The sequence below is a fragment of the Streptomyces rhizoryzae genome, from assembly GCF_023155275.1.
In the GTDB taxonomy this organism is placed as follows: Bacteria; Actinomycetota; Actinomycetes; order Streptomycetales; family Streptomycetaceae; genus Streptomyces; species Streptomyces rhizoryzae.
This window is the reverse complement of sequence record NZ_JALMUV010000009.1, coordinates 1-111,690: the sequence shown is the minus strand read 5'-3', so window position 1 is coordinate 111,690 and position 111,690 is coordinate 1. Positions and strand designations below refer to the sequence as shown.

Annotated in this window: 99 protein-coding genes, 1 other RNA gene, 2 pseudogenes and 1 riboswitch (1 of these 103 only partly in view); of the genes and pseudogenes, 50 read left to right on the top strand and 52 right to left on the bottom strand. The window is 74.9% G+C overall.

Features of this window, described 5'->3' with window-relative positions; genetic code table 11:
* From MUU72_RS10525 to MUU72_RS10510, 4 genes are all read left to right on the top strand, one after another.
* Positions 1–622, top strand: the end of a protein-coding gene (locus tag MUU72_RS10525) for a hypothetical protein (RefSeq protein WP_248012909.1). It extends 1,388 nt beyond the left edge of the window; only the last 622 of its 2,010 coding nucleotides appear in the window; its start codon lies beyond the left edge, outside the window; its stop codon occupies positions 620–622.
* 99 nt (positions 623–721) lie between these two features.
* Positions 722–1,633: a metal-dependent hydrolase gene (locus tag MUU72_RS10520; protein ID WP_248012908.1), complete on the top strand. Its 912-nt coding sequence runs from the start codon at positions 722–724 to the stop codon at positions 1,631–1,633.
* Position 1,634: 1 nt separating this feature from the next.
* Positions 1,635–2,822, top strand: coding sequence for a PDR/VanB family oxidoreductase (locus MUU72_RS10515; protein ID WP_248012907.1), 1,188 nt, complete (start codon positions 1,635–1,637; stop codon positions 2,820–2,822).
* Between the two features lie 58 nt (positions 2,823–2,880).
* Positions 2,881–3,582 (top strand): TetR/AcrR family transcriptional regulator, encoded by a 702-nt coding sequence (locus MUU72_RS10510; protein ID WP_248012906.1) that lies wholly within the window; start codon positions 2,881–2,883, stop codon positions 3,580–3,582.
* Between the two features lie 187 nt (positions 3,583–3,769).
* Here MUU72_RS10510 and MUU72_RS10505 read toward each other — a convergent pair whose 3' ends face one another.
* From MUU72_RS10505 to MUU72_RS10485, 5 genes are read right to left on the bottom strand one after another with little or no spacing between them, the layout of a single operon-like run.
* Entirely contained in the window at positions 3,770–4,816 is a 1,047-nt protein-coding gene (locus MUU72_RS10505; RefSeq protein ID WP_372503061.1) for a LacI family DNA-binding transcriptional regulator, read from the bottom strand.
* Positions 4,804–6,456, bottom strand: coding sequence for a glycoside hydrolase family 13 protein (locus MUU72_RS10500; protein WP_248012904.1), 1,653 nt, complete (start codon positions 6,454–6,456; stop codon positions 4,804–4,806). The genes MUU72_RS10505 and MUU72_RS10500 overlap by 13 nt, the downstream gene beginning before the upstream one ends.
* A 1-nt stretch (position 6,457) precedes the next feature.
* Complete coding sequence (locus MUU72_RS10495) at positions 6,458–7,312, bottom strand: sugar ABC transporter permease (RefSeq protein ID WP_248012903.1); 855 nt, start codon at positions 7,310–7,312, stop codon at positions 6,458–6,460.
* Between the two features lie 2 nt (positions 7,313–7,314).
* Positions 7,315–8,250 (bottom strand): carbohydrate ABC transporter permease, encoded by a 936-nt coding sequence (locus MUU72_RS10490; protein ID WP_372503060.1) that lies wholly within the window; start codon positions 8,248–8,250, stop codon positions 7,315–7,317.
* Positions 8,247–9,521, bottom strand: a complete 1,275-nt coding sequence (locus MUU72_RS10485) for an extracellular solute-binding protein (RefSeq protein WP_248012902.1) — start codon at positions 9,519–9,521, stop codon at positions 8,247–8,249. The genes MUU72_RS10490 and MUU72_RS10485 overlap by 4 nt, the downstream gene beginning before the upstream one ends.
* Positions 9,522–9,744: 223 nt before the next feature.
* Here MUU72_RS10485 and MUU72_RS10480 point away from each other — a divergent pair, with 223 nt between their 5' ends.
* The 4 genes from MUU72_RS10480 (at position 9,745) to MUU72_RS10465 (ending at position 13,799) form a co-directional block, all read left to right on the top strand.
* Positions 9,745–11,370, top strand: a complete 1,626-nt coding sequence (locus MUU72_RS10480) for a glycoside hydrolase family 13 protein (protein ID WP_248012901.1) — start codon at positions 9,745–9,747, stop codon at positions 11,368–11,370.
* A gap of 25 nt (positions 11,371–11,395) precedes the next feature.
* Positions 11,396–12,457, top strand: coding sequence for a LacI family DNA-binding transcriptional regulator (locus tag MUU72_RS10475; protein ID WP_248012900.1), 1,062 nt, complete (start codon positions 11,396–11,398; stop codon positions 12,455–12,457).
* A 128-nt stretch (positions 12,458–12,585) separates the two neighbouring features.
* The gene (locus MUU72_RS10470; RefSeq protein ID WP_248012899.1) at positions 12,586–13,443 is read left to right on the top strand and encodes a phosphatase PAP2 family protein; all 858 of its coding nucleotides are present in this window, start codon (positions 12,586–12,588) and stop codon (positions 13,441–13,443) included.
* 155 nt (positions 13,444–13,598) lie between these two features.
* Positions 13,599–13,799, top strand: a complete 201-nt coding sequence (locus MUU72_RS10465) for a hypothetical protein (RefSeq protein WP_248012898.1) — start codon at positions 13,599–13,601, stop codon at positions 13,797–13,799.
* Here MUU72_RS10465 and MUU72_RS10460 read toward each other — a convergent pair.
* The 4 genes from MUU72_RS10460 to MUU72_RS10445 form a co-directional block, all read right to left on the bottom strand.
* The gene (locus MUU72_RS10460) at positions 13,787–16,810 is read right to left on the bottom strand and encodes a bifunctional [glutamine synthetase] adenylyltransferase/[glutamine synthetase]-adenylyl-L-tyrosine phosphorylase (RefSeq protein WP_248012897.1); all 3,024 of its coding nucleotides are present in this window, start codon (positions 16,808–16,810) and stop codon (positions 13,787–13,789) included. The two genes, MUU72_RS10465 and MUU72_RS10460, sit on opposite strands and share 13 nt — an antisense overlap.
* 54 nt (positions 16,811–16,864) lie before the next feature.
* Positions 16,865–18,226 (bottom strand): gamma-glutamylpolyamine synthetase GlnA2, encoded by a 1,362-nt coding sequence (gene glnA2 / locus MUU72_RS10455; protein ID WP_066979707.1) that lies wholly within the window; start codon positions 18,224–18,226, stop codon positions 16,865–16,867.
* 312 nt (positions 18,227–18,538) lie between these two features.
* Positions 18,539–19,414: an alpha/beta fold hydrolase gene (locus tag MUU72_RS10450; protein WP_248012896.1), complete on the bottom strand. Its 876-nt coding sequence runs from the start codon at positions 19,412–19,414 to the stop codon at positions 18,539–18,541.
* Positions 19,411–20,160, bottom strand: coding sequence for a DUF998 domain-containing protein (locus MUU72_RS10445; protein WP_248012895.1), 750 nt, complete (start codon positions 20,158–20,160; stop codon positions 19,411–19,413). Before MUU72_RS10445 ends, MUU72_RS10450 begins: the two co-directional genes overlap by 4 nt.
* A 330-nt stretch (positions 20,161–20,490) precedes the next feature.
* Between MUU72_RS10445 and MUU72_RS10440 the strand changes: the two genes are divergently transcribed.
* Together MUU72_RS10440 and MUU72_RS10435 are read left to right on the top strand one after the other, a co-directional pair.
* Positions 20,491–22,497: a multicopper oxidase family protein gene (locus MUU72_RS10440; RefSeq protein WP_248012894.1), complete on the top strand. Its 2,007-nt coding sequence runs from the start codon at positions 20,491–20,493 to the stop codon at positions 22,495–22,497.
* A gap of 155 nt (positions 22,498–22,652) precedes the next feature.
* Complete coding sequence (locus tag MUU72_RS10435) at positions 22,653–24,407, top strand: NAD+ synthase (protein WP_248012893.1); 1,755 nt, start codon at positions 22,653–22,655, stop codon at positions 24,405–24,407.
* Here the strand turns inward: MUU72_RS10435 and MUU72_RS10430 are convergent.
* The 4 genes from MUU72_RS10430 to MUU72_RS10415 form a co-directional block, all read right to left on the bottom strand.
* Positions 24,379–25,629, bottom strand: a complete 1,251-nt coding sequence (locus MUU72_RS10430; RefSeq protein WP_248012892.1) for an MFS transporter — start codon at positions 25,627–25,629, stop codon at positions 24,379–24,381. The genes MUU72_RS10435 and MUU72_RS10430 overlap by 29 nt on opposite strands.
* Positions 25,630–25,865: 236 nt before the next feature.
* On the bottom strand, positions 25,866–26,786 hold the full coding sequence (locus tag MUU72_RS10425) for an endonuclease/exonuclease/phosphatase family protein (protein WP_372503066.1): 921 nt from the start codon (positions 26,784–26,786) through the stop codon (positions 25,866–25,868).
* A gap of 346 nt (positions 26,787–27,132) precedes the next feature.
* Positions 27,133–27,810: a TetR/AcrR family transcriptional regulator gene (locus MUU72_RS10420; RefSeq protein WP_248012890.1), complete on the bottom strand. Its 678-nt coding sequence runs from the start codon at positions 27,808–27,810 to the stop codon at positions 27,133–27,135.
* On the bottom strand, positions 27,807–29,441 hold the full coding sequence (locus MUU72_RS10415) for an MFS transporter (protein ID WP_248012889.1): 1,635 nt from the start codon (positions 29,439–29,441) through the stop codon (positions 27,807–27,809). The genes MUU72_RS10420 and MUU72_RS10415 overlap by 4 nt, the downstream gene beginning before the upstream one ends.
* A 203-nt stretch (positions 29,442–29,644) precedes the next feature.
* Between MUU72_RS10415 and panB the strand changes: the two genes are divergently transcribed.
* The 3 genes from panB (at position 29,645) to MUU72_RS10400 (ending at position 32,503) form a co-directional block, all read left to right on the top strand.
* Entirely contained in the window at positions 29,645–30,553 is a 909-nt protein-coding gene (gene panB / locus MUU72_RS10410) for a 3-methyl-2-oxobutanoate hydroxymethyltransferase (RefSeq protein WP_248012888.1), read from the top strand.
* Between the two features lie 91 nt (positions 30,554–30,644).
* The gene (locus tag MUU72_RS10405) at positions 30,645–31,700 is read left to right on the top strand and encodes an ATP-binding cassette domain-containing protein (RefSeq protein WP_248012887.1); all 1,056 of its coding nucleotides are present in this window, start codon (positions 30,645–30,647) and stop codon (positions 31,698–31,700) included.
* Entirely contained in the window at positions 31,697–32,503 is an 807-nt protein-coding gene (locus MUU72_RS10400; protein WP_248012886.1) for an ABC transporter permease, read from the top strand. Before MUU72_RS10405 ends, MUU72_RS10400 begins: the two co-directional genes overlap by 4 nt.
* A gap of 52 nt (positions 32,504–32,555) precedes the next feature.
* On the opposite strand, the gene MUU72_RS10395 is transcribed toward MUU72_RS10400, so the two are convergent.
* Positions 32,556–35,915, bottom strand: a complete 3,360-nt coding sequence (locus MUU72_RS10395; RefSeq protein ID WP_248012885.1) for an AfsR/SARP family transcriptional regulator — start codon at positions 35,913–35,915, stop codon at positions 32,556–32,558.
* Between the two features lie 99 nt (positions 35,916–36,014).
* Here MUU72_RS10395 and MUU72_RS10390 point away from each other — a divergent pair, with 99 nt between their 5' ends.
* Positions 36,015–36,800, top strand: coding sequence for a site-2 protease family protein (locus MUU72_RS10390; protein WP_248012884.1), 786 nt, complete (start codon positions 36,015–36,017; stop codon positions 36,798–36,800).
* Between the two features lie 17 nt (positions 36,801–36,817).
* Here the strand turns inward: MUU72_RS10390 and MUU72_RS10385 are convergent, their stop codons facing one another.
* The 6 genes from MUU72_RS10385 to MUU72_RS10360 form a co-directional block, all read right to left on the bottom strand.
* Complete coding sequence (locus tag MUU72_RS10385; protein ID WP_248012883.1) at positions 36,818–37,036, bottom strand: hypothetical protein; 219 nt, start codon at positions 37,034–37,036, stop codon at positions 36,818–36,820.
* 108 nt (positions 37,037–37,144) lie between these two features.
* Positions 37,145–37,900 carry an NADPH-dependent F420 reductase gene (gene npdG, locus MUU72_RS10380; protein WP_248012882.1) on the bottom strand — a complete coding sequence of 252 codons (756 nt, stop codon included), beginning with the start codon at positions 37,898–37,900 and terminating at the stop codon, positions 37,145–37,147.
* Positions 37,901–37,942: 42 nt separating this feature from the next.
* The gene (locus MUU72_RS10375; RefSeq protein ID WP_372503059.1) at positions 37,943–38,173 is read right to left on the bottom strand and encodes an ABC transporter permease family protein; all 231 of its coding nucleotides are present in this window, start codon (positions 38,171–38,173) and stop codon (positions 37,943–37,945) included.
* On the bottom strand, positions 38,137–38,916 hold the full coding sequence (locus MUU72_RS10370; protein ID WP_248012881.1) for a carbohydrate ABC transporter permease: 780 nt from the start codon (positions 38,914–38,916) through the stop codon (positions 38,137–38,139). Before MUU72_RS10370 ends, MUU72_RS10375 begins: the two co-directional genes overlap by 37 nt.
* Positions 38,913–40,004, bottom strand: coding sequence for an ABC transporter substrate-binding protein (locus MUU72_RS10365; protein ID WP_308403806.1), 1,092 nt, complete (start codon positions 40,002–40,004; stop codon positions 38,913–38,915). The genes MUU72_RS10370 and MUU72_RS10365 overlap by 4 nt, the downstream gene beginning before the upstream one ends.
* 431 nt (positions 40,005–40,435) lie before the next feature.
* Positions 40,436–41,119: a FadR/GntR family transcriptional regulator gene (locus tag MUU72_RS10360; RefSeq protein WP_248012968.1), complete on the bottom strand. Its 684-nt coding sequence runs from the start codon at positions 41,117–41,119 to the stop codon at positions 40,436–40,438.
* Positions 41,120–41,284: 165 nt separating this feature from the next.
* On the opposite strand from MUU72_RS10360, the gene MUU72_RS10355 reads away from it, so the two are divergent.
* Together MUU72_RS10355 and MUU72_RS10350 are read left to right on the top strand one after the other, a co-directional pair.
* Positions 41,285–42,244 (top strand): dihydrodipicolinate synthase family protein, encoded by a 960-nt coding sequence (locus tag MUU72_RS10355; RefSeq protein WP_248012880.1) that lies wholly within the window; start codon positions 41,285–41,287, stop codon positions 42,242–42,244.
* Between the two features lie 92 nt (positions 42,245–42,336).
* Positions 42,337–43,086 carry a hypothetical protein gene (locus MUU72_RS10350; RefSeq protein WP_248012879.1) on the top strand — a complete coding sequence of 250 codons (750 nt, stop codon included), beginning with the start codon at positions 42,337–42,339 and terminating at the stop codon, positions 43,084–43,086.
* Positions 43,087–43,098: 12 nt separating this feature from the next.
* On the opposite strand, the gene MUU72_RS10345 is transcribed toward MUU72_RS10350, so the two are convergent.
* Positions 43,099–43,344, bottom strand: coding sequence for a hypothetical protein (locus MUU72_RS10345; RefSeq protein ID WP_248012878.1), 246 nt, complete (start codon positions 43,342–43,344; stop codon positions 43,099–43,101).
* Positions 43,345–43,411: 67 nt separating this feature from the next.
* On the opposite strand from MUU72_RS10345, the gene map reads away from it, so the two are divergent.
* The 3 genes from map to MUU72_RS10330 all read left to right on the top strand — a co-directional run bounded on the left by map (position 43,412) and on the right by MUU72_RS10330 (position 46,986).
* Positions 43,412–44,269, top strand: coding sequence for a type I methionyl aminopeptidase (gene map, locus MUU72_RS10340; protein ID WP_248012877.1), 858 nt, complete (start codon positions 43,412–43,414; stop codon positions 44,267–44,269).
* 101 nt (positions 44,270–44,370) lie between these two features.
* Positions 44,371–45,036, top strand: a complete 666-nt coding sequence (locus MUU72_RS10335; RefSeq protein ID WP_248012876.1) for a biliverdin-producing heme oxygenase — start codon at positions 44,371–44,373, stop codon at positions 45,034–45,036.
* A 966-nt stretch (positions 45,037–46,002) separates the two neighbouring features.
* Positions 46,003–46,986 carry an SCO2278 family lipoprotein gene (locus MUU72_RS10330; RefSeq protein ID WP_248012875.1) on the top strand — a complete coding sequence of 328 codons (984 nt, stop codon included), beginning with the start codon at positions 46,003–46,005 and terminating at the stop codon, positions 46,984–46,986.
* 191 nt (positions 46,987–47,177) lie between these two features.
* On the opposite strand, the gene MUU72_RS10325 is transcribed toward MUU72_RS10330, so the two are convergent.
* Together MUU72_RS10325 and MUU72_RS10320 are read right to left on the bottom strand one after the other, a co-directional pair.
* Entirely contained in the window at positions 47,178–47,918 is a 741-nt protein-coding gene (locus tag MUU72_RS10325) for a bifunctional DNA primase/polymerase (RefSeq protein ID WP_248012874.1), read from the bottom strand.
* Between the two features lie 140 nt (positions 47,919–48,058).
* On the bottom strand, positions 48,059–48,658 hold the full coding sequence (locus tag MUU72_RS10320; RefSeq protein ID WP_248012873.1) for a TetR/AcrR family transcriptional regulator: 600 nt from the start codon (positions 48,656–48,658) through the stop codon (positions 48,059–48,061).
* 167 nt (positions 48,659–48,825) lie between these two features.
* On the opposite strand from MUU72_RS10320, the gene MUU72_RS10315 reads away from it, so the two are divergent.
* Positions 48,826–49,005: a DUF6243 family protein gene (locus tag MUU72_RS10315; RefSeq protein WP_248012872.1), complete on the top strand. Its 180-nt coding sequence runs from the start codon at positions 48,826–48,828 to the stop codon at positions 49,003–49,005.
* Between the two features lie 32 nt (positions 49,006–49,037).
* On the opposite strand, the gene MUU72_RS10310 is transcribed toward MUU72_RS10315, so the two are convergent.
* Genes MUU72_RS10310 through MUU72_RS10300 form a run of 3 tightly spaced genes read right to left on the bottom strand, consistent with a single transcriptional unit; the run spans position 49,038 to position 52,497 of the window.
* The gene (locus tag MUU72_RS10310; RefSeq protein WP_248012871.1) at positions 49,038–49,991 is read right to left on the bottom strand and encodes a small ribosomal subunit Rsm22 family protein; all 954 of its coding nucleotides are present in this window, start codon (positions 49,989–49,991) and stop codon (positions 49,038–49,040) included.
* 44 nt (positions 49,992–50,035) lie between these two features.
* Positions 50,036–51,151: a serine hydrolase domain-containing protein gene (locus MUU72_RS10305; protein WP_372503058.1), complete on the bottom strand. Its 1,116-nt coding sequence runs from the start codon at positions 51,149–51,151 to the stop codon at positions 50,036–50,038.
* Between the two features lie 14 nt (positions 51,152–51,165).
* The gene (locus tag MUU72_RS10300; protein ID WP_248012870.1) at positions 51,166–52,497 is read right to left on the bottom strand and encodes a multidrug effflux MFS transporter; all 1,332 of its coding nucleotides are present in this window, start codon (positions 52,495–52,497) and stop codon (positions 51,166–51,168) included.
* A gap of 180 nt (positions 52,498–52,677) precedes the next feature.
* Between MUU72_RS10300 and MUU72_RS10295 the strand changes: the two genes are divergently transcribed.
* Together MUU72_RS10295 and MUU72_RS10290 are read left to right on the top strand one after the other, a co-directional pair.
* On the top strand, positions 52,678–53,613 hold the full coding sequence (locus MUU72_RS10295) for an SDR family oxidoreductase (RefSeq protein WP_248012869.1): 936 nt from the start codon (positions 52,678–52,680) through the stop codon (positions 53,611–53,613).
* A 52-nt stretch (positions 53,614–53,665) separates the two neighbouring features.
* Positions 53,666–54,565, top strand: coding sequence for a PhzF family phenazine biosynthesis protein (locus MUU72_RS10290; protein ID WP_248012868.1), 900 nt, complete (start codon positions 53,666–53,668; stop codon positions 54,563–54,565).
* A 48-nt stretch (positions 54,566–54,613) separates the two neighbouring features.
* Here MUU72_RS10290 and MUU72_RS10285 read toward each other — a convergent pair whose 3' ends face one another.
* Together MUU72_RS10285 and MUU72_RS10280 are read right to left on the bottom strand one after the other, a co-directional pair.
* A complete protein-coding gene (locus MUU72_RS10285) occupies positions 54,614–54,976 on the bottom strand; it encodes a hypothetical protein (RefSeq protein ID WP_248012867.1) in 363 nt (120 codons plus the stop codon).
* Between the two features lie 205 nt (positions 54,977–55,181).
* Complete coding sequence (locus tag MUU72_RS10280; RefSeq protein ID WP_248012866.1) at positions 55,182–55,754, bottom strand: hypothetical protein; 573 nt, start codon at positions 55,752–55,754, stop codon at positions 55,182–55,184.
* A gap of 44 nt (positions 55,755–55,798) precedes the next feature.
* Here MUU72_RS10280 and MUU72_RS10275 point away from each other — a divergent pair, with 44 nt between their 5' ends.
* Positions 55,799–56,203 (top strand): hypothetical protein, encoded by a 405-nt coding sequence (locus MUU72_RS10275; protein WP_248012865.1) that lies wholly within the window; start codon positions 55,799–55,801, stop codon positions 56,201–56,203.
* Between the two features lie 906 nt (positions 56,204–57,109).
* On the opposite strand, the gene MUU72_RS10270 is transcribed toward MUU72_RS10275, so the two are convergent.
* Positions 57,110–57,955, bottom strand: coding sequence for an SDR family NAD(P)-dependent oxidoreductase (locus tag MUU72_RS10270; RefSeq protein ID WP_248012864.1), 846 nt, complete (start codon positions 57,953–57,955; stop codon positions 57,110–57,112).
* Between the two features lie 155 nt (positions 57,956–58,110).
* Here MUU72_RS10270 and MUU72_RS10265 point away from each other — a divergent pair, with 155 nt between their 5' ends.
* Positions 58,111–58,701 carry a TetR/AcrR family transcriptional regulator gene (locus MUU72_RS10265; RefSeq protein ID WP_248012863.1) on the top strand — a complete coding sequence of 197 codons (591 nt, stop codon included), beginning with the start codon at positions 58,111–58,113 and terminating at the stop codon, positions 58,699–58,701.
* Between the two features lie 367 nt (positions 58,702–59,068).
* Here MUU72_RS10265 and MUU72_RS35865 read toward each other — a convergent pair whose 3' ends face one another.
* Positions 59,069–59,221 (bottom strand): hypothetical protein, encoded by a 153-nt coding sequence (locus tag MUU72_RS35865; protein ID WP_236572930.1) that lies wholly within the window; start codon positions 59,219–59,221, stop codon positions 59,069–59,071.
* A 105-nt stretch (positions 59,222–59,326) separates the two neighbouring features.
* On the opposite strand from MUU72_RS35865, the gene MUU72_RS10255 reads away from it, so the two are divergent.
* The 4 genes and pseudogenes from MUU72_RS10255 (at position 59,327) to MUU72_RS10240 (ending at position 64,781) form a co-directional block, all read left to right on the top strand.
* Positions 59,327–62,431 carry a carbohydrate-binding protein gene (locus MUU72_RS10255; protein WP_248012862.1) on the top strand — a complete coding sequence of 1,035 codons (3,105 nt, stop codon included), beginning with the start codon at positions 59,327–59,329 and terminating at the stop codon, positions 62,429–62,431.
* A gap of 98 nt (positions 62,432–62,529) precedes the next feature.
* Complete coding sequence (locus tag MUU72_RS10250) at positions 62,530–62,718, top strand: hypothetical protein (protein ID WP_248012861.1); 189 nt, start codon at positions 62,530–62,532, stop codon at positions 62,716–62,718.
* 161 nt (positions 62,719–62,879) lie between these two features.
* The gene (locus MUU72_RS10245) at positions 62,880–63,434 is read left to right on the top strand and encodes an AAA family ATPase (RefSeq protein WP_248012860.1); all 555 of its coding nucleotides are present in this window, start codon (positions 62,880–62,882) and stop codon (positions 63,432–63,434) included.
* Positions 63,435–63,551: 117 nt separating this feature from the next.
* A pseudogene (locus MUU72_RS10240) lies at positions 63,552–64,781 on the top strand (IS701 family transposase).
* A 181-nt stretch (positions 64,782–64,962) separates the two neighbouring features.
* Here MUU72_RS10240 and rnpB read toward each other — a convergent pair.
* Positions 64,963–65,361: RNase P RNA component class A (rnpB, locus tag MUU72_RS10235), an RNA gene on the bottom strand.
* A gap of 77 nt (positions 65,362–65,438) precedes the next feature.
* Here rnpB and MUU72_RS10230 point away from each other — a divergent pair.
* Positions 65,439–66,245: a MerR family transcriptional regulator gene (locus MUU72_RS10230; protein WP_248012859.1), complete on the top strand. Its 807-nt coding sequence runs from the start codon at positions 65,439–65,441 to the stop codon at positions 66,243–66,245.
* A gap of 68 nt (positions 66,246–66,313) precedes the next feature.
* Positions 66,314–67,024 (top strand): hypothetical protein, encoded by a 711-nt coding sequence (locus MUU72_RS10225; protein WP_308403805.1) that lies wholly within the window; start codon positions 66,314–66,316, stop codon positions 67,022–67,024.
* A 12-nt stretch (positions 67,025–67,036) separates the two neighbouring features.
* Here MUU72_RS10225 and MUU72_RS10220 read toward each other — a convergent pair whose 3' ends face one another.
* The gene (locus MUU72_RS10220; RefSeq protein WP_248012858.1) at positions 67,037–68,560 is read right to left on the bottom strand and encodes an RNB domain-containing ribonuclease; all 1,524 of its coding nucleotides are present in this window, start codon (positions 68,558–68,560) and stop codon (positions 67,037–67,039) included.
* Positions 68,561–68,746: 186 nt separating this feature from the next.
* Between MUU72_RS10220 and yaaA the strand changes: the two genes are divergently transcribed.
* Both yaaA and eda read left to right on the top strand, forming a co-directional pair.
* On the top strand, positions 68,747–69,544 hold the full coding sequence (gene yaaA, locus MUU72_RS10215) for a peroxide stress protein YaaA (RefSeq protein ID WP_248012857.1): 798 nt from the start codon (positions 68,747–68,749) through the stop codon (positions 69,542–69,544).
* A 135-nt stretch (positions 69,545–69,679) separates the two neighbouring features.
* Positions 69,680–70,348, top strand: coding sequence for a bifunctional 4-hydroxy-2-oxoglutarate aldolase/2-dehydro-3-deoxy-phosphogluconate aldolase (gene eda, locus MUU72_RS10210; RefSeq protein ID WP_248012856.1), 669 nt, complete (start codon positions 69,680–69,682; stop codon positions 70,346–70,348).
* 225 nt (positions 70,349–70,573) lie between these two features.
* Here the strand turns inward: eda and MUU72_RS10205 are convergent, their stop codons facing one another.
* The 4 genes from MUU72_RS10205 to MUU72_RS10190 all read right to left on the bottom strand — a co-directional run bounded on the left by MUU72_RS10205 (position 70,574) and on the right by MUU72_RS10190 (position 74,536).
* Positions 70,574–71,779, bottom strand: a complete 1,206-nt coding sequence (locus tag MUU72_RS10205) for a bifunctional RNase H/acid phosphatase (RefSeq protein WP_248012855.1) — start codon at positions 71,777–71,779, stop codon at positions 70,574–70,576.
* A gap of 3 nt (positions 71,780–71,782) precedes the next feature.
* Positions 71,783–72,526, bottom strand: a complete 744-nt coding sequence (locus MUU72_RS10200; protein WP_248012965.1) for a zinc ribbon domain-containing protein — start codon at positions 72,524–72,526, stop codon at positions 71,783–71,785.
* A complete protein-coding gene (locus MUU72_RS10195; protein ID WP_248012854.1) occupies positions 72,523–73,410 on the bottom strand; it encodes a Nif3-like dinuclear metal center hexameric protein in 888 nt (295 codons plus the stop codon). Before MUU72_RS10195 ends, MUU72_RS10200 begins: the two co-directional genes overlap by 4 nt.
* A gap of 97 nt (positions 73,411–73,507) precedes the next feature.
* Entirely contained in the window at positions 73,508–74,536 is a 1,029-nt protein-coding gene (locus MUU72_RS10190) for an ABC transporter substrate-binding protein (RefSeq protein WP_248012853.1), read from the bottom strand.
* 232 nt (positions 74,537–74,768) lie between these two features.
* On the opposite strand from MUU72_RS10190, the gene MUU72_RS10185 reads away from it, so the two are divergent.
* Together MUU72_RS10185 and MUU72_RS10180 are read left to right on the top strand one after the other, a co-directional pair.
* Positions 74,769–76,004, top strand: coding sequence for a hypothetical protein (locus MUU72_RS10185; protein WP_248012852.1), 1,236 nt, complete (start codon positions 74,769–74,771; stop codon positions 76,002–76,004).
* A gap of 162 nt (positions 76,005–76,166) precedes the next feature.
* Positions 76,167–76,334 carry a hypothetical protein gene (locus tag MUU72_RS10180; protein WP_248012851.1) on the top strand — a complete coding sequence of 56 codons (168 nt, stop codon included), beginning with the start codon at positions 76,167–76,169 and terminating at the stop codon, positions 76,332–76,334.
* A gap of 88 nt (positions 76,335–76,422) precedes the next feature.
* On the opposite strand, the gene MUU72_RS10175 is transcribed toward MUU72_RS10180, so the two are convergent.
* The 3 genes from MUU72_RS10175 to MUU72_RS10165 form a co-directional block, all read right to left on the bottom strand.
* On the bottom strand, positions 76,423–77,364 hold the full coding sequence (locus MUU72_RS10175; protein ID WP_248012850.1) for a 3-oxoacyl-ACP reductase: 942 nt from the start codon (positions 77,362–77,364) through the stop codon (positions 76,423–76,425).
* A 75-nt stretch (positions 77,365–77,439) separates the two neighbouring features.
* On the bottom strand, positions 77,440–78,516 hold the full coding sequence (locus MUU72_RS10170) for a Zn-dependent alcohol dehydrogenase (protein ID WP_248012849.1): 1,077 nt from the start codon (positions 78,514–78,516) through the stop codon (positions 77,440–77,442).
* Between the two features lie 61 nt (positions 78,517–78,577).
* Positions 78,578–79,474 carry a MaoC/PaaZ C-terminal domain-containing protein gene (locus MUU72_RS10165; protein ID WP_248012848.1) on the bottom strand — a complete coding sequence of 299 codons (897 nt, stop codon included), beginning with the start codon at positions 79,472–79,474 and terminating at the stop codon, positions 78,578–78,580.
* Between the two features lie 359 nt (positions 79,475–79,833).
* Here MUU72_RS10165 and MUU72_RS10160 point away from each other — a divergent pair, with 359 nt between their 5' ends.
* The 4 genes from MUU72_RS10160 to MUU72_RS10145 all read left to right on the top strand — a co-directional run bounded on the left by MUU72_RS10160 (position 79,834) and on the right by MUU72_RS10145 (position 83,449).
* Positions 79,834–80,787 carry an ABC transporter ATP-binding protein gene (locus MUU72_RS10160; RefSeq protein ID WP_282503905.1) on the top strand — a complete coding sequence of 318 codons (954 nt, stop codon included), beginning with the start codon at positions 79,834–79,836 and terminating at the stop codon, positions 80,785–80,787.
* Positions 80,787–81,506: an ABC transporter permease gene (locus MUU72_RS10155; protein WP_248012847.1), complete on the top strand. Its 720-nt coding sequence runs from the start codon at positions 80,787–80,789 to the stop codon at positions 81,504–81,506. The genes MUU72_RS10160 and MUU72_RS10155 overlap by 1 nt, the downstream gene beginning before the upstream one ends.
* Before the next feature lie 81 nt (positions 81,507–81,587).
* The gene (locus MUU72_RS10150) at positions 81,588–82,847 is read left to right on the top strand and encodes a sensor histidine kinase (RefSeq protein ID WP_248012846.1); all 1,260 of its coding nucleotides are present in this window, start codon (positions 81,588–81,590) and stop codon (positions 82,845–82,847) included.
* Positions 82,844–83,449: a response regulator gene (locus tag MUU72_RS10145; RefSeq protein WP_308403804.1), complete on the top strand. Its 606-nt coding sequence runs from the start codon at positions 82,844–82,846 to the stop codon at positions 83,447–83,449. The genes MUU72_RS10150 and MUU72_RS10145 overlap by 4 nt, the downstream gene beginning before the upstream one ends.
* Before the next feature lie 129 nt (positions 83,450–83,578).
* Here the strand turns inward: MUU72_RS10145 and MUU72_RS10140 are convergent, their stop codons facing one another.
* From MUU72_RS10140 to MUU72_RS10125, 4 genes are all read right to left on the bottom strand, one after another.
* Complete coding sequence (locus tag MUU72_RS10140) at positions 83,579–85,021, bottom strand: MFS transporter (RefSeq protein WP_248012845.1); 1,443 nt, start codon at positions 85,019–85,021, stop codon at positions 83,579–83,581.
* A 166-nt stretch (positions 85,022–85,187) separates the two neighbouring features.
* On the bottom strand, positions 85,188–85,721 hold the full coding sequence (locus MUU72_RS10135) for a GNAT family N-acetyltransferase (RefSeq protein WP_248012844.1): 534 nt from the start codon (positions 85,719–85,721) through the stop codon (positions 85,188–85,190).
* 108 nt (positions 85,722–85,829) lie between these two features.
* Complete coding sequence (locus MUU72_RS10130; RefSeq protein WP_248012843.1) at positions 85,830–87,035, bottom strand: lipid-transfer protein; 1,206 nt, start codon at positions 87,033–87,035, stop codon at positions 85,830–85,832.
* 57 nt (positions 87,036–87,092) lie between these two features.
* Positions 87,093–89,279 carry an acyl-CoA dehydrogenase family protein gene (locus tag MUU72_RS10125; RefSeq protein ID WP_248012842.1) on the bottom strand — a complete coding sequence of 729 codons (2,187 nt, stop codon included), beginning with the start codon at positions 89,277–89,279 and terminating at the stop codon, positions 87,093–87,095.
* Between the two features lie 465 nt (positions 89,280–89,744).
* Between MUU72_RS10125 and MUU72_RS10120 the strand changes: the two genes are divergently transcribed.
* From MUU72_RS10120 to MUU72_RS10105, 4 genes are all read left to right on the top strand, one after another.
* Positions 89,745–90,404, top strand: coding sequence for a class I SAM-dependent methyltransferase (locus MUU72_RS10120; RefSeq protein ID WP_248012841.1), 660 nt, complete (start codon positions 89,745–89,747; stop codon positions 90,402–90,404).
* Between the two features lie 18 nt (positions 90,405–90,422).
* Positions 90,423–91,325 carry an N-acetylmuramoyl-L-alanine amidase gene (locus tag MUU72_RS10115; protein ID WP_248012840.1) on the top strand — a complete coding sequence of 301 codons (903 nt, stop codon included), beginning with the start codon at positions 90,423–90,425 and terminating at the stop codon, positions 91,323–91,325.
* A gap of 192 nt (positions 91,326–91,517) precedes the next feature.
* On the top strand, positions 91,518–92,330 hold the full coding sequence (locus MUU72_RS10110; RefSeq protein ID WP_248012839.1) for a DUF5336 domain-containing protein: 813 nt from the start codon (positions 91,518–91,520) through the stop codon (positions 92,328–92,330).
* Positions 92,331–92,511: 181 nt separating this feature from the next.
* Entirely contained in the window at positions 92,512–93,525 is a 1,014-nt protein-coding gene (locus tag MUU72_RS10105; RefSeq protein WP_248012838.1) for an LLM class F420-dependent oxidoreductase, read from the top strand.
* Between the two features lie 501 nt (positions 93,526–94,026).
* Here the strand turns inward: MUU72_RS10105 and MUU72_RS10100 are convergent.
* The 4 genes from MUU72_RS10100 to MUU72_RS10085 form a co-directional block, all read right to left on the bottom strand.
* Positions 94,027–94,599 (bottom strand): hypothetical protein, encoded by a 573-nt coding sequence (locus tag MUU72_RS10100; protein WP_372503065.1) that lies wholly within the window; start codon positions 94,597–94,599, stop codon positions 94,027–94,029.
* A 151-nt stretch (positions 94,600–94,750) separates the two neighbouring features.
* Entirely contained in the window at positions 94,751–95,821 is a 1,071-nt protein-coding gene (locus MUU72_RS10095) for a prenyltransferase (RefSeq protein ID WP_248012836.1), read from the bottom strand.
* Entirely contained in the window at positions 95,818–96,648 is an 831-nt protein-coding gene (locus tag MUU72_RS10090) for a class I SAM-dependent methyltransferase (RefSeq protein WP_248012835.1), read from the bottom strand. The genes MUU72_RS10095 and MUU72_RS10090 overlap by 4 nt, the downstream gene beginning before the upstream one ends.
* 86 nt (positions 96,649–96,734) lie before the next feature.
* Positions 96,735–98,084, bottom strand: a complete 1,350-nt coding sequence (locus tag MUU72_RS10085; RefSeq protein WP_248012834.1) for a glycosyltransferase family 4 protein — start codon at positions 98,082–98,084, stop codon at positions 96,735–96,737.
* 239 nt (positions 98,085–98,323) lie between these two features.
* On the opposite strand from MUU72_RS10085, the gene MUU72_RS10080 reads away from it, so the two are divergent.
* Positions 98,324–98,962: a TetR family transcriptional regulator gene (locus MUU72_RS10080; RefSeq protein WP_248012833.1), complete on the top strand. Its 639-nt coding sequence runs from the start codon at positions 98,324–98,326 to the stop codon at positions 98,960–98,962.
* 263 nt (positions 98,963–99,225) lie between these two features.
* Here the strand turns inward: MUU72_RS10080 and MUU72_RS10075 are convergent, their stop codons facing one another.
* Both MUU72_RS10075 and MUU72_RS10070 read right to left on the bottom strand, forming a co-directional pair.
* Positions 99,226–99,459: a ferredoxin gene (locus tag MUU72_RS10075; RefSeq protein WP_248012832.1), complete on the bottom strand. Its 234-nt coding sequence runs from the start codon at positions 99,457–99,459 to the stop codon at positions 99,226–99,228.
* Positions 99,459–100,910, bottom strand: coding sequence for an aldehyde dehydrogenase (locus tag MUU72_RS10070; protein ID WP_248012831.1), 1,452 nt, complete (start codon positions 100,908–100,910; stop codon positions 99,459–99,461). The genes MUU72_RS10075 and MUU72_RS10070 overlap by 1 nt, the downstream gene beginning before the upstream one ends.
* 344 nt (positions 100,911–101,254) lie before the next feature.
* On the opposite strand from MUU72_RS10070, the gene MUU72_RS10065 reads away from it, so the two are divergent.
* From MUU72_RS10065 to MUU72_RS10040, 6 genes are all read left to right on the top strand, one after another.
* Positions 101,255–102,334: a Strvi_7410 family MBL fold metallo-hydrolase gene (locus MUU72_RS10065; protein WP_248012830.1), complete on the top strand. Its 1,080-nt coding sequence runs from the start codon at positions 101,255–101,257 to the stop codon at positions 102,332–102,334.
* 122 nt (positions 102,335–102,456) lie between these two features.
* Positions 102,457–102,577, top strand: a riboswitch (cobalamin riboswitch).
* A 146-nt stretch (positions 102,578–102,723) separates the two neighbouring features.
* Entirely contained in the window at positions 102,724–103,962 is a 1,239-nt protein-coding gene (locus MUU72_RS10060; protein WP_248012829.1) for an SCO2321 family membrane protein, read from the top strand.
* A gap of 5 nt (positions 103,963–103,967) precedes the next feature.
* Positions 103,968–104,630 carry an SCO2322 family protein gene (locus MUU72_RS10055; RefSeq protein ID WP_248012962.1) on the top strand — a complete coding sequence of 221 codons (663 nt, stop codon included), beginning with the start codon at positions 103,968–103,970 and terminating at the stop codon, positions 104,628–104,630.
* A complete protein-coding gene (locus MUU72_RS10050; protein ID WP_308403807.1) occupies positions 104,627–105,808 on the top strand; it encodes a CbiQ family ECF transporter T component in 1,182 nt (393 codons plus the stop codon). The genes MUU72_RS10055 and MUU72_RS10050 overlap by 4 nt, the downstream gene beginning before the upstream one ends.
* On the top strand, positions 105,805–107,424 hold the full coding sequence (locus MUU72_RS10045) for an ABC transporter ATP-binding protein (RefSeq protein WP_248012828.1): 1,620 nt from the start codon (positions 105,805–105,807) through the stop codon (positions 107,422–107,424). Before MUU72_RS10050 ends, MUU72_RS10045 begins: the two co-directional genes overlap by 4 nt.
* Complete coding sequence (locus MUU72_RS10040) at positions 107,421–108,311, top strand: ECF transporter S component (protein WP_248012827.1); 891 nt, start codon at positions 107,421–107,423, stop codon at positions 108,309–108,311. The genes MUU72_RS10045 and MUU72_RS10040 overlap by 4 nt, the downstream gene beginning before the upstream one ends.
* On the opposite strand, the gene MUU72_RS10035 is transcribed toward MUU72_RS10040, so the two are convergent.
* Positions 108,295–109,464 (bottom strand): steroid 3-ketoacyl-CoA thiolase, encoded by a 1,170-nt coding sequence (locus MUU72_RS10035; RefSeq protein ID WP_248012826.1) that lies wholly within the window; start codon positions 109,462–109,464, stop codon positions 108,295–108,297. The genes MUU72_RS10040 and MUU72_RS10035 overlap by 17 nt on opposite strands.
* 279 nt (positions 109,465–109,743) lie before the next feature.
* Here MUU72_RS10035 and MUU72_RS10030 point away from each other — a divergent pair, with 279 nt between their 5' ends.
* Complete coding sequence (locus MUU72_RS10030; protein ID WP_248012825.1) at positions 109,744–110,976, top strand: cytochrome P450; 1,233 nt, start codon at positions 109,744–109,746, stop codon at positions 110,974–110,976.
* On the opposite strand, the gene MUU72_RS10025 is transcribed toward MUU72_RS10030, so the two are convergent.
* Positions 110,948–111,286, bottom strand: coding sequence for a hypothetical protein (locus tag MUU72_RS10025; RefSeq protein WP_248012824.1), 339 nt, complete (start codon positions 111,284–111,286; stop codon positions 110,948–110,950). The genes MUU72_RS10030 and MUU72_RS10025 overlap by 29 nt on opposite strands.
* A gap of 50 nt (positions 111,287–111,336) precedes the next feature.
* Positions 111,337–111,690 (bottom strand): annotated as a pseudogene (locus tag MUU72_RS10020) (aa3-type cytochrome oxidase subunit I); the annotation flags it as partial.

Below are 111,690 nucleotides of genomic sequence, written 5' to 3'. Positions count from 1 at the left end.
GGACGGGCAGCCGGATGCGGACGGCACCGGGCCCACGGCGGGCAGCGGCGGCGCGCTGCTGACCGACCTCGGTGAACTGGCCCCGGCCCGGCTCACGTACGGCCCGCCGGGCGCGCCGGGTGCGGTGTCCGGGCCGGCCGGGCGGGCGGCGTGGGCGCGGACGGCGTGCCGGCTGCCGGCGGTGCTGGGGCAGGGCGTGCGGGCGGTGAACGCCTGGCGGTTCGCCGGGCAGCCGCTCCCCGGGGGCGCGGGCCGCGCGGACTGGCTGTGCGCCCGGGCGGAGACCTGGCGGGGTGCGGGCAGCAGCACGATGACGCTGTTCCTGGCGCCGGCGCCGGGTGGCCGGCCGTACCCGCCGGGGGCGGTGACCGCTCGCGCGCAGGGCGGTACGGTCTGCGGCCCGCGGGCGCCGCGGGTGCTGGCCGGGGTGCTGTGGCAGGGGGCCGGCGGCCGGTGGTGGCTGCTGGCGGCGGGCAGCGAGCAGGTGGTGTCGGTGACCGCGCGCGGCGGGGTGCGCGGGCAGGCGGCGGGGCGGCTGCTGGCGGTGCCCGCCCGGCGGGGCGCCCGCGCGGAGGTGGCGGGGGAGCTGGCCGGGGGCGGTGCGGTGGGGGTGCTGCGGTGAGGCGGCCGGTCGCGGCGGGGTGACGGGCGGGCGGCGGCCCGCGCGGTTTTCGGTGTCGAGGGGGTATCGACATCCCTTACCCACCAGTACATTGACGCCATGTCTAATACGGCCTCGCTGCGGCCCCAGCCGGTCGCGTCCGAGCACACCCCGCTGAAGGCGCGCAACGTGGCCTTCGACTGGGCGGACACCCCGCTGCACTGGATACCCGGCGACCCCTCCAGCACGCACACCATCAACGTCCTGCACCTGCTGCTGCCGGCCGGCGAACGCTGGTTCGTGCACGTCTACAAGCAGGTGCTGCCGGCCATCCGCGACCCCCGACTGCGGGCGGACGTCATCGGGTTCATCGGCCAGGAGGCCATGCACTCCCAGGCGCACGACGACGTCCTGCCGCACCTGCGGGCGCAGGGCCTGGACCCCACCCCGTACACCGCGCAGGTCGACTGGCTCTTCGAGAAGCTGCTCGGGGACCGGACCCTGCCGCCGGGGCGGGCCCGCGAGTGGTGGCTGAAGGAGCGGGTGGCGATGATCGCCGCCATCGAGCACTACACGGCGTTCCTGGGCGACTGGGTGCTCAACGCCCGGGCGCTGGACGCCCGGGGGGCCGATCCGACCATGCTCGACCTGCTGCGCTGGCACGGCGCGGAGGAGGTCGAGCACCGCTCGGTGGCCTTCGACCTCTTCCTGCACCTGGACGGCGACTACCGGCGGCGGGTGCGGACCTGGGCGACGGCCTTCACCGCGCTGGTGTTCCTGTGGCAGCGCGGCGTCCGGTTCTTCATGGCGAACGACCCCACGCCGGCGGCCGGGAAGGCCGCGGTGCGGGACTTCCTGCGGGGCGGGCGGCAGGGCGTCCTGCCGACCACGGGGGCGATGCTGCGGTCCATCCCCCAGTACCTGAGCCGCCGTTACCACCCCTCGCAGCACGGGAGCACCGAGCAGGCCCTGGCCTATCTGGACCGTTCGCCCGCCGCGCGGGCCGCCGCTGCCGCCTCCGGAGGTGCCTGAGATGCCCGCGCGCCTCCCGGTGACCCGGCCCGCCGGCCGCGGCCGGGTGCCGTCCGGCCCGTTCCCCGCGGGGCTGCCGCGGCTGGGGGCCGTCCTGGCCGCCGCCGGGACCGCGCTGGCGGTGCGCCGGGCGCTGCGGCGGCGGATCCGGCGGTCGCCGCTGTGGCCGCTGCCCGCGCTGGAACAGCCGGTCTCGGGGCGGGGTCGGGGTGCGGGCGGTCCGGCCGGGCGGCGGCTGCGGGTGGCCCGGCGGACGGTGGTGGCCGAGGGGGTGGTGGCCCTGCGCCTGGAGGGCGGGCGGCTGCCCGCCTGGGAGCCGGGCGCGCACCTGGACCTCGTGCTGCCCTCCGGGGCCGTGCGCCCGTATTCGCTGTGCGGCGAACCGGCCGACGCCGTACGGGCGGACGGCGGCTCGTACACCGTCGCGGTGCGGCTGATCGAGGACGGGCGGGGTGGTTCGCGGGAGGTGCACGAGGCGCTGCGGGAGGGCACGGCGGTCGAGGTGCGCGGCCCCCGCAACCACTTCCCGCTGGTGGACCACCCCGCCTACCTCTTCGTGGCGGGCGGTATCGGGATCACCCCGATCCTGCCGATGGTGCGGCGGGCCGAGGCGGCGGGGGTGCCCTGGCGGCTGCTGTACGCGGGGCGGTCGCGGGCGTCGATGCCGTTCCTGGCGGAGGTGGCGGAGCTGGCCGGGGGCGCCGGCGGCGGGCGGCTGACCGTCGTCGCGGAGGACGAGGACGGGCGGCCGGACCTGGCCGGGGCGCTCGCCGGGGTGCCCGCGCACGCCGCCGTGTACTGCTGCGGCCCCCAGCCCCTGATGGACGCGGTCGCCGCGCTGCTGCCCGACGGGCCGGAGGGGCCGGCCCTGCACACCGAGCGCTTCGCACCGGGCGCCGGGGGGACGGACTCCGCGGCGGAGCCGTTCGAGGTGGAGCTGCGGCGCAGCGGCCGTACGGTCACGGTGCCGGCCGGCACCAGTGTGCTGCGGGCGCTGCGCGACCAGGCCCTGCCGGATCTGCCGTACTCCTGCGAGCAGGGCTTCTGCGGCACCTGCCGGCAGCGGGTGCTGGCCGGTGACGTGGACCACCGGGACGAGCTGCTGACCGGTGCGGAGCGCGCCGACTCGCTGCTGATCTGCGTGTCCCGTGCGAAGCCGGGGACGTGTGGGCTGGCGCTGGACCTCTGAGCCGGGGCGGGCGGCGGAACGGTGGTGGGGCCGCCGGGCCGGTCGTTAGGGTGGGCGCATGACGACCGGGGCACGCCGCAGGATGGGGGTCGAGGAGCGACGGGAGCAGCTGATCGCCGTCGCACTCGGCCTCTTCAGCCACCGCTCCCCCGAGGACGTCTCGATCGACGAGATCGCCGAGGCCGCCGGGATATCGCGCCCGCTGGTCTACCACTACTTCCCCGGCAAGCAGCAGCTCTACGAGGCCGCGCTGCGGCGGGCCGCGGACGAGCTGACGGCCCGCTTCGCCGAACCGCACGAGGGCCCGCTCGGCACCCGGCTGCTGCGCGTCATGGAGCGGTTCTTCGACTTCGTGGACGAGCACGGGCCGGGCTTCTCGGCGCTGATGCGCGGCGGCCCGGCGATCGGCTCGACGCGTACCGGCGCGCTGATCGACGGGGTGCGGCAGGCCGCCTTCACCCAGATCCTCGCCCACCTCGACGAGGACGCCCGGGACCCCGCGCCGCGGCTGGAGCTGGTGGTCCGCTCCTGGATCTCGCTGGCCGAGACCACCGCGCTGCTGTGGCTGGACGGGCGGCGGGTGCCGCGGGCGGAGTTGGAGCGGCAGCTGGTGCACGACTTCGCCGCGCTGGCGGCGGTCAGCGCCGCGTACGACGAGCGGATGGCGCGGGTGGTGCGGCGGATGCTGGCGGACGAGCCGGCGGACGGGATGTTCGCCGACCTGGTGGGCCGGCTGCTGGCGCTGCCCCAGCCGGTCTGAGGCGGGCAACGGCCGGGTGCCGGGGGCCGGTTGCGGCAGTTTCCTGCAAGACCTTTCGCAAGGGATTGCAAGGGTGTTACGTTCCCGGGCGAGCCGGTCCGGCCGGCCGGGGGGCCGCCGCACGGCGGTGGACCCTACGCGCCCGGCCGCCCGGACCGGCCACCACCGCACGGCAGTTGACGATGCATCAGGTATGGGCGGGGCCGGTGGAGCCCCGTACCACCAGTTCGGGCTGGAAGACGAACTCGGTGCGCTGGACGGGGTTGCCCTGGATCTCCTCGATCAGCGCGCCCACCGCGGCGGTCGCCATCGCCGGGACGGGCTGCCGGACCGTGGTCAGCGGCGGGTCGGTGAAGGCGATCAGCGGGGAGTCGTCGAAGCCGACGACGGAGAGCCGGCCGGGGACGCCCACGCCGCGCTGCCGGGCGGCGCGGACCGCGCCCAGCGCCATCAGGTCGCTGCCGCACACGATGCCGGTGCAGCCGTCGTCGAGCAGCGCGGCGGCCGCGGCGGCGCCGCCCTCGACGCTGAACAGGGTGTGCCGCACGCGCCGTTCGGCCTGCCCCGGCGAGAGGCCGAACGCCTCCGCCAGCGCCGCGGTGAACCCCTCCGCCTTGCGGCGCGAGGGCACGTAGCGGGCCGGGCCGACGGCCAGTCCGATGTCCCGGTGGCCCAGCTCGGCGAGGTGGCGGACGGCCATCCGGGCCGCCGCGCGGTCGTCGGGCGAGACGCAGGGCGCGTCGATCCGGTCGTGGTAGCCGTTGATCAGGACGTAGGGGACGCCGCGGGCGGTGAGGCGGGTGTAGCGGGCGGGGTCGGCGGCGGTGTCGGCGTGCAGGCCGGAGAGGAAGACGATGCCGGTGACCCCGCGCTCCTCCAGCTGCTCGACCAGTTCGTCCTCGGTGGCGCCGCCCGGCATCTGGGTGCACAGCACCGGCGTGTAGCCGTGGCCGGCCAGGACCTGCTCGATGACCTGGGCGAACGCCGGGAAGATGGGGTTGGTCAGCTCCGGGATGACCAGGCCGACCAGTCCGGCGCTGCGCCGCCGCAGCCGGACCGGGCGTTCGTAGCCGAGCACGTCGAGCGCGGCGAGCACCCGCTGCCGGGTGCCCGCCGCCACGCCCGCCCGGCCGTTGAGGACCCGGCTGGCGGTGGCCTCGCTGACCCGCGCCTGGGCGGCGATGTCGGCCAGGCGCGGACCGGAGCGGGGGGCCGGCCCGCTCACTCCTCCCACCAGATCGTGGTGTCCGCGGGGAGCAGCTGGGTGCCGCGGGGCCCGGGGGCCGCGGGGACGGCCCGGCCGTCCGGGGCGGCGTACGGCGGCCGGGAGGACAGCAGCCGGCGGACCGGCGGGAGGGCCAGCCGGACGTCCGCGTCCGTGGTGTTCACCGTGCAGACCAGCCCGCCGGGGCGGCGGAAGGCCAGCACGCCGTCGGGGGCCGGCAGCCACTCCACCGCCTCCCCGGCGCCGAGGCCGGGGTGGGACCGGCGCAGGGCGAGGGCGGTGCGGTACAGCTCCAGCGTGGAGGACGGGTCGCCGGTCTGGGCGTCGACGGTGAGCCGGCCCCAGTCGGCCGGCTGCGGCAGCCAGGGCGCCGCGCCGCCGAAGCCGTACGGGGGTGCCGTACCGCTCCAGGGCAGCGGCACCCGGCAGCCGTCGCGCAGGCCGTCCTGGCCGCTGGCGCGGAAGAAGGACGGGTCCTGGCGCACCTCGTCGGGCAGGTCGGTGACCTCCGGCAGGCCCAGCTCCTCGCCCTGGTAGAGGTAGGCGGAGCCGGGCAGGGCCAGCATCAGCAGGGTGGCGGCGCGGGCGCGGTCCGGGCCGCCGAGGCGGGTGGTGTGCCGCACCACGTCGTGGTTGGAGAGCACCCAGGTGGCCGGTGCGCCGACGGCGCGCAGGGCGGACAGGGAGCTGTCGATGGCGGTGCGGAGCCGCCCGGCGTCCCAGGGGGTGTTGAGGTAGTGGAAGTTGAAGCTCTGGTGCAGCTCGTCGGGGCGGACGTAGCGGGCGAGCCGCTCGACGGTGGGCGCCCAGGCTTCGGCGACGCCGATCCGCTCGCCGGGGTACTCGTCGAGGATGGCCCGCCAGGAGCGGTAGATGGCGTGCACACCGTCCTGGTCGAAGAACGGCAGCACCTGGGAGCCGATCAGCCGGGCCTGCTCGCCGTGGCCGATGTCGGGCAGGCCGGGGGCCTTGACCATGCCGTGCGCGACGTCGATCCGGAAGCCGTCCACGCCCAGGTCGAGCCAGAAGCGGAGGACGGAGCGGAACTCGTCCTGGACGGCCGGGTGGTCCCAGTTGAAGTCGGGCTGCTCGGGGGCGAAGAGGTGGAGGTACCACTCGCCGTCGGGCAGGCGGGTCCAGGCCGGGCCGCCGAAGACGGACTCCCAGTCGTTGGGCGGGAGTTCGCCGTCGCGGCCGCGCCCCGGCCGGAAGTGGAAGCGGGCGCGCAGGGCCGAGCCGGGGCCCTCGGCGACCGCGCGGCGGAACCACGCGTGCTGGTCGGAGCAGTGGTTGGGGACCAGGTCGGTGATCACGCGCAGGCCCAGGCGGTGGGCCTCGCACAGCACCGCCTCGGCGTCCGCGAGGGTGCCGAAGAGCGGGTCGACGGCGCGGTAGTCGGCGACGTCGTAGCCGGCGTCGGCCTGCGGCGAGGCGTAGAAGGGGCTGAGCCAGACCGCGTCCACGCCGAGGTCGCGCAGGTGCGGGAGCCGGTCGCGGATGCCGGGCAGGTCGCCCATGCCGTCGCCGTTGCCGTCGGCGAAGCTGCGCGGGTAGATCTGGTAGATCACCGCATCGCGCCACCAGTCGGTGGCCGGCGCGGCCGGGCCGGCGGGGGCGGTCTCGGGCGGGGCGCTGAGCTGTGGCGTCATGTCATCCCTTGGTGGTGCCGGCGGTCAGTCCGGCGACGAGGTGGCGCTGGGCGAAGGCGAAGACGAGCGCGGCCGGTACGGCGATGAGCACGGCGGCGGCGGTCATCGAACCCCAGTCGTTGGTGTACTGGTTGACGAAGGTCTGGAGCCCGCCGGCGAGGGTGAGGTTCTCCTCGCCGGTCATGAAGGCGGAGGCGTAGGCGACCTCGGCCCAGGCGGTGACGAAGGTGTAGAAGCCGGTGACGGCCAGGCCGGGGCGGGCGAGCGGGAGGACCAGCCGCCAGAAGGTGCCGAAGGGGTTGAGGCCGTCGACCCGGCCGGCCTCGTCGATCTCCACCGGGATGGTGTCGAAGAAGCCCTTCATCATCCAGGCGCAGAACGGCACGGCGATGGTGAGGTAGGTCAGGACCAGGCCGGCGGGCTGGTTGAGCAGGCCGAGCGCGGCGAGCAGGTTGTAGAGCGGGACGATCAGCACCGCGACCGGGAACATCTGGGTGAGCAGCAGCAGCCACATCAGCGGGCGCATACCGGGGAAGCGGAAGCGGCTGACGGCGTAGCCGGTGGTGGCGGCGATGAAGACGCCGAGGACGGTGGTCAGGCCGACGACGAGCAGGGAGTTGCCGAACCACCGCAGGAAGGACGTGCCGGCCAGGACGTGGGTGTAGTTGCCGAGGGTGAAGTGGGTGACGAGGCTGGTGGTGAAGGCGTCGTTGCGGGGTTTGAACGAGGTGATCAGCAGCCACAGCGGCGGGAAGACCGCGATGACCGTGGCCGCCGCCAGGGTCAGGTGCAGGCCGGCCGAGGCCAGCGGGTGCCGTGCGGAACGGGGGCGGGTGCGGGTCCGGGTGCGGGCCATGGTCACCACACCTCCCCTTGCCTGCGCAGCGCCCGGCGGTAGCCGGCGGCGGCGAGGGCGAGCAGGACGAGGATGACCACGCCCCAGGTGGCGGAGGCGGAGAAGTTGCGGGGGCTGTCGACGAAGGAGAGCCGGTAGGCGTACGTCACCAGGATCTCGGTGGCGTCGCCGGGCCCGCCCCGGGTGAGCAGGAAGATCACCGGGAACATGTTGAACGTCCAGATCGTGGAGAGCAGGAGGACGGTGCCGCTGACCGCGCGCAGCCCGGGCACGGTGATGTGGCGGAAGCGCTGCCAGGCGCCGGCGCCGTCCATCTCGGCGGCCTCGTACAGCTCGCCGGGGATGGACTGGAGGCCGCCGAGCAGGGCGACGAGCATGAAGGGCACGCCGAGCCAGACGTTGACGGCGATGACCGAGAGCTTGGCCCAGACCGGGTCGTTGAGCCAGGGCACGGCGTCGATGCCGCCGCCCGCCAGCAGCTTGTTGAGGATGCCGTTCTTCTCGTTGTAGAGCATCCGCCAGGTGAAGACGGAGATGAAGGCGGGGACGGCCCAGGGCAGGATCAGCGCCAGCCGGTAGAAGGTGCGGCCGCGCAGGGAGCGGTTGAGCAGGGTGGCGAGGGCCAGGCCGGTGAGGAAGGTGAGCGAGACGCAGCCGACGGTCCACACCACGGTCCAGCCCAGGCGGCCCCAGAAGACGTCGTCGGTCAGCACCGCCCGGTAGTTGGCCAGGCCGGTGAAGCGGTAGGTGGCGGGCAGGTGGTTCATGCCGATCGAGCGCTCGACATTGGCCTCGTTGGCGTCGGTCAGGGAGAGGTAGACGCCGCGGACGAGCGGGATCCCGATGATGACGCCGATGACGAGGACGACCGGCGCGGTCATCGCCCAGGCGTACCAGTGGGTGCCGCACGCCCGGCGGATCCGGGCGGTGCGGGTCACGAGTAGTCCTTGAGCAGCTTCCGGTAGGCGTCCCCGGCGGCCTTGGCGGCCTGTTCGGGGGTGGCGGCGCCGGTGAGCACCTTGTTCATCTGGACCTTGAGGGGCTCGAAGAGGGAGTTGCCCTCGGCGATCCAGGGGCGCTGGACGGCGCCGTCGACGGCAGGCTTGAAGAAGCCGACCATCTCGTTCCGCTTGACCGAGGGGACGGTGTAGACCGACTTGCGGGTGGGCAGCAGGCTGAGCTTCTCGGTGGTCTCCTGCTGGACCTCGGCCGAGCTCATGTACTTCACGAAGGCGTAGGCGGCCGGGAGGTTCTTGCTGCCGGCGTAGACCGAGAGGTCCCAGCCGCCCTGCGGGGAGCCCTGGGCGGTGCTGCCGCCGGGGACGGGCGCGACGCCGAGGTTGCCCTTGTCCGCGAACGCCTTGCCGGCGCGGGCGCCCTCGATGTCCCAGGGCCCGTCGATGGCCATCGCGACGGCGCCGTCCTTGAGGGCCTTGAGCTCGTTCTCCTGCCCGTCGGTGGCGTCGGTGACCGCGGCGCCGGAGTCGACGAGCTGCTTGAGGGTGCGGAAGGCGCGGACCCCGGCGGGGCTGTCGATGGTGACCTTCTTGTGGGCCGCGTCGACCATGTCGCCGCCCTCGCCGTAGAGGTAGGGCAGGAACCAGTAGGGGTCGTCGCCGCGGAGGTAGAGGGCGGTGGCGCCGGTCTTGTCCTTGATCGTGCGGGCGGCGGCGGCCAGTTCGGCGAACGTCTTGGGGACGGGCACCCCGGCGTCCTTGAGCAGCTTCTTGTTGTAGAAGAGCCCGAGGGTGTCGATGACCTGTGGGGCGGCGTAGGTCTTGCCGCCGAACCGCGTCGAGCCGACGGCCTGCGGGAGGTAGTCGCCGGTGTCGTCCAGCGCCGGGGTGCCGTCGAGCGGCGCGAGGTAGCCGAGGTTGGCGAAGTCGGCGACCCAGGCGACCTCGGTGCGCATCACGTCGGGGGCGCCCGCGCCGCCGCCCGCGGCGTTCTTGAACTTGGCGTTGGCGTCCCCGAAGGGGACGTTGACGTAGGCGACGTGGACCTTGGGGTGCTCCTTCTGGAAACCCTCGGCGAGCTTCCGGTAGGTGGCCTTCTCGGCGTCGTTGGAGGTGTCCCAGAAGGTCACCGTGCCGGACAGCTCCCCGCCCGCCGAGCCGCCGCCGTCACCCCCGCCCCCGCATCCCGTCGCCGCCAGGGCCAGGCCCGCTACCAGCGCGGTGGCGAGAGCGCCACGTATGCCACGCCGCATCTGAACTCCTTTGGGAAAGCCTCGGTTGGCGGTCTGGAACGTAACAGCGGCGCAAACGAACCGAAAGATGTTGCGGGATTTTTCTGCAAGAATTCTGGAAGACTTTGCGGCGGACCGGCCGGAACGGGCCCCTCCGGGGGCTGCGGCGCACCGTCACCCGCCGTCCGCCGACGCGTTGACCCCGTGGCAGCACCTTCGCTTCGAGACCTGACAGGGACGGCAGATGACCCAGGAGCTCACTTCCCCCGGCCCCGCCCCCAGGACCGCCGGACCGGACCGCGGCCGGGGGTGGTGGCGCGACGCCGTCATCTACCAGGTCTACGTCCGCTCGTTCGCGGACAGCGACGGCGACGGCGTCGGCGATCTGCGCGGGGTGCGCGAACGGCTCCCCTACCTCGCGGAGCTGGGCGTGGACGCCGTCTGGCTGACCCCGTTCTACGCCTCGCCGCAGGCCGACGGCGGCTACGACGTCGCCGACTACCGCGCCGTCGACCCGCTCTTCGGCACCCTCGCGGACGCCGACGAGCTGATCCGCGCCGCGCACGCGCTGGGCCTGCGGGTGATCCTCGACATCGTCCCCAACCACACCTCCGACCGCCACCCGTGGTTCCTGGACCCGGACCTGGCCCGGCAGCGCTACGTCTTCCGCCCCGGCCGGGGCCCGCACGGCGAACTCCCGCCCAACGACTGGGAGTCCGTCTTCGGCGGCCCGGCCTGGACCCGCACCGACCGCGGCGACTGGTACCTCCACCTGTTCGCCCCCGAGCAGCCGGACCTGGACTGGGAACGGCCCGAGGTGCACGAGGAGTTCGCCGCCATCTTCCGCTTCTGGCTCGACCTGGGCGTGGACGGCTTCCGGATCGACGTCGCGCACGGCATGGTCAAGGCCCCCGGCCTGCCCGACATCGGCCACGGCGCACAGGCCCGGCTGATCGGCACCCAGGTGCTGCCGTTCTTCGACCAGGACGGGGTGCACGCCATCCACCGCACCTGGCGCCGGCTGCTGGACGACTACGGGGCGGCGCACGGCCGGGACGTCATCGGGGTCGCCGAGGCGTGGGCGCCGACCGTGGAGCGGCTGGCCCTCTACGTTCGCCCGGACGAGCTGCACCAGGCGTTCAACTTCCAGTTCCTGACCGCCCCGTGGGACGCCGCGGCGCTGCGCGCGGTCATCGACTCCTCGCTGGCCGCCACGGTCGCGGTCGGCGCGCCCACCACCTGGGTGCTCTCCAACCACGACGTGGTGCGGCACACCACCCGGCTCGGCGGCGGCCTGGCCCGGGCGCGCGCCGCCACCCTGCTGATGCTGGCCCTGCCCGGCTCCGCCTACCTCTACCAGGGCGAGGAGCTGGGCCTGCCGGAGGTCACCGACCTGCCCGACGAGGTGCGCCAGGACCCGGCGTTCTTCCGCGGCCGGTCCGGCGGCGCGGACGCCGGCGGCCAGGACGGCTTCCGGGACGGCTGCCGGGTGCCGCTGCCGTGGACCGGCCAGGCACCGCCGTACGGCTTCGGGCCGGGCGGCAGCTGGCTGCCGCAGCCCGCCGACTGGGGCCGGCTGAGCGTCGCGGCGCAGACCGGCGACCCGGCCTCCACGCTGGAGCTGTACCGCACCGCGCTGGCGCTGCGCCGCCGGCTGCCGGGCCTGGGCGACGGGGAGATGGCGTGGCAGCCGGCCCCCGAGGGGGTGCTGGCGTTCCGCCGGCCCGGGGTGCTGTGCACCGTCAACACCCGCCCCGGGCCGGTCCCGGTCCCGCCGCCGGGCGAACTGCTGCTGTCCAGCGCGCCGGTGGCGTCCGACGGCCCGTCGGCGGTGCTGCCCGGGGACAGCTGCACCTGGTGGGCAATCTGAAGACGTGCGCGGTACAGTCCCCCTCATGACCGCCCGGCTTGCCGACATCGCAGCGCAGGCGGGTGTCAGCGAGGCCACCGTCAGCCGGGTTCTCAACGGGAAGCCCGGTGTCTCCGCCACCACCCGCCAGTTGGTGCTCGCCGCCCTCGACGTGCTGGGCTACGAGCGGCCGCACCGGCTGCGGCGGCGCAGCGCGGGCCTGGTCGGACTGATCACCCCGGAGCTGGAGAACCCGATCTTCCCGGCGTTCGCCCAGGTCATCGGGCAGGCACTGACCCGCCAGGGATACACCCCGGTACTGGCCACCCAGACGCCCGGCGGATCCACCGAGGACGAGCTGACCGAGATGCTGGTGGACCGCGGGGTGGCCGGCATCATCTTCGTCTCCGGGCTGCACGCCGACACCGACGCCGACATGGGGCGCTACGAGCGGCTGCGCGGCCAGGGCGTGCCGTTCGTGCTCATCAACGGCTTCTCCGACCAGGTGCGCGCGCCGTTCGTCTCACCCGACGACCGGGCCGCGGTGGAGCTGGCGGTGACCCACCTCACCGCGCTCGGGCACCGGCGGATCGGGCTGGCGCTGGGGCCCCGGCGGTTCGTGCCGGTGCAGCGCAAGATCGCGGGCTTCCTGCGCTGCGTCGAGGAGCAGCTGGGGCTGGACGCGGCGGAGGCCGAGGGGTTCGTGCAGCACTCCCTCTACACCCTGGAGGGCGGGCAGGCCGCGGCGGGCGCGCTGATCGAGCGCGGGGTGACGGCGATCGTGTGCGCCAGCGACATGATGGCGCTGGGCGCGATCCGGGCGGCCCGGCAGCGCGGCCTCGCGGTGCCGCGGCAGATGTCCGTGGTGGGCTTCGACGACTCCCCGCTGATCGCGTTCACCGATCCGCCGCTGACCACGATCCGGCAGCCGGTGCAGGCGATGGGGCAGGCGGCGGTGCGCGCCCTGCTGGAGGAGATCGGCGGGACCCCGGCGCCGCACAGCGAGTTCGTCTTCCTCCCGGAGCTGGTGGTGCGGGGCTCGACGGCGTCGGTGCCGCAGGAGGCGCCCGGCGCGGCGGTCCCCCGGCCGCTGCGGGCCGCGCGGTAGGCGCCGCCGGCCGCCCGCCGGGGTTTCCCCTAGGGGAAACCCCGGCCTTCCCCGGACCCGTTCCGGGGGTCGTTTACCCGACCGGAGGATGATCGGGTCCACCCCCCTTTCTGGCAGACTGTCTGCCTATGGGTGATGCGCATGTGAGGACTCTGGACGACCCGTCAGCCGCCCCGCCAGCCGGTGCGGAGCCCGCGGACCGTCCGGACGGCCGGCGGCGGCTGGCCCGGCTGAGAACCCCTCGCTCACCCCGCCTCTGGTTCGAGGTGCTGCTGATCGCGGTCAGCTACTGGACGTACTCCATGATCCGCAATGCGGTCCCCGAGCAGAAGGCGCAGGCGCTGCGGAACGCCGACTGGATCTGGCGGGCCGAGCACGCGCTGGGCATCGCCGTGGAGCACACCGTCAACCACGCGGTGAATTCGGTGACCTGGCTGATCGTGTCGATGAACTACTACTACGCGACGCTGCACTTCATCGTGACGATCGGGGTGCTGGTGTGGCTCTACCGCTGGCATCCCGGGCGGTACGCGGCGGCCCGGCTGGCGCTCTTCGCGACCACCGGCGTCGCCCTGGTCGGCTACTACTTCTTCCCGCTGGCGCCGCCCCGGCTGATGCCGGACGGCGGTTTCGTGGACACCGTGCTGGTGCACGGCACCTGGGGCTCGATGGCGTCCGGGAACCTCGCGTCGATGTCCAACCAGTACGCCGCGATGCCCTCGATGCACATCGGCTGGTCCCTGTGGTGCGGGATCACCATCGTGCTGCTGGCGAGGGCGGTGTGGGCCAAGGTGCTGGGTGTGCTCTACCCGGCCACGACGCTCACGGTGATCGTCTCCACCGCCAACCACTTCTGGCTGGACGCGCTGGGCGGGGTGCTGTGCCTGGCGTTCGGCTTCCTGCTGGCCGGTGCGTGGTACGGGCGGCTGCCGCACCGGCTGGCCCGGTACGCGGTGGCGGCCGGCCCGGCGCCCCTGGGGGTGTGAGCGCCGCCGGGCCGGCCCCGGGCGCGGACGGAGCGCGAAGGTGCTCGCCCAGTACGACCGGGTGGCCGGGCTGCTGCTGGACGCCGGCTTCCCCCGGACACGGTCATGGCCGTGATCACCGGCCTGGACGACCTCGTGCCGGCTCGGCGCTGGGCATGTCGGCGCCGGAGCCGATGTGGGAGGTCTCCGCGGACGCCGAGGCACCCCGGCCGGCCGCCGCCCAGGACGCCACCGGCCCGCACCGCGCGGACGCCGCCTTCGAACCGACCCTGGCCGCCTACCTCGCCCACCTGCGGGCCGCCTCGCGGCCGGCGGCGCACCGTAGGGCGCGCCGCCGGCCGGCTCAGGCGCCGTAGAACAGCTCCTCCACCACGGCCCGCGCGCGCCGGGTGATCCGCCGGTAGTCCTCCAGCATGTCGCCCACGTGCCCCTCCTCGTAGCCGAGGTAGCGGCCGACCGCGGCCAGCTCCCGGGCGTCGGCCGGGAAGGTGTCCCCGGGGCGGCCGCGGACCAGCATCACCGCGTTGCGCACCCGCGCGGCCAGCACCCACGCCTCGTCCAGGGTCCGGGCGTCGTCGGTGCCGATCAGCCCGGCGGCGTGCGCGGCGGCCAGCGCGTCCCGGGTGCGGGTGGTGCGCAGTCCGGGCAGCTCCCAGCCGTGCCGCAGCTGCATCAGCTGCACCGTCCACTCCACGTCGCTCAGCCCGCCGCGGCCCAGCTTGGTGTGGGTGGTGGGGTCCGCGCCGCGCGGCAGCCGCTCGGACTCCATCCGGGCCTTGAGCCGGCGGATCTCCCGGACCGCGTCCTCGCCCAGCCCCTCGGCCGGGTAGCGCAGCGGGTCGATCAGCGCCGTGAACCGCTCCCCCAGCTCCGGGTCCCCGGCCACCGGCTCGGCCCGCAGCAGCGCCTGGGCCTCCCACACCAGCGACCAGCGCCGGTAGTACGCCGCGTACGAGGCCAGGGTGCGCACCAGCGGGCCGGACTTGCCCTCCGGGCGCAGGTCCGCGTCGATCGGCAGCGGCGGGTCGGTGGAGGGGATCTGGAGCAGCCGGCGCATCTCGTTGGCGACCGCGTGCGCGGCCTTGGCGGCCTCCTGCTCGTCGGCGCCCTCGCGCGGTTCGTGGACGAAGAGCACATCGGCGTCCGAACCGTAGCTCAGCTCGTGGCCGCCGAAGCGGCCCATGCCGATCACCGCGAAGCGGGTCGGCAGGGTGTCGCCCCACTGCGCGCGGACCGCGGCCCGCAGCGCGCCGGCCAGGGTGGCGGCGTTGACGTCGGAGACCGCCGCGCCGACGGTGTCGACGGCGTGCCCGTGGTCGGTGTCGGCGGGGCTGGCCTCGGTGCCGTACGCGCCGATGACATCGGCCGCGGCGGTCCGGAACAGCTCCCGGCGGCGCACCCCGCGGGCCACCGCCACCGCCGCCTCGGCGCCGTCCGCGCGGCCGACCGCGGCCAGCACCTCCTGCTCCAGGGCGGCCCGGCCGCGCGGCTGGAGCCCGTCGGCGGCGCCGAGCAGGGCCACCGCCTCGGGGGCGCGCAGCAGCAGGTCGGGGGCGAGCCGGCCGGCCGACAGCACCCGGGCGAGGTTCTCCGCGGCGGCGCCCTCGTCGCGCAGCAGCCGCAGGTACCAGGGGGTCTTGCCGAGCGCGTCGGAGACCTTGCGGAAGTTGAGCAGCCCGGCGTCCGGGTCGGCGGAGTCGGCGAACCAGCCCAGCAGGACCGGCAGCAGGGTGCGCTGGATGGCCGCCTTGCGGCTCACCCCGGACGCCAGCGCCTCCAGGTGCCGCAGGGCGCCGACCGGGTCGGCGTAGCCGAGGGCCTCCAGGCGGTGGCCGGCCGCCTTCGCCGACAGCCGGGTCTCGCCGGGCTCCAGGTGCGCGACGGCGTCCAGCAGCGGCCGGTAGAACAGCTTCTCGTGCAGCCGCCGGACCTCGCGGGCGTGCCACTTCCACTCCCGGCGCAGCGACTCCACCGGCTCGGTGCGCAGCCCCAACGACCGTGCCAGGCGCCGGAGTTCGGACTCGCTCTCGGGCATCAGGTGGGTGCGGCGCAGCCGGAAGAGCTGGATCCGGTGCTCCAGGGTGCGCAGGAAGCGGTAGGCGGCGTCCAGTGCGGCGGCGTCCTGGCGGCCCACGTACCCGCCGGCCGCGAGCGCCGCCAGGGCGTCCAGGGTGGTGGCGCTGCGCAGCGTGGCGTCGGTGCGCCCGTGCACCAACTGGAGGAGCTGGACGGCGAATTCGACGTCGCGCAGGCCGCCGGGGCCGAGCTTGAGCTCCCGGTCGACCTGGCCGGCGGGGATGTTCTCGACCACCCGGCGGCGCATCTGGCGGACGTCGGTGACGAAGTTCTCCCGCTCGGCGACGTCCCACACCATCGGCGCCAGCGCGTCGGTGTACTCCTGCCCCAGCACCAGGTCGCCGGCCATCGGGCGGGCCTTGAGCAGCGCCTGGAACTCCCAGGTCTTGGCCCAGCGCTGGTAGTAGGCGAGGTGGCTGGACAGGGTGCGCACCAGGGGGCCGTTGCGGCCCTCGGGGCGGAGGTTGGCGTCCACCGGCCAGATGGTGCCCTCGGCGGTGGTGTCCGAGCACAGCCGCATCATGCGGGACGCGAGCCGGGTCGCGGCCTGGAGCGCCTTGGCCTCCTCGGCGCCCTCGCGGGGCTCGGCGACGAAGATGACGTCCACGTCGGAGACGTAGTTCAGCTCCCGGCCGCCGCACTTGCCCATCCCGATGACCGCCAGCCGGCACTGCGCGGCGTCCCCGGGCTGCTCCTCGTAGGCGATCTCCAGGGCGGCGCGGACGGTGGCGGTGGCCAGGTCCGCCAGCTCGGCCGCGGTCTCGGCGACATCGGTGGTGCCGCACACGTCGCGGGCCGCGATGCCCAGCAGGCAGCGGCGGTAGGCGGCGCGCAGCGCGTCCGCCCGCGGCCGGCCCTCGCCCCGCTCACCCCAGACGCCCTCGGCCAGCGCCTGCTCGAACTCCGGGGTGGTGGGGTGCAGGTCGACCGACTCGTAGGTGGCCAGCGACCGCCAGTCCCCCGGGTGCCGGACCAGGTGGTCGCCGAGCGCCTCGGAGGCGCCCAGGACCCCCAGCAGCCGGTCCCGCAGCGGCTTGGCGGCGGTGAGGGTGGCCAGCAGCTCGGGCCGCTCCGCCGGGCCGAGCGCCTCCGCCAGCCGGACCAGCCCGCGCAGCGCCAGATCCGGGTCCGCGGTGCCGCCCAGCGTCTCCAGCAGCACCGAATCGTCGCGTACGGGGGCGAGTTCGGGGGCGTCGAGCAGCGCGCCGGCCGCCGAGGGGTCGGTGAATCCGTGTCTCAGCAGCCGGGTGAAGGTGCTGCTCCGCCGTCCCTGCGGAGCGGGTGGTGCCATGGGGCGGCCTCTCGGTGGCGGGTCGGCGCGGGCGCAGGGGCGGGGCGGCCGGGCTCAGAGCACCGGCAGCATCTTCCGCAGCTCGAAGGCGGTGACCTCGGAGCGGTACTCCTCCCACTCCTGCTTCTTGTTGCGGAGGAAGAAGTCGAAGACGTGCTCGCCGAGGGTCTCGGCGACCAGTTCGCTGCGCTCCATCAGCTCGATGGCCTCGCCGAGGTTCTGCGGCAGCGGCTCGATGCCCATCGCCCGGCGCTCGGAGTCGGACAGCGCCCAGACGTCGTCGTCGGCGCCGGCCGGGAGCTCGTAGCCCTCCTCGATGCCCTTCAGGCCGGCCGCGAGCAGGACCGCGTAGGCGAGGTAGGGGTTGGCGCCGGAGTCGACGGAGCGGACCTCGACGCGGGTGGAGCCCATCTTGCCGGGCTTGTACATCGGGACCCGGATCAGCGCGGAGCGGTTGTTGTGGCCCCAGCAGATGTACGAGGGGGCCTCGCCGCCGGCGCCGGCGGTGCGGTTGGCGCCGCCCCAGATGCGCTTGTAGGAGTTGACCCACTGGTTGGTGACGGCGGAGATCTCGCCGGCGTGCCGGAGCAGGCCGGCGATGAAGGAGCGCCCCACCTTGGAGAGCTGGTACTCGGCGCCCGACTCGTGGAAGGCGTTGCGGTCGCCCTCGAAGAGCGAGAGGTGGGTGTGCATGCCCGAGCCGGGGTACTCCGAGAACGGCTTGGGCATGAACGTGGCCTGCACGCCCTGCTCCAGCGCGACCTGCTTCATCACCAGCCGGAAGGTCATGATGTTGTCGGCGGTGGACAGCGCGTCGGCGTAGCGCAGGTCGATCTCCTGCTGGCCGGGGGCGCCCTCGTGGTGGCTGAACTCCACCGAGATGCCCATCGACTCCAGCATGGTGATCGCCTGGCGGCGGAAGTCCATGCCGACGTTCTGCGGGGTGTGGTCGAAGTAGCCGGAGGAGTCGCCGGGGATCGGCCGGGAGCCGTCCACCGGCTTGTCCTTCAGCAGGAAGAACTCGATCTCGGGGTGGGTGTAGAAGGTGAAGCCGAGGTCGGAGGTCTTGGCCAGGATGCGCTTGAGGACGAACCGCGGGTCGGCGTACGAGGGCGAGCCGTCCGGCATCAGGATGTCGCAGAACATCCGGGCGGTGCCGGGGGCCTCGGCGCGCCACGGCAGGATCTGGAAGGTGCCGGGGTCGGGCTTGGCGATCATGTCGGACTCGTAGACCCGGGCGAAGCCCTCGATGGCCGAGCCGTCGAAGCCGATGCCCTCGTCGAACGCCTGCTCCAGCTCGGCCGGGGCGACCGCGACGGACTTCAGGAAGCCCAGGACGTCGGTGAACCACAGCCGGACGAAGCGGATGTCGCGCTCTTCCAGCGTCCGGAGCACAAACTCCTGCTGCTTGTCCATGCTTCACCAATCCTTGCAGGTCATTCGGCCTGTCCACGCGCGGGGATCATCGCGTTCCGGCCCACCAGTATCACGTCGGCGGGTTACCGTCACATTACGCACCCTTGGCCTGAATCAGAACCGCCGACCCGTGACCCCCTCCCGGCTTCTTTCCCGCATCCTTCCCGCCGCCACCAGGCTCAGCGCCGCACGGCGCGGGAAGCGAGAGCCTTGGCCCAGTCTTGGACGCTCCGTGAGCGGCTGTTGACCCGGTATTGAGGGCTCCGTAGAGCACTGTTCGGCCGGTAAGCGCCGCTCCCGGCGGGGCGTCGGCTACCGCGGTCCGGGCTGGTCCAGCACCGCGCGGGCGACCGCGTCCGGGGCGTCGGCCATGACCAGGTGGCCGGCGGGTGCGGCGACGGTGCAGCGGGCGCCCAGCGCGGCGGCGAGCGCCCGCTGGCGGGCCAGCCAGCGCCGCCCGCCGCGGGTGCCGCGGCCGTCGTCGGCGGCCAGCACGGTGACCGGGACGGCGGGCAGCGGGCGCGCCCGGCGCAGCGCGGCGAGGTCGGCGGCCTGGTAGGGGTAGCCGGCGTGCTCCAGGAGGCAGGCGCGCAGCACCCGGGCGGTGCGGTAGGCCGCGGCGCCCGGGGCCGGCCGCGGCGGGCGGGTCACCGTGCCGGCGCGGAAGAGCAGCCGGTGCGCGGCGGGCCCCAGCAGGTGCGGCAGCCCGGCGGCGCGCAGCGCACCGGCCGCGCCGCGCGCCCAGGCCGCCCGGACCGCCCGCGGGAGCCGGGGCCGGGGGTCCTCCTCGACGCTGCCGTCGGCCAGCACCAGACCGGCGCACCGGCCGGGGTGCAGCCGGGCGAACGCCTCGGCGTGGAAGGCGGCCAGCGAGTGGCCGACGACGGTGGCCGGTGCGCGGTGGCCGAGCGCGTCCAGCAGCCCGGCGATCCGGTCCGCCTCGGCGGCCAGGCCGGCCGGGCCGCCGGGCACACCCCCGCTCAGGCCCAGTCCGGGGCGGTCGAAGCGGACGACGGTGCGGTGCGGGGCGAGCCGGGCGGCGACCGCGTCCCAGGCGGACCACGCCATGCCGAGGCCGCCGCTGAGCACCACCACCGGGCCGCGGCCCTCGGTCACCACGTGCAGCACCGCCCCGCCGACGGCCACCCGCCGGCCCGGCACCCGGCGGTCTCCCGGCGCACGGCTCACCTCTCTCCTCCGGACCGGACAGCTCGGACGGGCCGGGCAGCCCGGGCGGACGGGGCGGGGTGCGGGCCGGTCCGGGCCAGGCATCCGGCGAGCAGCGTGAGGTAGAGGGCGACCAGCAGGACCTGGAGGCGCTGGCCGACGCCGAGGGCCCAGGTATCGCCGCCCTCGGTGAGCGCGGCGACCTCGGCCAGCGTCCAGGTGGTGGCGGCGGCTTCGGCCAGCACCAGCGGGGGGCCGAGGCGGGCGAGCGCGGGCCAGTGGCCGTGGCGGCGGGCGGCGGCGGTGAGCAGGACCAGCGCGGCGAGCGCGCCGAGCATGGCCAGTGTGCTGCTGACCGCGTGCGCGGTGTGGGTGGCCGGGACCAGGCCGGCGGTCTCCCGGGCGGCGCAGACCGGGTCGGCGGTGGGCGCGCAGCTCAGCGGCAGCCGGGAGTCCAGTGCGGTGGCGGCGCCGAACAGCGCCAGCGCCGACCAGCCGACGGTCGTCCAGGGGCGGCGCCCGCCGGTGGTGAGCGCGGTCAGCGCACCGGCCAGCACCAGCAGCCCGGCGGCCAGGTCGGTGGCCCGGAACAGGCCGCCCAGCGGCTGGTCGGCGGCGGCCAGCTCGCTCACGTAGGCCCGCACCGGGTCCAGCCCGGTGGCGATCACCAGCTCCAGCACCCAGGCGGTGTACGCGAGCGCGCCGAGCGCCAGCAGCGCGGCGGCCCGGCGGGGCGCGGCGGCGGGGCGGGTGGTGCGCACGGACATCCTGGTGTTCGGGTGGTCCCGGCGGGGCGTACGGAATGCCGGATTCGCCGGGGGCGGCCGAGGGCCAAGAATAGGCGGGCGGTCCACCGGACGCGGTGTGTGCGGCGCGGTGGGCCACCACCGGGGCGGTGCCCCGGGAGCAGCGGTGCGTCCGTAGGTCCCCGGCCGTCGAGGAGTCCGCGATGCGTCAACCCCGCCGGGCCGCCGGCCGCCCGCCGCGCGGGCCGTGGCAGATACCCCCCGCCGCCGCGCCGGCACCCGCTCGCCCTCCGCCCCCGCCGTGCGCCGGAGCGCACCCGGCCTCCCCGACCTGCCACGAGGTGCAACCCCATGGAACCCCTTCGTACGCATTCCCGCCGCGCCGTGCTCGGCGCGGGCATCGCGGTCACCGGCGGCGGTCTGCTGGCCGCCGCCGCGCCCGGCTCCGCCGGCGCCGCGGCCGCCCCGGACGACACCGGCGGCCGCCGCACCGGCCACGGCTATGTGGACCCGCGCGGCCCGGAGGTCGCCGAGGCCGAGCGGCGGCGCGGCTCCGGCCCGGTGCGCCGGGTCCACCTGGAGGCCCGCCGGGCCCGGATCGACCTCGGCGGCCGCATCGTCGACACCTGGACGTACGGCGACCGGCTGCCCGGTGACGTGCTCCGGGTCACCGCCGGCGACACCCTCGCCCTGACCCTGGTCAACCACCTGCCGCAGGCCACCACGCTGCACTTCCACGGGGTGGCGCTGCGCAACGACATGGACGGCGTCCCCGACGTCACCCAGCGGCCCACCCGGCCCGGCGCTTCCTTCCACTACCGCTTCCGGGTCACCGACCCCGGCACGTACTGGATGCACCCGCACCTGGGCGTCCAGCAGGACCACGGGCTGTACGCGCCGGTGATCGTGGACGACCCCCGGGAGCCGCTGGAGTACGACCACGAGTGGGTGGTGGTGCTGGACGACTGGCTGGACGGGGTGGACGGCAGCGACCCGGACTCCATGCTGCGGGAGCTGAACCACGGTCGGGGCTCGATGCACGGGAACGGCTCCGGGCACGACTCCGGGCACGATGCCGCCCATGACTCCGGGCACGGCTCGGACCACGACACCGGGCACGACGCCGGCGGGCACGGGGACGCGCACGACGCGGGGCGCGGGGACGCGGCCGGCAGCGGGCACGAGCACGGGTCCGGGTCCGGGCGGCACGACGGGCGCGAGGGCGGCGGCCGGGCGGACGGCGGGCGCGAGGGGCGCGAGAGCCGGCCCGGGCGGGACGGCGACGGGGGCTTCGCCCCGTACGCCGGGCCCGGCGGCGAGGTGCCGGACGCCGGCCGGGCCGGGCTGGACGGGCTGGCGATGGGCCTCGGCGGCCTGGCGGCCGGGGCGGTCGGGACGGTGCTCGGCGACGCGGGCCGGGCGGGCGCGGACGCGGCCGGCCGGGGGCTCGGCGGCGCCCTCCTCGGGGACCGGGCCAGCCGCGGCGCGCGCCGCGCGGGCGGCCCCGGCGCGGCGGACGGCCCCGGGCCGGCCCGGATCCTGCACGGCGTCCACAGCCGGCTGCTGCGCGGGATGCCGGGCAACATCGACTACCCGTACCACCTCATCAACGGCCGCACCCACCACGACCCGGACACCTTCCGGGCCCGCCCCGGGGACCGGATCCGGATCCGCTTCATCAACGCGGGCGGCGACACCGCGTACCGGGTGGCGCTGGGCGGCCACCAGATGACCGTCACGCACACCGACGGCAACCCGGTGCGGCACGCCCGGACCGATGCCCTGCTCATCGGCATGGCCGAGCGCTACGACGTGCTGGTCACCGCCAGGTCCGGGGTGTTCCCGCTGGTGGCGCTCGCCGAGGGCAAGGGCCGGTCGGCGCTGGCCGTGCTGCGCACCGCGGCCGGCCGGGCCCCGGACGCCTCGGCGCGCACCGACCGGCTGGACGGCAAGCTGCTGATGGCGCACGACCTGCGGGCGCACGAGAGCGTCCGGGCGCGGCGGCGGGAGCCCGACCGCACCATCGACGCCTGGCTCACCGGCACCATGGAGCGGTACGACTGGGCGATCAACGGCCAGCCGTACACCCCGTCGCAGCGCTATCCGGTGCGGGCCGGGGAGCGGGTCCGGCTGGTCTTCCGCAACCACACCCGGATGTTCCACCCGATGCACCTGCACGGGCACAGCTTCACGCTGCCGGACGGCGGGCCGCGCAAGGACACCACGATCGTGCGGCCCGGCCAGCACCTGGAGGTCGACTTCGACGCCGACAACCCGGGGCTGTGGATGCTGCACTGCCACAACATCTACCACTCGGAGTCGGGGATGATGACGGTCCTCGGCTACCGGCGGACGTAACCGCCGGCCCGTCCGCCGCGGCCTGTCCGGTGCGCTCCGCCGCGCCGGACGGGCCGCCGCCGTTTCCCGCCCCGACCTGCGGCGATGACGTCCCGGTGGCCCGCCGGAGGCCGCCGCACCCCCCATTGCGTCAGAAAGACGATTAGACTGGCGGGGTGCCTCAACTCCGTCTCGCCCTCAACCAGACCGACTCCTGTGTCGGCGATCTCGCCCGGAACGCCGGGACGATCGTGCACTGGGCCCGGCACGCGGCCGAGCGGGGCGCGCACCTGATCGCGTTCCCCGAGATGGCGCTGACCGGCTACCCCGTCGAGGACCTCGCGCTGCGCCCGTCCTTCGTGGACGCGAGCCGGGCCGCGCTGCACGCACTGGCCGGGCGGCTGGCCGCGGAGGGCCTGGGGGAGGTCCCAGTGGTCGTCGGCTACCTCGACCGCTGCGAGCAGACCCTCCCCGGCTACGGCCGGCCGGCCGGCTCCCCGCAGAACGCCGCGGCGGTGCTGCACCGCGGCGCGGTCGCGCTCACCTTCGCCAAGCACCACCTGCCCAACTACGGCGTCTTCGACGAGTTCCGCTACTTCGTCCCCGGCGACACCCTGCCCGTCGTGCGGGTCCGCGGGGTCGACGTGGCGCTGGCCATCTGCGAGGACCTGTGGCAGGAGGGCGGCCGGGTGCCTGCCGCGCGCAGCGCCGGCGCCGGGCTGCTGCTGTCGGTCAACGCCTCGCCGTACGAGCGGGAGAAGCACGACACCCGGCTGGAGCTGGTCCGCAAGCGGGCCCAGGAGGCCGGCTGCACCACCGCGTACCTGGCGATGATCGGCGGCCAGGACGAGCTGGTCTTCGACGGCGACTCGATCGTGGTGGACCGGGACGGCGGGGTGATCGCGCGCGCCCCGCAGTTCTCCGAGGGCTGCGTGCTGGTCGATCTGGAGCTGCCCGCGGCGGCACCGGAGCCGCCGTCCGGGGTGCTGGACGACGGGCTGCGGGTGGAGCACGCGGTGCTCTCCGCCGACCCGGTGCCGCCGTACCCCCCGGAGCTGCCCGGCGGGCAGGCGCCGCGCCTGGGCGGGCTGGAGGAGATCTACACCGCGCTGGTCGTCGGGCTGCGCGCCTACGTCGCCAAGAACGGCTTCGGCAGCGTGGTGCTGGGGCTGTCCGGCGGTATCGACTCGGCGCTGGTGGCCGCGCTGGCCTGCGACGCGCTGGGCGCCGAGCGGGTGCACGCGGTCGCGATGCCCTCCCGCTACTCCTCCGAGCACTCCCTGGCGGACGCCGCCGAACTGGCCCGCCGCACCGGCCTGCACTTCCGTACGGTGCCGATCGGCCCGATGTTCGACGCGTACCTGGCGTCGCTCGCGGTGACCGGGCTGGCCGAGGAGAACCTCCAGTCGCGGCTGCGCGGGACGATCCTGATGGGGATCTCCAACCAGGAGGGGCACCTGGTCCTCGCGCCGGGCAACAAGTCCGAGCTGGCGTGCGGCTATTCGACGCTCTACGGCGACTCGGTCGGCGGCTACGGCCCGATCAAGGACGTCTACAAGACCGTCATCTTCGAGCTGGCGCGCTGGCGCAACGCGGCCGCCGCCGAGCGCGGGCAGACCCCGCCGATCCCGGAGCACACGATCGGCAAACCGCCCAGCGCCGAACTGCGGCCCGGCCAGGTCGACACCGACTCGCTGCCGGACTACACGGTGCTGGACCGCGTCCTGGAGCTGTACGTCGACCAGGACCGGGGCCGCGAGGAGATCGTGGCGCAGGGCTTCGACGAGGCGCTGGTGACCCGGGTGCTGCGGATGGTGGACCGCGCCGAGTACAAGCGCCGGCAGTACCCGCCCGGCACCAAGATCTCCGCGAAGGGCTTCGGCAAGGACCGGCGGCTGCCGATCACGAACCACTGGCGGGAGGGCGGCTGACCGCCTCCGCCGCACCGGGCGCGTCCGCCGGCGCCGGCCCGCCCCTGTCGCCGCGCGCCACGACCACGGTGGCGGGGCGGGCGCCGCGGTCCAGCAGGCCGGCCAGCAGCGCCACGGCCAGACCCACCGCGGCCAGCACGGCGCCGGCCGGGGCCGGCGAGGTCCAGCCCCAGCCGGCCGAGAGGACCAGGCCGCCGATCCAGGCGCCGCCGGCGTTGGCGAGGTTGAACGCCGACTGGTTGGAGGCGGCGGCCAGCGTGGGGGCCCGCCGGGCCTTGTCCATCACCAGCATCTGCAACGGGGTGGTGGTCAGGAAGCCGACGGCGCCGACCAGGACGACCAGGACCGGCGCCGCCCACTTCACGGGGGCCGCGAGGGGGAAGACGGCCAGCACCGCGGCGAGCGCGCCGAGGGAGGCGTAGAGGGTGGGGCGCAGCGCCCGGTCGGTGAGCGGTCCGGCGGCCAGCGCGCCGAGCGTCATCCCGATGCCGAAGAGGGCGAGGATGAGCGGGACCGAGCCGGCGGTGAAGCCGGTGACCTCGGTCATCATCGAGGCGAGGTAGCTGTAGACGGCGAAGATGCCGGCGAACCCGAAGACCGTCGTGAGCAGCCCGAGCAGCACCTGGCGGTCGCCGAGCGCGCGCAGTTCGCCGGCCAGGCCGGTGTGCCGCTCGGCCGGCAGCGGCGGGACGAGCCGGGCCAGGGCGGCCATCGCGACCAGCCCGATGGCGGCGACGACGAGGAAGGTGGCGCGCCAGCCGAGGCGCTGGCCCAGCAGGGTGGCGGCGGGTACGCCGACGATGTTGGCGATGGTCAGGCCGAGGAACATGGTGGCCACCGCGCGGGCCTGCCGGCCCTCGCGGACCAGCCGGGCGGCGACCACCGCGCCCACGCCGAAGAACGCGCCGTGCGGCAGCCCGGCCAGCAGCCGGCCGGCGACCAGCAGGCCGAAGGTGGGGGCCAGCGCGGAGGCGAGGTTGCCGACCGTGAAGACCGCCATCAGCGCGACCAGCATCCGCTTGCGGGGGATCCGGGAGCCGAGCGCGGTCAGGAGCGGGGCGCCGATGACGACGCCGAGGGCGTAGGCGGAGACGAGGTAGCCGGCGGTGGGCACGGAGGTGCCCAGAGCGTCCGCGACGTCGGGCAGCAGGCCCATCATCACGAATTCCGTGGTGCCGATACCGAAGGCCGAGATCGCGAGCGCGAGCAGAGCCAAGGGCATGGAGAACCTTTCGGGGCGGGGACTGCGGAAGGATGGCGGGTCCGCGGAGGGATCGCGGGTCCGCGGAGGCATAAGTTCTGTTCGGGAACAAAGTGTGCGGGGCCGAGTATTCCGCCGGGCGAACGGGACGTGAAATCGAGGGCGCGGCGCACCGGCGGGCCGGGGCAGACGAAAGCCCGCGCCGGCGGGGCGGCCGGGGGCCGTCCTGCCGGCGCGGGCGGAGCGCCGGGCGGGCGTCAGATCTTGACGGTGGCGGCGACCGGGCGGTGGTCGCTGCCGGTCGCGGGCAGCACCCACGCCTTGACCGGGTCGATGCCCTTGACCAGGATCTGGTCGATCCGCGCCATCGGGAAGCCGGCCGGCCAGCTGAAGCCGAAGCCGTCGCCGGCCGCGCCCTGGGCGGAGCGCAGCTGGGAGGTCAGCGGGGCCAGCGAGCGGTCGTTCATGGTGCCGTTGAGGTCGCCGAGGAGCACCACCTGGCCGACCGGGTCGGCGGAGATCGCCTCGCCGAGGGCGCGGGCGCTGCCGTCCCGCTGACCGGCGGTGAAGCCCTTGTCGACGTTGACCCGCACCGAGGGCATGTGGGCCACGTAGACCGCGATCCGCCGGCCGTCGGCGGCGGTGACGGTGGCGCGCAGCGCCCGCACCCAGCCGATCCTGATGTCCACCGGGCGGGCGTCGGCCAGCGGGCGCTTGCTCCACAGGCCGACGGTGCCCTGCACGGTGTGGTACGGGTACGCGTCGGCCAGGCCCTTGCGGTAGGCCGGCAGCGCGGTGCCGGTCAGCTCCTCCAGGGCGACCACGTCGGCACCGGAGGCGACGATGTCGCGGGCGGTGCCGGCCGGGTCGGGGTTGTCCGCGTCCACGTTGTGGGTCAGCACGGTGAGGTTGCCGCCGGTGCCCGCCTTGTCGGTGAGCTGCCCGCCGAAGAGGCTGACCCAGGCGACGGCCGGCAGCACCAGCGCCACCAGGGCGGTCGCCGAGCGGCGCAGCAGCGCGCAGACCAGCAGCAGCGGGACGCCGAGCCCCAGCCAGGGCAGGAAGGTCTCCAGCAGGCTGCCGAAATTCCCCACCGTGTTGGGGATCCGGGCGTGCAGCAGCAGCGCCAGCCCGAGGAGGACCGCGAGCACCGCGAGCACCACGCCGCGCCGCCACATCCCCTCCCGGCGCCACCAGCCCCGCAGGCGCCCGGACCGGGAACCGGTCCACCCGGGCCCCTGGCCCTGCTCCGGCTCCGTCATGTACGCCTGCGCCATACCGCTGTCCTCACTGCCTGCCGCCCTGCTCCGGTGCGCCTCACCTGTGATCTTCGACCCTAGGCGATGGCCGTGAAACGCTCTCTTAGATCCTGGTTCCGGTGGATCTCCGCACGTTCCGCTGAAGAGGACGGGCCACCCGCCGCCCCGGGTTCCGGTCCGCCCGTACGTGACAGCCGCTGTGACAGAACGGGCATGGTCCGGTCATACGGGGTCCGGAAGCGGTCACAGAACACCACCGCTCCGGTCACCCGGCATCCGCGGCGCGGCCGTCGCCCTCCGCGGGCCGCGGCCGGACGCCTTCCAGCACGGTGTCGACGATGTCCTCGGCGAGTCCCTCGGGCAGCTGCTGCCACTCGTCCAGGAGGGCACGGGACAGCATCGGCCCGAGGAAGAGGTCGGCGAGGGTGGCGAGGTCCCGGTCGGCGCGGATCTCGCCGGCCGCCACCCCGCGCCGCAGCACCGCCAGCAGCGCCTCGTGCCGGGCCCGCACGACCGTCCGGTGGTACTCCGCCCACAGCTCCGGCTGGGACCGGACGTGGCTGACGACCGTGCGCAGCACCGCGGAGCTGCGCTTGGCCAGGCCCCGGCGGCGCAGGAACTCCAGCAGCCGCACCAGGTCCGCGCGGACCGAGCCGCCCTCCAGCGGCGGGCAGGGCGAGTCCAGCGACCGCATCACGTCCAGCAGGAGCGCGCTCTTGCCGGGCCAGCGGCGGTAGACGGTGGCCTTGCCGACGCCCGCCTCGCGGGCGATCCGCTCCATGGACAGCTCGGCTATCGAGCTGCCGTCCTCGATGAGGCGGAGCACCGCCTCGATGATGGCGGAGTCGGCCGCGGCGCTGCGCGGACGGCCCCGGCGCCCGGGGGCCGGGGCACCCGGCCGCTCCCCCGCCGTCCGCCCGCGGGTGTCCGCCGCCCCCGTCATCGCGCCGCGCCCGCCTTCCGTCCGTCCCACGGCTCCGCGGCGTGCGGGGCCGAACCCATTCTGCCCGGCAGGAACGCGGCGACGACCGCGGCCCCCACGACCGAGACGGCCGCCGAGGCGAGCGCGGTGACGTGCATGGCGTGCAGGAAGGCGTCGTCGGCCGCGACGGTCAGCGGGTGCGCGGCGGGCGGCCCCAGCCGCTGGGCGAGGCCGAGGGTGGCCTCGATGGACTCGCCGGCCGCGGTCCGCACCGGCCCGGGCACCCGCGGCAGCGCGTCGAGGGTGGACTGGATGCCGTCGCGGTAGCTGGTGGACAGCAGCGACCCCAGCACCGCGACGCCGAGGGTGCCGCCGACCTGGCGGAAGATGTTGTTGAGCGCCGAGCCGGAGCCGGCCTTCTCGCGCGGCAGCGCCTGCATGATCGTGACGGTGACCGGCGGCATGATGTGCGCCATACCGGTGCCCTGGAGGAAGAAGACCACCTCCAGCACCCAGATCGGGGTGTGCGCGCCCAGCAGCAGCATCCCGCCCATGGTGACGGCCACCACCAGCATCCCGGCGGTGCACACCGCGCGGGCCCCGAACCGGTCCACCGCGTGCCGGGCCCGGGGCGCGAAGATCAGCTGCGCGGCGGCCAGCGGCAGGATCAGCAGCCCGGACTCCAGCGGGCTGTAGCCGCGCACGCTCTGCACGTAGAAGACGATGAAGAACGTGACGCCCATCAGGGCGAAGAAGACCAGCGCGATGGCGGTGACGGCGGCCGAGAAGGCCGGGCTGCGGAAGTAGCCGACGTTGATCGACGGGTGGTCGCTGCGCTTCTGGTGGACGACGAACACGCCCAGCACCGCCAGCCCGCCCAGCGCGGTGGCCAGCACCTCGGGGTCGGTGAAGTCGGCGAGCTGGCCGCCCTTGATGATCCCGTAGACCAGCAGGACCAGGCCGACCACGGAGAGCAGCACCCCGGCCGGGTCCAGCCGCCCGGGGGAGGGGTCCCGGGAGTCGGGCACCAGCAGCACCATCGAGCCCAGCGCGACCAGCACGATCGGGACGTTGATCAGGAAGACCGAGCCCCACCAGAAGTGGTCCAGGAGCAGCCCGCCGGCGATCGGGCCGACGGCGATGGCCAGCCCCACGCCGCCGGCCCAGACACCGATCGCCCGGGGCTGCTCCTCGCGCTCGAAGACGTTCATCAGGATGGCGAGGGTGGCCGGCATGACGAAGGCGCCGCCCAGCCCCATCAGGGCGCGGAAGGCGACGAGTTCGGCCGGGGAGGCGGAGACCGCGGCGAGCACCGAGCCGGTGCCGAAGACCGCGAGCCCGAAGAGCAGCACCTTCTTGCGGCCGAGCCGGTCGCCGAGCAGGCCGGAGGTGAACAGCAGCCCGGCGAAGACCAGCGTGTAGGAGTTGATCGCCCACTCCAGTTCGCTCTGGGTGGCGCCGAGGCCGGTGGGGGCCGGGGTCGCGATGGTCTTCATCGCGACGTTGAGGATGGAGTTGTCCAGCACCACGATCAGCAGGCTGAGCATCAGGACGCAGAGGATCACCCAGCGCCGGCGGTGGATCCGGGCGGGGATGCGGGGCGCTGCGGAGCCGCCGGGCGCGGCCGGTGGGGGGATCGGTGAGGTCGCCATGGCGCCACCCTACTTTCGATACGGGACCGTTCCGTATCGATAACACGCGCGGCCGGTGCGCCGCCGGATCGCCGCGGCGGGGCCGGGCCCGGCGCCGCACGCGGCCGCCCCCTTTCGCTCCCCGGGCACCCCGTGCCAGCATGGACGGGAAGTCCGGAGACACCGTCAGGGTGCTTCGAGATGACGAAACAGGAGCCGTCACCATGACGCAGCTTTCGCCTGCCCGGAAACCGGCCGCGGGGGCCACCCCCCAGGAGCCCACCGCCGCGCCCGCCAAGGACAACCCCAAGGCCCTCTACGGAGGGACCCGGTCGCGGCGGGTCACGGTCCGCGACATCGCCGCCGCCAAGGAGCGCGGCGAGAAGTGGCCGATGCTCACCGCCTACGACGCGATGACCGCCTCGGTCTTCGACGAGGCCGGGATCCCGGTGCTGCTCGTCGGCGACTCGATGGGCAACTGCCACCTCGGCTACGAGTCCACCGTGCCGGTCACGCTGGACGAGATCGCGATGCTGTCCGCGGCGGTGGTCCGCGGCACCGAGCGCGCCCTGGTCGTCGCCGACCTGCCGTTCGGCTCGTACCAGGAAGGCCCCGTGCAGGCGCTGCGCAGCGCCACCCGGCTGGTCAAGGAGGCCGGGGTGGGCGCGGTGAAGCTGGAGGGCGGTGAGCGCTCCGCGCACCAGGTGGAGCTGCTGGTCTCCTCCGGCATCCCGGTGATGGCGCACGTCGGCCTGACCCCGCAGTCGGTGCACGCCTTCGGCGGCTACCCGGTCCAGGGCCGCGGTGAGGAGGCCGCACAGCAGCTGCTGCGGGACGCCAAGGCGGTGCAGGACGCCGGGGCGTTCTCGGTGGTCCTGGAGGCGGTGCCGGCCGAGCTGGCCGCCGAGGTGACCCGTTCGCTGCACATCCCCACCGTCGGCATCGGCGCCGGGGCGGAGTGCGACGCGCAGGTGCTGGTGTGGACCGACATGGCGGGCTTCACCGCGGGCCGGGTGCCGCGCTTCGTCAAGCAGTACCTCGACCTGCGGGCGCTGCTGGGCGGCGCGGCCCGGGAGTTCGCGCAGGACGTGGTGGGCGGCGCCTTCCCGGCCGCGGAGCACTCCTTCCGCTGAGCCCCGCCCGGCGGGCCGCCGGCGGCCGGTCCTTCCCGGCTGTCGGCGGCCTGTCGGTGCGCTGTCGGTGGCGTCGGGCACCTTGGAGGGCATGACGCGACAGACGATATCCACCGGGGGCGGCAACGCCGTGGAGGTGCGGGGTCTGGTCAAGCACTTCGGCGACGTCCGGGCCGTCGACGGGGTGGACCTGGACGTACCGGAGGGCACCGTGCTGGGGGTGCTGGGCCCCAACGGCGCCGGCAAGACCACGCTCGTCCGCTGCCTGTCCACCCTCCTGGTGCCGGACGCCGGCCGCGCCGTGGTGGCCGGCTGCGACGTGGTGCGCCAGCCGCGCGCGCTGCGCCGCAGGATCGGCCTGACCGGGCAGTACGCCTCGGTCGACGAGAAGCTCTCCGGCTGGGAGAACCTCTACATGATCGGCCGGCTGCTGGACCTCTCCCGCAAGGCCGCCCGGACCCGCGCCGACGAGATGCTGGAGCGGTTCTCGCTCACCGAGGCCGCCCGGCGGCCGGCCGGCAAGTACTCCGGCGGGATGCGCCGCCGGCTCGACCTGGCCGCCTCGATGATCGGCCGGCCGGCGGTCCTCTATCTGGACGAGCCGACCACCGGCCTGGACCCCCGCACCCGCAACGAGGTCTGGGAGGAGGTCCGGCGGATGGTCCGCGACGGCGCCACGGTCCTGCTGACCACCCAGTACATGGAAGAGGCCGAGCAGCTCGCCGACGGGCTGGCGGTCATCGACCGCGGCCGGGTGATCGCCGAGGGCCGGATCGAGGAACTGAAGGCCAAGGTGGGCGGGCGCACCCTCCAGATCCGCCCGGCCGATCCGGCCGAGCTGGAGCGGATGGCGGACGCCGTCGCCCGGGCCGGGCTGGACGGCGTCGCCGGGGCCACCGCCGACCGCGACGAGGGCGTGGTCAACGTCCCCATCGTCAGCGACGAGCAGCTGACCGCGGTGGTCGCGGTGCTCGGTGCCCGGGGCTTCGCGCTGGCCGGTATCAGCACCCATCTGCCCAGCCTGGACGAGGTGTTCCTGGCCCTGACGGGGCAGAAGACCTCCGGCGGGGCGGACTCCCCGGCCGGGGACGGCGGGCCGGAGGGGCCCGGCGCGCGCGAGGAGCGGTACGCGGAGGTGGGGGCATGAGCACCGCGACCATCCCGGCCGCCGGCGAGGGGCGGATCGGCCTGCGGGCCAACCTCCGGCACATCGGCGCGCTGGCCCGGCGCAACCTGATGCAGATCAGGCACGACCCTGAGACCCTGTTCGACGCGCTGCTGATGCCCGTCGTGTTCATCCTGCTGTTCGTCTACGTCTTCGGCGGCGCGATCGCCGGCGACCAGCAGACGTACGTCCAGTACCTGGTGCCCGGCATGATGGCGATGATGGGCATGAACATCGCCATGGCGGTGGGCAGCGGCGTCAACGAGGACTTCCGCAAGGGGGTGATGGACCGCTTCCGGACGATGCCGATCGCCCGCTCCTCGGTCCTGATCGCCAAGATCGTGGTGGAGCTCGGCCGGATGCTGCTGGCCACCGCGATCCTGCTGGGGATGGGGCTGCTGCTGGGCCTGGAGATCCGCGGCTCGCTGGTGGCGCTGGCCGGCGCGGTGGCGCTGTCCACGGTGTTCGGCGCCGCGCTGATGTGGATCTTCGTCCTGCTGGGGCTGAGCGTGCGGACGCCGCAGGCGGTGCAGGGGCTGGCGATGCTGGTGCTGATGCCGCTCCAGTTCGGCTCGTCGATCTTCGCGCCGACCGCGTCGATGCCCGGCTGGCTGGAGGGCTTCACCCGGATCAACCCGCTGTCCAACCTCGCCGACGCGGCCCGCGCACTGATCAACGGCCATGGCGCGGTGGCCCATCCGGTGCTGATCACGCTCGTCTGGACGGTCGTCATCACCGCCGTCACCATGCCGCTGGCGGTACGGAAGTTCCGCTCCAAGACCTGACGCACCGCCCGCGGGGGGCCTCCCCGCGGGCGGTCACCGCCCGCCCGGCGCGTCAGAGGAGGGCGGCGGCCTCGTCCAGCGAGAGCGCGCCGCCCTCGGCCAGGGCCGCCGCGAAGTCCGGCCCGGCCAGCAGCTCCCGGGCCGCCGCCTCGGTCCGTGCCCGGTCCGCGCGCACGATCCGCGGCGCGACCTGCGCCACCGTCCGCAGCGCGTCGTAGGCGCCGATCAGCCGGGCCGCGTCCCGCGCCGCGTCCGCGCCGCGCACCGCCAGCAGCACCCGGGCGCCGGTGAGCAGCTGCGTCACCGGCAGGTCCGGCGCGACCAGCGTGGCCAGCGGGTCCCGGGTCAACTCCAGCGCCCGGCGCATCCGCGGCAGCAGGTCCGGGCCGCCGCACCCCTCGTCCACGTCCAGCGAGACCAGCGAGGCGTCCAGCAGCCCGAGGAAGAGGCCCGGGCCGCGGGCGGCGAACGCGGCGCGGACCGCGAGGAGTTCACGGCGGGCCTCCTGGCTGCGCCCGGCCAGCGTCAGCGCCATGGCGAGCGCCATCCGGGTGAAGGCCACCGCGTCCCGGCCGCTGTTGCGGCCCTCCGCCTCGGCCAGCACCTCGCGCAGCATCCGCTCGCCCTCGTCCGCCCGGCCGGCCTCGACCATGACGGCGCCCAGCCGGGCCCGCAGCAGCAGCGCCTGGCCGTGCGCGCCCAGCTCCTCGGCGTGCACCATGGCGGCCCGGATGTCGCGGGCCGCGCTGTCGTAGTCGCCGCGCTTCTCGGCGGTCTCGCCGCGTCCGGCCAGTGCCTCGGCGGCGCCCCAGGAGTCGCCCAGCCGCAGGAAGACGCCCAGCGCCTCGTCGGCGTCCCGGGCGGCCAGGTCCAGCCCGCCGGGGCGGTCGTTGAGGAGCTTGGAGCGCATCTGGAGGGCGTAGGCCAGCTCCCACTCGTAACCGAAGCCGCGGCAGGCGGCGACCGCGCCGTCGACCAGCTCCGCCAGCTCCTCCCACCGGCCGTTGATCATCGCCGCGAAGTACCACAGCACCCCGGGCACCTTGCACAGCTGCGGCATCCCGCCCCGGTAGGCGGCCATCGCGCCGGCCAGCTCCTCCTGCACGCGGGGGCTGCGCAACGCCTCCAGGTCGCTGTCCTGGCTGGAGAGCGCCACCAGGCGGACCTCCCGGCGGGCCTCCAGCAGCTGCTCGGGCGGCATCGGCGGGGGCGCGTCGATGGGCCGCTCATACAGGTCGGGGGCCGGTTCGACGGGGTGGGCGAAGGGGTTGGGGCCGAGCGCGGCGGCGGCCGGGGCCCAGGTGCGGGTGTCGCCGCTGTGGTCGCGCAGCGACCAGAACCACTGGAGGGAGAGCACCAGGCACAGCGCCTCCTGCTCGTCCCCGGCGGCGAGGGCCCGGCGCAGCGCGGTGCGCAGGTTGTCGTGCTCCAGCTCCAGCCGGTCGATCGCGGCGCGCTGCCCGGCGCCGCGCAGCAACGGGTCGGTGGTGCGGGCCAGTTCGCGGTAGGCGGCCAGGTGGCGGCGTTCGGCGGCGGCCCGCTCGCCGGCCTCGTCCAGCCGCTCCCCGGCGTACTCGGCCACCGTCTCCAGCAGCCGGTAGCGCATCTGCGCCCCGGTGCCGGCCGGGGCGGCCACCACCAGCGACTTGTCGACCAGCGAGCCGAGCAGTCCGGCGACCTCGTACGGCGCGACGCCGTCGCCGGCGCAGACCTCCTCGGCGGCGGCCAGGTCGCAGCCGCCGGCGAAGACCGACAGCCGCCGCAGCACGGCCCGTTCGGGCTCGCCGGTGAGGTCCCAGGACCAGTCCACCACCGCGCGCAGGGTCTGCTGGCGCGGCAGGAGCGTGCGGCTGCCGCTGGTCAGCAGCCGAAAGCGGTCGTCGAGCCGGTCCGCGATCTGACGGGGCGTCATCATGCGGAGCCGGGCGGCGGCGAGTTCCAGGGCCAGCGGCAGGCCGTCCAGCCGGCGGCAGATCTCCGCGCAGGCCGCGGCGGTCCCCTCATCGGCGTCGGTCCGGAAGCCGGGGCGGGCGGCGGCCCCCCGCTCGGCGAGCAGCCGCAGCGCCACCGGCTCGGGCAGCGGCTCCACCGGCCGCACCACCTCGCCCGGTACGGCCAGCGGCTCCCGGCTGGTGGCCAGGACCGTCACGCCCGGGCAGGCGGTCAGCAGCCGCTCGGTCAGCTCCGCGGCGGCGCCGATCACATGCTCGCAGTTGTCCAGCACCAGCAGCATCCGGCGGCCGGCGCAGTGCTCGGCGAGCCGGGCGTACGGGTCGCGGGCGGCGGCGTCGGAGGCGGCCCGCAGCCCCTCGGCGGTGCTGCCGCGGACCACCGTCTCGCGCGCCCCGAGCGCGGTCAGCACCGCCTCCGGGACGGTCCGCGGGTCGTCCACCGGGGCCAGCTCGGCCAGCCAGACGCCGTGCGGCCAGGCGTCCGGCCGCGCCGCCGCGGCGCTCTCGGCGCCCTCCTGCGACAGCCGGGTCTTGCCGGCGCCGCCCGGGCCCAGCAGCGTCACCAGCCGGTGCGCGGCCAGGTCGGCGCGGAGCGCGGCCAGATCCTGCTCCCGGCCGACGAACGAGGTGAGCCGGGCCGGGAGGTTGCCGGGCCGGGCGGGCACGGCGGCCGGCGGCGGGGCGGGGGCGGGCGCCGCCGGGAGGTCCGGGCCGCCGGGCAGGTCCGGGCCGCCGGGCAGGTCCGGCCGCAGCAGCTCGGCGTGCAGGGCGCGCAGCTCCGGACCCGGGTCGGCGCCCAGGCGCTCGGCGAGACCGGCGCGTATCCCCTCGTACGCGGCCAGCGCCTCGGCGGTCCGGCCGGCGGCCCGCAGGGCGCGCAACCGCAGCGCCTGGAGGGGCTCGTCCAGCGGGTGGTCCTGGCAGAGCGCGGCCAGGGTGGGCAGCGCCCGGTCGGCCCGCCCGAGCGCGAGGTCGGCGGCGAGGCGGTGGCGCTGGGCGTCCAGCCGGCGGCTCTCGGCGCGGGCCGCCTCGGCCAGGGCGTCCGGCAGGTCGGCCAGCGCCGGGCCGCGCCACAGGCCCAGCGCCTCGTCCAGCAGCGCCGCGGCCCGGGCCGGCTCGGCGGCGTCCAGCGCCCGGCCGCCCTCCGCCGCCAGCCGCTCGAAGCGGTACAGGTCCACCGCGTCCGGCTCGGCGCACAGCAGGTAGCCGCCGTCGGCGGAGGCGATCGCGGCGCGGCCCAGGGCCCGGCGCAGCCGGCCGACCAGCGCCTGGAGGGCTCCGGGCGCGTCGGCCGGCGGGTCCATCCCCCAGACGTCGGCGATCAGGGCGTCCGCGGACAGCGCCCGGCCGGGCCGCAGCGCGAGCGCGGCGAGCAGGGCGCGCAGCCGGGCGCCGCCGAGCGCGACGGGGGTGCCGTCGGCGCGGCCGGCCCGGGTGGTGCCGAGAATTCCGTAACGCACCGGCCCATTGTCCGGCACCGGCGGAACTCCCGGCGTACCGAGCGGCGTTTCCGGGTACGGGCGTATCCCGCGCCCCCGAGCACCTGGAGCCCCGCCGCGATGACCACCGCCCTCCCGCGCACCGACCGCCGTGTCAGCCCGGTCTTCCTCGCGCTCACCGCCGTGCTGGCGGTCTCCGGCTGGGCCGTGTGGAGCGGCGCCCTGGCCGCGCGGGCCGGGATCGCGGTGTTCCTGTTCGTCACGTCCGGGTGGGTGGTGTCGCTGTGCCTGCACGAGTACGCGCACGCCCGCACCGCCCTGCACGCCGGGGACCACACGGTCGGCGCGAAGGGCTACCTCAGCCTCAACCCGTTCGTCTACTCGCACGCCCTGCTCAGCGTCGTGCTGCCGGTGCTGTTCCTGCTCATGGGCGGGATCGGGCTGCCGGGCGGCGCGGTGTTCATCGAGCGCGACCGGATCCCGGGCCGGGTGCGGCACAGCCTGGTGTCGGCGGCCGGGCCGCTGACCAACGTGCTGTTCGCGGTGGTGGTCAGCGCGCCGTTCTGGCTCCACGCGACGGACGGCGTCCCCCTCGCGTTCCGGTCCGCGCTGGCGTTCCTGGCGCTGCTCCAGGTGACCGCGGCCCTCCTGAACTTCCTGCCGGTGCCGGGCCTGGACGGCTACGGCGTGCTGGCGCCGTGGCTGCCGGAGGGCGTCCGGCGGCAGGTGGCGCCGCTCGCGCCGTTCGGGCTGCTGGCGGTGTTCGTGCTGCTGTGGACGCCGGAGGTCGGCGACGCGTTCTTCTCGCTGGTGCGCTCCGTGCTGGCCGGACTGGGCGTCCCGGCCCTGGACACCTCGCTGGGCCGGGAGCTCTTCCGCTTCTGGGAGGGCGGCCCGCAGTTGTAGCCGGGCGCGCCGGGGCGTCAGCCGGCGGCGGCCGCGCGGCGGGCCCGCTCCAGCTTGGCCTTGCGGACGTAGAACCACGCCATGTTGCTGGAGATGCCGGCCAGCAGCACCCAGACGATGCCGACGAAGCTGCCCTCGACGAAGGACACCACCGCCGCGGCGACGGCGAGCACGCAGACGGCGAGGGCGAGGACGGCGAGGCGCCGGTCCGGTCCGGGCGGGGGCAAGGAGGGCATGGGGTCGGCTCCTGTCGGGTCGTGCGGTCGCCTCCCAGTGTCCCTTATGCCCGCGGCGCCCCCGCCGCCCCCTCCCCCGCTCCGGGTGTCCGGGTCCGCCGCCGCGGCTCAGACGTCGGTGACCCGCAGCCCGGCGTGCGCCTTGTAGCGGCGGTTGACCGAGATCAGGTTGGCGACCAGGGACTCGACCTGGTGGGCGTTGCGCAGCCGGCCGGCGAAGACCCCGCGCATCCCGGGGATGCGGGCGGCCAGCGCCTGGACGGTGTCGGTGTCGGCGCGGCGCTCGCCCAGCACCATCACGTCGGTGTCGATCTCGGCGACCTCCGGGTCCTGGAGCAGGACCGCGGAGAGGTGGTGGAAGGCGGCGGTGACCCGGGACTCCGGCAGCAGGGCGGCGGCCTGCTCGGCGGCGCTGCCCTCCGCCGGCTTCAGCGCGTAGGCGCCCTTCTTGTCGAAGCCGAGCGGGTTGACGCAGTCGATGACGAGCTTGCCGGCCAGCTCCTCGCGGAGCGCCTGGAGGGTCTTGGCGTGGCCCTCCCAGGGCACCGCGACGATCACCGCGTCGCTGCGCCGGGCGCAGTCGGCGTTGGCGGCGCCCTCGACGCCCAGGCCGCCCAGCTGGGGGTCGGCGGCGGCGGCCCGCGCCCGCTCCTCGGCCCGGGAGCCGATGATCACCTTGTGGCCGGCCTGGGCGAACCGGTAGGCCAGCCCGCGGCCCTGGTCGCCGGTGCCGCCCAGGACGCCGATCACCAGCCCGGAGACGTCGGGGAGGTCCCAGGGGTCCTTGGCGGCCGGCTTGGCGGCGTCGGCCGGGGCGGCCGGCGAGGAGGCGGGCGGGGTCGCAGCAGCGTCGGAAGAAGTCATGACAGCGATACTGTCACGCCCGGGGCGGGGGCCGCCGTGCGGTCACGCCTTGACCCCGCCGTCGGTCAGCCCGGTGCGCCCGTACCGCTGGAGGACGGCCATCAGCACCATCAGCGGCAGGACGGACAGCAGCGCGCCGCCGACCGTGTACTGGTAGAGCACCGGCTGCCGGTCGGCGTAGCCGAGCCAGGTGGTCAGCCCCAACTGGACCGGGTGGAGCCGGGAGTCGGAGAGCATCACCAGCGGCAGGAAGTAGTTGTTCCAGATGTGCACGAAGCGGAGGTGAGCGGGCGCAGCACCATCGGCTCGGCGAACAGCTGGAGGGTGCCGATGATGCTGAAGACGGTGGTGAGCACCAGCGCCGGGCGGAGCGGCGGCAGTTGGACGTGCCGGGCCACCTGCCGGGCGTTCACCCCGTCGAGCCGCGCCGCCTCGTACAGCTCGGCCGGGACGGACTTCAGCTGGGCGACCGGTACCAGCACGGTGTAGCCGGTGAACTGCCGGACGGCGATGTTGGCGAGGGACCACAGCACGCTGCCGCGGGAGAGGAAGTCGACCTGCCGACCGGCCGCCCGGGCAAGGTGGACGAGCGGGCTGAGGCCGGGCACGTAGAGGAAGCCCCACAGGATCGAGGCGATCACCCCGGGCACCCCGTAGGGCAGGAAGAACGCGGCGCGGAAGAAGGCGGTCCAGCGGGCGGCGGCGCTCTCCGGGAGCAGCGCCAGGACGGTGGCCAGGACGGTCATCAGCGGGATCTGGACGGCGCCGAAGAGCAGCACCCGGCCGAAGCCGGCCAGGAACCGGTCGTCGGCGAGCGCCCGCGCGTAGTTCGCCGGGCCCGCGAAGACCTCCTGCTGCCGGCCCTGGCCGAGCGGCCCGGTGCGGTGGGTGCGGTGGAGGCCGGTCCACACCGCGTGGCAGAGCGGGGCGAGGTAGCAGAGCGCGAAGAGGGCCAGGAAGGGCAGCAGGAAGCCGGCCGCGGCCCGGCCGGGGCGGCGCCCGGCGGCGGCCCTCATGCGCCGGCCTCCGCCGCCAGGCCCCGGTCGCGCAGGTCCTCGACGGTCTGCCGCTGCACCGCGGCCAGCACCGAGCGGAACGAGCCGCCGTCGGCCAGCGCGTCGCCGAAGGCGTCCCCGAGGCGCTGGTAGAGGGCGTCCACGCCCGGCCCCCACCGCCAGCCGGTGTCCACGTGCGCCCGGCGTCGGCGAAGACCGCGCTGTACGCCTGGCCGCCGAAGAAGTCCCGGTCCGCGTCGAGGGCGGTGAGGTCGTAGCCCGTCCGGGCGCCGGGGAAGCCGTAGCCGCTCTTGATCAGCAGGGCGAGGGACTCCGGGGCGGTGTTGAGCCAGACCGCGAAGTCCAGCGCGTCCCTGGGGCAGCGGGGCGGCCCGCCACTTCCCCCGGGTGCCGGGGGCGTTGCCGGCCAGCAGGGCGTCGCCCCAACTGGCGCCGATCCAGGCCGGGATGGCGCCGGTCTGGATGTCCTTGTACCAGGCGTCGCGGCGGTCCGGGACGGTCTTGACGAGCCGCTGCCGGACCAGGGCCTCCCAAAAGTCGGCGACCGCGCGGGTGGGCGGGTCGTCGAGGTGCACGATCCAGGTGTGGCCGCGGGTGGTGTACCAGCGGGCGCCGGCCTGCCAGGCCAGGCCCGCGAAGCGGTTGCCGTTGGCGGGGGCGAAGGTCTCGATCCAGGCGCCGTGCCGGCGGACCTCCCGCGCGGCGGCGTACTCGTCCCAGGTCCGCGGTACCCGCACCCCCCACCGGTCGAAGAGGTCCTGCCGGACGAACAGCCCCATCGGCCCGCCGGCCTGCGGGATGGCGTAGACACCGGGGCCCGGGCACGCCTGCCGCCACTGCCAGGCGGCGAACCGGTCGCGGTAGCGGGCGGCGCCCGGCGGGGCGAGGTCGCGCAACCCGTTGGCCAGGAGGAACGCGGGGAGCACCGGGTACTCGATCTGGCCCAGGTCGGGCGGGTTGCCCGCGGCGATCGCGGCGTGCATCTTGGCGTACTGCTCGCCGTTGACCGCCGACACCTTCTCGACCCGCACCCGGACCTCGGGGTGGGTGCGGTTCCACAGGTCCACCGGGGCGTCGATGCCCGGCACCCAGGACCAGAAGCTGAGGGTGATGCGCTGGCCCCGCCGCCGTTCCCGGGGGCCGCCGCCGTCCGCGCCGCCGCAGCCGGCCAGGGCGAGTCCGGCCGCGGCCGCCCCGCCCAGGACCGTGCGCCGGCGGGCGCCCTCGCGCGCGGTGCCGCCGCCGGGCGCGCCCGGTCATGCCGGCTCCGCCAGGGGGATCCGGGAGCGGGCGCACCGCCCGGTCCCGGCCCGGTACGGCACTGAGGTCGCGTAGAGCGCGCAGGTCACGGGTCACCCCCACCACGGGAGGACGTAGGACGTCCCTCGTCCTGCGGACGACAGGGAGCGCCCAACGGGCCGTCAAGGCACGGCACCTGGCGGTCTTCCGGGTCGGCAACGGCCCGGCCGACGCCGGGTGACATCCCGGTGAACGGGACGCGCCCGGCCACCCGGCCCCGTCAGGGCGTCAGCCGCCGCCGGATGCCGTCGAAGTGGCGGTGCATCGCCGCCTCGGCCCGCCCGGCGTCGCCCGCCTCCAGCGCGTCCACGATCTCCTGGTGCTGGCGGTAGGTCAGCTCCGGGTCGGGGCGGCCGTCGGCGAGGTCCTCGCGGACCCGGCGCAGCGCCGCCCAGAAGGCGTCCAGCACCTCGCTCAGCAGGTGGTTGCCGAGCGAGCGGTACAGCGCGAGGTGGAAGGCCCGGTCGGTGGCGCTGAGCACCTCACCGCCGCGCGCCTCCTCGGCCATCCGCTGCACCAGCCCCTTGAGGACGGCGAGATCCGCCTCCGGCAGCCCGCGCGCCACCGTGCCGATCAGTCCCGCCTCCAGCGCCTCCCGGACCTCCATCAGCTCGTACAGGCTGGACTCCCCCTGCTGGTGGCGGACCGCGGCCCGGAAGGCGACGCCCTCCACGAACGGCTCCAGGCCGAGCGCGCCGACGTACGTGCCGAAGCCGTGCCGGATCTCCACGATGCGCATCGCCTGGAGCGCCTTGAGCGCCTCCCGCACGGAGTTGCGGCTGACGTCGAGCAGGACGACCAGCTCGGCCTCGGTGGGCAGCGGATCGCCCGTGGTCAGGCCGCGGTCCAGGATCAGCTGCTTGATCCGCGCCTGGACGTCCTCGGCCATCGTCCCTCGCGCCATCCCCATCGCCCCTCTTCCTCGCCCGCGCCTCGCCCGCCGGACCCCGTCCGGCCCGCCCGGGCGCGGGAATCCTTGACCCGGTACCCGCGCGCATGCCTATTGTGACCGCGATATCAGACATCCCATGTCAGATATCCCAGCTCAGAGCCGCCTTTGGAGGCCCCCATGGCACTCCCCGCCCCGCTGCACGGCGTCATCCCCCCGGTCTGCACCCCGCTCGACCCGCACGGCGAGGTGGACACCGCCTCGCTGACCCGCCTGGTCTGCCGGCTCCTCGACGCCGGTGTCCACGGCCTGTTCGCCCTCGGATCCACCGGCGAGGCCGCCTACCTGACCAACCATCAGCGCGCGACCGTCCTGGAGACGGTGGTCACCGCCGCCGCCGGCCGGGTCCCGGTGCTGGCCGGTGTCATCGACACCACCACCGCCCGCGTCCTGGAGCACGCCCGGAGCGCCGCCGCGCTCGGCGCCGACGCCCTGGTCGCCACCGCACCCTTCTACACCCGCACCCATCCGCGCGAGACCGCCGCCCACTTCCGCCACCTGCGCACCGCCACCGGCCTGCCGCTGATCGCGTACGACATCCCGGCCGCCGTGCACAGCAAACTGGCGCCGGCCCTGGTCCGCGAACTGGCCGAGGACGGCACGCTCGCCGGACTCAAGGACTCCAGCGGCGACGACGGCACACTGCGCCGGCTGCTGGTGGACCTCGGCGGCCGCACCGGCCGCAGCACCGGCCCGGCTCCCGGCTTCGCCGTCCTGACCGGCTCCGAACTCACCACCGACGCGGCCCTGCTGGCGGGCGCGGACGGTGTCGTCCCCGGCCTCGGCAACGTCGATCCGGCGGGCTACGTCCGGCTCTACGAGGCCGCGCGGGCCGGCGACTGGTCCCGGGCGGCCGCCGAGCAGGAGCGGCTGGTCTCCCTGCACCGGCTGACCGACACCGGCCCGGAGGCCGAGATGGGCCGCAGCTCCTCCGCGCTCGGCGGCTTCAAGGCGGCCCTGGAGCTGCTGGGCGTGATCACCCGCCGGGACACCGCCGCCCCGCAGATCCCGCTCGGCGAGGAGTCGCTCCAGGAGGTAGGACGTCGGCTGTCGGACGCCGGTCTCCGGCCGCCCTCCTGACCGTGCCCGGCGGTCCCGGGTACCGCCCGAACGGGTGACCCGCGTGGCGCCCGGCCCCCGCGGCCCCCGCCGGTGCGGCAGCATGCCGCGCCATGGATGCCGTACGCGTCACCCTGCTGCGTGAGGCCCTCGCCGGGACCGCGTGGATGGAGGCCACCCGCCGGTTCGCCGGTTCGCTGCGAACCGCGGTGGCCCCGCACGGCGGCGGTCTGCTGCTGGTCGGCAGCGCCGGCTACGAGCCCTGGCACCTGGCCGCCCACCTGGACGACGAGGCCGCCTGGTCGGGCCTGCCGGAGCTGTCGCCGACGCTGGTCCGGCACCGGGTGCCCGGCACGGCGCCCGCCCACCTGGCGATCGGCCTGGGCCGGCTGGCGGCCGCCGGGCGCGGTGCGACGCTGCTGGTCGTGACGCCGGAGGCGCCGGGCGCCGGGCTGCTGGAGCGGGTGCACGACGCCCGCCGGAACGGCGCCACGGTGCTCGCCCTGGACGCCGGCGACCGCGACCTGCACGCCCTGGCCCACGACGCCCTGACCGCCGCCCCGCCACCGTCCGGCGGCCTCCAAGCCCCACCGGACACCCAAGCCCCACCGGACACCCCGGCCGCCGCAAAGGCCCCGCACGCCCCGACTCCCCCGGGCCTCGACCCAGAAACCCCGGGCCTAGACCCCGTTACCCCGGGCCTCGACCCGGACACCCCGGGCCTCGACCTGGACACCGTCCAGCACCTGGTCAGCGCCGCCGCCGGGGAGAACGGCCGGCCCGCCGCGCGCCGCGGCCGCTTCCTCGACCGGCTGGCGCGCCTCGCCGAGGCCCTCGCGGCCCCGCCGCCCGCGCGCTGGTGAGCCGGCGCCCGGCTACCCCTCGTCCCCGCCGTCGTCGCGGCGGCCCCCCTTGCCCATGTCGTGCCACCGGGGGTCGGTCTCCCACTCCAGATTCCGCTCCCGCGCGGTCTCCATCGCGTGCGCGGCCTCCTCGCGGGACGCGTACGGCCCGAAGCGGTCGGCGGCCCGGCACTGCGGGCCCTCCTCGACCGTCTGGTGCCTGAGGCAGTAGTACCACTCGCCCGGCTTGCCCACCGTCCGCCGCTTGAACAGCGCCATCGCCGCCTCCTGAGGGTGTCTCCCGTGCCCCCATCCTGCCCGACGGCCCGCGGATACACTCGCTGGCATGTCTGGCCAGTCGCTTCTTGTCCCGGGGAAGATCTCCCCCACCCGCCCCGTCCCCGCCTCGATCCCGCGCCCCGAGTACGTCGGCAAGGCCGCGCCGACCCCGTACACCGGGCCCGAGGTGCAGGACGCCGAAACGATCGAGCGGATGCGGATCGCCGGCCGGATCGCCGCCCAGGCGATGGAGGAGGCCGCCAAGCACATCGCGCCCGGCGTGACCACCGACGAACTGGACCGCGTCGCCCACGAGTTCATGTGCGACCACGGCGCGTACCCCTCCACGCTCGGCTACCGCGGCTTCCCCAAGTCCCTGTGCTCCTCGGTCAACGAGGTCATCTGCCACGGCATCCCGGACTCCACCGTCCTCAAGGACGGCGACATCGTGAACCTCGACGTCACCGCCTACATCAACGGCGTGCACGGCGACAACAACGCCACCTACCTGTGCGGCGAGGTGGACGAGGAGTCCCGGCTGCTGGTGGAGCGCACCCGCGAGGCGCTCAACCGCGCGATCAAGGCCGTCAAGCCGGGCCGCCAGATCAACATCATCGGCCGGGTCATCGAGTCCTACGCCAAGCGCTTCGGCTACGGAGTCGTCCGCGACTTCACGGGCCACGGCATCAACTCCTCCTTCCACTCCGGCCTGATCGTCCCGCACTACGACAGCCCGCACCACACCACCGACATCAAGCCCGGCATGACCTTCACGATCGAGCCGATGCTGACGCTGGGCACGCACGAGTACGACATGTGGGAGGACGGCTGGACCGTGGTCACCAAGGACCGCAAGCGGACCGCCCAGTTCGAGCACACGCTGGTGGTGACCGAGACCGGTACGGAGATCCTTACGCTGCCCTGATCCGGCGGGGCGTAGCGTTTTTACCGACAGGTTGTCGGGAACAGGTTGACTGACCTGACGGCTGTCCGTCATCGGCCTGTTCCCACCACCGGAGGTCCGCCGTGGAAGCGTCCCACCCGCCCGCGCCGTTCTCGTCGGCTCTCCGCACGGCCACCCACGAGCAGCACACCGAGGCCGAGCGCTCCCCCTTCATGGGCCACCTCCTGGGCGGCCGACTCGGCCTCGCCGCCTACCGCCGCTATACGGAACAGCTGTGGTGCGTCTACCGCGCCCTGGAGGACGTCCCCCCGGCGCTGGCCGCCGACCCGGTCGCCGGCCCCTTCCTCCGCCCGGAGCTCGCCCGCCTCCCCGAGCTGGAGCGCGACCTCGCCCACCTCGCCGGCCCCGGCTGGCGCACCGGCCTTTCACCCCTGCCGGCCACCGCCGCGTACGCCGCCCGGATAGCCGCCTGCGCCCGAGACTGGCCGGCCGGCTACGTCGCCCACCACTACACCCGCTACCTCGGCGACCTCTCCGGCGGCCAGGCCATCCGCGGCATCGCCGAGAAGACCTGGGGCTTCCCCCGCAAGGGCGACGGCGTCCGCTTCTACGTCTTCGCGGACATAGCCAACCCCGCCGCCTTCAAGCGCACCTACCGCTCCCTCCTGGACGCCCTCCCCCTCGACGACCTGGAAAAGCACCGCGTCCTGGACGAGTGCCGCCACGCCTTCACCCTCAACACCGCCGTCTTCCGCGCCCTCCACCAAGAGTTCCCCCTCACCGCCTGACCCCCAACTCCCCCACGCAGCCCACCCCTCCCCACCCCTGGCGCGCCCCCAGCAGCACCCCAACCCGAGGAATCGCACCGCACGGGGAACACACCACGCCACCTGGGGACGAGCCCACCCCACCGGTGGCCGCGACCACCACCGGGGGGACGCGCCACGGCGGGGGGGGAGACCCACCCACCCGGGAACGCGCACACCACCCACAGGGTCGCGGCCCCGCCGGAGCCCCTGACCACCTTCGGGGGAAGTCGACCACGCCGAGGACCCGGCTCCCCTGCCACCCGACCCCACCCGCAGGACCACGGCCGCTGGGGTCCCGGGGCACCCCGACCACAGGCCGGAACCGTAGGCCCCAGAGGGGACGGGGCCCACCCAACAACGGGCCCCGGCCGAGACGGCGGGGCGGCCGCTCACGGCGCAGGGCGGAGGGGATGTCCCGGACCCCGCCCGCAGGAGCGAACCGCGGGGCAATCCTCATCGCACGGACCGGATCCGCCCGCGCCGAGGACGGGGTCCGGGTCAGCCCCTCCGCCCCCACCCACCGGCAACAGGCGCGGCCACCGCAACCCCCCACCGGCAACAGGCCGGTCACGCCGCCCCGTCCCCCCCACCGGCAGCAGGAGCGACCACCTCGCCACCCACCACCGCCCGGGCGAGACCGGGCAACCACCCACCGGCAGAAGCCATCGACCACCCACCCCACCCCCCACCGGCAGAAGGCACAGCCCCCGAAGACACGGCCACCGCAGACACGGCCACCGCACCCCCGCACGGCGCCCGGCGGCGACCACGTGGGGCGGCCCCCGACAACCCACCCGCCGGCACGGCGCGCAACCACCAACCGGCCGGGCCCGGCGGAATCGCAACAAACCCCGGCCCCGACGTGGGACCCACCCCCCACCGGGTATGGTTGCCGCCGAAATTCCCGCCCCCCACCCCGGTCGCCCCCGAAGGAGCCCGAGCCCCATGACACGCAGGTCGCCGTTCCGGGTGCCCGCCACGCTGACGTCGGCCGCGGCCGCGCTGGTGATACTGAGCGGCTGCATGACGGTGCACGGCGAGCGCGAGATCCTGCCGGCGGTGTCCCAGGCCGATGCCGCCAAGGCGCTCCAGCACTTCACCGAGGGCTTCAACAAGGCGAACCGCGCGCTGGACCCGACGGTGAACCCCTCGTACGAGGCGGGCGCGCTGCTCGCCATCGACCAGGCGGGGATCAAGGCCGCGCACGGCGTCCGCCCGGACGGCAACCCGAACTTCACCCCGCTCGCGTTCACCGACACGCACTTCACCGTGCCCAAGCAGAAGGGCTGGCCGCGGTTCTTCGTCGCGGACGGGCTCACCAACCGCAAGGGGCGGGACGGCCAGAACACCCGCTGGTTCCTGGTGTTCAGCCGGGACGGCCTGAGCGCGAAGTGGCGGGCGGTGTACCTGGCGACGTTCGCCCACAACAAGGCCCCCGCCCTGAAGATCACCGGCGGCTACGCCGAGCCGGTGCCGGTGGACGGTTCCGGGCTGACGGTCGACCCGGGCAAGCTGAGCCAGGCGTACGCGGACTACCTCAACACCGGTAAGGGCGACACCTTCGCGCCCGGGCCGGAGACCGACCGGCTGCGGGCCTGGCGGGCCGGCCAGGCCAACCAGCCGGGCGCCCGCATCCAGTGGCAGGACCAGGCGTCGGAGCTGCCGCCGGTGGCGCTGCGGACCACGGACGGCGGGGCGCTGGTGTTCTTCTCGACCGTGTACCACCAGCAGAAGACGGTCTCCAAGGGCCTGATGATCACGGTGCCGCCGGAGCTGCGCGGCATCGTGGAGGGGCCGGCGACGAAGGCCACCCGGATGGCGTTCACCACGGTCTCGGGCCAGACGGTCAAGGTCCCGGCGAAGAGCGCCGGCGGCAGCGTCACGGTGCTGAACCGGATCGAGGCCAAGACCTCGGCGAAGGCGCTGTAACCACCCCACCGGCCCGGGACCGGCGGCCGCCCCGACGACACGGACCGGCCCACGCCGAACGGCAGCAACCGGCAAACGCCCCGGGCCCCATGGCCGGGCCCGTCAGCCATGGCCGGGCCCGTCAGCCGCGGCGCCGCCGCCGGCCGCATCCCCCGCGCCCCGGCCGACCGGGGCGCCGTGCGCGGACGCGTTCAGCGCCCGATCGGCCAGGCCGCGGCCTCGTGGTCGGCCTCGCGGTCGATGACCTCGGCGCAGGCGTCGGTGAGGGTGGCCAGCAGCGTCAGCGGGTCGGGCAGGGGGAGCTCGGGGCCGCGCAGCCAGCTCACCGCGGGCTGGTCACCGGGGAGGGCGGACGGCGGCAGGAGCACGTAGCTGCCGCGGCAGTGCCAGCGGAAGCCGGGGTGCTCGTCGAGGGTTTCGGGATGGCAGTCCAGTTCGCAGGGCCACCACTCGTCCTCGTCGTCGGGCGTGCCGCGGGTGGCGGTGAAGAAGAGCATCCGGCCGTCGCCGAAGCCGGCGCCGCTGAGGCTGACCGGGCCGACGTCGGTACCGGCGGCGTCCAGCCGGGCCAGGGCGCGGCGGCCGGCCTCCACGGGGACGTCGAGGACGTCGTGGGCCATGCCGGTGGCGGTGATGAAGTTGGCCTGCGGGAGGGTGCGGACCCAGGCGGCGACCTTGTCGCGGTCGGTGGTGGCGACGGTCTGCCAGCCGAAGGAGATGGGGTGGCGGCCGGGCGTGGGACAGCCGATGCGCTCGCAGGAGCAGCCGTAGCCGGAGGGGTGGGCGGCGGGGGCGACCGGGAAGCCCGCGTCCACCGCCGCCATCAGCAGGTCCGCACGGCCGCGACCGGCCGCTGATCCCGTGTCCGTATCGCCGCCCGATCCGCTCCTCGGCCGGCGCAGCCACTGGGAGAACCTGCTCTTGCGTTCCATCAATCCCCTCACTTCGAGCGGTGGTCTGGGGTCAATGCTGCCACCATCCCGGTCGCCAGGTGACCGGTGTGCGGATCCGGGGTGAACACGCCAGGGGCGAACGGGGCATTTCACGCCATCGCCGCCCGGCGGCCGCCGGCTCAGGCGCGCGGGCGCAGTCCGCCGAGTACCTGGTCGACGAGGGTGTCGACGAACTCGCGGGTCAGTTCGCCGGTGCGCATCAGCCAGCGCTGTGAGAAGGGACTCAGCAGCATCTCGGCGGCGATCCGGACGTCGGCGCCGGGGTCCACCTGGCCCGCCTCCTGGGCGGCCCGCAGCCGGTCCTCGTAGACGCGGATGCCCGGCTCCAGGAGGCGGCCGACGAAGGTGCGGGAGAGCTCCTCGTCGTTGGCCCCGGCCACGGCCAGGGCGCGATAGGGGGCCTGCCAGGTCGCGTCGTTGAACTCGTCGGCGGTGGCGTGCAGGACCGTCTTGAGGTCGGCGGCGAGGTCGCCGGTGTCGGGGAGCCCCTGCTCGTAGTCCGGTTCCGCGTCGGCGGTGAAGGCATCGAGGAGGACCGCGGCCTTGGAGGGCCACCAGCGGTAGATGGTCTGCTTGCCGACGCCGGCGCGGGCGGCGATGCCTTCGATGGTCAGCTTCTCGTAGCCGACCTCGCCGACGAGGGCGAGCGCGGCGTCGAAGATCGCGCGCCGGGAGCGTTCGCTGCGGCGGGAGGCGTCGGGGGCTGTCTTGTTGGCCATGGGAGGAGTTTAGGCGGCAAAGGCGAGACGTATCGTCTTGACGAGACGGATCGTCTTGGGTCAGGATGACGGCGTGAGCGAGACGGTTCGTCTCGCGGAGGGGTGGTGGGCCGCGGTCCCCGCAAGGGCCGCGCCCCGCCCCGTGGTCCAGGAGCGAGGGAGGTCCCATGAGCAAGGGAAACGCGGGCGGCATGCTGGGCGTCGGCGGCACCCGGAGCACGCTGTCGCGGGGCGCGCTGCGCGGCGGCGCGAACGGCCGCGGCCGGGGCGCGCCGGAGTCCGGCGACCCCCAGGAGCAGCGCCGGGAACTGCTGCGCCGGATGCGGGAGCGGACCCGCGGCGCCTGAGGTGCGGGCGGCCCGGTGCCGGGCCGCCGGCCTCAGTGCGGCCAGGCGTCGCCCCAGGCCGCGTCGCGGGCCGCGCGGTAGGCCGCGCCGTGCCGCTTGGTGACGGTCTCGCGCCGCAGCGCCTCGTCGGCGGTGCACAGGTCCAGCAGCACCTGGCCCTTGCGGATCTGCGGTTTGCGGACGACCCGGGCGGCGGCCGGTGCGGCCGGCAGGCGGGTGGCCGCGACGTAGCTGAACTTCTCGTCCTCGTACGCCAGCGAGCCGCCCTTGACCTGGCGGTGCAGCGAGGAGCGGCTGACCCGGGCGGAGAAGTGGCACCAGTCCTCGCCCGGGACGAGCGGGCAGGCACCGCCGTGCGGGCACGGGGCGGCGATCCGCAGCCCGGCCGCGGCCAGCTGCTCGCGCGCCTCGCGGATCCGCAGGTAGCCCTCGGGGGTGCCCGGCTCGATCAGGACGACGGACTCGGCGGCGCCCGCGGCGGCGACCACCGCGCGGCGGTCCTCGGCCCGCAGCTCGCCGAGCACGTAGGAGACGGTGACCAGGTCGGTGCCGTCGGGGACGGTGAGGTCCGCGCCGATGGCCTGGCGGCGCCAGACGGTGTCCGGCAGGGCGCGGGCGGCCAGTTCGCGGCCGAGGTCGAGGGCGGGCTGCGCCCAGTCCAGGACGGTGCTGCGCGGACCGTCCCAGATGGCGGCGGTGGCCCAGGTGGCCGCGCCGGTGCCGCCGCCGATGTCCAGGTGGGTGGCCGGGGACCAGTCGGGCACCCGGGCGGCGAACGCGGCCAGCGCGGCCCGTACCGCCTCGAAGGTGGCCGGCATCCGGTAGGCGGCGTACGCGGCGACGTCGCCGCGGTCGCGGAGGACGGGCGCGTCGGTGGGCGTGCGGCCCCGGTAGTTGGCGATCAGCCGCTCGACGGCCTGCGCGGCCTGCTTGGGCGGCAGGCCGTCGAGCAGGCCCGCCAGGGCGGCGCGCAGTTCGTCGTGCATTCCGGAAAGTTTACGGGGGTCCCGGGCGGGGCCGGGCCGGGCGGTCAGGCGGCGGCCACCGCGCGGGCCAGGCAGGTGGCGGCCGCCGCCCGCGGCGCGCTGCCGCCGTCCCGGCGCCGGGGGTGGACGGTGTTGGCGAGCAGCACCAGGAAGGTGTCGGTGGCGCGGTCCAGGACCAGGCTGGTGCCGGTGAACCCGGTGTGCCCGGCCGCGCCCCGGCCGGCCAGCTCGCCCATGAAGGAGCGCTGGTCCACGGCGAAGCCCAGGCCGGGCGGGTCCAGCAGCGCGGCCACCGACGCCGGCGCCAGGATCCGAACCCCGCCGTACGCGCCGCCGTCCAGCAGCGTCCGGCACAGCACGGCGAGGTCCTGGGCGGTGGAGAACAGGCCCGCGTGCCCGGCGACGCCGCCCAGCGCCCAGGCGTTCTCGTCGTGCACCCGGCCGCGCAGCATCCCCCGGTCCGCCTTGGCCCACGGCCGCCGCTGGTCCTCGGTGGCGGCCACGCCCTGCGGCACCAGCGGGCCGTAGGCGGTGCCGGCCATGCCCAGCGGGCCGGTGATCCCCTCGCGCACCAGGGCGTCCAGGCGGCGGCCGGTGAGCCGCTCCAGGAGCAGCTGGAGGACGATGAGGTTCAGGTCGGAGTAGCGGTACCCGCCGTACGGGCCGCCGGTCGGGGCGGCCGCCTCGGCCCACAGCAGCGCCAGCTGCCGGTCCCGGTCGCGGTGCGCGTGGAACGGCAGCTCGGGGGCGAGGCCGGAGGTGTGCCGGAGCAGGTCGCGGACGGTGATGCCCGGGGCGACGGCGGGCAGGTGGGCGCCGACCGGGCCGTCCAGGGCGAGCCGGCCGCGCTCGGCCTGCTGGACCGCGACGAGCGCGGTGAACAGCTTGCTGACCGAGGCCAGGTCGAAGACGGTCCCGACCCGCACCGGCTCCCAGCGGTCGCGGGGCAGCTCCACGCCCCGGTCGCGCCCGGGGTCGTAGGCGCGGTAGCGGACCGCCCAGCCGGCCGCCGCCTCGGCGGCGACCACCGGGCCGCGGCCGGCCAGCACCACCGCGCCGGCGCACCACGGCGCCCGGCCCTCGGGCAGCGCCCGGACACCGCTGACCAGCCGGCCGATCCAGGCGGGGTCCAGGCCCGCCGCGGCCGGTGTGCCGGGCACGAGTCCCGTCGTGTTCAGAGTGACGTCCTCCCGCCGGCGGTGCGTTCCCCCTTACGCTGCCACGGCCGGCACAGTCCGAGGAAGCTCACCAGCGCCGCAACGCCGCACACCAGCTGGACGACGGCCATCGGCACCGCCGTCCGCTCGCCCGCGATGCCCACCAGTGGGGAGGCCACCGCACCGAGCAGGAAGGTGGAGGTGCCCAGCAGCGCGGAGGCGGAGCCGGCCGCGTGCGGGGTGCGCAGCAGCGCCAGGGTGTTGGTGCTCGGCATGACCAGGCCCATCGCGGACATCAGCACGAACAGCCCGGCGGCCACCGGCACCAGCCCGACCCGTCCGAAGGCCCCGGAGGACATCAGCAGCAGGGCGCCCGCGGCCAGCGCGATCAGCACCAGGCCGGTGCCCAGCACCTTGTCCAGGCCGACCCGGCCGACCAGCAGCTTGCCGTTGACCTGGCCGACCAGGACCAGGCCGACGGAGTTGACCCCGAAGAGCAGGCTGAAGGTCTGCGGGGAGGCGCCGTAGATCTCCTGGACGACGAACGGTGAGGCGGAGATGTAGGCGAACAGCGCGGCGAAGGCGAACGCGCCGACCAGGAGGTAGCCGGAGAAGACCCGGTCGGCGAGGAGGTCGCGCATGGTGCGCAGGGCCGGGCCGAGGCCGCCGGGCTGCCGGCGGGCGGGCGGCAGGGTCTCGTGCAGCCGCCGCCACACCAGGAGGGTGAGCAGCAGCCCGACCGCGGTCAGCACGACGAAGACCCCGCGCCAGTCGGTGATCCGCAGGATCTGGCCGCCGATCAGCGGCGCGACCACCGGCGCCACCCCGGAGATCAGCATCAGCGTGGCGAAGAACCGGGCCATCGCCACCCCGTCGTACAGGTCGCGGACCACCGCCCGCGCGATGACGATGCCGGCCGCGCCCGCCAGGCCCTGGAGCAGCCGGAAGGCGATGAGGAGTTCGGTGTTCGGGGCGACCGCGCACAGGGCGGTGGCCAGGACGTAGATCACCATGCCGGTGAGCAGCGGGCGGCGGCGGCCCCACTTGTCGCTCATCGGGCCCACCGCCAGCTGGCCCAGGGCCATCCCGGCCAGGCAGGTGGTGAGGGTGAGCTGCACGGTGGCGGCGGGGCTGTGCAGGGCGGCGGTGACCTGCGGCAGGGCCGGCAGGTACATGTCCATGGAGAGCGGCGGGACCGCGGTGAGGCCGCCGAGGACGAGGGTGACCAGGAGGCTGGTGCGGCGAGGCTTCGGGGCGGGGGTGGCGGCTGCGGCGGGGGCGGCCCGCCCGGATATGGCGGGCCGTCCCGGTTCGTCCCGGGTCTCCGCGGCGGCGCCGGACTCTGTCATGAGCGTCTCCATGGGTCGGTGATGGCAGCGTCCATGGTGGCATGCCCCGGTCACCGTCCGGCCCGTCCGGGCGCCGCCCGGCGGCCCGCCCGGTCCGCCAACTGCCGCCCGGCCCGGGGCCGCTGGCCGCCCCGCCCGGTGCGTGCCGGGTTCGCTCCCGTACGCCGTTACGCTGCCGCCATGGCACAGAACACAGAGCGGGCAGGGACGGCGGACGCGGCGCCGGTGGCACGGGCCGGGCAGGTGGGCGGGACGGCGACCGCGGACCGGCCGACGCTGCCGGCGCCCGCCGCGCGCGGCGGCCGGACCCCGCGGACCGCCCCGGCGCCCCAGGAGGCCCGGGAGGACGGCGCGGCGGGCCGGAAGGTGGCGTTGGTCACCGGCGCGGGATCCGGGATCGGACGGGCGGTCGCGCTGGCACTGGCCGCCGCCCACTGGACGGTGGTGCTGGCCGGCCGGCGCGCCGAGGCCCTGGAGGAGACCGCCCGCCAGGTCGGCTACGCGGGCATCGAGGGCCCCGCGGTGCTGCCGGTCCCCACCGACGTCACCCGCCCCGGCGAGGTGGACGCCCTCTTCGCCGCGGTCCGCGACCGCTTCGGCCGGCTGGACCTGCTCTTCAACAACGCCGGCACGTTCGGCCCGCCGGTCCCCGTCGAGGAGCTGTCCTACGAGGACTGGCGGACGGTGGTCGACACCAACCTCAACGGCGCCTTCCTGTGCGCGCAGGCCGCGTTCCGCACCATGAAGGAGCAGGACCCGCAGGGCGGCCGGATCATCAACAACGGCTCCATCTCCGCGCACGTGCCGCGGCCGCACTCCATCGCGTACACCGCCACCAAGCACGCGATGACCGGGCTGACCAAGTCGCTGTCGCTGGACGGCCGTCCGTACCGGATCGCCTGCGGCCAGATCGACATCGGCAACGCCGCCACCGAGATGACCGGACGGATGCAGACCGGGGTCCTCCAGGCCAGCGGCCGGACCGAGGCGGAACCGGTGATGGACGCGGCGGACGTGGCCCGTACGGTCGTACACATGGCCGCGCTCCCGCTGGAGGCCAACGTCCAGTTCGCCACGGTGATGGCGACCGCCATGCCGTACATCGGCCGGGGCTGACGCTCCCCCGCCGCCCGGGAATAGCCGGGCGGCGGCCGGTGGTTCACCGGCCATGACACGTGAGACCACCGCCGGGGACGCCCGCACGTCCGAGATCCTCCGCTACACCGCGTTCTCCGCCGACCCCCACGGCGGCAATCCGGCCGGTGTGGTCCTGGACGCCCGCGGCCTGGACGACACCGCGCAGCTCGCCATCGCCGCCGAACTGGGCTACTCCGAGACCGCGTTCCTCACCGCGCCCCCCGAGGGGCTGGGCGAGCCCGGCCGGGCGTTCACCATCCGGTACTTCAGCCCGCTGGCCGAGGTCCCCTTCTGCGGGCACGCCACGATCGCCACCGCGGTCGCCCTCGCCGACCGCCTGGGCCCCGGCGACCTGGTGTTCGCCACCCAGGCGGGCCCGGTCCCGGTCACCGTCACCCGGCAGGACGGCGTCCTGCGGGCCACGCTGACCAGCGTCGAGCCGCGCGTCGAGGCGATCGGCCCGGCCGACCTCACCGAGGCGCTGGCCGCCCTGGACTGGCCGGCCGCCGACCTCGACCCGGCGCTGCCGCCCCGCATCGCCTACGCCGGCGCCCGCCACCTGGTTCTCGGCGCCGCCACCCGCGAGCGCCTGGCCGCACTCGACTACGACTTCGACCGCCTGGCCGCCCTGATGCGGCGGCTGGACCTGACGACCCTTCAGCTGGCGTGGCGGGAGGACGAGACGGTCTTCCACGTCCGGAACCCGTTCCCGGTCGGCGGGGTGGTGGAGGACCCGGCGACCGGCGCCGCGGCCGCCGCCTTCGGCGGGTACGTCCGCGCCCTCGGCCTGGTCACCGCCCCGGCCTCGCTCACCCTCCACCAGGGCCACGACCTGGGCCGGCCGGGCCTGCTGACGGTCGATCTGCGGTCCGGCGACCCGCGCTCGCACGTCAGCGGGACCGCCACCCGCATCCCGGCGGCCGGCGCCTGAGCCCGCGGGGCTCCGTACCGCGCACCGCGGGCGGGGCCCCGCCCCCCGTCAGCCGGCCGCCGGCACCGCGCACACCCGGTCCCCCGGCGCGCACGGCGCCACGCTCCCGCCCCGTGCCGCGTCACCGGCCGGCCGGACGGTCACCACCCCGCCCTCCCGCGGCCCCGCGCCGAAGGTGTCGTCCCGCCACCCCAGCAGCGCCGACGCCACCACCGCGATCAGCACCATCACCAGGAACAGCAGCAACGGCCGGACGCGCACGGCGAATCGGCGCACCCGCCCGGGCGCCCGCCCGCCCCCGCGGTACGCCTCGCGCCCTCCGGCGCCCGCCGCCCCCGGACCGCGGCGCCGCCCCAGCGCCCGCGCGATCCGTCTCTTCCAATACACCAGCCGGTAGTAGTGCTTCAGCACCTCGGCGCCCCCTTGTGCGACTGCCCGGGAAACCACGAGCGTACTGCCCCCGGCGCACCGGCCCGGTGGCCAGCCCGCGCCGCGCTCGCAGGAGCGGCCCCGCCCCACCCCCCGAGCAGGCGGGGGCGGAACGGGGCCGCGGCGCCCGCACGCGACGGGACGCCGGCCGACCCTCGTCAGCGGGCGCCGGCCGACGCGGCGGGCGTCAGAGCAGGCCCTTGACCGGCAACTGCCCCGTCGGCAGGCCCTTCGCGGGCAGCAGGCCGGCACCCTTCCCGGCCGCGGCACCCGTGGCCAGGCCCTTCGCGGGCAGCGCCTCCGTCGACAGCCCGTTGGCGGGCAGGGCCGTGGTCAGGCCCTTGACGGGCAGCTCACCGGCCCGCCCCTTGACCGGCGGCGTACCCGCGGGCAGGCCACCGAGCAGCGCCCCGCCCCCGTTCGCCGCCGCCGCGGTCCCGCCGACCAGTTCCCCGGCCGAACCGGCCGCCGCGCCCGCCGCCCCGGCCGCCGGCGGCGTCACCTTCTCCGCGGCCCCGCCGAGCCCCCTGGCCGCCGCGGGCACCACCTCTCCGGCGGCCTTGCCCTCGACACCGCCCGCGGTCCGGGTCGCCTGCTGCGCGACCCCCTCCACCGCGCTCCCCAGGCTGCTGCCCGGGTCCACGTCGGTCAGCCCGGCCGGGGCGGGGGTCTTCGGTCCGTCGGCGGCGTGGGCCCCGGCCGCCGGCCCCAGGGCCATCGCGGCCGCCGCCATGCCCACTGCCGTCAGAACTCGTCGCATCAAGGCTCCTCGATGAATGGCGATGTGCTTGTGTGATGAGAACGATGAGCTGCGCAACGGGACACGCCCGGCCCCCACCGGCCGGACGTGCGAAGGGGCACGGGGGCGGCCGTGGCGGCCACGACGCCGGACGGAAGCAGCGACGTACCGACCCCGGACGCCCCCCGTTCGAACGGCGACCACACCGCGAAACAGCCCCCACCGCCCCCGCCCAGCCCCCCAACTGCTCGCCGTCCAGCCGTCCAGCCGTCCAGCCGTCCGGCGGGTGCAAGGCCCCCGATAAGCTGGCCGACGACCCCGACTTCCGGCGGCGGTTCCGCCGGGAGATCGCCGCGGCCCAGCGGGTACGCGGCGCGGACACCGCCGAGCTGATCGACGCCGCCGATGCGCACCGCGCCTACGAACGGGCCAAGGCCGCCCGGCGGCGCGCCGCCGAACAGCGGGCCTGAGGGGAGAGGGACCGTGCCCGGCGGCCTCCCTCCGTACCCAAGGGAGGCCGCCGGGGCCGGCAGTGGGGGTCAGGGGCGCCACTGCCGGACTGCGCGGCGGCTCGGGTGAAGGAGGGCCGCCGCCCGTGGGCGGCGGCATAGCGGGGAAGCCCGTCCGCCCACGCCTCCGAACCTAGAAAAACCCGAGGCGCTCCGCCAGCACTGAACGGCCCCACCCGGCGAGCCCAAGGTCCCGCCGACGAGGGGCCACACGGCAACAATTCCCAAGGCCGGCCCGCGCGCGACGAGCCCCCGGCCCTCCCTGGGCCACGTTCACCCGAGCGGTTCTGACCTGCGGACATGCGGGCCTCCGCAGGTTGCCGGAGGTGACCGCCGCCCTCCACCACCTCGTGAAGGGACGCAGGGGCCGCATGGGGGATCGACTCCTCCAGGACGCGCGAGGGGGACGCTGCTGGAACGGCGGCAACCACTCCGACTCCACGTGCTGCGAGGGCGATGACGAGTGCGGTGACCGTTCTGCGAAGGCGCATGCCCGGTCAACGAGGAGCGGGCCGTGGAGGCGGCGCGTGTGCGCCCGTCCGGCCCACCAGGCACGGCGCCGACCTGTCCCGGCCGCTCAGAAGCCCGCAAGGGTGTCCGGCGGCGCGTTCGTCGGCCTTGCGGGGTTCATGCGCTCCGCCCTGCGGCGCTCGTTGCCGGGTGGGTCATCCGGTCGTTGGCGGACGCCGTTACCGGATCCGCTTCGCGCGCCGGGCCGCGGCGGTGATGGCGTCGCCGAAGGCGGACGTTTCGGTGACGCCGTCGAGGGTGACGGGCGGCAGTTCCGGCCGCCCCTGGCGGCCGCTTCCGCCGTGGTGCCAGGGATACGCACGGTGCGGGCGGGGTCGGGCGTGGTCCGGGGGTGGTTCAGCGAACCCAGGTGCCGGTGAGGTTCTGGACGGCCGAGCCGTCGAGGTCGGCGAGGGTGGTGGCGACGAAGTCGCGGGCCCACGCGGAGGTCTGGAGACGGAAGGGCGGGCGGTCGGCGGTCAGCGCGTCGATGATCGGTGCGGCGGCCTCGGCCGGGGTCTGGGCGTTGCCGAAGGACCGCCGGGTGCGGTCGAGGTACGCCTTCAGGGCCGGGGCGTAGGGCCCTGCCGCGCCGAGCAGCGCACCGGCGTCGTGGCCGAGGTTGGCGACGAACTCGCTGGCCACCGCGCCCGGCTCGACCACGGTGACGTCGACGCCGACGGTGGCGGCGACGGGAGCGAGGGACTCCATGAAGCCCTCGACGGCGAACTTGGCAGCGCAGTACGCCTCGTTGAAGGGCTGGCCGACGATGCCGCCGACGCTGGTGACGGTGATCACGCGCCCCTGGGAGGCGCGCAGGTGCGGCAGCGCGGTGCGGGTGGTGGCGACCACGCCGAAGAAGTTGACCTCCATGGCGGCGCGGACGTCGTCGAGGGTGCTCTGTTCGATGGTGCCGACCTGGGCGGCGCCGGCGTTGTTGACCAGCGCGTCGAGGCGGCCGTGCTCGGCGACGACCTCGTCCAGGCAGGCGGCGATGGTCTCGTGGGCGACGACGTCCAGGCGCTTGACCTGGACGCGGTCGGCCACACCCGCCTCGGCTGCGGCCGTGAGCAGCGCCTCGGCCTTGGCGGTGTTGCGCATGGTGGCGATGGTGGTCCAGCCGGCCCGGGCGGCGCCGACGGCGGCGGCCAGGCCGATACCGGAGGACGTGCCGGTGATCAGAACCGTCTTCGGGGAGGTCATCAGGCTCTCCTTGCCTGTCGAAGGGAAGTGGCGTCGCGCGCCGGTGGGAAGGCGCGCCGACCGTAACCGGGGAGTTCCCCGGTTACCTCGGAACGCTAACCGGAGAACTCCCCGGTTGTCCAGTTAGACTGGCCTCCCCGACGAAGGGAGCAGCCTTGTCCAGCCAGCCGGGCCCGCTGCGGGCCGATGCCCGCCGCAACCGGGAGCGCATCCTCGAAGCGGCCGTACGCGCCTTCGCCGAGAAGGGCGCCGACGTGCCGATCGACACCATCGCCAAAGCCGCGGGGGTCGGCTCGGCCACGCTCTACCGCCACTTCCCCACGCGCGAGGCGCTGGTCGAAGCGGCCTACCGCAACGAGCTGGCCCGGGTCTGCGACAGCGCCGCGACGCTGCTGGCCGAGAACCCGCCGGACCGGGCGATGCGCCTGTGGATGGACGGCTTCATCGACTACCTGGCCGCCAAGCAGGGCATGGCGGACGCCCTGCGGGCCGCGGTCGCCTCCGGCGCCGACCCCTTCGCCCAGAGCCTGGACAAGCTCACCGCCGCGCTCGGCACCCTGCTCCACGCCGGCGCCGACGCCGGCCTCCTGCGCGCGGACGTCCACCCCCTGGACGTCGGCTTCAGCCTCGCCGGCGTCTCGCTGATCACCAGCGCTCCCGAGCAGCGCGAACGGGCCGGCCGCCTCCTCGACCTCCTCCTCGACGGCCTCCGCTACGGCGCGGACGGGCCGGCGTCGAGCGCGTGACGCGTCGGCCCCCACGTTCCCAGCCCGGTGGACGAGGGCGCCCGGCCGCCACCGGCCGGCCGCGGCTGCTCCCGGACGCGAGGTTCACCCCCGTGGAACCGCACCGGCGCGAACGGGAGCGAAGAGTGGCCGGCGAGCGGGCCGGCGCGCGGCGAGCAGGATGCGGGCACGGGGGGGGGACCGCCCGGGTCACAGGGCGCCGCCCCTTGAGGCAAAGCCGCAGGTCAGAGGCGGGAAAAGGGAGGGGAGCGGACGAGTCGGCCTGTACGCCGGGTTCTGTCCCGCTGGCGAGTCGATCAAGCTCTGACCTGCTAGTTAGCACGCTCACGGGGCCTCCGTCGCGCCCCCAGGGACTTCTCAGGGACTTTCAGCCAAGATCCGCGAACCACGCTTCGATGGCGGCGAGGCCGCGCGCTCCGGCCTCCGGCATGAAGTGCGTGTAGGTCCGGAGGGTGAAGGCCGGATCGGAGTGACCGAGCCACTTCGCCAGCGACACGATCGACTCGCCAGCTTCGAGCATCACCGAAGCATAAGTGTGACGCAGGACGTGGAAGCCGTGCTCCCGGCTCGGCTCCCACACGCGCGTGGCCTTCTCGCTCTTCTCCTGCTTCGGGAGATACCACGTGTGACCGCAGATGTCTCCCACGATCCCCGCGACACCGACCGCTGGTGCTCCATCTCCCGTAACGACATGAGCGTTCAGGCGCTGCAGCCGACACCGAACCAGGTGGAGTGGGCCGTGGATATGGCCGTGCGCGGGGAGTTGCGCGGCAAGTGGATCCGTCAGGGCGACTACCGCGCGCAGACCGGGTTGGGCTCGATCGACCCGCAGGGCCTGTTCCCCCTCCCGAAGCTGAATGGCGGCGGCCGGATCCCCGCCAACGTCCTGCTGGGCATCCTGGCCCAGGAGTCCAACCTATGGCAGGCCGAATCCGGCGCGGTCCCCGGCGAGATGGGAAACCCGCTTGCCGCCGTGGATGGCTACTACGGCCACAGCGCCAAGGACCCTCTCCTCGGGTACTGGCGCATCAACTGGGCAAAATCCGACTGCGGTTACGGAGTCGGTCAGGTAACCGACGGCATGCGCTTGAAGGGCCACGAGAAAGACCACGAGACGAGCCTCGATCCGAACCTTCAGAAGGCCATCGCCGTCGACTACGCCACCAACATCGCCGCCGCCATGAAGATCCTCGCCGACAAGTGGAACGAGGTGCACACTGACGGTCAGAAGATCACGGTCAACAACGACGACTCGGCCCGCGTGGAGAACTGGTTCACCGCTGCCTGGAACTACAACCTCGGCTTCAACCCTACGTCGGATGCTCCGAAGAACGGCGGCCACTGGGGGCTGGGTTGGTACAACAACCCAGCGAACCCCATGTACAAGAAGGGTGCCTGGGACCACCCGTTCATGAACGTCGATCTCGACAAGAACAACATTCGGGACGCGGCGCACCCGCAGGATTGGCCGTATGAGGAGAAGGTGATCGGTTGGGCCGCCTGGTCCATCGACACCGGCTTCTCCTACGACACAGACGGCCGTCAGGGCCGGAAGGGCGAGGACGGGTTCTCCACCGCAGGATTCCAACCCGCCTGGTGGCTCAACAAATTGGACCGCATCCATGTCAGCCCGCCACTGGACACCTTCTGCAACACGAAGAACGGCTGCGACCCGGCCAACCCGGCCGACTGCCCGGACGAGGCATGCTACCGACAGTTCTGGTGGAACCAGGAGAACGCGACATGGAAGCCCGACTGCGACGATTCATGTGGGCGCGAAAAGATCAAGTACGCCACCTTGCGCTCCGAGCCAGGACGCGGATACCGGCTTGAGCATGGTGAGCCGGTGTGCGGTACCGCCCCGGAGGGCTCCGATGTCGTCGCCTCCATCCCCAACGACACCGAAACATGGTCGAAGTGCGGAAGGGCCGCATCGACCGGCACGTTCCAGTTCACCTTCCATCCTGACTGGGACAAGCAGTACGAGGCGAAGGCCGATCTGCATTCGATCGGCGGCGGCCACGGCGCCCACTTCTGGTACACCCACACCCGTAACGAGGACCACCTCGGCGGAGACGGCAACCGGATGACGATCGAAGGTGAGTGGACGGCAGGCAAGACATACGACCTCGCCGCCGTCTACGCGTACATCCCTGACACCGGCGCGCAAACCAGGCACGCCAAGTACGTCATCAGCGGGGCCACCGGTGGCCCGTACGAGCGGTTGGTCAGTCAGGACGCAAACAACGGTAAGTGGGTGTCGCTAGGCGCCTACAAGTTCACATCCACGCCGAAGGTGACGTTATCGAACTACACGAAGACGGGCACCGCCGACCGTGACGTTGCCTGGAACTCCGTGGCGTTCAAGCCGATCAAGGGCCGGTTCGTCCAGCGGTCTCTCACCGCCGCCGCGGTCTTCGACCCGAACCAGGAACTGAACTCAAACTGGCCGATATCGACGGAAATCGACTCGCCCGTACGATCGATGAAGTCTCTTTACGACTGGGGCATGGGCCTCGCAGACCAAGGCCCACTGTGGAACAACCCCGAGGCCGATGCCCACGGCCTGTCCTACGAGGCGCGCTGCCCAACCACGAAGGCGGTCGGTGAGTGCACAGGACAGAAGACGTGGGATGCAGCCGACCAGTGGGCAAAAGACATCAAGGCAGGTGGATGGAAACCGCGTGGCGACGGATCAGCCCCCACGATGTCGATCCCGGTGTGGATGAGCATGTCCAACCAGCGCCCCGACCTGTCCAAGCCCGCTTCCGAGGCGTACAAGGACCCAAACAGCTACAAGATCAAGTCAGATGTCAGTGTGACGTTCGTGGTCGGCGAGGACGGGAAGATCGTTGAGGGCAGCGTGGGATCCAACTACCGCTCCCGCGTCGGCAACGCCCACCTCCCCTACTTCGTCACGAAGATCATGAAGACGATCGAGGCGGACTACGGCATCGCCGCACCGGATATCGACTACACCACGCAGGACGCGCTGGAGTACGGCAACGTCCACACCGCCCATCCCTACGAGGACGGCGACACACCAGGGCAGGCGTACTTCCCGCACTTCCGTGCCGCACGCCTCGACGATGCCAAGCAGTGCGTGGACTTCCGCGCCGTCGGCGGTGGCGTCCACGGCTATCGCGATATGATCGGCCACAAGTCGATCGACGACAACGTCAAGGCGTGGGTGGACCAGGTCAACGCAAACCTGGAGACGAACCACGCCGTGAAGCGATTCGCCGGCGACGTGTACTCGATGTTCTTCAAGAACAGCGGGCCGTCCTGGACCAACAACATGGGCGGTTCCGTCATCGGCAACGCACCACCGATCTGGCAGGACATCGCCGCCGCCTTCTGCGCCGACGGATCCGTGAAGCCGACGCACCTGGAAGAGAACAGAGACGCGAGTCCGTCCAACGGCATCGTTTTCCAGTCCTACATGCCCGATCTCTACCTGTACGTCGACGACCACATGGCCGACAATCTCGGCCGCCCTTCGAACCACCGGATCAGCGGCGGGGACTGGAAGAACTTCTCCAACTTCCCGCTCACCGCGCCGAACGGCAACGCCTACAGCATCTGCGACGCGTACCACCGTGGCAGCGGCGGTAACCCGTGGGGGGTGGATGCCCCGGTTCCGTTCATCGGCGACGGGCCCGGGAACCGGCCGGACAAAGTGCTGCACTGCGACCAGCCAGCAAACGAGTTCACGGACAACCTCACATAGTAATCGGAGTCGCGCCCGGTGATTTAATGGAACAAAGAAGGGGAGGGGCCAGCACTGACTGGCTCCTCCCCTCTTCGAACGTCAAGGGAGAACTCCTCATGGGCTACCTGTACATCGTCGTCTTCGCAGGGTTCCTCTACCTGGCGCCCGCGATCCTCTTATGCATGAAAGTGGCCAAGAAGACCACGGCGAAGATGGGCTGGGCCATGGCCTTCGGACTCATCGGTCTCCCCATCATCTTGCTGGCCATCGGCGGGGTGATCGACGCTCAAGGGGCCGTTACGTGAGCGTCATCGCGGCAGGCATAGCCGCGTTGTTCATTGCCACCGTATTCGCCTGGCCGTTAGTACTCCAGCCGTAGATCGTGATCTTGTGGGCGGGGCTGGGATCAGGCGGCCGGATCCATATCAGATCGCGTGAGGTGGTCGCCCGCTGGCACGCTGCTCCCATGGATCAAGCAGAAGTACTGCTCATCGGAGGAAGAGCTGGTGTCGGCAAGACGACAGTGGGGTGGGAGGTTTCGGCGCTGCTGCGTTCCGAGGCGGTCGCTCACGCGATCATCGATGGTGACTTCATGGGGCAGGTGCATCCGGCACCAGAGGGAGACCCTCACCGCGCGGAGATCACCGAGAGCAATCTGACTGCCGTGTGGGCGAACTTCGCCCAGCGCGGTTACCGACGCCTGATCTATACGAACACCATGAGTGTGCTGCCGGAGGCGACGGGCATGTTTGAGCGTGCCATGGGGGCCGGAGTGAGGATCATACGAGTCCTGCTCACCGCCTCCGATGCCACCGCTCGCGAGCGGCTGGTGGGACGAGAACTCGGCTCAGAGCTGAAGCAGGAGCTGGAAGGAAGTATCCGCAAGGCACGGCTCCTGGACCAGCGGGCCCCCGCAGAGACCATGCGAGTGGCGACGGACGGGCGGCTCGTCGTTGACATCGCGCGGCAGGTGGTGGCCGCCACCGGTTGGGCCGGGCCTCACTTCGCCCGCAGATCGTGATCGTGTTAATGGGCTGGTCCGGGAACCGGCACGGCCACCGGTGATCATCAGTGTGTGAAGACAGAAGATCAGTCGGTGGCCGCAGGTCACAGCATAGATCCTGCCCGTTGGCAGGACATGTTCGAGTCCCTGATGGGCCGCATCGCGCCGCGGTTTGCGCGGGTGGAACCGCGGCGCCGGGCAAGAGAGTTCGTCCTTGGCCTGTTGTCGGACCTGCCGCGCAAGAACTGCTGGACGCTCGCCGAGCACGCCGGGAACGCGACCCCGGACGGCTTGCAGCATCTGCTGTCCAGGGCCAGGTGGGACGCCGATGCGGTCCGCGACGACCTCCGCGACTTCGTCATCGAACATCTGCAGGACGACAAGGCGGTGTTGGTCGTCGATGAGACCGGCGATCTCAAGAAGGGCACCGCCACGGTCGGGGTCCAGCGCCAGTACACCGGCACCGCCGGACGCATCGAGAACAGCCAGGTCGCCGTCTACCTCACCTACTCCACTCCCCGCGGCCACGCGGCGATCGACCGGGAACTGTATGTCCCGCGATCCTGGACACAGGACACGGCCCGCTGCCAGGCCGCCGGGATACCCGAGACCGTGCACTTCGCCATGAAACCCGCACTCGCCGCCCGCATGATCGGCCGTGCCCTGGACGCCGGCGTCCTCGTGTCCTGGGTGGCCGGCGACGAGGTCTACGGGACCAACCCGCATCTGCGGGCCGCGCTGGAGCACCGGCAGCTCGGCTAGGTCCTTGCCGTCGCCTGCGACCACCAGATCACCACCCGCGCAGGCAAAATCCGCGCCGACACCCTGGTCAAGAGGCTCCCGAAACGGGCCTGGCAGAAGCTTTCCGCCGGGGCCGGAGCCAAGGGACATCGCTACTACGACTGGGCCCTGGCATCTGCTCGTCCGCCGCAACCGCAGCACCGGCGAACTCGCCTTCTACCGCTGCTACTCGGCAACCCGGGTGCCGCTGTCCACCCTCGTGAAGGTGGCCGGACGCAGATGGACCGTCGAAGAGACCTTCCAGGCCGGAAAGGGCCTCGCCGGACTCGACGAGCACCAGGTCCGCCGCTGGACCTCCTGGCACCGCTGGGTCACCCTCGCCATGCTCGCCCACGCCTTCCTCGCCACGGCCACCGCTCACGAACGCACTCACGCACCCGCCGCCGACGACCTGATCCCACTGACATGCAACGAGATCCAGCACCTGTTCACCACACTCGTCACCCAGCCCACCCACACACCCACACAGCCGCACACCGGCTCCGCTGGTCCGACTGGCGACGCCGCCACCAGGCCCGATCCCGCACCTGCCACTACCAGCGCCAGACGGCCTACCAGCCATAAAGATCACGATCTACGGCGGAGTACTAGGCGGCTCGCCTCTGGGATTTTTCAGGGACTTTCAGCTCTGTCCGAGGGATTTTCGAGAGACTTTCGGCCGCCCAAGGTAGCAAGCCCCTGCAAGACCGGAAAGGGCCTCCGATGCAGGTCAGAGGATCTTTCCGGGGTGAAATCCCAGGTGGGGCGGACGAGTCGGCCTGTACGCCGGGTTCTGTCTCCGGGCGACCTTGCGGTCGGCCGGGAGGCGGCCATCCATCTAGGGCTGCCGTTGCCGGCAGCCTCGTGCGGTCTACCCGCGGACTCGGGCGGGCAGCCCTCGGTCGTCCGCGCAGGGCCATCAGCCGACGGCCCCTCTTGACCTTGCTCCGGGTGGGGTTTACCTAGCTGCCCAGGTCACCCTGGGCACTGGTGGTCTCTTACACCACCGTTTCACCCTTACCTGGCCTTGCGGCCCGGCGGTTTGCTTTCTGTGGCACTGTCCCGCGGGTCACCCCGGGTGGGCGTTACCCACCACCCTGCCCTGTGGAGCCCGGACGTTCCTCGGGGGGATCGATGATCCCCACGCGGCCGCCCGGCCGGCTCGTCCGCCGTGCCGACCATGTTACCTGGCCGCCGCGGGCGGCTTGACCTTGCCGTTGCGTCAACGTTTCTACTGGCCGCATGCGGATCGGGGAACTCGCCGGGCTGGCCGGCGTCAGCACGCGGACCATTCGGCACTACCACCACCTGGGGCTGCTCCCGGAACCGGAGCGGCGGGCCAACGGCTACCGGGAGTACGGGCTGCGCGACGCGGTGGCGCTGGCGCGGGTGCGGCGGCTGACGGAGCTGGGGCTCGGGCTGGAGGAGGTCCGGGACGTGCTGGCCGACGACGCCGGGCGGGAGCTGCGGGAGGTGCTGACCGAGCTGGACGCGGATCTGGCCCGCCAGGAGGACGCCCTGCGGGCCCGGCGGGCGCGGCTGGCGGAGCTGCTGCGGCGTACCGGGGAGCCCGGCGGGCTGCCCGAGGAGGGGCCGGTGTCGGAGCAACTGGCGGAGCTGTTCGCCGAGATGGCGCGGACCTCGGCGGAGCTGCCGGGCCCGGAGCCGGCGATGGCGGCGCGGGAGCGGGAGATGCTGGCGCTGCTGGAGGCGTCCGGGAACGGCCAGGTGCAGGGGGCGATGGCGGCGGCGCTGCGGGAGACCTTCGCCCAGCCGGGTTCGATGGCGCGGGCGTACGCGGCGTACGGGCAGCTGGACGCGCTGGCGTCGGCGGCGGTGGACGATCCGCGGGTCGAGGAGGTGGCGCGGGCGATGGCGGCGTGCGTGCCCGAGGAGGTCGTGGCGGCGATCGCCGCCGGGGTCAGGGCCGCGGAGGGCCCCGCCCAGGGGGCGGAGGTCTGGGCGGACCTGCTGCTGATGGAGCTGGCGCCGGCCCAGGCGGCGGCCCTCCGGCTGGCCATGCGGTTGATCGCGGAGGGGGCGCGGTGAGCGGAGGCGGGGGCGCGGTGAGCGGAGGAGGGGGAAGGGTGCGCACGGTGCGGGGAGGAGAGGGTTCGGTGGGCAGGCGCGGGGTGGGGGAGCGAGTGCGGCGGCTGGCCGCGCACGAGGGGCGGTGGCAGGCGAGCCTGGTGTGGTGGGTGGCGCGGCGCCGGGTGGGTGTGCCGGCGGGGGCCCGGGAGCTGGGATACGCCCGGGCGCAGGCGGCCGTGATGTACGGGCTGGCGTTCGTCTTCGTGGTGGAGACGGTCGGTGTGAGCGTGCTGCTCCGGAACGCGCCGGTCGCGCACGCGGTGATGCTGGCGGTGGACGTCTACACGGTGCTGATGGTGCTGGGGGCCCAGGCGGCCGCGGTGACCCGGCCGCACGTCCTGACGGCGGAGTGGCTGCTGCTGCGCGCCGGTGCGGGGGCGGAGCTGCGGATTCCGTTGGAGCGGATCGGCTCGGTGCGGTACGACCTGCGGTCGGGGCCGGAGACGCGGGGCGGCGGCGGGAACGGCGGTGTGCTCCAGCTGGCGGTGGCGGGGCAGACGACGGTCACCGTGGAACTGACCGAGCCGGTCGTGGCGGTGCGCCTGCTCGGCCGCCGCGAGACGGTGCGGACGGTCCGGTTCCACGCGGATGACGCCCGGGACGCCGTACGGGCCGTACGGGAGGCCGTGGCGGCCGGGCGGGAAGCGGTCGCGGTCGGGCGGGAAGCGGTCGCGGCCGGGCGGGAGACGGCGGCTGAGGCGACCACGACGGTGACGGCCACGGGGACGGCGACCTGACGCTCGGGCGGCTCACACCATCGCGAAGCGGACCTGGCCCCGGTCCGGGTCGGCTGCGGTGAGGCGGATGTGGAGGTGGTGGCCGAGGGGAAGGGGCGGGGTTTCGGGGGCGGTGGTGAGGGGGGCCGTCACCGGGGGTTCGGTGAGGTGGACGGTGGTGCGGGTGGGGTCGTCGGGGTGGTGGTCGATGACCAGGGCCTCGAAGGTCTCGCCGACGCGGTCCCGCAGCAGGGCCGCTTCGACGAGGTCGAGGCAGGCGCGTTCGACCTCGTGGGCGCGCCGGGCGCCGGCCGCCATGTCCTGCGGGAGGGCGGGCAGGGCGGCGCGCACCCAGCCCGGCGGGGTGCGGCCGGCCGACGCGGCCAGGCAGAGTTCGGCGGTGTAGCGGTCCACGAGCCGGCGCAGCGGCGCGGTGGCGTGCGCGTACGGGGCGGCCACCGCGGCGTGCACGGCGGCGGAGGCGGGCGGCGCGGTGCCGTCGAAGACGGTGTAGCCGGCGCCGCTGAGCAGGGTGGTGCACTCCTGGAGGAACGCCGCGTGCCCGGGCCGGCGCGGGTCCAGGCCGCGGATCAGGGCCGCGTACGAGGTGTGGTGGGGCCAGTCGACGCCGAGGGCCTCGGCGGTGCGGCGGAGCCGGGCGACCGAGCCGGCCGGCGGGTGCGGGTCCGCCGTGCCCGAGGGGGGCCGGGAACCCGGGGGCGGCAGGGTCCGCAGGATGCCGGTGCCGGCGGCGAGCATGAGCCGGGCCGCGGCCATGCCGGTGAGCAGGGAGAGCTGGGTGTGCCAGGCGGCGGCCGGGAGCGGGGTGCGGTAGGTGAGCGTGTAGCGGCCGCCGCGTTCGGTGATCACCTGCTCGGGGACGGTGAGCGAGACCGCGCCGCGGGCGGTCTCCAGCTCCTCGCGGCGCAGCCCGATCTCCTGGAGCAGGGCGAGCGGCTCCTCGGCGGTGCCGTCGTCCAGGACCCGCTGGACGCCCGGGTGGTCCAGGCGGGCGCGGGAGCGGACCAGGGCGCGGCGGACGGTGGTGGCGGTCAGCGCGCCGTCCGCGTCGAGGTCGAGCTGCCACAGGACGGCCGGGCGGTCGCGGTCGGGCAGCAGGGCGGCGGCGCCCTCGCCGAGTACCGGCGGGTGGAGCGGGATCCGCTCGTCGGGGAAGCACAAGGTGGTCACCCGGTGGTGCGCCTCGGCGTCCAGGGCGCCGCCGGGGGTGATGAACGAGGCGATGTCGGCGGTGGCGTAGTGGACGCGGTAGCCGCCGCGGGGGCGGCGGGCGAGGAACATCGCCCGGTCCAGGTCGGCGGTGCCGGGCGCGGCGAGGGTGAAGAGCGGCAGGTCGGTGGCGTCGTCCAGGGCGTGCTCGGTGTGCACCTCGCCGTCACCGGCCGGGATGCGCGGGGCGCGGGCGGCGCTCTCCGCCTCGGCCTGGGCGGTGGGCGGGAAGTGGTCCGGGATCTCCAGCCGCCCGCGCAGATCGTGCAGGGCGGCCCGCAGGGGGGCCTCCGCTGCGTCGGTCACGCGCATGTGGCGACGGGGCATGGCATCGAGCGTAGGTCCGGGACGCGCTCCCGGCGCGGCGTACGGGGGAGCCGGGCGGGGACCGGGGCCGGGCCGGCAGCCCGGCAGGGGGAGGCAGGGCCGGGCGGGGGCCGCCCAGGCCGGTGGGGCTCTTAAGCTTTCGGCGGGGCCGCACCCCTTGCCGTACCGCCGTGAAGGAGAAACACCGTGCTCGTGCTGTTGCCGCCGTCCGAGGGGAAGGCCGCGGGAGGGAGCGGGAAGCCGCTGGATCTGGAGTCGCTGTCGCTGCCGGGGCTGACCGCGGCGCGGGCCGAGGTCCTCGCCGAGCTGGTCGCGCTGTGCGCGGGCGATCCGGACAAGGCCCGCGAGGTGCTGGGCATCGGTGCGGGCCTGAAGGGCGAGGTGGCCAAGAACGCGGGCCTGCGCACCGCGGGCACCCGCCCGGCCGGGGAGATCTACACCGGGGTGCTCTACGACGCCCTCGGCCTGGCGACCCTGGACGCGGCGGCGCGGGAGCGGGCCGAGCGTTCGCTGCTGGTCTTCTCGGGGCTGTGGGGCGCCGTGCGGATCGGCGACCGGATCCCCTCGTACCGCTGCTCGATGGGGGTGAAGCTGCCGGGGCTGGGCGCGCTGGGCGCGTACTGGCGGGGGCCGATGGCAACGGCGCTGCCGGCGGCGGCCGGCGAGGGCCTGGTGCTGGATCTGCGGTCGGCGGCGTACGCCACGGCGTGGAAGCCGAAGGGCGAGGTGGCCGGGCGGACCGCGACGGTCCGGGTGCTCCAGTCGAAGACGGTGGACGGGGTGGAGAAGCGGTCGGTGGTCAGCCACTTCAACAAGGCGACCAAGGGGCGGCTGGTCCGGGACCTGCTGACCGCGGGCCTCGCACCGGCGGACCCCGCGGAGCTGGTGGAGGCGCTGCGCGGACTCGGGTACGTGGTCGAGGCGCAGGCTCCGGCGAAGGGCGGCAAGCCCTGGGCGCTGGATGTGATCGTCACGGAGTTGTGAGGGCGTGACGGAGTGGTGGGGACGGTCGGAGGCGCGGTGCGGGGGCAGGTGCGCGGGCGGGGGTGAGGAGCGGCAGCAGCGGACGGTTGCAGCATATGCAACGGCCGTTGCGGGGGCTGACTGCGTCGGCTCAGTATGGGCGGCGTGACTGACGCTGCCCCCTCTCGTGCCTCCTCCCCGGCCGCCCCCGCCTCGGTGCTCGGCCTCGCCCCGGTCATCCCGGTCGTGGTCCTCCAGGACGCCGCCGACGCGGTCCCGCTCGCCCGGGCGCTGGTCGCCGGCGGGCTCCCGGTGATCGAGGTGACCCTGCGCACGCCCGCCGCGCTGGACGCGATCCGGGCCATCGCCGCCGAGGTGCCGGAGGCGCTGGTCGGCGCCGGGACCCTGCGGACCGCCGGGCAGGTCGCGGCGGCGCGGGCCGCCGGGGCGCGGTTCCTGGTGAGCCCCGGCTGGTCGCCACGGCTGCTGGACGCGCTGCGGGAGGCGGGGCTGCCGTTCCTGCCGGGCGTCTCCACGGTCTCCGAGGTGGTGACGCTGCTGGACGAGGGCGTGACCGAGCTGAAGTTCTTCCCGGCGGAGGCGGCCGGCGGTACCGCCTACCTGAAGTCGATGGCCGGGCCGCTGCCGCAGGCCCGCTTCTGCCCGACCGGCGGGATCGGCCCGGACACGGCCCCCGCCTATCTGGCGCTGCCCAACGTCGGCTGCGTCGGCGGCACCTGGATGCTCCCCGACGACGCGCTGGCCGCCAGGGACTGGGCGCGGATCGGCCGACTCGCGCGCGGGGCGGCGGCGTTGGGCCACTGACGCCCGGCGGGACGCACACGACGGTCACCGGGCGCGGGGGCCTGGACGCGGACGACAGGCGCGGACGCGCACGGCGGTCACCGCCTCCCACGAGGGCGCAGACCCGCCCCACCCGACACCCCTCCCCCACGCCCCACGCCCCACGCGCAACGCCCCGCCCCGCCCCGGCACACCGTTTCCGGTGTGCCGGGGCGGGGCGTTGCGCGGAGCGCCGGGGCGGACGCCCTAGCGCAGGTGCGAGGTGTCGTTCAGGAGCCGGAGGGAGGCGTTGCCGTCGGCGTAGTACGCCACGGCCGACAGTGACGCCGCCGCCAGCTCCATCCGGAACAGCGACTCCGGCGGTGCGCCGAGCGCCAGGCGGACCAGGGTCTTGATCGGCGTGACGTGGGTGACCAGGAGGACGGTGCGGCCGGCGTAACGGGCGATCAGCTTGTCGCGGGCCACCGCCACCCGGCGGGCGACCGCGGCGAAGGACTCGCCGCCCCCGGTGGGCGCCGCCTTGGCGGAGCGGAGCCAGGCGTCCAGGTCGTCGGGGAAGCGCTCGCGCACCTCCGCGAAGGTCAGGCCCTCCCAGGCGCCGAAGTCGGTCTCGCGCAGCCCCTCCTCGACGCGGACGTCGAGGCCGAGCCGGTCGGCGATCACCCCGGCGGTCTCCCGGCAGCGCAGCAGCGGGGAGCTGACCACGGCCTGGACGGTGCCGCGGGCGGCGAGCGCGGCGGCGGTCGCCTCGGCCTGGCGGCGGCCGGTCGGGGAGAGTGCGGGGTCGGTGCCGCCGCTGCCGGAGAACCGCTTCTCCGGGGTGAGCGCGGTCTCGCCGTGCCGGAGCAGGACGAACGTCGCCGGGACGCCGAGGTCGGGCGCGCCCCAGCCGACCGGGGGCGCGGCGGGCGCGGCCTGGGCCGGCGCCTCGGCGGCCTCGGCCGCGGCGTCGGCGGCCCGGGCCGCGGCGCTGCGCGCGGGGGCCGCGGCGGCCGGTGCGGCGAGCGCCGCCCGGGAGGAGCGCGGCTCCCACTGCTTGCCGTTCTTGCCCGCGTCCATCGCCTCGTTGGCGAGCCGGTCGGCGTGCTTGTTCCGGGAGCGGGGGATCCACTCGTAGGTGACCTGGCCGGCCGGGAAGACCGCCCGGGCCTCGGCGGCCAGCGGCTTCATGTCCGGGTGCTTGATCTGCCAGCGGCCGGACATCTGCTCGACGACGAGCTTGGAGTCCATCCGGACCCGGACGACGGCGTCCGGGTCCAGGGCGTGCGCGGCGCGCAGCCCGGCCACCAGGCCCTTGTACTCGGCGACGTTGTTGGTGGCCTTGCCGATGTACTCGGCGGCCTCGGCCAGCGCCTCGCCGCTGGCCGGGTCGAGCACCACCGCGCCGTAGCCGGCCGGCCCCGGATTGCCCCGGGAGCCGCCGTCGGCCTCGACGATCAGCTCACGCACCATGGCCTACAGCCCCGAGTCGGGCGTGCGGACCAGGATGCGGCCGCAGTTCTCGCAGCGGACGACGGCGTCGGCGGCGGCCGCCCGGACCTCGTTCAGCTCGGTGATGTTCAGCTCCAGGCGGCAGCCCTCGCAGCGGCGCTGGTAGAGGCGCGCGGCGCCGACCCCGCCTTCCTTGGCGCGGATCCGGTCGTAGAGCGTGACCAGCGCCTCGGGGATGTCGGCGACGGTCAGTTCGCGCTCCTTGGTGACCGTGGCGGCCTCGGCGTCGATCTCGGCGTAGGCGGCGTCCCGGCGGGCGGTGGCGTCGTCCGCCTTGGCCTGGATGGCCGCGAGCCGGTCGGTCAGCTCGCGGACCCGCTCCTGGGCGGCCTCGCGGCGCTCCATGACCTCCAGGACGACGTCCTCCAGGTCGGCCTGGCGCTTGGCCAGCGAGGCCAGTTCGCGCTGGAGGCTCTCCAGGTCCTTGGGGGAGGTCACGGCGCCGGAGTCGAGGCGCTTCTGGTCGCGGGCGGCGCGCTGGCGGACCTGGTCGACGTCCTGCTCCGCCTTGGTCTGCTCGCGGCTGGTGTCGCTCTCCTCGGTCTGCGCGGCGACGAGCAGATCGCGCTGCTGGGTGAGGTCGGACTCCAGGGTCTGGAGCTCGGCCAGCTCGGGGAGGTTCTTGCGCCGGTGCGCGAGCTGGGTGAGCCGGACGTCGAGGTTCTGGACGTCCAGGAGGCGGATCTGGTCGGCGGGCGCGGCGTTCAGCGGGGGGCTCCTGTGGTGTGGGTATTTTCCGGGGGGCTGGTGAGCGGGGCGGACGCCGCGTGGGCGGTCCAGGGGTCGGTGACCGTGCGGGAGACGTGCGTGCGCAGTCCCCAGCCGTGCCGGTCGGAGACCGCGTCGAGCTGGGCCGCGGCCTGCTCGCACCACGGCCATTCGGTGGCCCAGTGGGCCGCGTCCAGCAGCGCCGGCGGGGTGTCCTGACCGGCGGTCTGGGTGGCCTCGGAGGCCGGGTGGTGGCGCAGGTCGGCGGTGAGGAACGCGTCCACGCCGGCCGCCCGTACGTCGCCGAAGAGGCTGTCGCCGGAGCCGCCGGAGACCGCCAGGGTGCGGATCTCGCGGTCCGGGTCGCCGGCCGCCCGGACGCCCTGCGCGGTGGCGGGCAGGCGGGCGGCGGCGTACGCGGTCAGCTCGGCCAGCGTCATCGGGTGCGGGAGTTCGCAGATCCGGCCCAGGCCGCGGCGGCCGGCCGGGTCGCTCGCGTCCGGCACCAGGGGGCGCAGGATCCGCAGGTCCAGCGCGCCGGCCAGGGCGTCCGAGACGCCGGGGTCGGCGGTGTCGGCGTTGGTGTGCGCGACGTGCAGGGCGATGTCGTGCTTGATGAGGGTGTGCACCACCTTGCCCTTGAAGGTGGATGCCGCGACCGTGGTCGTCCCGCGCAGGTAGAGCGGGTGGTGGGTGACGAGGAGGTCGGCGCCGAGCCGGACCGCCTCGTCGGCGATCTCCTGGACCGGGTCGACGGCGAACAGCACCCGGCCGACCTCGGCGCCGGGGTCGCCGCAGACGGTGCCGACGGCGTCCCATCCTTCGGCCCGCTCGGGGGGCCAGAGGGTGTCGAGCGCGGCGAGGACTTCAGACAGTGCGGGCACGGGGGGAAGGTTACCTCTCCCCCGCGCCCGCGTGCCGGGCCGCGGTCGGCCCCGGGCCGAGGTGGCGGCCGGAGCCGGCCGGGGTGCGGGCGGAGCCCTACGGGACGAGGAAGCCGCGCAGGTCGTCCAGGACCCGGTCGGCCGCGGTGACACCGAGGCCGAGGTACCAGGTCTCGTCGCTGACGTTCCTGGCGTGGCCGGCCTTGACCGCCCGGAGGTTCTTCCAGAGCGGGTTCTGCTCGGCGGTGTCGCGCTTGGTGGACTTCGGGTCGCCGTAGACGCCGGTGAAGATCCAGTCGGCGTCGGCCTGGCCGATGTTCTCCGGGCTGACCTCGACGGCGAGGTCGTCGGCCCGCTGGTTGGCGGGGCGCGGCAGGCCGACGTCCTGGAGGATGGTGCCGATGAAGGAGCGCTGGGCGTAGAGGCGGGTGAACTGCGGCATGTAGCGCAGCATCGTCACCGTCGGCTTCTTCGGGCCGAGGTCCGCGCCGAGCTTCCTCGCCTTGGCCTCGTAGGCGGCCAGTTGGCTCTCGGCCTGCGCGGTCCGGTCCAGGGCGGCGGCGTTGAGCAGGTAGTTCTGCTTCCAGGTGAAGCCGGGACGGATCGAGAAGACGGTCGGGGCGATCTTGCTGAGCTGCCGGTACTGCTTCTCGGCGCGCAGCTTGCTGCCCAGGATGAGGTCGGGCTTGAGGGCGTTGACGGCCTCCAGGTTGAGGCCGTTGACCGTGCCGACGCTCTTGGGGTGGCCGGCCTTGGCGGCGAGGTAGCCGGGGAGGGCGGCGTCGCCCTCGGTGGGGGCGTAGCCGACCGGCTTGATGCCGAGCGAGACGACGTTGTCCAGTTCGCCGACGTCGAGGACGACCACGCGCCGGGGGGCGGCCGGGAGGGTGGTGGTGCCCATCGCGTGCCGGATGGTGCGCGGAAATCGGCCCGGGGCCGCGTCGGTGCCCATCTTCGCGGTCGCGTCGGCGGCCTTGCCGAAGTCCTTGCCGCCCTGGGCCACCGACTTCGAGCCCGCGCCGCGGTCGCCGCCGTCCGCACCGGACGTGCCGCAGCCGGTGAGCGCGAGCGCGCCGGCGGCGGCGAGGGCGAGGGCGGCGGCGGTGCCGCGGCGGCGAAGGGGCATCGGTCACTCCAGGTCGTACGGGCGGCGGCGGGCGGCACGGGGAAGCTCCCCGTGCCGCCCACCGGCAACTTAGGTCCACCTAACTTTACGCATCCTTGAATCACGAAGCACACCCACCCCTCCCGGGACCGGCGAACCGGACAACCGCCACCCTTATGCGTGAAGACCCGCAACTGCCGCTGTTCGGCCGGAAGTGCGAAAACTAACGTCCCTCCACTGGAGGTGGCACCCGATGACGATCTGTGCCGAACACCGTGCCGGTGCGAACCCCGCGGCCCCGGCCGGCCCGCCCCGCGCGGCGCTGACCCTGGCCGCCGACGGCTCGTACGCCGCCCGGCTCACCCGGCACGCCGACGCCGCCGGCAGCTGGTACCCCGAGCGCTGGACGATCGGCGGGCCGGAGCCGTACGCGGTCCCGCTGGCGGGCTGTCAGCCCGAGGAGCCGGACAGCGCGCCGCTGCCGCTCGCGGACGGCCGGGTGGTGCTCGTGCGCCGGGTCGCCGACCGCTTCACCGTCAGCCTGCTCTCCCCCACCGGGCCCGGCACCCGGGAGGAGCTGCTGGGCGCGGTCGCGGCGGACGCGCTGACGCTGCTGCCGCCCGCCCCGGACGGCGTGCTGGCCTACGCGCTCACGCCCGGCCCGGAGGCCACCGGGCTGTGGCTGGTGCACGGCGGCGCGGCCGGTCCGGAGCGGGTCGCGGTGGTGCCGGGGCGGTGCACCGGCGGCGTCTGGCTGGACCACGGCGGGCGGCTGCTGGCCCTGGACCGGGAACTGGCCGGCCGCACCAAGACGGTGCTGGTCGACCTGGCGCGCGGCGGGCAGATCAGTCCGCTGCTCCAGATCACCGACGAGAGCGAGGACCGGCTGCTGCTCGCCGATCCGGACAGCGGGCTGCTGCTCGTCCGGTCGGACGCGCCGGGCCACGACCGGCTGGGCTGGGGCGTCCTGGGCAGCGCACGCCCGGTGCGCTTCCCGGAGTGCCTGCGGGCGCCCGATATGGCGGTGGTGCCGTTCGCGGTCCAGCCGGGGCGGGCCCGGCCGCCGGAGACCTGCGCGGTGGCCTTCCGCCTGGAGGGGCCGGGCGGGACCCGGCTGGGGGTGTGGCGGCCCGCGGACCGGCGGCTCGCGCAGTTCCCGGCCCCGGACGGCTGGCTGGCGGGCAGCGGCCGGTGGACGCCGGAGGGGGAGCTGCTGCTGCCGTACGCGACGGCGGCGGTGCCGTGCGGGGTGGCGCGGATGGCCATACCGCTGGGACCGGCCGCGGAGGGCGCGGCACCGGGCCCGGCGGCGGATCGGGGAACGGCCGGAAACGGCGCGGGAATTGTCCGGGAAGCAGGCGATAACGGCGCCTGCTCCACAGCATCTGCACAACCGAAAGCCCCCGGTGCGGAACCGTCCGGCGCCCCGGGGCATCCCCGCTTGTGCAGGCCGGTGCCCCTGCAACAGGCGCCGCTCGCGGCCCGGTAGGCGCGGTGGAGTGCGGATATCCGCCCCGTTAGAATTCCGGGCGGGGGGCTGCGCAGCCGGTTGACCCGGCCACCGACGGCACCGCACGGGGCACGTCCCGGCGGGAGCCGGGGGCGTCCCGACGCGTACAGCTGCAAGCGATCTGACGGAGTGACTCTTTCCATGTCCGAAGCCCGAACCGACACGACCCAGGCGCGCCCCCAGGAGGCAGCCGCCCAGGCCGAGGCCGCAGGCTCCGGCAGGCACCGCGGTCCGGCCGCCGCCGCCGAGCAGACGCAGGACGCGGCGCACGGGCGGCACCGCAGGGACCAGCAGGTCCGGACCGCCTGAGCGGGTCCGGGCAGCGACCGCGGCCGTGGCCGCCGCACCGCGTCAGCGGGCGGCGGCCACGGCCGTTTCCGCGTCCGCGCCGCGGCGGTCAGCCGTGCTTGAGGCCCAGCACCTCGGGGGCCGCGAAGGTCTCGTGGGCCGGGCGGTCGGCGTAGTACGGGGTGAGCAGGGCGTCCAGCTCCTCGTAGCTGAAGAAGTCCTCGGCGGTGTCGAACTGGGCGGCGATCCGGGGGCGTTCGGCGATCGCCACCATGCCGCCGTGGACGACCAGCAGCTGGCCGTTGATCCTGGCGGCGGCGGGTGAGGCGAGGTAGCCGACCAGCGGGGCGACGTGCTCGGGCGCGAGCGGGTCGGGCCGGCCGTCCGCGGGGGCCGCGAAGCCGGCGAAGACGTCCTCGGTCATCCGGGTGCGGGCGCGCGGGCAGATGGCGTTGGCGGTCACCCCGTACTTGGCCAGCGCCAGCGCCGTGGAGGTCGTCAGGCCGACGATGCCGCCTTTGGCCGCCGCGTAGTTGGGCTGTCCTGCCGAGCCCGCGAGGAACGCCTCGGACGAGGTGTTGACGATCCGGCCGTGCACCGGGGCGCCGGTCTCCTTGGCGCGGGCGCGCCAGTGGGCGGCCGCGAAGCGGGTGGTGTTGAAGTGGCCTTTGAGGTGGACGCGGATCACCGAGTCCCACTCGTCCTCGGTCATCGAGAACACCATCCGGTCGCGCAGGATGCCCGCGTTGTTGACCAGGATGTCCAGCCGGCCGCCGGTGTCGACGGCCAACCGCACGAGCTCTGCGGCCTGTTGGTGGTCGGCGACGTCGCCGGTGTGGACGGTGGCCCGTCCGCCGGCCGCGCGGATCTCCTCGGCGACCTCCTCGGCGGGGGCGGCCGAGGCGGCGCCCGAGCCGTCCCTGCCGGGCCGGCCGAAGTCGTTGACGACGACGTGGGCGCCGAGGCGGGCGAGCTCCAGGGCCTCGGCCCGGCCCAGGCCGCGGCCGGCACCGGTGACGATCGCGGTCAGGCCGGTGAGTGGCTGTGCCATGCGTGTCCTTTCCTGCTGCTGTCCCGTGGGGCGGTGCCGTCCGGGGCCGTGCGGTCGGCGGCCCGGGGCGGGCCGTCAGAGCTCGATGCAGGTGCGCAGTGCGGTGCCGGACCGCATCTGGTCCAGGGCGTCGTTGATGCCGTCGAGCCGGACCCGGTGGGTGATCAGCCCTTCCAGGTCGATCCGGCCGGCCCGCCACAGGGCGATCGCCCGCTCGTAGGAGCGCAGCACGTCCGCGCCGCCGTAGAGCGAGGGCAGGATCCGCTTCTCGTCGAAGAACAGCTCGAACATGTTGACCTGGAAGGTGTCGTCCATCGCGCCCGCGCCGACCACGCAGAGGGTGCCGCCGCGCCGGGTGGTCTCGTAGGCGGTGCGGGCGGTGGCGGACTTGCCGACGACCTCGAAGACGTAGTCGAAGCCCTCCCCGCCGGTGATCCGGGCCTTGGCGTCGGCGAGGTCCTCGGGGGCGACGGCTTCGGTGGCGCCGAAGCGGAGCGCGGCCTCGCGGCGGGCCGGCACCGGGTCGACGGCGAGGATCTGGGCCGCGCCGCTGACCCGCGCCCCTTGGATGACGGAGATGCCGACGCCGCCGCAGCCGATCACCGCGACCGAGGACCCGGCCTCCACCCGGGCGGTGTTCAGGGCCGCGCCGAGCCCGGTGGTGACGCCGCAGCCGATCAGCGCGGCGATCTCGTAGGGCACGTCGTCGGGGATCGGGACGGCGCAGGGGGCGGCGACCACGACCTCCTCGGCGAACGTGCCGGTCCCCGCGAAGCCGAAGACGTCGCCGCCGGGGCGCTTGAAGTTGGGCGTGCCGGCGTTCATGAACCCGGCCAGGCACAGGTGCGTCTGGCCGCGCTTGCAGGACGGGCAGCTGCCGCAGGCCGGCAGCCAGCACATCAGAACCCGGTCGCCGGGGCTCAGCCCGGTGACCCCGTCGCCGACGTCGAGGACCTCCCCGGCGCCCTCGTGGCCGGGGACGAAGGGCGCGGGCTGCGGCAGCACCCCGCTCATCGCGGACAGGTCGGAGTGGCACAGCCCGGTGGCGCGGATGCGGATCCGCACCCGGCCGGGCCCGAACCCCACCGCCTCGACGTCGTCGAGCACCTCCAGCTTGTCCCGTCCCGTCTCGTGCTGTACGGCTGCGCGCATGGCTACGGCTCCTCTCGCGGATGGGGCTCCCAGGGCGTTGCAGGGCGGCGGGGCGGTCCGGTCAGCGGTACGCGACGGTGGTGTCCGCCAGCACCGGGGCGTCGTCCCGGTCCGCGGCGGTGACCGACACCACGAGCCGGCCGCCCGCCCCGGCCGCCTCCTCCTCCTCCCGCCAGATCCGGATCCGCAGCGTCTCCCCGGGGAAGGCCACCCCGGCGAACCGCGCGGTGTACGTCCGCACCCGCGCCACGTCCCCGTCCAGCGCGAGGTCCACCGCCGCCTTGAGCGCGACCCCGTACGAGCACAGCCCGTGCAGGATCGGCCGGTCGAAGCCGGCCAGCTCGGCGAACTCGGGGTCGGCGTGCAGCGGGTTCCAGTCGCCGGAGAGCCGGTACAGCAGCGCCTGGTCCGCGCGGATGCGGCGTTCGGTGGTCAGGTCCGGGGCGCGGTCGGGGAGTTCGCCGCGGACCGAGGGGCCGCGCTCGCCGCCGAAGCCGCCCTCGCCGCGGACGAAGATCTGGGTGTCGCAGGTCCACAACGGCCCGTCGTCGTCGGCGACTTCGGAGCGCAGCACGATGACGGCCGCCTTGCCCTTGTCGTAGACGGCGGGGACGGTGGAGGTCTGGGTGGCGCGACCGCGCACCGGGAGGGCGCGGTGCACCGTGACGGTCTGGCCGCCGTGCAGGACGGCGGCGAGATCGACCTCGATACCGGGCGCGGAGAGCCCGCCGGCCAGCGCCATGCCGCCGCCCGCGACGGTGGCGAAGCTGGGCAGGACGTGCAGCGCGCGCTCCAGGGTGTAGCGGAGTTCGTCCGGGTCGGTGGCGGCGTGCGGCTTCTCCGGGGTGGCGGCGCCGGCCCCGATGCCGAGGTGGTAGAGCTGGACGTCCTTGTGGTCCCAGGCGAGTTCGGTGGTCCGCGGCTCGGCGGAGGTGGCCTTGGCGGCGTCGATGGGCATCGGGGAGCTGGCTCCTTCACCACGGTGGGAGACCCCGGCCCGGCCGTCCGCACCGTCGGCCGCGCCGGGGTCGTATCGGGTCGGCGGCCGCGTCGCACACTTCTAGAACGCGTTCTAGCCGATGGCAGTCATGTATAGCCGATGCGCGGCGCACCCGGAACCCCCTGACGGGACGTCAGATATGGCCGCCGCCCGCTTCCGGCCCGCCGGTCCATGACATTTGTCATGGGAAACCGCACACATGCGGCTCTGCCGCCCGGCGGCGACGCTCCGTAATGTCAGGAGGGCCGCGGCGGGCTGGCCGGCGCGGCGGACGGGACCCGGCGCACGGATGCGGCCGGCACCACGGGGAGGCAGTCATGGCAGGCACGACGGGGACGGTGCCGGCGCCGTCGCGGGCGCCGGGGGCGGGAGCGGCGGGCGCCGCGGTGGAGTTCCGCGGGGTCACCCGGAGTTACGGCGCGGTGCGGGCCGTGGACGGGCTGACGCTGCGGATCGCCCCCGGCGAGACGGTGGCCCTCCTCGGGCGGAACGGCGCGGGCAAATCCACCACCCTCGCCCTGCTGCTGGGCCTGCTGCCGCCCACCGACGGGACGGTGCGCCTGTTCGGCGGCCCGCCGGAGGCCGCGGTGCGGGCCGGCCGGGTCGGCGCGATGCTCCAGGAGGGCCGGCCCGTGCCCCGGGTCACCGTCCGCGAGCTGCTCACCTTCGTCACCGGCGCCCACCCCCGTCCGATGGACGTCGGCGAGGCGCTGGAGCTGGCCGGGCTCGGGGGGCTCGCCGGACGGCGGATCGACCGGCTCTCCGGCGGCCAGGCGCAGCGGGTCCGCTTCGCCGTCGCGCTGGCCGGCAATCCGGAGCTGCTGGTGCTGGACGAGCCCACCGCGGCCCTGGACGTGGAGGCGCGGCGGGCCTTCTGGGACTCCGTGCGCGGCTACGCCCGCCGCGGCAACACCGTCCTCTTCTCCACCCACTACCTCACCGAGGCCGACGAGTTCGCCGACCGCATCGTGGTCGTCGACCGCGGCCGGGTCGCCGCCGACGGCAGCGGCGCCGACCTCCGGCGGCGGGCCGGCGGCGCCCTGGTCTCCTTCGACCTCTCCGGCGCGCCCACCGAACCGCTCGCCGCGCTGCCCGGGGTCGGCGCGGTCGAGATCCGCGGCGACCGCGCCCTGCTGCGCACCGCCGACTCCGACGCCACCGTCCGCGCGCTGGCCCGCCTCGACCTGATCCGCGGCCTCCAGGTCGCCCCCGCCGGGCTGGAGGACGCCTTCCTCGCCCTGACCGCCCCGGCCCCGAAGGAGACCGTGTGATGTTCGGCTACGCCCGCCTGGAAATCCTCCGCGCGCTGCGCGACAAGAGTTATGTCATCTTCGGCCTCGGGATGCCGGTGCTGATGTACCTGCTGTTCACCCGCCTCGGTGCCGGCGCCGGCACCGAGTGGAAGGTCTCCGCCATGGTCGGCCTCGCCGCGTACGGGGCGCTCGGCGCGGCGCTCGGCTCCGGCAACGGCGTCGCCGAGGACAAGGGCCTGGGCTGGCTGCGGCAGTTGCGGATCCTCCCGCTGAGCCCCCGCCAGGTGATCGCCGGCCGGGTGCTGACCAGCGCGGTCACGGTCCTGCCGGCCATCGGCGCGGTGCTCCTGGCCGGCGCGGTGGTCAACGGCGTCGCGCTGGCCGCCTGGCAGTGGGCCGCGCTGGTCGTGCTGCTGTGGCTGGGCACCGCCCCGTTCACCCTGCTCGGCCTCGGCAACGGCTACCGCCTCTCCGCGCAGGCCACCGGGCTGGCCAACACCGGCTGCATGCTGCTGCTCTCGGTCGTCGGCGGCCTGTGGTTCCCGGTCGGGGCGTTCCCCGGCTGGCTGCGCGCGCTCTCCTCCTGGACGCCCGCCAACCGCTTCGCCGAGCTGGGCCTGAGCGTCACCCGCGGCGGGGCGCCGGCCCTGACCACGGTGGCGGTACTGGCCGGCTGGCTGGCACTCTTCGGCGGTTACGCGGCGTACGCCTACCGGCGGGCCGCGCGGACGGTGTGAGGCACGATGCGCACACCGGCGGCACCGGCCGGCACGGCCGGCGGGACGGATCGGCAGCGGGCGGGGAACGGCGGGAAGCGGATGGCACGGCGGAACGAAGAGGACGCGGCGCCCGGCGGCGCGGCGCGGGGGCGGGGCTGCGAGCGGGGGAAGGGCGCCGAGCGGCTGGAGAAGGGCCCCGGCCGGTACACCTTCCTGCCCTGGATGCTGATGGAGACCGGCGCGCTCTCCAGCACCCTCCAGGGCCGGTCCGGGAACGTCTGGCTGGCCGGCGCCGGACTCCTGGCCTTCAACGCCCTCTACGTCACCGTGATCTTCACCGCCTTCAGCCCCCGGCTGCGCGACACCCGCCGCCCGCTGTACGCACTGGCCGCGCTGACCGCCGTCACCCTCGCCGTGGCGCTCGGCTTCGGCGGTGAGTGGTTCCTGTTCTTCCCGCTGCTGTCGCTGGCGTCCGGCACGGTGCGGGCGCTGCGCGGCAAACGGCTCGGCATCTGGCTGATCGCGCTCAGCGGCGGGGCCGGGGTGTTCTCCGGCTGGCACGGCGACGGGCCCTGGGGCTCGTTCGGCGTCGGTTACGGCACGTTCCTGTCCGGCATGGTCACCGCCACCGTCCTCAGCCTCTTCGACACCGTCCACGAACTGCGCGCCACCCGCCAGGAGCTGGCCCGCAGCGCGGTGGAGAAGGAGCGGCTGCGGTTCTCCCGGGACCTGCACGACCTGCTCGGCCACACCCTGTCGGTGGTGGTGGTCAAGGCCGAGGCGGTGCGCCGGCTGGCGCCGCGCGACCTGGACGCGGCGCTGGGCCAGGCCGCCGACATCGAGGCGGTCGGCCGGCAGGCGCTGACCGAGATACGGGAGGCGGTCAGCGGCTACCGCGAGGGCAGCCTGGCGACCGAACTGGACCGGGCCCGTTCGGCGCTGGACGGCGCCGGCATCGAGCCGGTGGTGCGCCGGGCCGGGCCGCCGCTGCCGCCGCAGGCCGAGGCGCTGCTGGGCTGGGTGGTGCGCGAGGGCGTCACCAACACCGTCCGGCACAGCGGCGCCACCCGCTGCGAGATCGAGGTGCGGGCCGACGAGGACCGGGTGCGGCTGACGCTCACGGACGACGGCCGGGGTCCCGTAGGCTCCGGTGCGGCCCGCGCGGGCGATGCCTGCGCGCGGCCCGGCACCGCCACCGAAACGGCCGGCGGTACGGGCCTTGCGGGGCTGGCCGAGCGGCTGGCCGCGGCGGGCGGCACGCTGCGCCACGGCCCCGACGGCCGGCGCGGCTTCCGCGTGACCGCCGAACTCCCGGTGGGCGCGGGCGATCTGGCGGACGTGGAGGAGGGGGCCCGGTGATCAGGCTGCTGCTGGCCGAGGACCAGGGGATGATGCGGGGCGCGCTGGCCCTGCTGCTCGGCCTGGAGCCGGACATGGAGGTGGTGTCGCAGGTCGCGGCCGGGGACCGGATCGTCGCGGCCGCGCTGGAGACCCGGCCCGACGTCGCCCTGCTGGACATCGAACTCCCCGGCCGCAGCGGGCTGGACGCCGCCGCCGACCTGCGCGAGCGGCTGCCGTCGTGCAAGGTGCTGATCGTGACGACGTTCGGGCGGCCGGGCTATCTGCGGCGCGCCATGGAGGCCGGGGCGTCCGGCTTCCTCGTGAAGGACGGCCCGGTGGAGGATCTGGCGGCGGCGGTCCGGCGGGTGCTGGCCGGCGAGCGGGTGATCGACGCCGGGCTGGCCGCCGCGGCCCTGAGCGCCGGTCCGAACCCGCTGACCCCGCGCGAACGCGACGTCCTGACCGCGGCCGTGGACGGCGCGACGGTCGCCGACATCGCCGCCCGGCTGAGCCTGTCCCAGGCCACCGTCCGCAACTACCTGTCGGCCGCCATCGGCAAGACCGGCACCCGCAACCGCATGGAGGCCGTCCGCGCGGCCCGCCGCAACGGCTGGCTGTAGCGGCGCGACGCGGGCGGCGGGCGGACACGGGGGTGCCGCCCGCCGCCCGGCCCTGCCCCGGGCGCGCGGCCCGTGCTCAGCCGTACCGGGCGCTCATCCCTGCCCGGGGGGTTGAGCCCTGCCGGGGCCTCAGCTCTGCCCGCCGGTGCGCCCGCGCGGCAGCGCGAGCAGCATCAGCGCGATGCTGGTGACCAGCACCATCGCGCCGACCAGGAAGGCGGTGCCGTAGCCCGCGGCCAGCGTCGCCGGGCCGTGGTCACCGGCGACCCGCGCGGCGGCGACGGTGGAGAGCACCGACAGGCCCAGCGCCCCGCCCATCTGCCGCGAGGTGTTGATCAGCCCGGAGACCAGCCCCTGGTCGGCCGGGTCGGCGCCGGAGGTGGCGATGGCGGCGACCGGCGTCGCGGTCAGCCCGGCGCCCAGCGCCATCAGGACGCCCGGGCCGAGGAGCGTGGTCGGATACGTCCCGTCGGCGGTCATCGTGGACTGCCAGGCCATCCCGGCCAGGGAGATCACCGCGCCGCAGACCGCCAGCGGCTTGGCGCCCACCCGGTGCATCAGCCGGGGCGCGGCCTTCGAGCCGAGCACGATGCACAGCGAGTGCGGCAGGAAGGACAGCCCGGCCTGAAGTGGCGTGTAGGAGAGCACGTTCTGCATGTAGAGGGAGAGGAAGTACCACATCGAGAACATCGCGGCGCCGGCCAGCACCATCGCCGCGTTCGCCGAGGAGACCGACCTCAGCCGGAACAGCCCCAGCGGCATCAGCGGCGCCCTGGTCCGCGCCTCGACGGCGACGAACGCCGCGACCACCGCCAGCCCGGCGGCCAGCGGCAGCAGCGCCGCCGCCGACAGCCAGCCGTGCGTCTCGGTCTGCACGATGCCGTACGCGACCAGGCCGAGCCCGCCGGTCACCAGCAGCGCGCCGGGGACGTCCAGCCGGCGCGCGGCGCCCTGCCGGCTCTCGGCGAGCCACCGCGCCGCACCGGCCAGCACCAGCGCGCCCACCGGCACGTTGATCAGCAGCACCCACCGCCACGTCAGGAACTCGGTCAGCACCCCGCCGACCAGCCCGCCCACCGCACCGCCGCCCGCGCCGACCGCCGTCCAGGTCGCGATCGCCCGCGTACGGGCCGGACCGGCCGGGAACGACGTGGTCAGGATGGTCAGGGTGGCCGGGGAGAGCACCGCGGCGCCCACGCCCTGGACGGTCCGGGCCGCGATCAGCTGCCACGGCTGCTGGGCGAGCCCCCCGGCCAGGCTGGCGACGGTGAACAGCGCCAGCCCCAGGACGAAGATCCGCTTCCGGCCGAAGAGGTCCGCGGCCCGGCCGCCGAGCAGCATGAAGCCGGCGAACGTGATCACGTAGGCGTTGACGATCCACTGGAGGCCGAGTTCGGACAGGTGCAGTCCGGAGCGCATGGCGGGCAGCGCCACGTTCACCACGGAGACGTCCAGGACGACCAGGAACTGACCGGCGCAGACCAGCAGCATCACCAGCCAGGCCGGTGCGGCCGTCCGGCGCGCGGTCGCGGACAGCGTGGAGGAAGCGGCTATCGGGGGCATGCCGGCCATGCTCGCACCGCCCGCTCACCCGCCGCATCGGGATATCGGTGCATCCGGCATCTACGCCGGTCCTAGGCCGGAGGGCGTAGGCGGGGCGGGAGGGGGTGTCCGCCCCGGCGCCCGCCGCCGGCCACCTCGCGCCGGGGCACTCCCGCCGCGCGCGGGCGCGGCGGGTTCACCCCTGGTACTCGGTGAGGTCGATGGTGTGCACGCGGAGCGGAAAGCCGTGGACGGGGTGCGCCGTCTCGCGCTCCGGCACCATGCCGAGCTTGCGGATGACGTTCTCGGAGGCCGTGTCGCCCACCCGGCTGATGCTGATGACGCGGTCGAGGCCGCGGTCCTGGAGCGCGAACTCCAGCGTGGCCTGGGCGGCTTCGGACGCGTACCCCTGCCCCCAGAACTGCGGGCCGAGCCGCCAGCTGATCGCCACGGCGGCGCCTGCCTCCGGCAGGAAACCGGGCACGGACAGGCCCGTGAAGCCGGCCAGTTCCCCGGAGGCGAGCAGTTCGACGGCGAAGAGCCCGAAACCCTCCTCGTCCCACTCCTCCTCCCACCGCTCGATGGCCTCGGCCGTCTGGTCCAGGTCCCGCACCGAGCCGTCGCCGACCCAGCGCATGGCCCGCGGGTCCGCGTTGATGTCGGCCATCGGAACGAGGTCGTCGTCGTACCAGCGTCGGAGCAGGAGGCGGGGGGTGCGGATCTCGGTCATGGCACCCATCCTGCCGAAGGCGGGGGCCGCCCCGGCAACCGGCTCCCGCCCGGGGCGTCTCCGCGCGGCCCGGCCGCCGCCCCGGCCCCGGCTCACCGGCTCACCGGCTCACCGGCGGAAGAGGGTCACCACCGCCGCGCCGCCCAGGCCGATGTTGTGGGCCAGGGCGACGCGGGCGCCGGGGACCTGGCGGGCGCCGGCCGTGCCGCGCAGCTGCCAGACCAGTTCGGCGGTCTGGGCCAGCCCGGTGGCGCCCAGCGGGTGGCCCTTGGAGATCAGGCCGCCGGAGGGGTTGACCACCCACCGGCCGCCGTACGTGGTGGCGCCGTCGGCGATCAGCTTCCCCGACTCCCCCGCCGCGCACATCCCCAGCGCCTCGTACGTCAGCAGCTCGTTCACCGAGAAGCAGTCGTGCAGCTCGATGACGTCGACGTCCTCGATGCCCAGGCCGCCGGCCGCGTAGACCTGCCGGGCCGCGGCGCGGGTCATCGGGGCGCCGACCACGTCGATGCAGGAACCGGAGGCGAAGCTCTCCTCGGTGTCGGTGGTCATGGCCTGCGCGGCGATCTCCACCGCGCGGTCCGCCAGGCCGTGGGCGCGGACGAAGCGCTCGGAGGCGATGACCGCCGCCGCGGCGCCGTCGGAGGTCGGTGAGCACTGGAGCTTGGTCAGCGGCCGGTGGATGGTCCGGGCGGCGAGCACCTCCTCGACGGTGTAGACGTCCCGGAACTGGGCGTAGGGGTTGTGTGCGGAGTGCCGGTGGTTCTTGGCGCCCACCATCGCCAGCTGCTCGGCGGTCGTGCCGTACCGCGCCATGTGCTCGCGGGCGGCGTTGCCGAAGATCTGGGCGGTGGGCGGGGTCCGCTCGAAGCCGTGGGCCGCGGCCATCACCCCGTAGTGCCGGGCGACCGGCGACGCGGCGCCGCCCGCACCGGCGGCTCCGCCGTCCGCCCCGGCCCCCAGCGCACCGCGCTTCATCTTCTCGAAGCCCAGCGCCAGGGCGCAGTCGTTGAGCCCGGAGGCGACGAACTGCCGGGCGAGCATCAGCGCGGTGGCGCCGGTGGCGCAGTTGTTGTTCACGTTGTAGACGGGGACGCCGGTCAGGCCCAGTTCGTAGACGGCGCGCTGGCCGGCGGTGGACGGCAGGTGGCAGAAGCCGGCCGGCACCTGCTCGACGGCGTCGTAGCCGATGCCGGCGTCGGCGAGCGCCGCGCCGCCGGCCTCCCTGGCCAGGTCCCAGTACGGCCGGTCGGTGGTCTCCGGTTTCTCGAAGCGGGTCATGCCGACGCCGATGACGTATGCCGTGCCGGCCATGCGGATCCTCCAGGGGTGGGGGCGGGAACGGGTGCGGCGGTGCGGGGGTGGCGCGGTTCAGGAAAGCGGGCGGGGCTCGGGGTCGCGGGGCAGGCCGAGGAGACGTTCGGCGATGACGTTCAGCTGGACCTGGGTGGTGCCGCCGGCGATGGTCAGGCAGCGGGACATCAGGAAGCCGTGCAGGGCCCGGGCGCCGGGGCCCTCGCGGACCGCGCCGGCCGGGCCGAGCAGTTCCAGGGCCAGGTCGGCGAGATTCTGCTGGTGAAGGGTCTGCACCAGTTTGCGGACGCTGGCGCCGGCGCCCGGCTCCTGGCCCGCGACCTGCTGGAGCGTGGTGCGCAGTCCGAGGCAGCCGAGTGCGTGCGCCTCCGCGGCCAGGGCGCCGACCCGGGCCCGGACCGCGCCGTCCAGCCCGGCGGTCCGCTCCAGCAGCGCCTCCAGGCCGGTGTCGAAGGAGAGCTGGTCGGCCATGTGGACGCGTTCGTTGCCGAGGGTGGTGCGGGCCACCCGCCAGCCGTCGCCGACCGCGCCGACCACCGCGTCCGCCGGCAGCCGGACGTCGTCGAGGTAGACCTCGTTGAAGAGGGCGTCGCCGGTGATCTCCTTCAGCGGGCGGACGTCGATGCCCGGGGCCGCCATGTCGACGAGGAAGAAGGTCAGGCCGCGGTGCTTGGGCGCGTCCGGGTCGGTGCGGGCGAGCAGGATGCCGTGGTGCGCGCCCCGGGCGGCCGAGGTCCACACCTTCTGGCCATTGACCCGCCAGGTGCCGTCGGCGGCGCGTTCGGCGCGGGTGCGCAGCGCCGCCAGGTCCGAGCCGGCCTCCGGTTCGGAGAACAGCTGGCACCACCGCAGGTCGCCGCGGAGCGTGGGCGCGAGGTAGCGCTCCTGCTGCTCGGCGGTGCCGTGCGCGAGGAGGGAGGGCACCACCCAGGTGGCGATGCCCAGGTCGCTGATCCGGACACCGGCGGCGGCCAGCTCCTGCCCGATGGCGAGCTGTTCGACGGGGCCGGCGCCCAGGCCGTAGGGCGGGGGGAGGTGGGGTGCGGCGTAGCCGGTGGGGGCCAGGGCGCGGCGGGCGGCGGCCGGGTCCAGGCCGCGGACCCGGTCGGCGGCGGCGCGGGCCCCGGCGCGGAACTCCGCGGCGCCCGCGGGGAGTTCCAGCCGCAGGGGACGGCGGGCGCCGGCCGCCGCGAGCCCGGCGGCGCGCAGCCGGTGGGTGTCCGGGCCGCCGAGCAGCTGGCGGGCGGTGACGGCCCGGCGCAGTCGCAGGTGGGCGTCGTGCTCCCAGGTGAAGCCGATGCCGCCGAGGACCTGGATGCAGTCCTTGGCGCAGCCGACGGCGGCGTCCAGCGCGGTCGCGGTGGCCAGCGCGGCGGCCAGGCCGCGGACCTCCGGCGGTTCGCCGGCGGCCCGGGCGGCGTCCCAGACCAGGGCGCGGGCCTGTTCGCAGCGGACCAGCATGGTGGCGCAGAGGTGTTTGACGCCCTGGAACTGGCCGATCGGGCGGCCGAACTGCTCGCGTACCGCGGCGTGCGCGGCGGCGGTGCGCACCGCCCAGGCGGCGGTCCCGCACGCCTCGGCGGCGAGCAGCACCCCGGCGAGGTCGCGGACCAGGGTGCCGTCCAGCGCGAGGCGCCGGGCGGCGGGGACCGGGACGCGGTCGGCGGTGACCTCGGCGACCGGCCGGGTGGGGTCGGCGCTGTCCTGGACCCGGACGGTGAGCGCGGCGGCGTCCACGGCCAGCCAGACCGGGCCGGTGGCGGACCGGGCGGCCAGGACGAGCAGGTCGGCGTCGCCGCCGGCCAGGACGGGGGGCGCGGTGCCGTCGAGGACGGGGCCGCCGGTGCCGTCCGCGGCGGTGAGGGTGCCGGTGCCGAGGGCGACGGCGGCGGTGCGTTCACCGGTGGCCAGGGCCCGTACGAGGTCGGCGGGCGCGCCGCCGCGGTGCAGGAGTTCGGCGGCGAGGACGGTGGGGAGGTGGGGGCCCGGGAGCGTGGCGCGGCCGAACTCCTCCAGGACGACGGCGAGGTCGAGCAGGTCGCCGCCGCCCCCGCCGGCGGACTCCGGGAGGTGCGGGCCGAGCAGGCCCTGGGCGGCGAGCCCGGCCCAGAAGGCGGGGCGGCCGGCCGGTGCGGGCGGGGCGTCGAGCAGTGCGCGCACGTCGTCGGGCGGTACGGTCCGCGCGGCCCAGCCACGCGCCGCTTCCGCGAGGTCACGGTGGTCCTGCGTGATTCCGATGCCCATGGCCGTGCAGAGTAGAACACGTTTCAATCTGACGGAAGGTCAGCGGGGCGGCGGATCCGCGGCCCGGGCACCGGCCGCCGCCTCCCCGGCGGCCGGCCGGCACCGGAAACGATCCGGCCGCACCCCGGAAACGATCCGGTGAATTCCCCGCGGCCCCGCCGCCATTTCCGGGTATCTCCGGCCGCGGGATTATCGGCGGGCCTTTTCCGGGCCGTTCCGGGCGCGCTTCCCGGGGCGTTCCGGACCTTTCCACCGGCCCGGATACGCACCGGAAACGCCGCAAAGGCGCCGCGCGGAACGGACCGCGGCACACCGGCCGCGCACCGGCCCCGACCCGGAAAACCGCCAATCCGGCACCGCGGAATGCGAAGGCAATAGGAACCCCCGTTCCGATATCGCCGGGCCCGTACGGCACGATGAGCAGCGACCGCCGCCGGACCACGGCCGACCCCCCAGGAGGAACCCATGACCGCGCCCACGGCCCCGACCGCGCCCCGGCCGGAGATCCTCGCCGCGTTCGAGGCGGCGAAGGGCTTCATGCCGACGGACGAGGGGCTCGCCCTGTTCGCGGCGGCCACCGAGGCGGCCGGGCTGGGGCTGCCGCTGGTGGAGATCGGCACGTACTGCGGCCGTTCCACGATCCTGCTGGCCGAGGCGGCGCGCGCCGCCGGGGTCAGCGCGGTCACCGTGGACCACCACCGGGGCAGCGAGGAGCAGCAGCCGGGCTGGGAGTACCACGATCCGGAGGTGGTCGATCCGGCCGTCGGGCGGATGGACACCCTGCCCGCCTTCCGCCGGACCCTGCACGCCGCGGGCCTGGAGGACCACGTGATCGCCCTGGTGGGCCGGTCGCCGCGGGTCGCGGCCCTGTGGCGGGCGCCGGCCGGGCTGGTGTTCATCGACGGCGGCCACACCGACGAGCACGCCACCGCCGACTACGAGGGCTGGGCCCCGCACGTCGCGCCGGACGGCCTGCTGGTCATCCACGACGTCTTCCCGGACCCGGCGGACGGCGGCCGGGCGCCGTACCGGATCTACCGGCGAGCACTGGCGTCCGGGGCGTTCACGGAGGTGTCCGCGCACCGTTCGCTGCGGGTCCTGCGGCGGACGGGCGCCGGGATCTGAGCCGTTAGCATCGCGCACGTGTCGAACGGCAGCACCTTCCCCGCGTACCGCCGCCGCCCGCGCGGCGCCCTGCTGATCGCACTGGCCGTGCTGGTGGCGGCCGGCGCCGGCGGCTGGCTGCTCTGGCGGTCGCCGGGCGGCGGTCCGGCCGCCCCCGGGGCCGCCGCCCCGGCGTCGCCGGCCCCGGGGGCGTCCTCGCCGGGCGGCGCGGACCCGGCACCGCCGGCCACCCGGCCGGCCGGCCCCGGCAGCCTGCACGGCAGGACCGTCCTCCTCGACCCGGGACACAATCCGCACAACATTGACCACACCCGGCAGATCGCCCGGCTCGTGGACATCGGCAACGACCGCAAGGAGTGCGACACCACCGGCACCTCCACCGACGGGGGCTACCCGGAGGCGGCGTTCACCCTGGACGTGGTGCGCCGGGCCCGGGCGCTGCTGGAGGCCGAGGGGGCCAGGGTGGTGCTCACCCAGGACGGCGACCGGCCGTACGGGCCGTGCGTGGACGAGCGGGCCGCGGCCGGGAACGCGGCCCACGCGGACGCCGCGGTCTCGGTGCACGCGGACGGTTCGGCGCCCGGCAACCGCGGGTTCCACGTGATCCTGCCGGACCGGGTCACCGCGGGCGCGGCCGACACCGCGCCGATCACCGGGCCCTCCCGCGAGCTGGGCGAGCGCCTGGCCGGGGACTTCGCGGCGGCGACCGGAAGCGCCCGGTCCAACTACCTCGGGCACGGCACCGGCCTGGACGTCCGCGCGGATCTCGGCGGCCTGAACCTCTCCACCGTCCCGAAGGTGTTCATCGAGTGCGGCAATATGCGCGATCCGAAGGACGCCGCGCAATTGACCGACGCGCAGTGGCGGGAAAAGGCGGCCCGCGGGATCACCGAGGGCATTACGGACTTCTTGACGCGCTGAACGGACTTCCGCCGAGCGGCGCGCGGACTTCCCTCCGCGGACGCGCCGCTACTCCGGGACGGCCCACAGGTTCCGGCGATAGGTTCCCCTTTACGATGGGGGGCCATCGCCGTGCCACGCACCGCGCGCCAGTGACAGCGTCGACGCCCTCACGAGTCGACCAGGAACACGAAACCGACAAAGGACCTTTACGTGAACATCCGCTCCCTCAGTCGAGGCGATGGGGTGGTGATCGGAGCAGCGGTGCTGCTGTTGATCGCCTCGTTCCTCAGCCTCTACGCGTACGGCGACACGAACGCCTGGCAATCGCTGCACCTGCTGATGAGCGTCTACCTGGCCGGCGTCATCGCCGCCGCGCTGATCGTCACGGCGCGGGCGCTGCCGCAGCCGCGCAAGGTCGCCGGGCTGGAGCTCGGGCAGTTCGGGGTGGCGCTGTCCGTGTTCGCCGCCTGGACCGCGTTCTGGGCGATCATCGACAGCCACGGCGCGGGCGCGGGTCTGATCCTCGGGCTGATCGCGACCCTGGCCCAGGCGGGCGCCGCGGTCGCCACCCCGCTCGTCCCGGCGCTGAAGACCGCCCTGGTCGGCGCGCCCCGCCCGCAGGTCACCGGCCCGTACGGCCAGGCCGGCGGCACCCAGGGCTACGGCTACCCGGGCGCCCAGCAGCAGCAGCCGGGCGGCTACGGCTACCCGGGCGCGCAGCAGCAGCCGGGCCAGACGCACGGCGGCCAGCCGGCCCCGGCCCAGGACTCCGGCGCCACCGCCGGCGGGGCGGCGGGGGCCACCGCCGCGGCCGGCAGCCCGGCCGACTTCGCCCCGTTCTGGTTCGCGGTGCCGGTGCCCCGCCCGCTCTACAGCGAGGAGGGGGCGCCGTCGCCGATCGCCGAACTGGCGCCCGGCACGTGGTACCTCGCGGTGGAGCAGCGCGGCTCGGCGCTGATCGCGCAGACCCAGGACGGCCGGCGCGGCATCCTCCAGGACACCACCGGCATCCAGCGCGGCTGACACCCGCGACCCGGCCGCCCCGGCGCGGCCGCCCCCCGCCCCGCGGCCCCTGCCCCACCCGGCAGGGGCCGTTGCCATGACCGGGCCAGGGCCGTACAGTGCGGTCCCGCCAGGGATCTGACGCTCCGTCAGTACTCCGGCGATGCTCTGCCGGCAACCGGCCTCGGAGAAGGGCGGCCCCATGCGACTCGGTCTGGCGCTCGGCTACTGGGGCCGCGGCCCCGACCCCCGCCACCTCGACCTGGCCCGCGAGGCCGAGCGGCTGGGCTACCACTCGGTGTGGACCGCCGAGGCGTGGGGCTCCGACGCGTTCACCGCGCTCACCTGGATCGCCGCGCACACCTCCCGCATCAAACTCGGCACCGGCATCGCCCAGATGGCCGCCCGCACCCCCACCGCCACCGCCATGCACGCCCTCACCCTCGACCACCTCTCCGGCGGGCGGCTGCTGCTCGGCCTCGGGCTGTCCGGGCCGCAGGTCGTCGAGGGCTGGTACGGGCGCCCGTTCCCCCGCAGCCCGCTGACCGCCACCCGCGAATACGTGGCCGTGGTCCGCCAAGTCCTGCGCCGCGAACACCCGGTGACCTGCGACGGCGACTACCACCCGCTCCCCTACGGCGGCCCGGACGGCACCGGCCTGGGCAAACCCCTGAAGTCCATCACCCACCCGCGGCGGCCCGACCTCCCCGTCCTGCTCGGCGCCGAGGGCCCCCGCAACATCGCCCAGACCACCCGGATCGCCGACGGCTGGCTGCCGCTGTACTGGTCCCCGTTCCGCCCCGAGGTCTACCGCGAACCGCTGGCCACCGCCCCCGACGGCTTCCTGATCGCCCCCATGGTGCGCGCCGTGGTCTGCGACGACGTCGCCGAGGGCCTGCTCCCCGTCAAGGCCATGCTCGCCTTCTACATCGGCGGCATGGGCCACGCCGCCCGGAACTTCCACGCCGACCTGATGGCGCGCATGGGCTACGAGGAGGAGGCCCGCCGGGTCCAGCGGCTCTTCCTCGAAGGCCGCCGGGACGAGGCGGTGCGGGCCGTCCCCGACGCCTTCGCCGACGAGATCTCCCTCGTGGGCCCGCGCTCCCGCATCGCCGAACGGCTCGCCCTGTGGCGCGCCGGCCCCGTGACGGACCTGCTGGTCACCGCCCCGGACCCGAAAACCCTACGGGTGCTTGCCGCGCTGTGTGATTCGTAGTCCCACGTTGTTGGCTTTCCCGCCGCGGGGTGCGTTCCTGTTGCGCCTGCGGCGCGGGGCTGGGAGTCCGCTGCGCGGGGCTGTTCGGCAGCGGTGGCGGGGGTGTGGGGTGGGGGTAACCCGGACTGCTGCGCTTTACGTCCGGCCCCCCCCCCCCCCCCCCCCACCCCCGCCCCCTCCCGAGGAGGGTCATGAAAAACGATGGTTGGGGGCGAATGCCGGTGGTCCCCTACGGGCCGTCGCCAGTGCATGGGCGCTCACCCGTAAACACACAACTCGCACCGACCCACTCACCTCAGCCCCCACCCACCTGGAAATCCACCCCCAACGGGAGGGGACGGGGCTGCGGGGGTGGTGTGCCGGACGTAAAGCGCAGCAGTCCGGCATGCCACCCCCGCAGCCCCGTCACCGCACCCCAAAAGCCCCGCGCAGCGGAAACAACGCAACGCGCCGCAGGCGCACACGAAAGAACCCCCGCGGCGGGACAGCCGACAACGTGGGCTACCCACCGAGTTGCGAGGCACTCGGCACCTGGTCGGTAACCGTCGCCCCATGCTTCGCGCCGGCGTCCTTGACGCCTCCGATGACGTTCTGGAACGAGGCGACATCGGCGCCGTCCGCGCCGCCCCGCAGCTTCGTGCCGAGGTTCTTCAGGGATTCGATGCCGCTGTTGAGGGGGGCCAGGGCCTTGGAGAGGGCCGGGTCGCCCTGGGCGTTGCGGACCGCGGCCTTGAGGCGGTTGTAGGTGAAGACGCCGGCCAGGCCCGCCTTGACCAGGGCGGATTTGCGGTGCGCGGCGCCCTTCTGGAAGCCGCCCGCCCGGTACGGCTTGATGATCCACTTGTAGGCGGCGCCGGCCGCGAGCCCGGCGTTGGCGACGAAGCGGGTCTTGGCGAACTTCTGCCGCTCCACCGATGTGGAGGGGCTGGGCGTCCCGGCCGCCGAGCCGCCCGCCCGGCCGTCGCTCTTCTTCGCGCCGCCGCAGGCCGCGGCGCCCAGGGTCAGGGCGCAGGCCAGCAGCAGGGCGACGGCGGCCCGGCGGACGGCGGCGCGGGGGCGGACGGGGGACGGCACAACGGTCACGGCGCGCTCCGGCGGTTCGGTTCGGCTGGGGATCCGACCTCCGCAGCCTGCCCCGTCCGCCGCGGCGCCGCCACCCGTAACCGGCCGGATGGGGGTGGCCGGACGGCCCGGCAGCCCCGGGCCGTCCGGCCCGCGCCGCGGGCTACCGGCAGCAGTCGGGGGCCAGCCCGGACGGCAGCCGCTCGCCGCCGAACACCGAGGTGGTGGCCTCGTCACCGCCCAGCGCGGCCACCGCCAGCAGCACCGAACCGGCCGTCCAGGACGTCTGTTCGCGTGGCCATATCGCGTCGTCCGCGAAGACGTAGCCGGTCCAGTACATGCCGTTCTCGGCGCGCAGGTGCTGGATCCACTTCAGGATCGACACGGCCCGGTCGGACTCCCCCATGGCCCAGAGCGCCAGCGCCAGTTCCGCGCTCTCGCCGCCGGTGACCCAGGGGTTGGGCGACACGCAGCGCACCCCGCGGCCGGGGACGACGAAGCGGTCCCAGTCCGCGTCGATCCGTGCCCGGGCCGCCGCGCCGCGCACCGCGCCACCCAGCACCGGGTAGTACCAGTCCATGGAGTAGCGGGACTTGTCGAGGAACCGCTCGGGGTGGTGGCGTATCGCGTGGCCGAGCCGGCCGACGGCCAGTTCCCAGTCGGGCTGCGGCTCCTCGCGCTGCTCGGCCAGCGCCAGGGCGCAGCGCAGCGCCTGGTAGACGGAGGACGAGCCGGTCAGCAGCGCCTCGCGGACCGGTGTGCCGTCGTCCTCGCGCTTCCAGCCGATCTCGCCGCCGGGCTGCTGGAGTTCGAGGACGTAGCCGATCGCGGCGTGCACCGCCGGCCACATCCGGTCCAGGAACGCCTCGTCGCCGGTGGAGAGGTAGTGGTGCCAGGCCCCGACCGCGAGGTAGGCGCAGAAGTTGCTCTCCCGGCCGCGGTCGGTGGGGGCGTCCGGGTCGCCGTCGGCGTACGCCGCGTACCAGGAGCCGTCCGGGTTCTGGTGCCGGGCCAGCCAGTCGTAGGCGGCCTCGGCGCGTTCGTGCTCGCCGGCCGCGTCCAGCGCCATGGCCGCCTCGGTGTGGTCCCACGGGTCGAGGTGGTGGCCGCGGAACCAGGGGATGGCGCCGTCGGTGCGCTGGGTCGCCAGGATGCCGGCGACCGTGCGGGCGGCCTGTTCGGCGGTCAGCACCCCCGGCAGGACCAGCCGTTCGGTGCGCCCGGGACTCGTCACTTGGCGGCTCCGCGGGCGGTGCCGGTGCGCCGGGCGGCGGTACGGGCGGGCTTGCCGGCGGGGGCGGGCCCGGCGGCGGCCTCGGGCGCCGCGGCCTCGGCCTCGGCCCGGGGCAGGTGCGGCTTGGTGGCGTAGGCGACGAAGCTCTTGCCGATGAGGGGGTTGAGGGCCTGCTCGGCGAGGCGGGTGGCCAGCGGCTTCTTCATGATGTCCCAGACCAGCAGCTTGTGGTACGCCTTCACCGGCAGCGCCTGGTCGTTGTCCACGCCGAAGGCGCACTTGAGCCACCAGTAGGGGCTGTGCAGCCCGTGCGCGTGGTGGGTGCCGTACGGCTTCAGGCCCGCCTGGCGCATCCGGTCCAGGAGTTCGTCGCCGCGGTAGATGCGGATGTGGCCGCCCTCGACCTCGTGGTACGCGTCGGACAGCGCCCAGCAGATCTTCTCCGGGCCGTAGCGCGGCACGGTGACCGCGATCCGGCCGCCGGGGCGCAGCACCCGGACCATCTCGGCGAGCACGCCCTTGTCGTCCGGGATGTGCTCCATGACCTCGGAGATGATGACGACGTCGAAGCTCTCGTCGGGGAACGGCAGGGCCAGCGCGTCGCCCTCCATGGCGGTCGCGGAGGCGCCCGCCGGGGCCTCGCCGGCCTCCTTCATCGCGGCGAACCACTTGGCGACCTCGCGGATCTCCTCGCCGTTCCGGTCCAGGGCGACGACCTGCGCACCGCGCCGGTAACACTCGAAGGCGTGCCGGCCCGCGCCGCAGCCCAGGTCGAGGACGCGGTCGCCGGGGGCGAGCGGGAAACGGGAAAAGTCGACGGTCAGCACGGCGTTTACGCTTTCGTCCGGCGGTCAGGGGCGGGGGAGGTGCGTGGGGGTGCGGCGTGGACTGCGGGGGGACGGCATGGTACGGGTCACCGGCGGCCGGCGGCGGCACCGGTGCGCTGACGGGCGATGGCCTCGCGGTAGCGCTCGGCGGTGCCGAGGGCGGCCTGCCGCCAGGTGAAGCGGGCCAGGACCCGTTCCCGGCCGGCCGCACCGAGCCGGGCGCGCAGGTCCGCGTCGTCCAGCAGCCGCAGCAGCCCGGCGGCCAGCGCCCCGGCGTCGCCCGGCGGCACCGCCAGGCAGGTCTCGCCGTCCGGCCCGGCGACCTCGGGGATGGCGCCGCCGGTGGTGGCCAGCAGCGGGGTGCCGGTGGCCATCGCCTCGGCCGCGGGCAGCGAGAAGCCCTCGTAGAGGGAGGGGACGCAGGCGATCTGGGCGCCGCGCACCAGGTCGACCAGTTCGGCGTCGCTGATGCCCTTGACGAACTCGATGGCGCCGGACAGGCCGAGCCGTTCGATGGCGGCGGCCACCGGCCCGTCGTCGGCCCGCTTGCCGACCACGACGAGGTGGGCGCCGGGGTGCTCGGTGCGCACCTTGGCGAGCGCCTCGACGAGGTGGACCAGCCCCTTGAGGGGGACGTCGGCGCTGGAGGTGGTGACGATCCGGCCGGGCACCTCGCGGACGGCGGGGTCCGGGGAGAACAGGTCGGTGTCGGCGCCGATGGGGACGACGTGGATCCGGCCGGGGTGCACGCCGAGGTCGTCGACGATCTCCTGGCGGGAGGAGCCGGAGACGGTCAGCACCGACGGCAGGCGGCGCGCCACCCGCTTCTGCATCCGGGTGAAGCCGTACCAGCGGCGGACCGAGGCGCGCCGCTTCCAGTCGGCGGCCGCGGCCAGGTCGAGCCGGCGGTCGACGGTGATGGGGTGGTGGATGGTGGTGACCAGCGGGGCGCCGAGCGCGCCGGGGCCGCCGAGCAGGCCGTAGCCGAGGGTCTGGTTGTCGTGGACCACGTCGAACTGCCCGCGCCGGGCGGCGAGGTGGCGGCGGGCGCGCAGCGAGAAGGTCAGCGGCTCGGGGAAGCCGCCGGTCCACATCGTGCCGACCTCCAGCGCGTCGATCCAGTCGCGGTACTCGTCGCGCCGGGGGGTGCGGAACGGGTCGGGCTGGCGGTAGAGGTCGAGGCTGGGCAGCTCGGTCAGCGTCACGCCCTCGTCGAGGACGGGGTAGGGCTGGGCGCCGATGACCTCGACGGTGTGGCCGAGCCGGGCCAGTTCGCGGGAGAGGTGGCGGACGTAGACGCCCTGCCCGCCGCAGAACGGGTTCCCCTTGTAGGTGAGCATGGCGATCCGCAGCGGACGCTCACGGTCCGTCGGGGCGGAGGCCGAGGGGGTCTCCGCCGGGCGAGGCGCGGCTGCCTGGACGGCCTCTGCGGTCACGCACGGCCCCCTTCTCACTGGACTTTCGCCGGAGCGTAACCGCTGGCGGTAATCTAGAACAAGTTACAGAACTGAAAAGCTACTGATCAGTTCACCGAGCTTCGAATCTACCGGCCGCCACCAGGGCGAAAAGAGCCGCACCAGGTGATTCGCGCCACGGCACGGCCCCTGCCATGCTGTGCCGATCACGACCACCGGCACTCACCGCATCGCGGACGGAAAGCCACGGAATGGGACACATGACTACGGAATCCAAGGCGGCCAGGCCGGCGCTTCCGGCGAGTCCTCCCCTGACCGAGCGTCAGGAGGCCCGGCGCCGCCGCATCCTGCACACCAGTGCCGAACTCGCCGGCCGGGGCGGATTCGACGCCGTCCAGATGCGCGAGGTCGCCGAGTCCTCCGGGGTCGCGCTCGGCACCCTCTACCGCTACTTCCCTTCCAAGATCCACCTGCTGGTGGCCACCATGCAGGACCAGCTCCAGCGCATGCACGCCACCCTGCGCAAGCGGCCCCCGTCGGAGGAGGACCCCGGCGCCCGGGTCGCCCAGACCCTGATGCGGGCCTTCCGCGCCCTCCAGCGCGAACCGCACCTGGCGGACGCGATGGTGCGCGCGCTGACCTTCGCCGACCGGTCCGTCAGCCCCGAGGTGGACACCGTCTCCCGGCTGACCACCGCGATCATCCTCGACGCGATGGGCCTGGACGGCCCGCCCACCCCGGAACAGCTCTCCGCCGTCCGGGTCATCGAGCACACCTGGCACTCGGCTCTGATCACCTGGCTGTCCGGCCGCGCCTCGATCGCCCAGGTAAAGATCGACATCGAAACCGTCTGCCGTCTGATCGACCTGACCGCCCCGGGGACGAAACGGGGGCGGTGAGCTGCCCGACGCCCTGGCGCCCCTGACCCCCTGGCCCCCTTGGCCCCCTGACCTCTTGGCCCTTGCCCCTCTGGCGCCCTGGCCCCTCGGCCCCTCGGCCCCTGGGTGAGCGTCCGGCTCGGGTGGCCCTCGGAAGCGTTGGCTCCGCCCCCCTCGCGGGTAGAGGGCCCGCAAGGGGGCCGCCCGACCCCTACGGGACGCCCCGCCCCGCCCCCTACGGGCCCCGGGCCCGCCCCCCCGGCGCCCGCCCTCCCCTCCCCCGCTCACTCCTCCGGGGGGAAGACCGGTGTGCCGGTGGGGGTCGCGGTGAGGGTGATGGCTTCGACCGGGCAGTTCTCGGCGGCGGCCAGGAGGGCGTCCGCGGCCTCGGTCTCCGGGTCGACCGGGTGGGACTGGCGGGCCGCGTCCAGCCGGAACCGGTCCGGTGCGGTCCCCGCACACAGGCCCGACCCGATGCACACCCCCCGGTCCACCGCCACCCGCCAGCGCTCCGCCATCACGCACCCGCCGGCAGGTGGATCATCTTGTGCTCCAGGTATTCACCGAACCCCTCGGGGCCGAACTCCCGCCCGATACCGGAGTTCTTGTAGCCGCCGAACGGGCCGAGCATGTCGATGCTGAAGGTGTTCACCGAGTACGTGCCGGTGCGGACCCGCCGCGCGAGGTCGACGCCGTGCTCGGTGTCGGCCGTCCACACCGACCCCGACAGCCCGTACTCCGAGTCGTTGGCGATCCGCACCGCCTCCTCCTCGTCCCCGTAGGGGAGCAGGCAGATCACCGGCCCGAAGATCTCCTCCCGGGCGATCCGCATGCCGTTGTCCACGTCGCCGAAGAGCGTCGGCTCGACGTACCAGCCGGTCTCCTGCCCCGGCGGGCGGCCGCCGCCGGCCAGCACCTTGGCGCCCTCCCGCAGGCCCAGCGCGATGTAGTCCAGCGAGCGCTGCTGCTGGCGGCGGGCCACCAGCGGCCCGACCTCGGTGGCCGGGTCCAGCGGGTCGCCGACGGCCAGGCCGGCCGCCGCCGCCGCGAACCGCTCGGCGATCTCGTCGTAGCGGCTGCGCGGCGCGAGGATCCTGGTCTGTGCCACGCACGCCTGCCCGTTGATCATCCAGGCGAACGGCGCGATCCCGGCCACCGCCGCGTCCAGGTCCGCGTCCGGCAGGATCACCGCGGCCGACTTGCCGCCCAGTTCCAGCGTCACCCGGCTGAGGTTGCGCGCCGCGACCTCCATGACCCGCTTGCCGGCCGCCACCGACCCGGTGAACGACACCTTGTCCACGCCCGGGTGCCCGACCAGGTACTCGCTCACCTCCCGGTCGGCCGGCAGGATCGACAGCACCCCCGCCGGCAGTCCGGCCCCGCTCGCGATCTCCGCCAGCAGGTACGCGTCCAGCGGCGTCTCGGGCGACACCTTCAGCACCACCGAGCAGCCGGCCAGCAGCGCCGGCGCGAGCTTGGCGGCGGCGGTGAACTGCGGGACGTTCCACGGCACCACGGCCGCGACCACCCCCACCGGTTCCCGGCGCACCAGCAGCGGCCCCAGCACACCGGCCCGCCGCTCCTCGAACGGGAAGTCCGCGGCCACCGTGAGCGCGGCGTCCCACACCATCATCGCGGCCAGCGACTGCACCAGCAGGCCGGAGGTCACCGGCGTACCGTTCTGCGCCCCGATGACCCGCGCGAACTCCTCGCTGCGCGCGGCGAACGCGTCCTTGATGCGGGTCACCACCGCGATCCGGTCCGCCAGGGGGGCGTTCGCCCACACCCCGGAGTCGAAGGACGCCCGGGCCGCGGCCACCGCCCGGTCGACGTCGGCCCGCGCGGCGTGCGGGACCCGGCCGATGACCTGTTCGGAGTGCGGCGAGACCACCTCGATCGTGTCCGGGCCGGCCGGATCGACCAGCTCACCGCCTATGTAGAGCTTTCCGTGCTCGACGAGGTCGCTCATCGCTGGCCGCCTTTCGACGGTGTCGAGGGGGACGGGGTGGGTGCGCGGGTGCGGGTGGGCGTGCGGGTGCGGCGGGGAAGGGGGCGGCGGGGAAGGGTGCGGCGGGGTTCGGTTTCTGACGCTGCATCAGGAATGGTGCAGCAGAACTGATACCAGTTCCACCGTGCGGAGTCCACGGCCCGGTACGGATATCGCCTCCCCGCGCCGGCTCTCCGCGCTGCCCCCCTGCACCAACTCCCTTGCCGTTGGCGGTTATCGGACCTAGTGGTGGAACTCGTTCTAGTTATAGTGAGGTGCCGGCACCGGCACGCGCGTCGGCACCGGCACACGAGGGGACGGGACCGATGGCGCCACAGGTGATCGACCACAAGGGCGGGGTGTGGAGCATCGCCGTCCCCCTCCCCGACAACCCCCTCGGCCACACCCTCGTCCACCTCCTGGAGACCGACCGCGGCCCGGTCCTCATCGACACCGGCTGGGACGACCCGGAGTCCTGGGACGCGCTCACCGCCGGGGTCACCGCCTGCGGTTTCGACCCGGCCGAGCTGCACGGCGTCCTGATCACCCACCACCACCCGGACCACCACGGGCTCTCCGCCCGGGTGCGGGAGACCTCCGGTGCGTGGATCGCGATGCACGCCGCGGACGCCGCGGTGGTGCGCCGCACCCGGGAGGCGGAGCCCGGCCGGTGGCTGGACTACCTGCTCGGGAAGCTCGCGGCGGCGGGAGCGCCGGACGACCATCTGGAGCCGCTGCGGGCCGCCCGGGCCGCCGGGCGCGGGCGGAAGCCCCCGGGGCGGCGGGCCGCGCTGCCGGACCGCGGGATCGAACCGGGCGCGCTCCTCGACCTGCCCGGGCGGCGGCTCCGGGCGGTCTGGACGCCGGGGCACACCCCGGGGCACGTCTGCCTGCATCTGGAGGAGGGACATCCGGGCCCGGCGCGGGGCGGGGCCGGTTCCGCCGGTGCGGCCGGCTTCGGGCGGCTGTTCTCCGGGGACCACCTGCTGCCGGGCATCACCCCGCACATCGGGCTGTACGAGGAACCGGACGAGGCGGCCCTGGACCTCGCCGACCGGGGGGATCCGCTCGGCGACTACCTCGACTCGCTGGCGCGCATCGCCCATCTCGCACCGGCGGAGGTGCTGCCGGCGCACCAGCACGCGTTCCCGGACGCGGCGGGCCGGGTGCGGGAGCTGCTCGGCCACCACGAGGAGCGGCTCGCCGGCCTCCGTGCGCTGCTCGCCGAGCCGCTCACGCCCTGGCAGCTGGCCCGTGCCATGCGGTGGAACCGCCCCTGGGAGCAGATCCCGCCCGCCTCCCGCACCATCGCCGTCTCGGAGGCCGAGGCGCATGTGCGGCACCTGGTGAAGCGCGGGGTGGTGGAGGCGGTGGGGGCCGACCCGGTGCGGTACGTGGCGGTGTAGGGCGTGCGGGGGCCTGCCGGGCGCCTCGGGTACGCGCCGGGCGGTGCCGGTCCGGTGCCCCGCCCCGGGGGCGGGCAGACGGCCCCGGGGCGGGGTGTGAAGGCCGGGTTAAGGTGTGCGGGACAACTTCATCCGTGCCTGATCGGGGGAAGCCGGTGGAAATCCGGCGCTGACCCGCAACCGTGAGGACGGCCGCCCGGCGGCCGGACGAGCCGGAGCACCCGTGGGGCACGGCCATGGCTCCCGCCACCGGATGGCCGGTGTGCGGCACCGTCGAGGTTCGCGGAGCTGAGCCCGGTGCCACCGCGGCGCACCCGGTCGGGTGCGCCGGCGGTCGGCCGAGCGCGGCTTCGCGCCCGACCCGACCGAACCGAGAGGCACCCACCCCGATGGCCCCCACGCATCCCGCCGCATCCCGGACGCGCCGTACCGCCGGCGCGCTGGCCGCCGCCGCGGCCGCCGCCGTGCTGGCCGCCGGCGCGGCGCCCCCGCAGAAGCTGCCGGAGGGGCTCTACGGCACCAAGGACCCGCAGTACGACGGGGTGTGGCGGCAGTCGCTGGCGCTGCTGGCGCAGCACACCGTGGGCGTGCGCCCGGCCCCGTCGGCCGTCGGCTGGCTGGTGGGCCAGCAGTGTGCGGACGGGGCGTTCGCCGCGTTCCGGGCCGATCCGCGGGCGGCGTGCGACGGCAAGACGCTGCGCGACACCAATCAGACGGCCGCGGCGGTGCAGGCGCTGGCCGCCCTGGGCGGGCACGGGGACGCCGTGCACAAGGCCGTGGGGTGGCTTGCGTCCGTGCAGCAGGCGGACGGCGGCTGGGGCTCGATGCCCGGTGCGGCCAGCGACGCCAACTCCACGGCGGTGGTCATCGGGGCGCTGGCCGCGGCCGGGGAGAAGCCGGAGGCGGTGCGGAAGGACGGCCACGCGCCGGACCGGGCGCTGCTGGGGTTCCAGCTGGGGTGTGACGCGAAGGAGGGGGAGCGCGGTGCGTTCACCTTCCAGCTGAAGAACGCGGCGCCCAACGCGGACGCGACGGCGGCCGCGGTCACCGCGGCGCTGGGCAAGGGCTTCGTGGTGCCGGCGGCCGGGAAGGACCGGCCGGTCGAGCCGCCGGCCTGCGGGCAGGACGGTGCGCGGGCCGGTGACGCCCGGGCCGCCGCGGACGGCGGCGCCGCGTACCTGGTGGCGCAGCTGGACGCCAACGGGCAGCACCTGCGGTCGGCGATGCCGGGCGCCGAGCAGCAGCCCGACGTCGGGAACACCGCGGACACGGTGGTCGCGCTGGCGGCCGGCGGGCACGCCGAGGCCGCGAAGAAGCCGCTGGCGTGGCTGGAGAAGAACGCCGCGGGGTGGGCGAAGCAGAACGGCCCGGCGGCGTACGCGCAGCTGGTGCTCGCCGCGCGGGCCACCGGGACGGACCCGCGCTCCTTCGGCGGCACCGACCTGGTCGCCGCGCTGAACGCCACCGGGCCCGCGCCGGTCACCGCGGCGGAGGACGGGCACTCCGGGGAGGGGCACTCCGAGGACGGCGGCGGCATCGGGATCTGGTGGGTGATCGGTGTCGGCCTCGCCATCGGCGCCGGGGTCGGTTTCCTGCTCAGCGGCCGCAAGGGCAAGAACGCGCTGTGAGCCGGATACGCGGGGCCCGGTGGGCGGTGGCGGCACTGCTCGGCGCGGGGCTGGTGGCCGGTCCGGTCGCCGGGGCCGCCCAGGCGCAGGAGTACCGGTACTGGTCGTTCTGGGACGGGCGGGCGGCGGCCGGCCCGTCCGCTTCGTGGGCGTACGCCACCCAGGGGCCGGGGACGGCGCGGCCGGCCGACGGTGCCGTGGCGGGTTTCCGGTTCGCGGTGAGCGCGGACTCCGCGCGGGCCGCGGCGCCGCGCCCGGCCCCGGACTTCGCCGCGCTGTGCGGTGCCGGACGGGCCGCGGCCGGGCAGAAGCGGATCGGTGTGGTGATCGACTTCGGGACGGCGGCGGACGCCCCGTCCGGGGAGCGGCCGCCGGCCGCGCGGACGGCCTGTGCGCGGGTGCCGGCGGATGCCTCGGCGGGCGAGGCGCTGGCCGCGGTCGCCGAGCCGCTGCGGTACGACGCGGCCGGGCTGCTGTGCGGGATCGCGGGGTACCCGCGGTCGGGCTGCGCGGAGCAGGTGGCCGGCGGCGGGGCGGAGCGGAAGCCGGCGGCCGGCGCGGCGGACGGTGCCGGCGGCGGCCCGTCGGCGGGGCTGTTCGCCGGGGTCGGCGCGGTGGTGGTGCTGGGCGCGGCCGCGGTCTGGCAGGCGCGCCGGCGGCGCGGATGAGCGCGCCGCGGGCGGCCCGCGGCACCGCGCTGCACGCGGGCGCCTGGTGGGTGTGGGCGCTGGGCCTGGCGACCGCGGCGTCCCGGACCGCCAATCCGCTGCTGCTGGCGCTGCTGGCGGCGGTGGCCGGTTATGTGGTGGCGGCGCGCCGGACGGACGCGCCGTGGGCCCGGTCGTACGGGGCGTTCGTCAAGCTGGGGCTGGTGGTGCTGGGGATCCGGCTGGTGTTCGCGTTCGTGCTGGGGTCGCCGATCCCGGGGACGCACACACTGGTGACGCTGCCCGAACTCCCGCTCCCCCACTGGGCGCAGGGTGTCCGGATCGGTGGCCGGGTGACCGCGGAGGGCATGGTCTTCGCGCTGTACGACGGGCTGAAGCTGGCCACCCTGCTGATCTGCGTGGGCGCCGCCAACGCGCTGGCCAGTCCGGCGCGGTTGCTGAAGTCGCTGCCCGGCGCGCTGTACGAGGCCGGGGTGGCGGTGGTGGTCGCGATGACGTTCGCGCCGAACCTGGTGGCCGACGTGCAGCGGCTGCGGGCGGCCCGGCGGCTGCGCGGCCGTCCGGACCGGGGCATGAAGGCGCTGTTGCAGGTGGGCCTGCCGGTGCTGGAGGGGGCGCTGGAGCGGTCGGTGGCGCTGGCCGCGGCGATGGACGCCCGCGGGTACGGCCGGACCGCGCAGGTGCCGCCCGCGGTGCGGCGGCTGACGTCGCTGCTGACGCTGGGCGGACTGCTCGGGGTGTGCGCGGGCACGTACGGGCTGCTGGGGGACGCGGGCGGCGGCTACGGGCTGCCGGTGCTGCTGGCCGGGCTGGCGGCGGCGCTGGCGGGGCTGTGGCTGGGCGGCCGCCGGTCGGTGCGGACCCGCTACCGGCCCGAGCCGTGGGGGGTGCGGGCCTGGCTGGTGTCGGGGTCCGGGGTGGCCGTGGCGGCGCTGATGATCGCGGCGAACGGCTACGCCCCGGCCGCGCTGCACCCGCCGGCGGTGCCGCTGACCGCGCCGGTGCTGCCGCTGTGGCCGGCGCTGTCGCTGCTGGTGGGGCTGGTGCCGGCGGTGGCCGCGCCGGTGCCGGTGCGGGCCGGGCGCCCGGTGTCCGCCGGCCGCTCCCGGGCCGCCGCCCCCGCCGCACCGTCCCGTTCCGCCGATTCCGGTCCGTTCACGAAGGAGCCCGCCCAGTGATCCGCTTCGAGCAGGTCTCGGTGACCTACGGCGATGCCGCCGCGCCGGCCGTGCAGGGGGTCGATCTGACCGTGCCCGAGGGCGAGTTGTGCCTCCTGGTGGGGCCGTCCGGGGCCGGGAAGTCGACCCTGCTGAACGCCGTGTGCGGGCTGGTGCCGCACTTCACCGGCGGCACGCTGCGCGGCCGGGTGACGGTCGGCGGGCGGGACACCCGGACCCATCCGCCGCGCGAACTGGCCGATGTGGTCGGCACGGTGGGCCAGGACCCGCTGGCGCACTGCGTCACCGACACCGTCGAGGACGAGCTGGCCTACGGCATGGAGTCCCTCGGGCTGGCCCCGGACGTGATGCGCCGCCGGGTCGAGGAGACGCTGGACCTGCTGGGCCTGGCCGACCTGCGGGAGCGGGCCCTGCGCACGCTGTCCGGCGGCCAGTTGCAGCGGGTGGCGATCGGCTCGGTGCTCACCGCGCACCCGAAGGTGCTGGTGCTGGACGAGCCGACGTCGGCGCTGGACCCGGGCGCCGCTGAGGAGGTGCTGGCGGTGCTCCAGCGCCTGGTGCACGACCTGGGCACGACGGTGCTGATGGCCGAGCACCGGCTGGAGCGGGTGGTGCAGTACGCGGACCAGGTGATCGTGCTGCCGGGGCCGGGCGCGGCGCCGGTGATGGGCGAGCCGGCCGCCATGATGGCCGCCTCGCCGGTGCGGCCGCCGGTGGTGGAGCTGGGCCGGCTGGCCGGGTGGTCGCCGCTGCCGCTGTCGGTGCGGGACGCCCGGCGCAAGGCGGCACCGCTGCGGGAGCGGCTGTCCGCGGCCGGTGCGCCGGCGGACCGGGCCCCGGCGGCGGACGGCGAGCCGGTGGCGTCGGTGGCCGGGCTGGTCGTCCGGCGCGACCGTACGCCGGTGCTGCACGGGATCGGCCTGACCGTGCGGGCCGGCGAGACGGTGGCGCTGATGGGCCGCAACGGCGCGGGGAAGTCGACGCTGCTGCGGACCCTGGTCGGGATGCACCGCCCGTCGTCCGGGACGGTCCGGGTCGGGGACGGCGCCCCGCACCAGGCCCGGCCGCGCGACCTGCTGCGCCGGGTCGGGCTGGTGCCGCAGGACCCGCGGGACCTGCTGTCCGCGGACACCGTGGCGGCCGAGTGCGCCGCCGCCGACCGGGACGCGGACGCACCGGCCGGCCGCTGCCGGGAGCTGGTGGCCCGCCTGCTGCCCGGGGTGCCGGACGCGGCGCATCCGCGGGACCTGTCGGAGGGGCAGCGGCTGGCGCTGGCGCTGGCGGTGGTGCTGACCGCGCGGCCGCCGCTGCTGCTGCTGGACGAGCCGACCCGCGGCCTGGACTACGCGGCCAAGGCCCGGCTGGTGGAGGTGCTGCGCGCGCTGGCCGCCGAGGGGCACGCCCTCGTGCTGGCCACCCACGACGTGGAGCTGGCCGCGGAGCTGGCGCACCGGGTGGTGATCCTGGCGGAGGGCGAGGTGGTCGCGGACGGCCCGGCGGCTGAGGTGGTGGTCTCCTCCCCCGCGTTCGCCCCGCAGGTCGCCAAGGTGCTGGCGCCGCTGCCGTGGCTGACGGTGTCCCAGGTGGCCCGGTCCCTGGAAGGGGCGCCGGCGTGACGGGCCCGGGGCGGCGGGTCCGCGCGGTGCGGCTGGGTCCGCGGTCGGTGGCCGCGCTGTGCCTGGTGTCGGCGGTCGGGGTGGTGGCGTTCGGCTGGCCGCTGCTGGCCGGTCCCGGCTCGGGGTTGGCGCACGCGCAGGACGCGCCGTGGCTGTTCGCGGCGCTGCTGCCGCTGCTGCTGGCGGTGGTGGTGGCGACGATCGCGGACCGCGGGCTGGACGCCAAGGCGATCGCGATGCTCGGGGTGCTGGCGGCGGCCGGGGCGGCGCTGCGGCCGCTGGGCGCGGGCACCGCGGGGATCGAGCCGATGTTCTTCCTGATGGTGCTGGCGGGCCGGGTGCTGGGGCCGGGGTTCGGTTTCACGCTGGGTTCGGTGGCGATGTTCGCGTCGGCGCTGCTGACCGGCGGGGTCGGGCCCTGGATGCCGTTCCAGATGCTGTCGATGGGCTGGGTGGCGATGGGCGCGGGGCTGCTGCCGGGCCCGGACCGGCTGCGCGGCCGCCGGGAGCTGGCGCTGCTGGCCGGCTACGGGGCGGTGGCGTCGGTGGGCTACGGGCTGGTGATGAACCTCCAGGGCTGGCCGTATCTGGGCGGGCTGGCGTCGGGGGTGTCGTTCGTGCCGGGCGATCCGCTCACCGCGAATCTGGCGCGCTACGCGGCGTACTGCCTGGCGACGTCGCTGGGCTGGGACCTGCCGCGCGCGGCGGTGACCGTGGTGCTGACCCTGGTGCTCGGCGCCCCGGTGCTCAAGGCGCTGCGCCGGGCCACCCGCCGGGCGGCGTTCGAGGCCCCGGTGGCGTTCGAGGCGCCGGCCGGGCCGCCGGCGGGGGCTGACGGGGCGCCCCGCCCGGCCGGCCCGGCGGCGGGGTCTACAGCCGCTGGATGATGGTCCCGGTCGCCAGCGCGCCGCCCGCGCACATGGTGATCAGGGCGAACTCCTTGTCGCGGCGCTCCAGTTCGTGCAGGGCGGTGGTCAGCAGGCGGGCGCCGGTGGCGCCGACGGGGTGGCCCAGGGCGATGGCGCCGCCGTTGACGTTGACCTTCTCCAGGTCCTGGCCGAAGACCCGGGCCCAGGACAGCACCACGGACGCGAACGCCTCGTTGATCTCGACCAGGTCGATGTCCTTGAGGGACATCCCGGCCTTGCCGAGGACGGCGCGGGTGGCGTCGACGGGCCCGTCGAGGTGGAAGTGCGGGTCGGAGCCGACCAGGGCCTGGGCGACGATCCGGGCCCGGGGCTTCAGCCGCAGCGCGCGGGCCATCTTCTTGGAGGACCACAGCAGGGCGGCGGCGCCGTCGGAGATCTGCGAGGAGTTGCCGGCGGTGTGCACGGCGGTGGGCATGACGGGTTTGAGGCCGGCCAGCGCCGCCGCGCTGGTGTCGCGCAGCCCCTCGTCGCGGTCGACCAGCCGCCACATGCCCTGGCCCGCGGCCTGCTCCTCCTCGGTGGTGGGCACCTGCACCGCGAACGTCTCGCGTTTGAAGCGCTCCTCGGCCCAGGCGGTGGCGGCGCGCTCCTGGGAGAGCAGGCCGAACGCGTCGACGTCCTCGCGGGTCAGGCCGCGGCGGCGGGCGATCCGCTCGGCCGCCTCGAACTGGTTGGGCAGGTCGACGTTCCACTCGTCCGGCCAGGGCTTGCCGGGGCCGTGCTTGGAGCCGCTGCCGAGGGGGACGCGGGACATCGCCTCCACGCCGCAGCCGATGCCGATGTCGATGACGCCGCCGGCGATCATGTTGGCGACCATGTGGTTGGCCTGCTGGGAGGAGCCGCACTGGCAGTCCACGGTGGTGGCCGCGGTCTCGTAGGGCAGGCCCATGGCGAGCCAGGCGTTGCGGGCCGGGTTCATGGACTGCTCGCCGGCGTGGGTGACGGTGCCGCCGACGATCTGCTCGACGCAGTCGGGCTGGATGCCGGTGCGGGCGAGGAGTTCGCGGTACGTCTCGCCCAGGAGGTAGGCGGGGTGGAGGTTGGCGAGCGCGCCCTGGCGCTTGCCGATGGGCGTGCGTACGGCTTCGACGATGACGGGTTCGGCGGCCATGACTCAACTCGTCCTCTCCTCGCGTCCGCGGGCGTCCCGGCGCCCGCGGAGGGAAGAACTAGTACGCGTTCTAGTTCCTCGCACAGTCTCGTGAGCGCCCCGGCACGACGCAAGAGGGCGGCAACGCCCTTGTGGGCACGTAGCGTTGCCGTGACCCTTGCCACTTGCGGGACGCGTCACTACCGTCACCGCGACCTGCATCTGATGGGCCGTCAGACACCCGTGCCGGGGACCGCGGTGCCGTCAGGGCGCTGGACGCCGCCGGACCAGGAGCCGCCGATGCACTGCCCCGCGCTGCCCGAGGGGTTCGACCCCACCGACCCCGACGTCTACCAGGCCCGGGTCCCGCTGCCGGAGTTCGCCCGGCTGCGCGGGACCGCGCCGGTGTGCTGGATCCCCCAGCCGCACGGCGTCGCCGGATTCGACGACGACGGCTACTGGGCCGTCACCCGCCACCAGGACGTCAAGGAGGTCTCCACCCGCCCGGACGTCTTCTCCGCCAACCTCAACACCTCGATCATCCGCTTCAATCCGGCCATTTCCCGGGACCAGATCGAGGTCCAGAAACTGATCATGCTCAACATGGACCCGCCCGAGCACACCCGGGTCCGGCAGATCGTGCAGCGCGGTTTCACCCCGCGGGCCATCCGCGCCCTGGAGGACGCGCTGCGCCGGCGGGCCGAGCGGATCGTCGCCGGGGCGGGCGCGAAGGGCTCCGGCGACTTCGTCACCGACGTCGCCTGCGAGCTGCCGCTCCAGGCGATCGCCGAGCTGATCGGCATCCCCCAGGACGACCGGGCCCGGATCTTCGACTGGTCGAACAAGATGATCGCCTACGACGACCCGGAGCTGGCCATCACCGAGGAGGTCGGCGCCAACGCGGCCGTGGAGCTGATCTCCTACGCGATGAACCTCGCCGCGGACCGCAAGAAGTGCCCGGCCCAGGACATCGTCAGCCGCCTGGTGGCGGCCGAGGACGAGGGCAACCTCGGCTCCGACGAGTTCGGGTTCTTCGTGCTGCTGCTGGCGGTGGCCGGCAACGAGACCACCCGCAACGCCATCACCCACGGCATGCACGCCTTCCTCACCCACCCCGAGCAGTGGGAGCTCTACAAGCGCGAGCGCCCGGCGACCGCCGCGGAGGAGATCGTGCGCTGGGCGACCCCGGTGGTCTCCTTCCAGCGCACCGCCACCCAGGACACCGAACTGGGCGGCGCGCACCTCCGCGAGGGCCAGCGGGTCGGCATCTTCTACTCCTCGGCCAACCACGACCCCGAGGTCTTCGACCGCCCCGAGGTCTTCGACATCACCCGCGACCCCAACCCCCACCTCGGCTTCGGGGGCGGCGGGCCGCACTTCTGCCTCGGCAAGTCGCTGGCCGTCCTGGAGATCAACCTGATCTTCAACGCCCTCGCCGACGCCCTCCCGGACATCGCCCTGACCGGCGCCCCCCGGCGGCTGCGCTCCGCCTGGCTGAACGGCGTCAAGGAGCTGCGGGTGCGCTACCGGTGAGGAACAGCACCGCCAGCACGAACAGCTCCAGCGCACCGGCGGCCAGCACGGCCAGCACCAGCCGGCGCCGCAGCCCGCGGTAAGTGTCCTCGTAAGCGGTCCGCAGTTCGGCACTGCGGGCCGCGACACGCTCCAGGTACGAGCGGGACTGCGCGCGCTGCTCCCGGCTGTAGTGGCGGACCACCTCCGCCCGCTGCGCGGTGGTCAGCCACGGCAGCCGGGCGCAGAAGTCCTCCGCCTGCGCGCCGGCCCGTTCCTTCTCCGCCTCCCACAGCAGATAGCCCTCGATCTCGTTGATCACCTCGTCCATCCGCACGTCCGCCGTCCCGCCGGATTCCCCGGCCGCCGGCCGCCGCCCCCTCATTCCCCGGCCCCGGCCGCGATCTCGGGGTGGTGCAGATCGAACGCCGGCGATTCGGAGCGAATCCGCGGCAGAGTGTGGAAATTGTGCCGCGGCGGCGGGCAGGACGTCACCCACTCCAGCGAACGGCCGTAGCCCCACGGATCGTCCACGCCGACCTTCCGGCCGTACTTGGCGGTCTTCCAGACGTTGTAGAGGAACGGCAGGATCGACATGCCGAGCAGGAACGAGAAAATGGTCGAGACGGTGTTCAGCGTGGTGAAGCCGTCGGCGGCGAGATAGTCGGGGATCCGGCGCAGCATGCCCTCGGCGCCCAGCCAGTGCTGGACGAGGAACGTGCCGTGGAAGCCGAT

What these genes read in the sequence shown, in the direction of transcription:
- MUU72_RS10520 (WP_248012908.1), top strand. Translation starts at nt 722, where the DNA reads ATGTCTAATACGGCCTCGCTGCGGCCCCAGCCGGTCGCGTCCGAGCAC.
- MUU72_RS10515 (WP_248012907.1), top strand. Translation starts at nt 1,635, where the DNA reads ATGCCCGCGCGCCTCCCGGTGACCCGGCCCGCCGGCCGCGGCCGGGTG.
- MUU72_RS10510 (WP_248012906.1), top strand. Translation starts at nt 2,881, where the DNA reads ATGACGACCGGGGCACGCCGCAGGATGGGGGTCGAGGAGCGACGGGAG.
- MUU72_RS10500 (WP_248012904.1), bottom strand. Translation starts at nt 6,456, where the DNA reads ATGACGCCACAGCTCAGCGCCCCGCCCGAGACCGCCCCCGCCGGCCCG.
- MUU72_RS10495 (WP_248012903.1), bottom strand. Translation starts at nt 7,312, where the DNA reads ATGGCCCGCACCCGGACCCGCACCCGCCCCCGTTCCGCACGGCACCCG.
- MUU72_RS10485 (WP_248012902.1), bottom strand. Translation starts at nt 9,521, where the DNA reads ATGCGGCGTGGCATACGTGGCGCTCTCGCCACCGCGCTGGTAGCGGGC.
- MUU72_RS10480 (WP_248012901.1), top strand. Translation starts at nt 9,745, where the DNA reads ATGACCCAGGAGCTCACTTCCCCCGGCCCCGCCCCCAGGACCGCCGGA.
- MUU72_RS10475 (WP_248012900.1), top strand. Translation starts at nt 11,396, where the DNA reads ATGACCGCCCGGCTTGCCGACATCGCAGCGCAGGCGGGTGTCAGCGAG.
- MUU72_RS10470 (WP_248012899.1), top strand. Translation starts at nt 12,586, where the DNA reads ATGGGTGATGCGCATGTGAGGACTCTGGACGACCCGTCAGCCGCCCCG.
- MUU72_RS10465 (WP_248012898.1), top strand. Translation starts at nt 13,599, where the DNA reads ATGTCGGCGCCGGAGCCGATGTGGGAGGTCTCCGCGGACGCCGAGGCA.
- MUU72_RS10460 (WP_248012897.1), bottom strand. Translation starts at nt 16,810, where the DNA reads ATGGCACCACCCGCTCCGCAGGGACGGCGGAGCAGCACCTTCACCCGG.
- glnA2 (WP_066979707.1), bottom strand. Translation starts at nt 18,226, where the DNA reads ATGGACAAGCAGCAGGAGTTTGTGCTCCGGACGCTGGAAGAGCGCGAC.
- MUU72_RS10445 (WP_248012895.1), bottom strand. Translation starts at nt 20,160, where the DNA reads ATGTCCGTGCGCACCACCCGCCCCGCCGCCGCGCCCCGCCGGGCCGCC.
- MUU72_RS10440 (WP_248012894.1), top strand. Translation starts at nt 20,491, where the DNA reads ATGGAACCCCTTCGTACGCATTCCCGCCGCGCCGTGCTCGGCGCGGGC.
- MUU72_RS10430 (WP_248012892.1), bottom strand. Translation starts at nt 25,629, where the DNA reads ATGCCCTTGGCTCTGCTCGCGCTCGCGATCTCGGCCTTCGGTATCGGC.
- MUU72_RS10425 (WP_372503066.1), bottom strand. Translation starts at nt 26,786, where the DNA reads ATGTGGCGGCGCGGCGTGGTGCTCGCGGTGCTCGCGGTCCTCCTCGGG.
- MUU72_RS10420 (WP_248012890.1), bottom strand. Translation starts at nt 27,810, where the DNA reads ATGACGGGGGCGGCGGACACCCGCGGGCGGACGGCGGGGGAGCGGCCG.
- MUU72_RS10415 (WP_248012889.1), bottom strand. Translation starts at nt 29,441, where the DNA reads ATGGCGACCTCACCGATCCCCCCACCGGCCGCGCCCGGCGGCTCCGCA.
- panB (WP_248012888.1), top strand. Translation starts at nt 29,645, where the DNA reads ATGACGCAGCTTTCGCCTGCCCGGAAACCGGCCGCGGGGGCCACCCCC.
- MUU72_RS10405 (WP_248012887.1), top strand. Translation starts at nt 30,645, where the DNA reads ATGACGCGACAGACGATATCCACCGGGGGCGGCAACGCCGTGGAGGTG.
- MUU72_RS10400 (WP_248012886.1), top strand. Translation starts at nt 31,697, where the DNA reads ATGAGCACCGCGACCATCCCGGCCGCCGGCGAGGGGCGGATCGGCCTG.
- MUU72_RS10390 (WP_248012884.1), top strand. Translation starts at nt 36,015, where the DNA reads ATGACCACCGCCCTCCCGCGCACCGACCGCCGTGTCAGCCCGGTCTTC.
- MUU72_RS10385 (WP_248012883.1), bottom strand. Translation starts at nt 37,036, where the DNA reads ATGCCCTCCTTGCCCCCGCCCGGACCGGACCGGCGCCTCGCCGTCCTC.
- npdG (WP_248012882.1), bottom strand. Translation starts at nt 37,900, where the DNA reads ATGACTTCTTCCGACGCTGCTGCGACCCCGCCCGCCTCCTCGCCGGCC.
- MUU72_RS10370 (WP_248012881.1), bottom strand. Translation starts at nt 38,916, where the DNA reads ATGAGGGCCGCCGCCGGGCGCCGCCCCGGCCGGGCCGCGGCCGGCTTC.
- MUU72_RS10360 (WP_248012968.1), bottom strand. Translation starts at nt 41,119, where the DNA reads ATGGCGCGAGGGACGATGGCCGAGGACGTCCAGGCGCGGATCAAGCAG.
- MUU72_RS10355 (WP_248012880.1), top strand. Translation starts at nt 41,285, where the DNA reads ATGGCACTCCCCGCCCCGCTGCACGGCGTCATCCCCCCGGTCTGCACC.
- MUU72_RS10350 (WP_248012879.1), top strand. Translation starts at nt 42,337, where the DNA reads ATGGATGCCGTACGCGTCACCCTGCTGCGTGAGGCCCTCGCCGGGACC.
- MUU72_RS10345 (WP_248012878.1), bottom strand. Translation starts at nt 43,344, where the DNA reads ATGGCGCTGTTCAAGCGGCGGACGGTGGGCAAGCCGGGCGAGTGGTAC.
- map (WP_248012877.1), top strand. Translation starts at nt 43,412, where the DNA reads ATGTCTGGCCAGTCGCTTCTTGTCCCGGGGAAGATCTCCCCCACCCGC.
- MUU72_RS10330 (WP_248012875.1), top strand. Translation starts at nt 46,003, where the DNA reads ATGACACGCAGGTCGCCGTTCCGGGTGCCCGCCACGCTGACGTCGGCC.
- MUU72_RS10325 (WP_248012874.1), bottom strand. Translation starts at nt 47,918, where the DNA reads ATGGAACGCAAGAGCAGGTTCTCCCAGTGGCTGCGCCGGCCGAGGAGC.
- MUU72_RS10320 (WP_248012873.1), bottom strand. Translation starts at nt 48,658, where the DNA reads ATGGCCAACAAGACAGCCCCCGACGCCTCCCGCCGCAGCGAACGCTCC.
- MUU72_RS10315 (WP_248012872.1), top strand. Translation starts at nt 48,826, where the DNA reads ATGAGCAAGGGAAACGCGGGCGGCATGCTGGGCGTCGGCGGCACCCGG.
- MUU72_RS10310 (WP_248012871.1), bottom strand. Translation starts at nt 49,991, where the DNA reads ATGCACGACGAACTGCGCGCCGCCCTGGCGGGCCTGCTCGACGGCCTG.
- MUU72_RS10300 (WP_248012870.1), bottom strand. Translation starts at nt 52,497, where the DNA reads ATGACAGAGTCCGGCGCCGCCGCGGAGACCCGGGACGAACCGGGACGG.
- MUU72_RS10295 (WP_248012869.1), top strand. Translation starts at nt 52,678, where the DNA reads ATGGCACAGAACACAGAGCGGGCAGGGACGGCGGACGCGGCGCCGGTG.
- MUU72_RS10290 (WP_248012868.1), top strand. Translation starts at nt 53,666, where the DNA reads ATGACACGTGAGACCACCGCCGGGGACGCCCGCACGTCCGAGATCCTC.
- MUU72_RS10280 (WP_248012866.1), bottom strand. Translation starts at nt 55,754, where the DNA reads ATGCGACGAGTTCTGACGGCAGTGGGCATGGCGGCGGCCGCGATGGCC.
- MUU72_RS10275 (WP_248012865.1), top strand. Translation starts at nt 55,799, where the DNA reads ATGAGCTGCGCAACGGGACACGCCCGGCCCCCACCGGCCGGACGTGCG.
- MUU72_RS10270 (WP_248012864.1), bottom strand. Translation starts at nt 57,955, where the DNA reads ATGACCTCCCCGAAGACGGTTCTGATCACCGGCACGTCCTCCGGTATC.
- MUU72_RS35865 (WP_236572930.1), bottom strand. Translation starts at nt 59,221, where the DNA reads ATGCTCGAAGCTGGCGAGTCGATCGTGTCGCTGGCGAAGTGGCTCGGT.
- MUU72_RS10250 (WP_248012861.1), top strand. Translation starts at nt 62,530, where the DNA reads ATGGGCTACCTGTACATCGTCGTCTTCGCAGGGTTCCTCTACCTGGCG.
- MUU72_RS10245 (WP_248012860.1), top strand. Translation starts at nt 62,880, where the DNA reads ATGGATCAAGCAGAAGTACTGCTCATCGGAGGAAGAGCTGGTGTCGGC.
- MUU72_RS10230 (WP_248012859.1), top strand. Translation starts at nt 65,439, where the DNA reads ATGCGGATCGGGGAACTCGCCGGGCTGGCCGGCGTCAGCACGCGGACC.
- MUU72_RS10220 (WP_248012858.1), bottom strand. Translation starts at nt 68,560, where the DNA reads ATGCCCCGTCGCCACATGCGCGTGACCGACGCAGCGGAGGCCCCCCTG.
- eda (WP_248012856.1), top strand. Translation starts at nt 69,680, where the DNA reads ATGGGCGGCGTGACTGACGCTGCCCCCTCTCGTGCCTCCTCCCCGGCC.
- MUU72_RS10205 (WP_248012855.1), bottom strand. Translation starts at nt 71,779, where the DNA reads ATGGTGCGTGAGCTGATCGTCGAGGCCGACGGCGGCTCCCGGGGCAAT.
- MUU72_RS10190 (WP_248012853.1), bottom strand. Translation starts at nt 74,536, where the DNA reads ATGCCCCTTCGCCGCCGCGGCACCGCCGCCGCCCTCGCCCTCGCCGCC.
- MUU72_RS10185 (WP_248012852.1), top strand. Translation starts at nt 74,769, where the DNA reads ATGACGATCTGTGCCGAACACCGTGCCGGTGCGAACCCCGCGGCCCCG.
- MUU72_RS10180 (WP_248012851.1), top strand. Translation starts at nt 76,167, where the DNA reads ATGTCCGAAGCCCGAACCGACACGACCCAGGCGCGCCCCCAGGAGGCA.
- MUU72_RS10175 (WP_248012850.1), bottom strand. Translation starts at nt 77,364, where the DNA reads ATGGCACAGCCACTCACCGGCCTGACCGCGATCGTCACCGGTGCCGGC.
- MUU72_RS10170 (WP_248012849.1), bottom strand. Translation starts at nt 78,516, where the DNA reads ATGCGCGCAGCCGTACAGCACGAGACGGGACGGGACAAGCTGGAGGTG.
- MUU72_RS10165 (WP_248012848.1), bottom strand. Translation starts at nt 79,474, where the DNA reads ATGCCCATCGACGCCGCCAAGGCCACCTCCGCCGAGCCGCGGACCACC.
- MUU72_RS10160 (WP_282503905.1), top strand. Translation starts at nt 79,834, where the DNA reads ATGGCAGGCACGACGGGGACGGTGCCGGCGCCGTCGCGGGCGCCGGGG.
- MUU72_RS10155 (WP_248012847.1), top strand. Translation starts at nt 80,787, where the DNA reads ATGTTCGGCTACGCCCGCCTGGAAATCCTCCGCGCGCTGCGCGACAAG.
- MUU72_RS10150 (WP_248012846.1), top strand. Translation starts at nt 81,588, where the DNA reads ATGGCACGGCGGAACGAAGAGGACGCGGCGCCCGGCGGCGCGGCGCGG.
- MUU72_RS10140 (WP_248012845.1), bottom strand. Translation starts at nt 85,021, where the DNA reads ATGGCCGGCATGCCCCCGATAGCCGCTTCCTCCACGCTGTCCGCGACC.
- MUU72_RS10135 (WP_248012844.1), bottom strand. Translation starts at nt 85,721, where the DNA reads ATGACCGAGATCCGCACCCCCCGCCTCCTGCTCCGACGCTGGTACGAC.
- MUU72_RS10130 (WP_248012843.1), bottom strand. Translation starts at nt 87,035, where the DNA reads ATGGCCGGCACGGCATACGTCATCGGCGTCGGCATGACCCGCTTCGAG.
- MUU72_RS10125 (WP_248012842.1), bottom strand. Translation starts at nt 89,279, where the DNA reads ATGGGCATCGGAATCACGCAGGACCACCGTGACCTCGCGGAAGCGGCG.
- MUU72_RS10120 (WP_248012841.1), top strand. Translation starts at nt 89,745, where the DNA reads ATGACCGCGCCCACGGCCCCGACCGCGCCCCGGCCGGAGATCCTCGCC.
- MUU72_RS10105 (WP_248012838.1), top strand. Translation starts at nt 92,512, where the DNA reads ATGCGACTCGGTCTGGCGCTCGGCTACTGGGGCCGCGGCCCCGACCCC.
- MUU72_RS10080 (WP_248012833.1), top strand. Translation starts at nt 98,324, where the DNA reads ATGACTACGGAATCCAAGGCGGCCAGGCCGGCGCTTCCGGCGAGTCCT.
- MUU72_RS10075 (WP_248012832.1), bottom strand. Translation starts at nt 99,459, where the DNA reads ATGGCGGAGCGCTGGCGGGTGGCGGTGGACCGGGGGGTGTGCATCGGG.
- MUU72_RS10070 (WP_248012831.1), bottom strand. Translation starts at nt 100,910, where the DNA reads ATGAGCGACCTCGTCGAGCACGGAAAGCTCTACATAGGCGGTGAGCTG.
- MUU72_RS10065 (WP_248012830.1), top strand. Translation starts at nt 101,255, where the DNA reads ATGGCGCCACAGGTGATCGACCACAAGGGCGGGGTGTGGAGCATCGCC.
- MUU72_RS10060 (WP_248012829.1), top strand. Translation starts at nt 102,724, where the DNA reads ATGGCCCCCACGCATCCCGCCGCATCCCGGACGCGCCGTACCGCCGGC.
- MUU72_RS10050 (WP_308403807.1), top strand. Translation starts at nt 104,627, where the DNA reads ATGAGCGCGCCGCGGGCGGCCCGCGGCACCGCGCTGCACGCGGGCGCC.
- MUU72_RS10035 (WP_248012826.1), bottom strand. Translation starts at nt 109,464, where the DNA reads ATGGCCGCCGAACCCGTCATCGTCGAAGCCGTACGCACGCCCATCGGC.
- MUU72_RS10030 (WP_248012825.1), top strand. Translation starts at nt 109,744, where the DNA reads ATGCACTGCCCCGCGCTGCCCGAGGGGTTCGACCCCACCGACCCCGAC.
- MUU72_RS10025 (WP_248012824.1), bottom strand. Translation starts at nt 111,286, where the DNA reads ATGGACGAGGTGATCAACGAGATCGAGGGCTATCTGCTGTGGGAGGCG.